This window comes from Agrobacterium sp. NPDC089420 (assembly GCF_044900305.1).
Taxonomy (GTDB): Bacteria; Pseudomonadota; Alphaproteobacteria; order Rhizobiales; family Rhizobiaceae; genus Agrobacterium.
On record NZ_JBJDMY010000002.1, the window covers coordinates 336,815 to 448,519 of the forward strand.

Sequence of the window (111,705 nt, forward strand, 5' to 3'; positions counted from 1 at the left end):
ATGCTTCCCGTGATGCTGCTTGCACGCATCGGCCGGCGTAAGGGCTGACTTTCCGCATCTTGCCCCATAAATGACGGGCGCAAAACGGTGCGAGAGGCCAATAAGCTTCAAATCCTCCCAGAAAACGACAAGCATCCCGCCTTAATCCTGATGTAAATACTCATCTTAATTGAGGTGCTGCGGCCCGTCGGAAATGAACGCCGGCCGCGATCTGTGTCGGGGCATATCTTGAAAAATTTGCATGGGATGTTTTTGAGCCGTCTGGCTCTGGGAACGGCTGCCGTTGTTTTGATGGCGCCGGTGATGGGCCACGCGCAGGAAACGACGGTTCTGCGGCAGATCACCGTTGAAGGCCAGGGCGCGGAAAATGCGACGGGTCCGGTCGGGGGCTATGTCGCGAAGAAAAGCGCGACGGGTTCGAAAACCGATACCGACACCAAGGACATTCCCCAGTCCGTATCGGTCGTCGGTCGTCAGGAAATGGACGATCGCGGCGCGGTGACCAAAATCGACGAGGTGCTGCGTTATACGCCCGGCGTGACGGCGGAGCCTTTCGGCACCGACCCGGATACGGACTGGATCTATATTCGCGGTTTTCAGGCCACCCAGACGGGCGTGTTCCTGGATGGGCTGAACCTGTTCAGCTATGGTTTCGGCGGTTTCCAGATGGATGCCTACGGTCTGGAGCGGGTGGAAATTCTCAAGGGTCCTGCCTCCGTGCTTTATGGCGGCGCAAATCCCGGCGGCATCGTGCAGATGGTCCGCAAGCGGACCCAGGACGCACCGGTGCGCGAAACGGAAATCGGCATCAACAATTTCGGCAATGCCTTCTTCGGTTTCGATCTCGGGGACAAGGTCGACAATGACGGCGTATGGAAATACCGTGTTACCGGCAAGGTCTCGGGCGGCGACAATTACACTGACTATTCCGAGGACCTGCGCGGCTTCATCATGCCGCAGGTCACCTTCGAGCCGGACGCCCAGACGAGCGCCACGCTCTACGGTTATTTTTCCGCGCTCGATCAGGTCCATGTCGGCAACGGCTTCCTGCCCTATGTCGGCACCGTGGTCGACGCACCCTTCGGCAAGCTTGACCGCAAGGCCTTTTATGGCGAACCGGATATCGACAATGGCCGCGTCTACCAGTCGATGGTCGGGTATGAGGTCAGCCATGAATTCGACAATGGCTGGAAGATCAGCCAGAACGCCCGTTATGGCCACCTCTACAAGCACGAGACCGGACCCTATCCGGGCGGCTGGGCCAATACGGACGCCAATGGCCAGCCGATCCTCGACGCCACCACCAACGACTACATGCTGACCCGTTTCGGTTATGACGGTGTGTCGAAGGTCGACAGTTTCGGCGTTGACAATCGCGTCGAAGGCCAGTTCGATACCGGTGCGGTCAATCATTCGCTGCTCTTCGGCCTGGATTATAAATATTACCGGCTGGATCAGGTGCAGGCCTGCTGCGGATCGAATGCAATTGGCGCGCTCAATCCGGTCTATGGTTCGACGCAGGGCACCAATTTTGTCTATGCCGACAATATCGTTACCCAGCAGCAGATCGGCATCTATGCCCAGGACCAGCTGCGTTTCGGCGACGGCTGGCTGGTGACGCTGAACGGCCGTTACGATTATGTCGATACGGAGCTGCATAACAGGCTGGCGACGGGCGTATCGCGCCGCTCCAATGACAATGCATTGAGCGGCCGCGCCGGCCTCGCCTATGAATTCGACAATGGCCTGACACCCTATGTCTCGGCCGCCACCTTCTTCAATCCGCTTATCGATACGCTCGCGGATGGCACGCCCGCCTCCCCAGAGGAGGGGCACCAGTTCGAAGCCGGCATCAAATACGAGCCGACTTTCTTTGATGGCAGCATCACCGCCTCCGTCTTCAAGCTGGTCAAGGACAATGCCATCGTGTCCTACACGACCGGCGGCGTGACCACGAGCGGCCAGTTCGGGCAGGTGGAATCCACCGGTTTCGAGCTGGAGGCCAAGGCTAATCTTTCCGACAACTGGAAGGCGCTCGCCTCCTATTCCTATACCGATCTCGAGATCACCCGCGATGCCAATCCCAACCTGATCGGCAAATCGCCGTGGATCGTGCCCGCCCACACCGCCTCGCTGTGGCTGGATTACGCCTTCACCGATGATACGTTTGAAGGTCTCAGCATCGGCGGCGGCGTGCGCTATCAGGGCAAATCCTGGGCGGATGAGGCCAACACGCTGCGCGTGCCGGATGCCGCCGTTTTCGATGCGGCGGTCCGCTACGAAAAGAACGACTGGACGGCGTCGATCAACGTCGCCAATGTCTTCGACAAGGAATATGTGAAGAGCTGCGCCGGCGTCTCGGTCTGCGGCTGGGGCGACAGCCGCACCATCACCTTCAAGCTTTCCAAGAAGTGGTAAGGCTTGGCCGAGGGCCGGCAGTTGCGGGCAATGCGGTTTGCCACTATAAACATGAATAGTTTTATCATGTTTATAGTGGCGCCCTGGCGCCCTGCGGGATCAAGAGGCCATGGCTTTCCGTGTGCGGATGGAAAATGAGATCGAGGGTTTTGCCGTCATTGGCGGCCCGCGCTCAAGGGTTTGGAACGGCATCGTCGCCGATCTCTGGGACGTGCGCTGCGCCCCGAAGGCTGGCGGTCGTTATGTCGGCAAGGATCCGCGCTTCGTTTTCCTGCTGGACATGGACGGGACGGATGACGGCAGGTTCATGATGAACCGCTGCCGCCGCGACAATTACGGTTCGTCCAAGGCGAACCGCATTTCCTTCGTGCCCGCCGATCTGGATGTGCATGCCGAACTCAACAATGTTTCCTTCGTGCGCCATCTCGACCTGCACTTCGATGCGGGTTTGCTAGGGACGCGTCTGGTGCAGGGGTTTGACCCGCATGGCCTGCTCGATCCGCATCTGATGTTCGAGGATGAGCGCCTGCTGGCGCTGGCACGGCTGATTGCGGCCGAGTGCGATAATCCCGATCCCTTGCACGACCTCTACGGCGAAAGCCTCGTGCTGGCACTGCTGACGGATTTCCTCAAGGTGAAGCGCGAGCCGGTCAAGAAACGCAGCAAGCTCGCCGCCTGGCAGTTAAGGGCGGCGACCGACTATATCCGCGAACATTGCCTGCGGTCGATCCGGCTGGAGGAACTGGCGGAACTCACCAAACTGTCGCAATCCCATTTCAGCCATGCCTTCAAGGCCTCTACCGGTGTGCCGCCGCACCAATGGCAGATGCAGGCGCGCATTGATCGCGTCAAGGAGCTGATGATGCGAACCGACATGGCGCTGACCGATATCGCCATCGCCGCCGGGTTTTCGGACCAGGCACATTTCTCCCGCGTCTTCCGCAAGATGGTTGGCGTTTCTCCCTCCGTCTGGCAGAAAATCCGCCAATAACTGTCTTTTTGTTCCATCGTTCTTCAAAAAAATACCGGCCGCGGCGTCTGAAACACGGCGGAACGATTTGTCGGCCGTCGGGTTTACTCGATGTGACATCAATGAAGAAAATCATGGAGGAAGACATCATGTTGCATCAGGAACCCCGCGCCGGACAGGACCCCTATGTCAAGGACACGCCGAGCCTCATCGCCAGCGACAAGGTGGAAGGCACGCGCGTTTACGGCGCCGACGGCAAACATATCGGCTCGATCCAGCGCATCATCCTGGAAAAACGCGGCGGGCGCGTTGCCTATGCCGTGCTGAGTTTCGGCGGTTTCCTCGGGATCGGCGATGACTACTATCCGCTGCCCTGGGAAAAGCTGCATTACGATGAAGAACTCGACGGTTATCGTATCGATCTCACCAAGGAAGAGATCGAAAATGCGCCCCACTTCGCCAATCTCGACGATAATGACCTGCTGAACGCCAAGGACCGCAAGGTTTACGACTATTACGGCGTCGCGCCCTACTGGATGTAAGGCGCAGCAGCGCTTCCAGGTTGGAATTGACGACACAAAACGCTCCGGGCAGTTTCCTGTCCGGAGCGCGACACAAAACGGCTCCTTTTCAGGAGCCGTTTGTTTTTGTCTCTTCAGTGCGGTTGTTTCTGCATCTCGGAAACGGCGTCGGTGAAGCATTTGCGTGCTTCTTCCGGGGATTTGCGTCCGTCAAGGGCGGCGCGGCAGGCGCTTCTGGCTCTTACAAAGCTCAATCCGCGAATTTTCGGCCAGCCTTCGGTCAACAGCAGCAATGCCTCGAAGGGGCCGGCGACGACACTCTTGCCGTTCGCCTCGAGATTGACCTCGACCGGTTCTGTCCATCTCTCGTTCTTCATCGTGCACCTCCCAGAGCAACGCGATCCCGAAATACACCCGACAGCGGAGCAACCCATGAACGCAGTCGTGTGTCACTGCCGTTCAGGATATGCGCAAGCGAGCGAATTGACAACGGGGATCAGCGGAAACCGAAAAATGACAGGATCGCCAGAACGATGACGACGAGGCCGACGATGTAGATGATCTGGTTCATGATTTTCTCCTTCGCTGTATCATCACCATAACGTGAAGGCGGGGACGCGGTTCCAGAGGTCATGAGAATTTAATCACGTACTAAAATGTCGCGGCCACTTCCTTGTGAACGGCAGCCGTCACTTCCGCAGAATGACCCAGATGGCGTGAATGATGCCGGGCACATAGCCGCACAGCGTCAAAAGAATATTGAGCCAGAAATGCAGGCCAAGCCCGACCTGGAGGAACACGCCCAGGGGCGGAAGAAGAATGGCGATGAGAATACGGATGACGTCCACGATGACAGGCTCTCAAGTTGTTTACGACGTGCCGGAGAACGTGCGGTGGGCGGTTTGGTTTCAAACGCCATTGCGACTAGAGCGGGGCCTGTGACGGCGAAGGTCACCCGAGCGTAAACGAAGCCGCCGATCGAGAAATATTTATGTCACAGGAAATGAATGGTGCCGCTTACGTGACTCGAACACGTGACCCCGTCATTACGAATGACGTGCTCTACCAACTGAGCTAAAGCGGCCCGAACATGATCCGTTTGTGACGGATCAGCTTCATGGCGGGCTGATACAGGCAATGCCGACGGATTTCAAGCCTTGAATGCGCCGGTTTTGAAAATTCCGAGAAAAAGCTTTGCCTGTCCGTTGTTTATGGATGGTTCAGGCCTTTGTGCAGAGGCGTTGTCTTGCCGCCTCATATTCGTGCGCCAGCCGATCGACGAGGGTCGCCACCGGTTCCACCGCCTTGACTGCGCCCACACCCTGGCCAGCGCCCCATATGTCCTTCCAAGCCTTTGCGCCGCCGGTTGCGGTTTCGAAATCCATCTTCGAAGGATCCGCTTCGGGCAGGTTGTCGGGGTCCATGCCGGCGGCGACGATGGAGCTTTTCAGATAGTTGCCGTGCACGCCGGTAAAATAGTTCGAATAGACGATATCCTTGGCCTGGGCGTCGACGATTGCCCGCTTGTAGCCTTCGGAGGCGCGCGCTTCCTCGGTGGCGATGAAGGGGGAGCCGATATAGGCCATGTCCGCGCCCATGGCCTGTGCCGCAAGAACGGAGCCGCCATTGGCAATGGCGCCGGCAAGCAGCAGCGGGCCGTCGAACCATTCGCGGATCTCCTGAACGAGGGCGAAGGGCGACAAGGTGCCCGCATGTCCGCCGGCACCTGTCGCCACCGCGATCAACCCATCCGCACCCTTGCGGATGGCGGAGCGGGCATGGCGATCGTTGATGACATCGTGCAGCACGATGCCGCCATAAGAGTGCACGGCGGCATTCACCTCCGGCACGGCGCCGAGCGAGGAGATCACCACAGGCACCTTGTATTTGACGCAGAGGCCGAGATCGTGTTCCAGCCGGCGATTGGACATATGCACGATCTGATTGACCGCAAAGGGGGCCGCCGGACGGTCCGGGTTGGCGCTGTTATGGGCGGCAAGCTCTTCGGTGATCATCGCCAGCCATTCGTCCAGCTGGCTCTCCGGCCGCGCGTTCAGCGCCGGGAAAGCGCCGATGACACCCGCCTTGCATTGCGCCAGCGTCAATTGCGGATGCGAAATGATGAATAGCGGCGATGCTATGACCGGAAGACGCAGATTGTCTTTCAGCACGGACGGCAGCATGTTTCCTCCCATGAATTACGTTTACGCGCACGTAAGCTAATACCGCGTTCGGCAGGTGATTGAAAGCGAAAACAATGCTGGATGGGCGTCGCAAACCTGCGTTCACAGCGCCACAATGGATCGATTTTCCTCAAGGCAATCCGGTCTTTATCACAAACGACGCTTGCGGAGGGGCGGCATAGCCGCTACCGAATCGAAAACGCATGGCGCAACGCCGCATATTTTTTGCAAAGCGCAATAGACAAGGATCGGTCGTGAGCGGACTGGAAACGGCAATCAGAAATGCTCTGGAAAAATCGGACAGATCGAACGCCGAAGTCCGTGCACGGATTTACCAATCCTCCCGCCAGGCGCTGGAAGCGGGCCTGCGCAAACAGGGCATTGACGATCCGCAGATTGTCGCCCAGCAGCGCCAGCGGCTCGAAGGCCTGATCCACCAGATCGAGAATGAAGAGCGCAACCGCCTTCTGGACAGGGTGGAACAGCAATTGCGGCCGCCGGCGGCGGAAAGCCCTGTGCCGGCTGACCACACCGTGGATGCCGTCTCTGCGCCGCCCCATCACGACGGCATGGCCGTCGAGCCGGAACTGCGCGGTGAAACCCGCGACGCACGTCCGGGCGTTGCGGTGACGCCGGAACCGCTGAGCGCGGGACGGCGCAACGGAAAACCGCCGAAGAGGGGTTCCGGCGCGGGCGACGCCTCGCTCGCCTTTCGTCCGGAAGGTGCGGTTGGACGCCGCAAACGCAGGGGGCTTTTTGCCCGGCTTTTCATATATGTGACGCTTCTGGCCTTTGTCGGTTTCGGTGCCTGGTGGGTCTATTCCTCCGGCCTGCTGTTGTCGCCGGAGCAGCGCGATACCAGCGTGCCCAATCCGCCGGCGCAAGTGCAGGCGGAAGATTTCAACGGTGCCGAGCCCGCACCGAGCCTTTCCGCCGGCCGCGGTTTTTCCGATGACTGGGTGGAGGTCTTTAATGCCGAGCGGGGCAGTTCCGGCGTTTCGGCCGGCCCGCGCGCCAATGTTGAAAACATCGCCACGCCCGCCGGCAAGGCGATACGGGTAACGTCGAGAAGCGTTTCGCCGGATGGCGCCGTCAGCGTCGAGGTTCCGGTCGAGATGATGCGCGACATGGCGGGCAAGTCCTCGACCATTTCGATTACCCTGCAATCGTCCAGCGATCGGCAGACGCAGGTCTCCGTCTCCTGCGATTTCGCCACGCTTGGCGATTGTTCCCGCCACCGTTTCACGGTGACGGCCGAGCGGGCGGACATGTTGCTGAACGCGACATTTGAGCGGTCTCTGGCTCCCAATGCCCCCGGCAGGATCTTCATCAACAGCGATATCGATGGTAGCGGCCGCCCGGTCAATCTTTATTCCGTGCGCATTCTGCCGGGTCAATAAGACAGGCGGGCGTCCTCCTGCGAGCGCCCGTCTCCCTCTGCCGCCTTATTTGAGGAAGCCCGGTCCCGATCCCAGTATCTTGCCGTCGATCTCGCCGATCACCTTCCCGTCCTTGCCCTCGTAGTCGAGCGAATGGAGAATGTGGCGGATGAGGTTTACCCGCGCGCGGCGCTTGTCATTGGCGCGCACCACCGTCCAGGGCGCGGCGTCGGTATGGGTCTTTTCCAGCATCTCGTCGCGCTTTTGCGTGTAATCGTCCCACTTCGTCAGCGCGGCTATGTCCATGTCCGAAAGCTTCCAGCATTTCAGCGGGCTGTGACGGCGATCGTGGAAACGGTCGATCTGCGTTTCGCGGCCGATGTCCAGCCAGAACTTGAAAAGATGGATGTCCTCATGGACCAGCATCTTTTCCAGCCGCGGCGTTTCCTTGAGGAAACGCTTGTGTTCGTCCGGAGTGCAGAATCCCATGACCGGCTCGACCCCGGCGCGGTTATACCAGGAGCGGTCAAAGAGAACGAATTCGCCGGCGGTCGGAAAATGCGAGATATAACGCTGGAAATACCATTGGCCGCGTTCGGTTTCGCTCGGTTTGGTCAGCGCCACGACGCGGGCATAGCGGGGATTGAGATAGGCACGGGTCGCAAAGATCGCCCCGCCCTTGCCGGCCGCATCGCGGCCTTCGAAGACCGCCATCACCCTTTTTCCGGTGGCCTGCAGCCAGAACTGCACCTTGACCAGCTCCACCTGCAGCGCCTCCAGCGCAGCGTCGTAGTCCTCCCGCTTCATCTTCTTGTCGTAGGGAAAATCGCCGGCGGAAAGTTTCTTTTCTTCCACCCAGTCGGGAAGAACCGGGTCGTCGATGTCGAAGCTGCGCAGCTTGCCGCCAATGGTGATATCGACCGTCCGCTTCTTCGTCTCTGCGCCCATGGTTTCCTCCGGCTGTTGTTGTGTAAAGGCAACTCGCCGCCAATGAGTTCACATCCATCGGCAGAATTCAAGCGAAAGAGCGCCGGTTGGCCAGGGTGCGGCGGCGGCGGCGATTGCGACGCGGATTTCACGCATATACGTTGTGGAAAATGCGCGATGATGAATCTCTGTCATGAAGCTGGCCTATGAGGTTTCGATGCGCTGTCAGACGAGAGTGGAAAGCAGGCTGAAATGGCAGTCACGGAAGGCGATGGTGGATTGAGGCTTTTGGGGAGGAAGCTCGGCCGGAACTGGTTGCCCGTTCTCATTGTCAGCATGCTCGCCGGTGTGGCCGTTGCCGAGCTCGGCACGACCTACATGCCCGCCCTATTGTGGCTTTGCGCCGTCATTGCAATTCTGGCCGTGCCGGATCGACCGACAGCGGGTGCCGACAAGGAGGCAAACGCGGTTTCGGACGCGGATGAGCCGGAGGTGCCAGGTGAAAACGTCATTGCCGGGGTGAGGGCTGGTCTTGCGGTGCTGGATACCCCGGTCTTCATTCTCGACGGCAATGCCAGCGTGCTGTTTCAGAACGGCGCGGCCGAACGCGCTTTCGGCCAGCTTCCGGCCGGTGCGCATATTTCCGCCCGGCTGCGCTCTCCCGGCCTGCTGGACGTCATTCGCGAAACCATCACCACCGGCCAGCCCAACCAGGTCGAGCACTCGGAGCGTTTTCCTTCCGAGCGGGTTTTCATCGTCCGCATAGCCCGTGCGGATGTGGGAGAGGGGGCAGGTCCGCCATTTTACATCCTGTCGTTCCGTGACATCTCGGAGCTTCGCCGCATCGACCGCATGCGCAGCGATTTCGTTGCCAATGCGAGCCACGAATTGCGCACGCCGCTTGCCTCCCTGCGCGGTTTCATCGAAACCATGCAGGGGCCGGCGCGCAACGACCCGAAGGCGCAGGAACGTTTTCTTGCCATCATGCTGGACCAGGCAACCCGCATGAGCAGGCTGGTGGACGATCTCATGTCCCTTTCCCGGCTTGAATTGCGGGCGAACATCGCGCCGGACCAGAAGGTCGATCTCGTTCCCGTCATCGGCCATGTGCGCGACACGCTGCTGCCGCTCGCCGACGAGCTCGATGTGACCATCACGCTGCATCTGCCGGACCGGCCGGCGGAAGTGCAGGGGGATCGCGACGAGCTGGTGCAGGTGTTCCAGAACCTCGTTGAAAATGCTTGTAAATATGGGCAGGAAGGCAAGGTCGTTGACGTCTGGCTGCGCGCGGAAGCCGGCAGGCCGGTCGAGGTCAGCGTCATCGACAAGGGGCCGGGTATTCCCGCCGAGCACGTGCCGCGCCTGACAGAGCGTTTTTATCGCGTCAGCGTTGCCGACAGCCGCTCGAAAAAGGGAACGGGGCTGGGGCTTGCCATCGTCAAGCACATCCTCACCCGTCACCGTGCTCGCCTCATTATCAAATCGGAACTGGGCAGCGGTACGGACTTTACCGTCAGATTTTGACATAAAGAGCGGCGAGGTTCTTAGAATAATAAAAATTTATAAATAAAATCAATAATTTAGATTGTCACAAATCTTTCACTGAAGTGACATAAAAGGATGTGGCTACGGTGGTTAAGAAAAGGTCGCCGAGCGCATGCTAAGAGCGAATGCCGCTATCGGCTGCGTCCACAACAAAGCCCACGACGGGAGAGACAAATGAACTTCCTTAAATTTTCCGCAGCAGCCCTGGTGGCTTCTGTCGCCTTCGCTGGCGCCGCCGCTGCTCGCGACCAGATCCAGGTTGCCGGTTCCTCCACGGTTCTGCCCTATGCCAAGATCGTTGCTGAAACCTTTGCCGAAACCTTCCCGAACTTCAAGGCTCCGGTTGTTGAGTCCGGCGGTACCGGCGGTGGTCTGAAGGCGTTCTGCTCCGGCGTTGGCGAAGGCACCATCGACATTGCCAATGCGTCGCGTCCGATCAAGGCCGACGAACTGGCCGCCTGTAAGGCTGCTGGCGTCGCCGACGTTCAGGAAGTGAAGATCGGTTACGACGGTATCGTCTTTGCGATGGACGCTTCCAACAAGGACATCAAGCTCGAGCCGAAGGATCTCTACCTCGCTCTCGCCGCTGAAATCGTCAAGGACGGCAAGCTCGTCGCCAACCCCTACAAGAAGTGGTCGGAAGTCAACAAGGAACTGCCGGACGTTGCGATCGCCGCTTACATCCCGGGTTCCAAGCACGGCACGCGCGAAGTCTTCGAAGAAAAGATCATGGCTGACGGCTGCAAGGAAGCCGGTGCCACCGACGCCATCAAGAAGATCGTCACCGATGCCAAGCAGGCTGCTGCAAAGTGCATCGCAGTCCGCAAGGACGGCGCTGCTGTCGACATCGACGGCGACTATACGGAAACGCTGGCCCGCATCGACGCCAACAAGACCGGCCTCGGCGTTTTCGGCCTCGCATTTTATGAAAACAACGCTGACCGTCTGAAGGTTGCGACCGTTTCGGGCGTCGTTCCGTCCACCGAAACCGTTGCCAGCGGCAAGTACCCGGTCTCTCGCCCGCTGTTCTTCTACGTGAAGAAGGCTCACCTGGGCGTCATTCCGGGCCTCAAGGAATATGTCGAGTTCTTCGTTTCCGACGAGATGATCGGCCCGGATTCCCCGCTCGCCAATTACGGCCTCGTTGCCGCTCCGGATGCAGAGCGCGAAGAAATCCGCGCGAAGTTCGCCGCCGGTTCCACGATGTAATCAGGATGAGGGGCGCGGCCTGCCGCGCCCCTCGTTCCGCCCCGGTGTCTTTCCGCTTCGGCGATTGTCCCCGGTTGACAGTTCCGATCCATCATCTTCCACATGATTGTCGATGGATTACAGATGGATAGGATGTATCAACCTTGACGCTTGCCCGACTTTGATACAGTCAGGCGGCAGGCATCCTAGGCTGGTCCAGCGGTCTCGTTTTGATGACTTTTTGATTTGCCCGCTATCGCACCGTGCTCTTGAGGCACGCCGAGGGAACTCTAATGAACACATCGATCCTTTTGCTGATACTGGCGCTCATCGGCATCGGCAGCTATCTGCTCGGCAGCCGCCGCGCCGTCGCCCTGTCTGGCGGTCGTCCCGCCAACATGCATTCCCGTGCCGGTTATCACGGTTCCTACGCGGTCGTCTGGGCGGTGTTGCCGGCGGCATTCATTCTCGGTATCTGGCTTATTGTCAGCCCGATGATCGTCACCTCGGCGGTACGCGGTAATTTTCCTGAAGACGTGCGCGCCCTGCCTGAAGCGCAGCAGAGCCTGACCTATGGCATGGTGACCTCCATCGCCCGCGGCCTTCAGCGGCTGACGGCGGAGGAAACCGCGCAGGCCGATGCGGATACGGCTGCGGTAAGGCCGCTCCTGGCATCCAAGGGCGTGGCGATTGCCGGCGATCCAGAACGGTTCATGGTCGATGCCGCTCATACGCTGAACGCCATGACCTCCACCAGCCGTGTCGCGATGATCGCCGTCGTGCTGGCGGTCGCGCTCGGCGGTGCCGCTTACGCCTTGCGTTCGATCGCGCCGCGCTTTCGCGCGCGCAACAAGGTTGAAAGGGTCATTCTGGCGTCGCTGCTCGTCGCCTCGTCCATCGCCATCCTGACGACCATCGGTATCGTCCTGTCGATGCTGACGGAGGCGATCCAGTTCTTCACCATGGTCCCGGCGCATCAGTTCTTCTTCGGCACGGTCTGGGATCCGCGGTTCGCGGCGGCCGGCGCCACGGACTCCTCCGGCCAGTTTGGCCTCATCCCGCTGCTTGCCGGCACGCTTTATATCGGCCTCGTCGCCATGCTGGTCGCGGTTCCGGTGGGCCTGTTCTCGGCGATCTACATGGCGGAATATGCCTCGCCGCGCTTCCGCTCGATGGCAAAGCCGCTGCTCGAAGTGCTCGCGGGCATTCCGACCATCGTTTACGGCTTCTTCGCGCTGACGACGGTCGGTCCTTTCCTCCGGGACATTTCCACGCAGATCAACGGTCTCGCGACCGGCAATTATGCCAATTTCATCCAGGCGCAGAGCGTCATCACCGCCGGTTTCGTCATGGGCATCATGCTGATCCCCTATGTCTCGTCGCTGTCGGATGACATCATCACCGCCGTGCCGCGCTCGCTGCGCGACGGTTCTCTCGGCCTCGGCGCAACGCGATCGGAGACCATCAAGCGGGTCATTCTTCCCGCTGCTCTTCCGGGCATCGTCGGCGCCGTTCTGATGACCGCCTCGCGCGCCATCGGCGAAACCATGATCGTGGTGCTTGCCGCCGGCGTTGCGGCGCGCCTGCAGCTCAACCCTTTCGAACCCATGACCACGGTGACGGTGAAGATCGTCAGCCAGCTGACCGGCGACCTTGAATTCACTTCGCCGCAGACGCTGGTGGCCTTCGCGCTCGGCATCACGCTTTTCGCCATCACGCTTTGCCTGAATATCTACGCGCTGTACATCGTGCGCAAATACCGGGAGCAATATGAATGACCGACATCGTTTCTCCCGCAGCCGGCGTCGCCATCAACAAGGCCACGCGCCGCGATATCGGCATCAAGCGCCGTTATGCCGCCGAACGTCGCTTCCGCGCTTACGGCATGGCAGCGATCTCCTTCGGCCTCATCTTCCTCTTCCTGCTGCTTTTCTCGGTTGTTTCCAAGGGTTACACCGCTTTCCAGCAGACGATGATCACGGTTCCGGTCGAATTTTCCGAACAGATCATCGATCCGAAGAATGAGCGCGCCACTAACCCGGCAAAGCTGATGACGGCCAATTATCCGGTCGTCGCCCGCGATGCGGTCGCCAAGGTTCTCGGCGTCGCGCCGACGGACCGTGCCGGTCTTCGTGCCGTCAACCTCCTGATCTCCGACAGCGTGCGCACGCAGCTGCGTGACATCGTCGTCGCCGATCCTGCCGTCATCGGCACCACGCGCACCGTTAGGCTTCTGGCATCGGGCGATGTCGACAGCGCCTTCAAGGGCCAGGTCGATCTGACCGCGGATGAAGCCAATCGCCGCATCTCGAACCAGCAGCTCGGCTGGATGAACCAGCTCGCCGAAAGCGGGCAGCTCGGCAAACATTTCAACACCGGCATCTTCATCAACGGCGCCTCCAGCCGTCCGGAAGCGGCGGGTGTCGGCGTGGCGCTGATCGGCTCCTTCTACATGATGCTGATCGTGCTGGTGCTGTCGCTGCCGATCGGGGTCGCCGCGTCGATCTATCTTGAGGAATTCGCCCCGAAGAACCGCCTGACGGATCTCATCGAGGTGAACATCAACAATCTGGCTGCGGTTCCCTCGATCGTTTACGGTCTGCTCGGCCTCTCCGTCTTTATCAACTTCATGGGCTTTCCGCGCTCGGCCTCGCTGGTCGGCGGTCTCGTCCTGACGCTGATGACCCTGCCGACGATCATCATCGCGACGCGTGCTGCCCTCAAGGCCGTGCCGCCGTCGATCCGCGCCGCCGCCCTCGGCCTCGGCGCCTCCAAGATGCAGACGATCTTCCACCACGTCCTGCCGCTTGCCATGCCCGGTATCCTGACCGGCACCATCATCGGCCTCGCCCACGCACTGGGAGAAACGGCGCCGCTGCTGCTGATCGGCATGGTGGCATTCGTTGCGAACTACCCGACAACGCCGATGGATCCGTCCACGGCCCTGCCGGTGCAGATTTACATGTGGGCGAACGAAGCCGAACGCGCCTTTGTCGAAAGGACTTCCGGCGCTATCATCATCCTGCTTCTGTTCCTCATCGTCATGAATGTTGGCGCAATCCTGTTGCGTCGCCGCTTCGAACGGCGCTGGTAGAGGGAGATTGAGCAATGAACATGTTGTCGGAAGCAGCAGTTGAAAAGGCGCTGGACAAGAAAATGAATGAAGTTTCATACAAGATGATCGGCAAGGACGTTTCGGTTTATTACGGCGAAAAGCGCGCGCTTTACGACGTGAACCTCAATGTCCGCGAAAATACGGTGACGGCGCTGATCGGCCCGTCCGGTTGCGGCAAGTCCACTTTCCTGCGTACCCTCAACCGTATGAACGATACGATCGACGGTTGCCGTGTCACCGGCAAGATCACGCTCGACACCGACGATATCTACGATCAGGCGATCGATGTCGTGGAGTTGCGCGCCCGTGTCGGTATGGTGTTCCAGAAGCCGAACCCCTTCCCGAAATCGATCTACGAAAACATTTCCTACGGTCCGCGTATTCACGGTCTCGCCCGTAACAAGGCGGACATGGACCAGATCGTCGAGCAGAGCCTGCAGAAGGCCGGTCTCTGGAACGAGGTGAAGGATCGTCTGCACGAATCCGGCACCGGCCTTTCCGGCGGCCAGCAGCAGCGCCTGTGCATTGCTCGTGCGGTTGCCGTCAGCCCCGAGGTTATCCTGATGGACGAACCCTGCTCGGCGCTCGATCCGATCGCGACCGCCAAGGTCGAGGAACTGATCCACGAGCTGCGCACCAATTATACGATCGTTATCGTCACCCACTCCATGCAGCAGGCGGCGCGCGTTTCCCAGCGCACGGCGATGTTCCATCTTGGCCACCTCGTCGAGGAAAACGAGACCGACAAGATGTTCACCAATCCGGATGACCAGCGCACGCAGGATTACATCATGGGCCGCTTCGGCTGATCCCCGGCCGGCGCTTTATCGAAACCGAACAAGACTGGTGCCTCTGCCTTACGCTGCTGTGTATGTGCATGAAGGCCAAGCCGGAGGACTAGACCGTGACACAGACAACGACCCATTCGCATATTCTGTCCGCCTATGACGACGAATTGAAGTTCCTGACGCGCCGTATCGCCGAAATGGGCGGTCTGGCCGAGCAGATGTGCGCCGACGCCGTGCGTGCGCTCGTCAATTCCGATGCGGCCCTGGCGCAGAAAGTCATTTCCGATGACACGATCCTCGATCATTCCGAGCGCGAGATCGGCGACAAGGCCATCGTCACCATCGCCAGACGTCAGCCGATGGCGGCCGATCTTCGCGAAATCATCGGTACGCTGCGTATCGCGGCAGACCTCGAGCGCGTCGGCGATCTCGGCAAGAACACCGCCAAGCGCGTGATTGCAGTGGCCGGAACCGGCGTGCCGCGCAAGCTCGCCCGCGGCATCGAGCATCTTTCGGAACTGGCGCTGGTCCAGCTCAAGGAAGTGCTTGACGTCTATTCCACCCGTTCCGCCGAGAAGGCCAATGCCATCCGCGAGCGTGACGAGGAAATCGACGCCATGTATACGTCGCTTTTCCGCGAACTCCTGACATACATGATGGAAGATCCGCGCAATATCACCACCTGCACGCATCTTCTGTTCTGCGCCAAGAACATCGAGCGTATCGGCGACCATGCCACCAACATCGCCGAGACGATCTATTACATGACCACCGGCAGCCAGCCGGAGGGCGAGCGTCCGAAGGACGACAGTTCCAACACGCTCGGTTCGGTGACCGAGTAACAGACAAGCAGAAGCTTGCGGAGTTCAGCATATGGTGCCCAAGATTGCAGTTGTGGAAGATGAGGAAGCGTTGAGCGTCCTGCTTCGTTACAATCTCGAGGCTGAGGGATATGACGTCGATACGATACCCCGGGGCGACGAGGCGGAGATCAGGTTGCAGGAGCGTATTCCTGATCTTCTGATCCTGGATTGGATGTTGCCCGGCGTCTCCGGTATCGAACTGTGCCGACGGCTGAGAATGCGGCCGGAAACCGAGCGTCTGCCGATCATCATGCTGACGGCGCGTGGCGAGGAAAGCGAGAGGGTTCGCGGTCTCGCCACCGGCGCCGATGACTACGTCGTCAAGCCGTTCTCGACTCCGGAGCTGATGGCCCGCGTCAAGGCCATGCTGCGCCGCGCCCGTCCCGAGGTTCTCTCGTCGGTGCTGAAATGCGGTGATATCGAACTCGATCGCGAGACCCATCGCGTCCACCGCAAAAGCCGTGAAGTGCGCCTTGGACCGACGGAATTCCGCCTGCTCGAATTTCTGATGACATCGCCGGGCCGGGTATTTTCCCGCTCGCAACTCCTGGATGGCGTCTGGGGCCACGATATCTATGTTGATGAGCGCACCGTCGATGTGCATGTCGGCCGCCTGCGCAAGGCGCTGAATTTTTCGCATATGCAGGATGTCATCCGCACCGTGCGCGGCGCAGGATATTCGATGGAGGCCTGAGCGAAGCTCGGTCTGTGTATCTTATTCCGATTGACATTGAACACGACAATCAAAAATGGCCCGAAGCCGCATATGGTTTCAGGCCCTTTTTATGTCCGGTTTCCCAAGCGTCCGGTCGGTCTTCCGGTGGGGCAGAAGATCGGCGACGTGCTGCGATCCGGGTCATCGCGCGGCCCGAAGACAGGAGGGAAGTTTCTGCGGCATGTGCCGGTGCGCTTCTGCGAAAAACCGAAACGGCAGTCGGCCAGGCACAAAAAACGGGCCACAAGGCCCGTTATATTTGATGGCGAATGTGCATCCTGACCATCAGGCCTTACGGCGTTCGCTCACAGGCTGATAGGCAAGTTTCGCATGGAACTTGCAATAGGGCGAGGATTCCAGTGCCTCGCAACCGCAGAAATGGAAATCGTCCTTCAAGGGATCGCCGACCGGCCATTTGCAGGTGCGCTCCGTCAATTCCGTCAGGGTCAGGCGACGGGAAATCGGGGTGACGACGTTTCTGGACGGAGCATAATCGAGAACCTCTGCGGTTTCGATGTCGATCTGTTCGTGAAGAGCCGTTGCCGCGTTGGAACGATTGAGGGCACGTGCCGGCGCTGCGCTGACGCGGGCCGCGAAATTGGTCGCGCGCGGTGCGGGCGCGGCAGTGCGTTTCGGCGCGGAGCGCGCCGAGGTGACCGGGCCGCCGGCCTTGACGCGTCCCGGCAGATTGAGACGGTGGACCTTGCCGATCACGGCATTGCGGCTGACGCCACCCAGCTGCGCTGCTATCTGGCTGGCGCTAAGCCCCTCGGACCACAATTTCTTGAGCTTTTCGACCCGTTCGTCTGTCCAGTTCATGCCGCTTCTCCGCTTGTCGCGTATATTTCGGCAGAATCCCTCTCCGTCTCGCGGGCGTGCCGTGAGCGTGGTTTCCGCCGGATTTTTGGTGACTAGTTCCGCCGCAATGCAGTCTAGTAATTAGCGATTAACCTAGTGCCAGCCCGACTCCGTGGCAAGAGTCGCGGGAATCATCTGGAATCGATTTTCCGGTTTTCCCCAACTTGCTGGCGAGTTGAGTCTGAAAGGCAACACCTTGGGGCTCGGTTGCCGCCGCCTACTAGTGCTTGAGAAGCCCGGGAAACGCGGACTTTTGTTGACATCGGCAAGCGAAGTGACAATAGTGCCCCTGCCGCCGCAAGGCGGCATTTTTGATTTTCAGGCGAGGGATAACCCTTCAAGCCTATTGACAACCGTCTGACAGCGCATCCGCGCAAGGAGTGATACAGCCATGGCCGAAGCCGCCGCGCCATTGTTCGATACATTTGCAAGAGCCCCCCTGCGCTTCGAGCGCGGTGAAGGCGTCTGGCTGTTCACGGAAAGCGGCGAACGATATCTGGATTTTGCAGCCGGTGTCGCGGTCAACTCGCTGGGCCACGCGCATCCGCACCTCGTCGAGGCGATCAAGACCCAGGCCGAGAAGGTCTGGCACGTGTCGAACCTCTATGAAGTGCCCGGGCAGGAAAAACTTGCAAAACGCCTGACGGAAGCGACTTTCGCGGACAAGGTCTTCTTCACCAATTCCGGTGCGGAAGCATTGGAGTGCGCCATCAAGACCGCGCGCCGTTATCATTATTCGAAGGGCCATCCGGAAAAATTCCGCATCATCACCTTCGAAGGCGCCTTCCATGGCCGCACGCTGGCGACGATCGCCGCCGGCGGCCAGCAGAAATATCTGGAAGGCTTCGGCCCCAAGGTCGAAGGTTTCGACCAGGTGCCCTTCGGTGATGTCGATGCGCTGAAGGCCGCCATCACGGCCGAGACGGCCGCACTCCTTATCGAGCCCATTCAGGGTGAGGGCGGCATTCGTGCCCCCGGCAAGGAATTCCTGCAAATTCTTCGGGCATTGTGCGAAGAGCACGGCCTGCTCCTGATTTTTGATGAGGTCCAGACCGGCGTTGGCCGCACGGGCAGGCTGTTTGCCTATGAACAGACCGGCGTCGCGCCCGATATCATGGCGGTCGCCAAGGGTATCGGCGGCGGCTTTCCGCTCGGCGCGTGCCTTGCAACCGCGGATGCCGCTTCGGGCATGACGGCGGGCGTGCATGGCACCACCTATGGCGGCAACCCGCTGGCCATGGCGGTCGGCAATGCCGTGCTCGATGTCGTTCTTTCCGATGGCTTTCTCGAGAAGGTCCGCGATGTCGCACTGGTTTTCCGCCAGGGGCTTGCCTCGCTGAAGGACCGGTATCCGGATGTCATCGAGGAAATCCGCGGCGAAGGCCTGCTGCTGGGCATCAAGGCCAGGGTTCCGGCAGGTGAATTGCTGCAGGCCATGCGCGCCGAACATCTGCTGGGCGTGCCGGCGGGCGACAACGTCATCCGCCTTCTGCCGCCGCTCGTTACCACCGCGGAAGAGGCCCGTGAAGGCCTGGCGCGCGTTGAAGCGGCAGCCGCATCCCTGACCGCAAAACAGGCGAAAATCGCCTGAGGAAACACTAGAGGGCGGGCCTCTCCCGGAGGCTCGCGAGCATGGGACAGTTTGAAATGGCTTCACCTAAACATTTTCTCGACCTGTCGGCCGTTGGCTCGCAGGACCTGCGGGCAATTCTTGACGATGCCCGCGCGCGCAAGGCCGCGACGAAGGCCGGCACCGCGGAGAAGCCGCTTGCCGGCAAGATGCTGGCAATGATCTTCGAAAAGCCGTCCACCCGCACCCGCGTCTCCTTCGATGTCGGAATGCGCCAGCTCGGCGGTGAGACGCTTTTCCTCTCCGGTACGGAGATGCAGCTGGGTCGTGCGGAAACGATCGGCGATACGGCCAAGGTGCTGTCGCGTTATGTGGACGCCATCATGATCCGCACGACGGATCATTCGCGCCTGCTGGAACTTGCCGAACACGCAACCGTGCCGGTCATCAACGCTCTGACGGATGATACCCATCCCTGCCAGATCATGGCGGACATCATGACGTTCGAAGAGCATCGCGGCCCCGTCAAGGGCAAGACCATCGCCTGGACGGGGGATGGCAACAATGTTCTGCATTCCTTCGTCGAAGGATCCGCCCGCTTCGGTTATCGTATGACGATGGCGGTGCCGATGGGGTCTGAGCCCCATGACAAGTTCCTGAACTGGGCGCGCAACAATGGCGGCGAGATCATGTTGTGCCACGATGCCGACAAGGCGGTAGCGGGGGCGGATTGTGTGGTCACCGACACCTGGGTATCGATGAACCAGGAACACAAGGCGCGCGGTCACAACATCTTCCAGCCCTATCAGGTCAATGACGCCCTGATGGCCAAGGCGGAAAAAGACGCGCTTTTCATGCATTGCCTGCCGGCGCATCGCGGTGAAGAAGTGACGGATGCGGTCATTGACGGCCCGCAATCCGTGGTCTTCGATGAGGCGGAAAATCGCCTGCACGCGCAGAAGTCCATCATCGCATGGTGCATGGGCGTCATCTGACGAAAAGCACCCGCGCGGATACTCATCCCACCGGGCGCTTGAACTTGTCTGCGTAGATTACCATCTGTGGGACTTCGAAGCGGCCCGTCGGTTCTGCCGGCGGGTCAGCGCCACGATTTGCACGTTTTTCTCCGGAAGCGGTTTCGCTTCCCGGGTCTCTGTGCGACAAGCAAAAAACCACACTGTAAAAGCCGGACTTTTGGACGGTAGCGGCGCCACGGCTGCGCCAGGGAGTATCACATGGCAGATGTAACGGTTGAACTGGATGATCTCGATTTTGCTGGCGACGACAAGGTTGTGCCCTTTCAGGTCGAAGGTCTGGACGTGCGCGGCCGCGCCGTACAGGTCGGACCGCTGTTGAATGCCATACTCGAGCGGCATGATTATCCTGCGGCGGTCGCCCGTCTGCTGGCAGAAGCGACGGTTCTGACGGCGCTCATCGGCACATCCCTGAAGTTTTCCGGCAAGCTGACCGTTCAGACCAAGGGTGACGGCCCGGTGGACCTGCTGGTGGCGGATTTCTCCGCGCCGGAAAGCATGCGCGCTTACGCCCGTTTCGATGAGGACAGGTTGGCGGCGGCAATCGCAGCCGGCGCGACCTCGCCGGAACAGTTGCTGGGCAGCGGTATTCTGGCTTTCACCATCGATCAGGGCGCCGGCATGCAGCCCTATCAGGGCATTGTGCCGCTCGATGGCTCCTCGCTGGAGGATATTGCCGGCGTCTATTTCCGCCAGTCCGAGCAGCTTCCCACTCGCGTGCGTCTTGGCGTTGCCGAGTTCTTCGACCGCGACGGCGAAGGCAAGCCCCGCCACGGCTGGCGCGCCGGCGGTGTCATCGCCCAGTTCCTGCCGCAGGCGCCCGAGCGGTTGCGCATGCGCGACCTGCATGGTGGCGACGGCGATGAGGGCGGTCATGAGGTACAGGAGGACGATGCCTGGACGGAAGCCGTCACGCTGTTGAACACGGTGGATACCGATGAGCTGACCGATCCGCAGGTGCCGGTGGAACGCCTGCTCTTCAGGCTTTTCCATGAAAGTGGTGTGCGCATCTATGATCCGCAGGCCATTTTCGACCGCTGCAGCTGCTCGCGGGACAAGATCAAGGGCGTACTCTCCGGCTTCACCGCCGAGGAGATCGAGGCGAGCGAAGAAGACGGCGCCATTGCCGTGACCTGCGAGTTCTGCTCCACCACCTATCGCTACGATGTCAGCGAGTTCGAAAACGTCTGAAGGCGAAACCGTGGCATCCGCACGCCGTCATCCCGTCCTTGAGCCGGGATGCGACACAATCGCGTCTCTGGTAGAAAAGACCTATGATGCCGGGCCAGGTCCCGGCTGGCGGGTTCTCAACCGATATCGTTACGCCTGCAATATCGGGGCTTCCATTTCAGTTCAGGACCCGCATCAGGCCGGGTGAATCCAGTGAAAAGGCCGGTATGGTGACGTTGAACACCTCGCCATTGTCCGTTTCCATTTCATAATGGCCGAACATCAGGCCTGACGGCGTGTCCAGCGGGCAGCCTGAGGAATATTCATAGCTGTCACCGGGTTTGAGATGCGGCTGCTCACCCACCACACCCGGCCCGTAGACTTCATCCACCTGGCCGTTCTGATCGGTGATGTGCCAATAGCGATTGACGAGGGTGACGGGAATATCGGAATTGTTCGCGATCACGACCTTGTAGCCCCAGACGTAACGGTCGTCATCCGGGTCGGATTGTTCCTCGAGATAATACGGATCAACCGTGACCTCGATATCCCTTGTCAGAGCACGATACATACGCGCCACACCTCGATATTATGCCTGCCTCCGTATCCTACACTATAGGCTCAGGCTATCGTCAAGAAAATGAATGGCTTGACGGGCAGGAGGCTCCTTCTGTCGCGCCGTTTTCCACCATTAGGGATAACGGTAAAGGTAAATATTGGTTGCGCGCTAAAGGATTTTGTCATCGTCCGGCCGATCGCGCCATGGCCGGCCCCAGGGAAGGCCACGGCGATCATCGAACGAATTTTCAGGCGGAAACCGCCGCCAGGGCCTTCGCCAGATCGTCCAGCAGGTCGTCCGTATCCTCGATGCCGCAGGAAAGGCGCAGGGTGCCGCCGGAAATGCCGAGTTCGGCACGGGCCTCGTCGGAGAGGTTCTTGTGCGTTGTCGTGCCGGGATGGGTGATGAGGCTCTTGGCATCGCCGAGATTGTTGGAAATCTTCACGATCTCCAGCGCATTCTGCAACGCGAAGGCTGCATCCTTGCCGCCCTTCAGCTCGAAAGCCACCAGCGTCGAGCCGCCGGACATCTGCCGCGCGATGATGTCCGCCTGCGGGTGATCGGCGCGGCCGGGATAGATGACCTTGGCGACCTTGCCGTTGCCGGCGAGGAAATCGGCAATTTTCGAGGCGTTGGCCGTCTGCTGCTTCACGCGCAGTGGCAGGGTCTCGATGCCCTTCAGAAGCGTCCAGGCGTTGAAGGGCGACATGGCGGGGCCGGTATGGCGGAAATAGTCCTGCAGCTCTTCTTCGATCCATTTCTTGTCGGAAAGGATGACGCCGCCGAGGCAGCGGCCCTGGCCGTCAATATGCTTGGTTGCCGAATAGACGACGATATGGGCGCCGAGTTCGAGCGGCTTCTGGAAAAGTGGTGTCGCAAACACGTTGTCGACCACCACCTTGGCGCCGATCTGGTTGGCAAGCTTCGCCACGCCGGCGATGTCCACTACCTCGAGTGTCGGATTGGTCGGGCTTTCGAGGAAGAACAGCTTGGTGTTCGGCTGGATCGCCTTTTCCCAGTTGCCGAGATCACGCCCGTCGATGAGCGTGCACTCAATGCCGTATTTCGGCGCAAGCGTCTCGACCACCCAGCGGCAGGAGCCGAAGAGGGCGCGGGCGGCAACGATATGATCGCCGGCGCGCAGCTGGCACATGATGGCGGCGGTGACGGCGGCCATGCCGGAGGCGAGCGCCCGGGCGTCCTCAGCACCTTCCAGCAGGCACATGCGCTTTTCAAACATGTCGTTGGTGGGGCTTGCATAACGGGCGTAGATAAAGCCATCCGTTTCGCCCTTGAAGCGGGCTTCGGCGGCTTCGGAGTTTTCGTAGACGAAACCCTGGGTCAGATAGATCGCTTCCGACGTTTCACCATAGGGTGAGCGCAGCGTGCCACCGTGAACGAGCTGGGTTGCCGGGCGCCATTTATTGCTCATGTGATCACCTTCAAAACAAAAAACCGGTCGCAAAAGCAGACCGGTTCCAAGCACCCGGTCTTTTTAGCCACTTGTTTAACGTGGCTGCAAGCCGACCGGCCAAATCACCACGGGATAAGCTTGCCATACTGCCGTTACCGGCTTGCGTCAATGCTTTCCTTTTGGTTTTGTCGCCGTAAAAAGGAATGATGACGATGACGAGAACCACGGGCATTTTGGCGGACGGCGCAATCAGGGCGCTGTTTGCGGGCGGCAGGCTGAAAAGCGAGGCCGATCTTGATGTTGATCAGGTCCAGCCCGCCAGCCTCGATCTCAGGTTGGGCTCCAGGGCCTATCGCGTGCGCGCCAGCTTCATGCCCGGCCCCGGAACCCGCGTCATCGACAAGCTCAATCGTCTCAGCCTGCATGAGGTTGATCTCAGCCAGGGCGCGGTGCTGGAGACCGGTTGTGTTTATATCGTTCCGCTTATGGAAAGCCTTGACTTGCCGGTGGATATGTCGGCGTCCGCCAACCCCAAAAGCTCGACCGGCCGCCTTGATATCTTCACCCGCGTCATGACCGACAATGCGCAGGAATTCGACAAGATCCCGGCGGGATATAAGGGGCCGCTCTATCTGGAAATCAGCCCGCGCACCTTCCCCATCGTGGTGCGCCGCGGGTCCCGCCTGTCGCAGATCCGTTTCCGCATCGGCCATGCTTTGCTCAATGAAGGCGAGCTTCTGAAGCTGCACGAAACGGAAACGCTGGTCGCCAGCGAAAGTCCGAACGTGACGGGCGGCGGCATCGCGCTTTCGATTGATCTCAAGGGCTTCGGCGAAAACGGGCTGATCGGTTATCGCGGCAAACATCACACGGCCGTGGTGGATGTCGACAGGAAGGCCCAGCACGAGGTTCTCGATTTCTGGGAACCGCTTTATGCGCGTGGTCGCGCGGAACTGATCCTCGATCCGGATGAATTCTATATTCTCGTTTCACGCGAAGCCGTGCATGTGCCCCCACTCTATGCCGCCGAAATGACGCCTTTCGACCCGCTCGTGGGCGAATTTCGGGTACATTACGCCGGCTTCTTCGATCCCGGCTTCGGTCACGCCCAGGCCGGCGGCACCGGCAGCCGCGCCGTACTCGAAGTCCGCAGCCACGAGGTGCCCTTCATCCTCGAACACGGCCAGATCGTCGGCCGCCTGGTCTATGAGCATATGCTGCAGAAACCGGAAGGCCTTTATGGCAGCGGCCTCGGCTCCAACTATCAGGCGCAGGGCCTGAAACTCTCCAAGCATTTCCGCGCGGAATAATGAACCCGCCGGGTGCTTGACACCCGATACGAACTGTCGGATGTCTTGTTCTGCGTGCGGGTGTAGCTCAATGGTAGAGCAGCAGCTTCCCAAGCTGAATACGAGGGTTCGATTCCCTTCACCCGCTCCAGCGACTTTTCCCGGCCATCAACAGTTGCCGTCATGCCCCTCACGCGCGAAAATCAGACGTTCAGATAGGACAAAATGGTTGCGGCGACGTCGGACGAGTCTTGAGATGCTGTTTGCGTCTCGACCGACGTGTTCGCCTGCGTGCTGGTCTCGCTTACGTTTGTGGCAATGGTTTGGGTGGAGCTGTCTGCCGGGTCGTCGCTGTTTAGTGCTGCGACCTGTGCAGTTGTCATGGCGGCGATCTGGCCTGGAGTGAAGGCCGTCACCTGCGATGCCGTCAAGGCGGCGAGTACACTGGTGCTCAGTCCCGAGATTGCCTTCGAACTCAAGCTGATGATTTGTTCGGTGGAAAACCCCGTGAGATCGTCGCGGCCAAATGCGGCTGCCTGCATCGCGGTGAGCGCGCTGACCTGCGATATCGACAAAGCGCCGATTTGTGCGGCATCCATTGCCGCCACCTGACCGTAACTCAGCGAAGCGATCTGGCCTGTCGTCAAGGCGGCGATCTCCGCAGGCGACAGGGATGCGACAAGGGTGGCGGAGAGGCCCCTGATCGCCGTTGAGCTGATCGCGGCGAGTTCCTCGGTCGAGAAGGTGTCCAGCCCCTCCATGGTCAACCCGGCGAGGGCGGCGGAACTCAATGCGGCGATCTGAGCGGTGGAAAATGCCTGGATCTGGTCCTTTCCAAGCGCGCTGATCTGGTCGCTGGTCAATCCGGCGACGCCGGCCGTGCCCAGGGCCGCAACCTCGGCGGACGAAAGTGAGGCGATAAAGTCCGTCGGAAGTCCCTTTATCGCGCTTGAGCCAATCGCAGCGAGCTCTTCCGTCGAGAAGGTTTCCAACATGGTCGCGGACAGGCCCTTGAGCGCATCCGAACTCAATGCCGCTATTTGACGAACGGAGAATGCTTCGATCTGCCCGATGCTCATGGCGCCAGCCTGGGCGCTGCCGAGGCCTGTTATGGCCTTGGCGTCCAGTGCGGCTATCTGGCTTGTTGAAAGCGAGGCGATGTCGGCCGGCCGCAATGCCGCAATCTGCCTGGAGGTGAGGGCGGCAATCTGGCTAGTGGAGAGGACGCCCATTTGACCGCTGTTGAGGGCGGCGACCTGCCCGGTGCTCAGGCCCGCTATCGCCGCGGTGCCAAGCGCGGCGATCTGCGCCGTCGTCAGCGCCGCGACAATCTCGCTCGACAGGCCCGCAATGGCGCTCATGCCGATTGCCGCCAGCTCGGCGGTGGTGAAGGTATTCAGCTTATCGGCGGTGAGAACCGCAATCTGTTTCGAACTGAGTGCGCCGATCTGGGCGCTGGTCAGCGCCGTGACCTGATCGGTGCCGAGGGCTGCGATCTGGTCGGTGGTCAGGCCCGCCACGCCCGCGGCGCTGAGAGCCGCGACCTGCGCCGTGGAAAGCGCGGCGATGTCGCCCGTGCCCAGTGCTGCAATCTGTCTGGAGGTGAGGGCGCCGACCTGCGCATTGCTCAGGACCTCCACTTGGCCGGTGCTGAGCGCATCAATTTGGTCGATGGTCAGGTTCGCTATCGCCGCCGTACCGAGGGCCGCGATCTGAGCCGTCGTCAGCGCAGCAATCACTGCCGCCGACAAGCCGGGGATCGCGTTCAAGCTGATTGCGGCCAGCTCGGCCGTTGTGAAGGTATCCAGGTCATCGGCCCCGAGGGCGGCAATCTGTTTCGAGCTGAGCGCGCCGATCTGGGCGCTGGTCAGCGCGGCGACCTGATCGGTGCCGAGGGCCGCGATCTGATCGGTGGTCAGGCCCACCACCCCAGCCGTGCCGAGCGCGGCGATCTGGATCTCCGAAAGCGAGGCGATGTCTGCCGGCCGCAGCGCCGCAATCTGCCTGGAGGTGAGGACGGCAATCTGGCTACTGGAGAGGACGCCCATTTGACCGCTGTTGAGGGCGGCGACCTGCCCGGTACTTAGGCCCGCTATTGCCGCGGTGCCAAGCGCGGCGATCTGCGCCGTCGTCAGCGCCGCCACAATCTCGCTCGACAGGCCCGCAATGGCGCTCATGCCGATTGCCGCCAGCTCGGCGGTGGTGAAGGTATTCAGCTTATCGGCGGTGAGAACCGCAATCTGTTTCGAACTGAGTGCGCCGATCTGGGTGCTGGTCAGCGCCGTGACCTGATCGGTGCCGAGGGCTGCGATCTGGTCGGTGGTCAGGCCCGCCACGCCCGCGGCGCTGAGAGCCGCGACCTGCGCCGTGGAAAGCGCGGCGATGTCCTCCGCGCGCAGTGCCATAACCTGCCTGGAGGTAAGGGCACGGATTTGGGCATTGGTCAGGCCGCTGACCTGACCGCTGGTGAGGGCGGCGACCTGCCCGGTGCTCAGGCCGCCAATGCCCGCCGTGCTGAGTGCTGCGATCTGCGCTGTTGTCAGCGATGTTATGGTCCCCGTCGATAAACCCGGGATCGCGCTGGAACTGATTGCCGCAATATCCTTGGCCGAGAAGGTGGCAATGTCATCCGCACCCAAGGCCGCTATCTGCTTTGAACTCAAGGCGCCGACCTGGGCGGTGGTCAAAGCCTCCACCTGGGCCGTCGTCAGGGCGGCAATCTGTGCGGTGCTCAGCGCACCGATGCCAAGCGTGTTCAGAGCCGAGATCTGGCCTGCCGTCATGGAGGCGACGGTCTCGGTCGATAGGCCCTGGATCGCATTTGAACTGATCGCGGCAATATCCTTGGTCGAGAATGTCGCGATGTCTTCCGTCCCGAGCACGGCTATCTGCCGTGAGCCGAGGGCGCCGACCTGGGCGGTGGTCAAGGCCGCCACCTGACCCGTCGTCAGGGCGTTGATCTGCGCGGTGCTCAGCGCGGTGATGCTTTGTGTATTCAGGGCGGCAATCTGGGCTGTCGTCAGTGAAGCGATGGTTTCCGCCGACAGTCCGGGAATCGCGCTCGAGCTGATTGCGGCAATGTCCCTGGTTGTGAATCTGGCCAGATCGTCCGTCCCCAGCGCAGCAATCTGGGTGGAGTCGAGATTGAGAATCTGTGCGCTCGTCAGCGCTTCGGCCTGGCTGGTGCTGAATGTTGCAAGCTGCTGACCGCTTAGTCCTGCAATTCCCGCTGCGCTCAGAGAGGCAATCTGGATTTTTGAAAGAGCCGCTATATCGTCGGTGCCGAGGACGGCAATTTGCGCCGAGCCCAAGGTTGCCATTTGCTTGATCGACAGACGCGAAATCTGATCCGTGCTCATCGCGGCGATCTGGGCGGTCGAAAGTCCCGTGATACCGGCGGTGCTTATTGCCGCAATCTGCGGTGCGGCAAGCGATATTATATTATCCGTGCTCATCGCCGAAACCTGCCCCGCACCGAGCGCCGCGATCTGGGCGGTGGTCATGGCCGAGAACTGGCCGACGCTGAGGGCTGCGATCTGATCGGTGGTCAGACCCTTGACGCCCGCCGCACTCAGCGTGGCGATCTGGCCGGTGGACAAGGCTGCAATATTGTTGCCCAAGGCAGCGACTTGCACCGCGCTCAAGGCCTTGAGCTGTGCGGCGGACAGAAGGCCGACCTGATTGCGGTTCAGCGCTTCGATCTGATCGGCCGTCAGCCCTGCGACGGCGCTTGTGCTCAGGGCTTCGATCTGGCCTTTGGTCAGTGCCGCCATAACATCCGTATTCAAGCCCGACACGGCTTTATTCGAGATCGCCGCAATGTCGGCGGTCGAGAATGTTGCCAGATCCTCGATGCTCATGGCCGCGAGCTGCGCCGCACTCAGGGACTTCACCTGTGCCGAGGACAGGGCCTCGACCTGCCCGGTGCTCAGGACTTCGATCTGATCGGCTGTCATTCCGGCGATGGCGCCGGTATTCAGGGAGGCAATCTGGGCGGTTGACAGGGCCTCGATCTGGCCGGCGCTCAGAGCCTGAAACTGCGCTGCGCTGAGGGCGCTCAGCTGTGCAGTCGTCACGGCGGCGATCTGATCGTTGCTCAGCGCGGTGATTGCCTCCGTGCTCAGGCGGAGCAGCGCCTTGCTGGTAATCGCCGCGACGTCGGCGGTGGAGAAGGTTGCTATGTCCTCGGCGCCAAGGATGGCGAGTTGCGCTGCGCTCAGCGCCATCACCTGGGCCGGTGAGAGGGCTTCGACCTGGCTCGTGCTGAACGCCGCCACCTGTGTTGTTTTGAGGGCGGCAATCTGAGCCGTCGTCAGGGCGGCGATCTGGTCTGTGCTCATGACTTCGATCTGACCGCTCGTCAGGCCTGCAATCGCGACGGTGTTGAGGGCGGCGGTCTGGCCTGGGGTAAATCCTGCGACCGCTTCCGTGCTCAGGCCGGGTATGGCTCTGCCGGTAATCGCGGCGATGTCGGCAAGGGAGAAGGTTGCTATATCATCGGTGCCGAGGGCGGCGAGTTGGATGGAGCTCAGGGATGTCACCTGCGCGGGTGACAGGGCTTCGACCTGGCTGGTGGTCAATGCCGCGACCTGCGCCGTATTGAGTGCGGCAATCTGGGCCGTCGTCAATGCGGCGACCTGGTCGGTGGTCAGGGATGCGACAATAGCCGCCGTCAAGCCCGGCATGGCTGTGGCGGTGATCGCTGCGATATCGGCGGTCGAAAACGTCGCTATGTCCTCTGTGCTCAGGGCTGCGAGCTGTATCGAATTTAATGCCTTGATCTGTGTGGGTGACAAGGCCTCGACTTGCGCCGTGGACAGTCCCGCGATCGCCCCGGCGCTCAGGCCCGAGATCGCTCTCGCTGCAATTGCCGCAATCTCCGCGGTCGAGAAGGTTGCTATATCCTGCGCGCTCAAGGCAGCCAGTTGCGTCGCTTTGAGCGCACTGATCTGAGACGACGTCAAAGCCTCGGCCTGATCCGTCGTCAGGGCCTGAAGCTGTGTGGTGGTGAGCGCCGAAACCTGGCTCGAACTCAGGCTTTCGATGGCGTATTTGTCAAGAATGCTCAGTTGATCCAGCGTCAGGCCAGTTATGGCGCCTTGTGAAATGGCGCTCAACTGTTGCGAGTTGAGGACTTTGACATCCTCCGTATCCAGTGCCGCGACCTGGGCCGAAGAGAGTGCTTTGATCTGGGCAGTGGAAAGCGACGCGACGTCGTCGGTTGTCCAGGCTGCGATTACCGCTGTCGAAAGATATCTGATCTGATTAATATTCAGGGAAGAAATGGTCGAAGTCATGTCTGAAAAATCCTAAAGGCTAGGTCCAACCTCTCAACAGCCAACAGATCGCTTGTTTGCTCACGCCCTGAAGAGCATCGGTCACGCAAGTCCACCATTTGCAAAGATTAGGTACGCAATCGGGCTTGTCTGAACCTGAAGTTGCCGGGATTCAGCCGGCATCTTCTTGCGATTACTCTTCGAACGCTTCGGGCGACGGCAGCCGGCAGAGGCCGGGCGGGCAGCGAATATTCGATTTAGCTTGACTACGATTAAATTGCACGTAATAGTTGATGCAGTCGTAACATTATGGGGTAGTGTTATGAGTCGCAAACTTCTCTCTGAGTTTCTGGGCACCTTCTGGCTTGTCTTCGGTGGTTGCGGCAGCGCGGTTTTTGCCGCGGCCTTTCCTGAACTTGGCATTGGCTTCCTCGGCGTTGCCCTTGCTTTCGGCCTGACGGTTCTGACCATGGCCTATGCGGTGGGCGGCATTTCCGGCGGCCATTTCAATCCCGCCGTTTCCGTCGGTCTTTCCGTTGCCGGCAAATTTCCTGTCTCGAACCTCCTGCCCTATATCCTGGCGCAGCTTGGTGGGGCGATCGTCGCGGCGGCCGCACTTTATGTCATCGTTACCGGTAAGGCCGGGGCTGACATCGGTGGTTTTGCCGCCAATGGTTATGGCGAACATTCGCCGGGCGGATATTCTCTCCTGTCGGCCCTGCTGATCGAGGTCATCCTGACGGCGTTTTTCCTGATCGTCATTCTGGGGTCGACGCATGGCAGGGTTCCGGCCGGTTTCGCACCGATCGCCATCGGTCTTGCTCTCACCCTTATTCATCTGATTTCCATTCCGGTCACCAACACATCCGTCAACCCGGCCCGCTCGACCGGGCAGGCCTTGTTCGTCGGCGGATGGGCGTTGCAGCAGCTCTGGCTGTTCTGGCTCGCTCCGATCCTCGGCGGTGCGATTGGCGCCGTGGTGTGGAAAATTTTCGGCGAGGAAGAGAAGACCGGCCACGCCGGTTCGGTCCAGCCTGCGCAGACATGAATGGGAGGCTTTGTTTGCCCGAATGGTCGGGGAAACGACTGAGGAGGATGACATGGATCTTGCTTCGATATTGGCCCAAATCATCGGCGGTGCGGTTGGCGGCACGGCCGGCGGAAAGATACTGAAGGATTCCGACCTTGGCTCGCTCGGCAATCTGATCGCGGGTGCCATCGGCGGCATCGGCGGCGGAACGGTGCTGGGATCGCTGCTCGGAGCGGCGGGAAATGCCGCGGCCGGCGGCGTGGATATCGGCGCTCTTGCCGGTCAGCTCGTGGGCGGCGGCGTCGGCGGTCTGATCGTGCAGATCATCGTCGGCCTGATCAAGAACAAGCTCGTCGCGAAATAGGGTCTTTCAGCGGCGATCGGGATGAAATGATAAATCTTGCCGGAGGAGTAACGTCGTTCGGCAAGCCATCTTGATTGACGTTCGAATGATTGTGCAAAATCGGGCTCGGTTTTGCGAATGGCTGTGGCTTTGGCCAGAACGGTAAGACCGCCTGTTGTGGATTGCCGGGTAAATGGCGTTGCATGCGGCCTACGGTACGGACACCTTGTCAGCCGGTGTGTCTGGCGACGGGCGCATGGGGCGTCTTGTTCCAGACAAAGGGCCTGGTTTTCAGTTCGACCACCGCGCGCCAGGCTGCGACGGACAGAAGCAGCCAATAGACCGGAATGGCGATCCAGCGCCGTCCGACCTGTTTCCTTTCAAAGGCTATCATCCGGTTTCGGCCCATCAGCGCGAAGATCGCATAGCTTCCGACAATATTCAGCATGTCCATGAAAAACAGGATGCCCTGCCAGGAAAACAGCAGGTCGGCGCCGCTTTCCCGCGCCGCCACGACCATGAATATCAGGGAAACGAAGAGCAGGGGATGGGTGAGGGATGAAAGAAGCATGCCGCCGATCAGGAGTTGAAAGACGATATAGGAAATCCAACCCATGTGGCGGGCCGTGGTCACGGGGGCGCGGGTCATCACCAGCCAGCTTTGCAGCCAGCCCTTGTACCAGCGTGCACGCTGGTTCAGCCAGACGGGTAGCGAAGTCGGCGCATCCTCGAGCGTGTGCCGACGGATGACCCCGCAGCGATAGCCGAGCCTGTGCAGCCTCAGGCCAATATCGGCGTCTTCCGTCACATTATAGGGGTCCCATGCGCCGATGCGGCGCAGCACGGCGGTACGGAAATGGTTGGACGTGCCGCCAAGCGGCAGCGGCAGCCTGTGCGCAGCAAGAACAGGCAACATGCCGCGGAAGAGGCCCGAATATTCCAGCGCGAAACAGGCGCTGAGCCAGGAGGAGCGCGCATTGCTGATGATAAGTGGCGCCTGCAGGCACGCCACATCATCCGGTTTTTCCCGAAATGCGGCATAGGCTTCGCGCAATTGCTGCGGATGCGGACGATCCTCCGCATCGTAGATGGCAAGAAACGCACCGCGTGCCCCGGCAAGCGCATAGGTCAGCGCCTTGGGCTTGGTGCGGGGCAGGGAGGGCGGCACGCTCACGATCTCGATATGCGGACCGGGGTTCATCCGCTGGATGGCTTCGATCGTCGCGTCATCCTCCGCTTCGCAGACGAGCTTGATGTCGAGCCGGGATTTTGGCCAGTCCAGTCGCTCCAGCGCGCCGATGAGCTGCCCGACGACCGCCTCTTCGCGATAGAGCGCCACCAGAACGGTATAGACGGGCAGATTTCCATCCGGTTCGAGAACCGGGACGGTTTCCGCGTCATTGTCCTCCGGCGTCCGCATCAGTACAAACAGCCTAAACAGCAGGGTGAAGAGGTAAAGCAGCGTCAGCGAGACATGAAGGACGGCCAGGGCCGCCTGCGTATAAGACAGCAGCGATAGAGTGAGCAGGGTGATGGCGACGCCGCTGTAGAAGCCCTGATGGCCGTGCAGCGTGATCCGGGCGGAATGGTGCGGCGCGGTGTTGAAAAGCTGCTGACGCGCCTGCTGGCAACGGCGCGTTTCGCCGGCCTTCCAGATCGCGCTGCGCATGGCCTGCGGTGTCGTCACGGCAAGCTCGTCTTGAAGGTCCGGATGCCGATCAAGCATGTCTTTCAGCAATTCCATCCGTGCCAGCTCCGGCACGATCAGAAGCGTCGGTTTGCCGTTGCGTGCTGTCAGCCGCAAGAACCGCGGCTCGGCCAACTGGCTATCCAGCTGGTGGATGTCCGTCACCCGTTCGGGATCGATGTCCGAAAGAAATGGCAGCCGCAGAAATCTGGCGAAGGCGCCGAAATATGCATCCGTCGCCACGAGGCCGCTTGCCAGCAATTCGTCTTCCGTGGTCGAGCCGTTTTCGAGTGCCCGCTGTTCGAATGTGTCGATATAGGGTTTGCCGAACCCCAGCGAGGAGAGAAAACGGGCTTGTCCGGTTTGATCGCCGTCGGGCGTGGCCCATGGAGAATTTTCACCGGCGGGTGAAAATGCAATTTTTCGGCCTGCCGGCGTCGTGCGAAACGATTCTCGTGTATAATGCCTAAAACAGTCCATGCATCGCCGCCGCCGTCATGGTAACGCCCCACTTCCTGTCACGGATAGTATAGATGAGAATGACGAATGTAACGCGAAATATAGGTCTTGGATTTACTTTAGCTTTCGCTTTACAATTTGTTGGTTTTTCGGGGAAGGCGCACGCGGAAGGCCTTTCGGACGGCAACCGCATGCCGGTGTTGTTCGATGCTCAGGAGCGTTTTCCCGGCGGCGATCTTTCTTCCGTCCCCCGCATCAGGTTTCTGATGTCCGTCGATTTTCCGCCCTTCAATTTTACCGATCAGGAGGGCCGGCTTGCGGGCTTCCATGTCGATCTGGTCCGTGAAATCTGCGCCCAGTTAAAGATCGAGAGCAAATGCCAGGTGCAGGCGCTGCCGTTTGACGAACTGGAGGCCGCGCTGGAAATGGGGGAAGGCGAGGCGGTGATTTCCGGTCTTGCCACCACTGGCGACCTGCGCAAGAGCTTTACCTTTTCTCGACCCTATCTGCTGCTGCCCGCCCGCCTCGCGGTGAACAAGGCGGCAAAATTCACCGCATCGGGCGCTGATGCGCTTTCGGGAAGGAAAGTCGGCGTGGTTGCCGGTTCGCGCCACGAACAGATGCTGAAGGCGTTTTTTCCAAAGGCCGTGGCCGAGGGCTTCGATGGATACGAACCCATGTATGAATCCTTGAAGACAGGCAAGGTGGATGCCGTCTTCGCCGACGGTCTGCGCCTGCCCTTCTGGGTTTCGGGAAGCGCCTCGGAAGGCTGCTGCGCGCTGTTCGGTGGTCCTTACATGTCCGACAGGTTTCTCGGTGAAGGCCTTTCCATCATGGCGGTGGATCCGGACAATGTGCTGGTGCCGGCTTTCGACCAGGCTCTGGCGGCCATTTCCCGCAATGGCCGGCTGGAGGAAATCTACCGCCGTTATTTCCCCTACGGGCTGTATTAGGAAGTAACCTCGACCGGAACGGCGCCGACCAAGGCGTCCTACTTGGCCGGTGCAAAAATCTCTTCATTGCGCCGCAACCGCAAAAGAGCGATCCACACGGCGGCGGCAATGGCGGTTTCCACCAGGAAATAGCTGCCGATCGTGCCTGAAATGCTGAAGGACCAAGTGAAAAAGGCGACGATGACGGAGCCGATGAGATTGCCGCTGTTCCATATCTTGGCGCGAATATCCTGCCGTCCCGAGGCGCCGAGCGCCTCAAGCGCCGTGGCCGCAACCGCCATCGGCAACACGGCCCAGCAGAGCACGCGGGTGATGACAGGCAGCGAGACATATTCGTTGCCGAACAAAAGCGGCAGGAAGGGTGCGATGATGAAGATCGCGAGCGCGCTGCCGGTCGCGATGAAAAGCGCCGCCTTCAGCACATTATAGGCGCGTTCGATGGTCTTGCCGATGCCTTGCAGGGCGGCGGAGGCCGAGCCGGGATAGATCAGCCGGTTAAGCGCCTCGACGGAGAGATAGGAACTGTCGAGAATTCGCCGGGCGATGGAATAGCTGCCCAACACTTCGGCGCTGGCAATGGCGCCGAGCACGAGAATATCGGCATTGCCGCGCACGGCCTTGAACAGGAACTGGGTGGAAAACAGGATGCCGATGCGGATTTCCTCGCGAACGATCCGGAACACCGGCCTGCCGAGCCTGCTGATCGCCTTCACCGAGATGACGGCTGCAATGCTGTGGGCGGCAAGGTTCCACAAGGCCCAGGCCTCCACCGTTTCCACCTTGAAGACGAGGCAGGCGACCACGGCGGCAATGGTGCGGGCCACGGCGAACATCACTTCAAGCTTGTTGGCGGCGGCGAAATTGGAATGGGCGATGAAGCTTTGCGTGGAAAGCGAAATGACTTTCAGAAGAACGAGGTTGGTCACCAGGATCAGGAAGGTGGTGATCAATGTGTGCAGCAGGGTTTCCGAGGTGGGAAAAAACACCGGGATCGTGACCATGCCGATGATGGTCAGCACCACGCCGGTCGCCGCGCTCAGGAGATAGCTGTGACCAAGCATGACGGGAAACATGCTGCGATCCTGCGCCACACGGCGGATCAGCGATTCCTGCGAGCCGATGCCGCAGATCTGCACACCGAGATTGGTAACGGCCGTGATGGAGGCGTAGAGCGCGAATTGTTCGACGCCGAGATGGCGGGCAAGCAGGGCGAAGGTCAAAAGCTGGGCGGCGCTGGACATCAGCAGCGCCCCGCCGGATGCCATGTAGGTCAATCCCAGCCTGACTAGATGGCCGAACCGCGGCGTATTGAACGACACCTCATTCTCCATGTTTTCCGGCATTGCCGGGCGAATTCAAAAATAACTGCCCTGTTTTTAAAAATCTGGCGAAGCGGGAAAGTTGCAATCGGCCAATAATTTGAAAGCCCGCAACCCGAATGAATGGCAGTTTATCCTGTCTTATCCCTCTTGAGGTAAGAGAGGGTTAAAGCAATTGCATAATAGTGACGATAATGACTGTTTATGGTTATTTGGACATGGCCCGGTTTGAGACGGGTTTATTGTTCGTCACAAGGCAGGCCAATGATCCGTTTAACCATTTCCGGTGCAGGCGACCATGCCGCGTTTGGCTGATACGCAGCCCATATCTGCGCATGGTGGCGCCATGTCTCTTGCCGGCGGCCGTCGCGACGCGATTTTTTTCGTCGCCACCATGCTTTATATCTGGATTTCCGTAGCACCCTTTGAAAACCTTGCGGCCCCTCCTGTGCCGCATGCGGCCGCAAACCAGCTGACCGGGCTGGTGATTGCGCTGATCCTCGGTGTCTTCGCGCTGCGCCACCGGCTGACGGGGCTTCTGCTGCGGCCGCGCCTGCCCATCCTGCTGCTGTTTTTCTGGCTGGCGCTGTGTTCGGTGCTCGGTGCCGCGCCCGGCACGTCGCTGCAACGCCTGATCTTCACGGCGCTTTTATGCTTCATCACCAGCGTCCTCGTCGTCATGCCGCGGGACCGGCGGCAGTTTGACCGGATGATGGCCATTTTCGCCATCATCCTGCTGGCGCTCTGCTATTTCGGCGTGATCTTCCTGCGTTCGCGCGCCATCCATCAACCCTACGACCTCGATGAAAAGGCGCTTGCGGGTGACTGGCGTGGCATCTTCAATCACAAGAATGCTGCCGCTCCGGCCATGATCATTCTCTTCATGGTGGGGCTTTACCTGCGCAATGCCTGGTCCACGGTGGGCGGCATCGCGATCACGCTGCTGGCCGGCTTCTTCCTCTGGAAGACCAATGGAAAAACCGCCGCGATGCTCTTGCCCGTCACCATCGCGCTGATCTGGGTCATGGAGAGGCATGCCGGGCGGACATTGCTGATGATCGGTGGCCTTCTGGCTTTCCTCAACATCCTTGCCGTCGGCTCCACCTATTTTCCCAGCATACGGAACCTGGTCGAGAGCCTGGGCATCGATTCCACCTTCACCGGTCGAACGGATATATGGCGCCTGTCCTTCGACACCTTCGCGCAGTCGCCGATCTTCGGGCAGGGGTTTCAGGCTTTCTGGGCGAGCGACCGGCTCCTGTCGCAGGCCGATATTGCCGACACCTGGGCCGTCACAGCCTTCCATGCCCATAACGGCTATATTGAAAGCCTGCTGAATGGCGGGTTGCCGGCCTTCGTTCTCACCGTCATCTGGCTGGTCATCATCCCTGCAAACGATTTCCGCACAGCGGTGGACAGGGGGACCGACCCGGCACTGACCCGGCTTTTTGCACGAATTTGGGTGTATGCCCTGCTTTCTTCGTGTCTTGAGAGTAATTTCTTTACCGGAACGGGGCCTATCTGGTCTTCTCTTCTGATCGCAATCTATTGTTTGAGGCATCAGGCTTACGACATACTTGAACAGGGGCAGTAATTTGCAGACAGGCCGGGGGGCTATGGATGACGCAAAAAATCGGGACTTTCGCCGACCGGATCAATAACCGGCTGGTGCGGTATTTTCCGGGACCGGCAGCAAGGATCGCAGCATCCGAACCGATCGTGTCCTTTACATTCGACGATGTGCCGGCAAGCGCCTGGACAAAAGGCGCCCGCATTCTGGAAAATGAGGGCGCGCGCGGGACGTTCTACATTGCAGGCGTCTTTATCGACGGGCATGACGAACAGCAGGAGATGATTTCCTCCAAAGGTTGTTTCGAGCTTGGGGCGGCAGGCCACGAACTGGCCTGCCATACCTATTCCCATCGCAAATTGTCGAGTTTTTCGCGGCGCGGGCTCGAAGACGACCTCGACCGCAATGACAGCGCGCTCGGATCCTTCGGTGAAAAACGGCACAGGCGGAATTTTTCCATACCTTTCGGCATGGCTTCGCCCGTCATGCAGCCGTTGTTGCGGCGCAGGTTCAGGACAGCCCGCGGCATCATGCCCGGCATCAACCGGGGCAGCATCGATCCGCATCATCTTGCCGCCGTCGAATTGCGCTCGGATCAAAATTATCTCGACGCCGCCGACCGCTGGCTGGAGGATGTTTTGCAAAATGGCGGCTGGCTCATCATTTTCACCCATGATGTTGCGGCTGCGCCGAGCTTTTACGGTTGCCCCGAGGACAGGTTCCAGAGGCTCGTCCGCAGGGCGACATCAGGCGGCGCGAAAGTCATGACGGTGGACGCCGCCGCCACGGCGCTCGGTCTTTAAGGAGCATCGGCAGCGGGGCACTCCGTGCCCCGGGCCGGCGCGGATGTACGGCCGTCGCTGGCCTTATTGGCTGGCCCAGATGATGCGGGCTATCCATTCCACATCGGCCATGTCGAAGCTGCGGTTCGGATGCTCGGGGTTGAGCGACAGAAGCTCGATATTCCTGGGGCTCTGCCGTGCCAGCACCTTGGCCATCACTTCGCCGTCGCGGCTTTTCAGCACCACGCGGTCGCCGCGCCGTACCTGCGCGCCGGGTTCCACGATGAGGATGTCGCCGTCGCGGTAAAGCGGCATCATGCTCTCGCCCTGCACTTCGAGCGCGTAGACGCCCTGCCGGCGTTCGGGAGAGGAGGGAAACTCCACCACATCCCAACCCTGGCCCGCCGGAAAACCGCCATCGTCGAAAAACCCGCCGGAACCGGCCTGGGCGAAACCGAGCAGCGGGATGGCGTTGTCGGCACCGGAGGGCTGCCTTGCCTGCGCCTTGCCGAAAGCATAGCCGAAAAACTGGTCGACGCTTGCCCCCGTCGCCTCCAGAACCTTGGAGACGGATTCCGTCGAGGGCCAGCGCTTACGGCCGTCCGGACCGAAGCGTTTCGATTTATTGAAGGAGGTCGGGTCGAGACCGGCGCGCTTCGCCAGGGCCGAAGGCGTGAGCTGGTGGCGTTCGGCAAGCGTATCGATGGCGCTCCAGATCGTCTCGTGTGAAAGCATGATAGAAAGCCCGCAAATGGAGCCGCTAGCGGAAAGCTCCTGTCGTTACTGACCGGAATCTAGACCATATCCGGCCAGGAGTAAAGAAAGGAAAGGAATAAAATCCTCGCCTAGGCGACCATGGCCGCCGTATTTATCTTGGCGAGCTGGATCACCGCCTGCGTGCGGCTGTCGACCTTGAGTTTCAGCAGGATCGCCGAGACATGCGCCTTGATGGTGGCTTCCGAAACATTGAGCTCATAGGCGATCTGCTTGTTCAGCAGGCCTTCGGCCAGCATGCCGAGAACCCGGCTTTGCTGCGGCGTCAGTGTTCTCAGCCGGCCGATGAGATCGGCCACATCCGGATCCTGTTCCTTTTCGCCGTGATGACCCGCCGGTATCCAGACGTCGCCTTCGAGAACCGCGCGGATGCCATCGCGAATGTCGTCGATGCCCGAGGATTTGGAAATAAAACCGGAAGCGCCCAGTTCGATGGCCCGGCGAATGGTGGTCGCATCGTCCGTCGCCGAAACGATGACGATCGGCAGGCTGGAAAATTCCGCCCTCAGCGCCATCAGGCCGGAAAATCCGCTGACCCCCGGCATTGCGAGATCGAGAAGCATCAGATCGGCATCGTTATGCGCCGTTGCAGCCCCCCGGGCTGCCTCGAAATCTCCCGCTTCCACGATGGTCTGCTGCCCGTCGAGACCGGAGACGGCCTGCTTGAGGGCGCCGCGAAAAAGCGGGTGATCGTCTGCAATGATAATGACAAGTTCCGACATTCTGGCCCCCTCCCAAGGGCGTTATGCGGTTCTTTCGCGGATCTGTAGTACTCCCTTTGCCGGAGATCGAAACACGTCCGGCTCCCCCGTCAAAGGTTGCGCCAATCGGTTCCGCATTACAAGGAAAAGCTTGTGGACAGGTGGCCTTTCAGGTCCGCCGCAATAAAAATGCGGTGGAAACTGTGGACAATCTTCAAGCTTTGCGGCAAATCCCGCTGAGTGGAAAGCCTTGGAGAGCCCTATGCAGGAAACGCCCGCGATCATCTATAAAATCGTGCCGGAGACGTTGTGGCATGCGGCCCGGGCGAAAGGCGTGTTCGAGGGGGCGGCCATCGACCTGACCGACGGCTTCATTCATTTTTCCACGGCAAAACAGGTGGCGGAGACCGCCGCACGGCATTTTTCCGGCCAGGTCGATCTGCTTCTGATTGCGGTTGACGGCGCCGCTCTTGGTGACAGGCTGATCTATGAAGCCTCAAGAGGCGGCGATCTTTTCCCGCATCTTTATGCCCCGCTTCCCCTGAGTGCGGTGCTTTGGGAAACGCCGCTTTCACTTGATCATGATGGCCAGCACCAGTTTCCGGAGATTTTATGATGAGCGGATTATTTTCCTCTGTCGGCCGCAAGGGCCTGTTTCTCATCGATCCGGAAAAGGCGCACGGGCTCTCCGTTGCGGCGCTGAAAAGCGGCTTCCTGCCCACTTGCATGGTGCCGCATGATCCGCGCCTGCAGCAGACGATTGCCGGTCTCGTCTTCCCCAATCCGCTCGGCATGGCGGCAGGTTATGACAAAAATGCCGAAGTGCCGGGACCGCTCCTGAGGCTCGGTTTCGGCTTTACCGAAATCGGCACCGTCACGCCGAAGGCGCAATCTGGCAATCCCAGGCCGCGCATCTTCCGTCTGGTCGAGGATGAAGGCGTCATCAATCGCCTCGGTTTTAACAATGAAGGCCATGCCGCCGCATTGGAGCGCCTGAGGCAGGCGGGCCTGCGCGGCATCGTCGGCGTCAATATCGGCGCCAACAAGGATAGCGACGACCGCATCGCCGATTATGTGCAGGGCATCGAGGCGTTTTATTCGGTCGCGTCCTATTTCACCGTCAATATTTCCTCGCCCAACACGCCCGGCCTGCGTGACCTGCAGGCGCGCGAAAGCCTTGCCGCGCTGCTGTCGGCCGTGCTGGAGCGCCGGAAGGTGGAGGCCGAGCGTTTCGGCAAACGCATCCCGGTCTTCCTCAAGATCGCGCCCGATCTGACCGAGGAGGGGCTGGACGACGTTGCCGAAGAGGCGCTTGCCCATGATCTCGATGGCCTGATTGTTTCGAACACCACGCTCTCTCGCGAAGGCCTGCGGCCCGGCCCGCACAAGGGAGAGGCTGGCGGTCTCTCGGGCAAGCCGCTGTTTGAGCTTTCCACCGCGGTTCTCGCCAAGATGCGCCGCCGCGTCGGCGCCAACCTGCCGATCATCGGCGTCGGCGGTGTGTCATCTGCGGAAACGGCTTTGGAAAAGGTGAGGGCAGGGGCCGATCTCGTGCAGCTCTATTCCTGCATGGTTTATGAAGGCCCCGGCCTGCCCTCGGCCATCGTCAAGGGCCTGTCGAAGCTGATCGCCCGTGAGGGCGTGGCGTCGATCCGTGATCTGCGTGACAGCGCGGTGGACCGCTGGGCCGATCGCAAGCTCGGCTGAATATGGCCTGACGGGCAGACGCCTTCGTAATTAAGGGGAACCTTCTCGTGGTTCCCGTCGAGTTAACCTCAGGCGCAGAGCACCATTGCCCAATAGGGCCGGTTGCGGCTGGCCGCGTCATAGGCGACCGCGACGCCGAGGCCGTTATAAGGCCCCAGCATGTTTTCGAGATGGTGTTGCGAACCGATCCACGCCTTCACCACCCGCTCGACGCTGTCTTGACCGGCGGCCACGTTTTCCGCCGCCGGCAGCGGTACATTGCCGTCCTTCATGCGGATGAGGAAGCTGTCGGTGAGGCCGATCAGATGCGCCATCTTCTGTGCCTTGACCATGCGGCCGGCCTGATAGGCGGCCGCTCCGCTGGCCGCATTATTGATGGAAAGCGGTGAAAGCCCCTTCGAACGGCGCAGGTCGTTGACCATCGGAAGCGCTGCCGCCGTCTCATCGCGGGTGCCGGCCGGCATGCCCTTGTTGGTGGGCATGGAAACGCAGGCGGAAAGAACGGAACCGGCGGAAATCAGCACGAAGCCGCGCCGGGTGAGCGTCTGAAGCGAAGTGTCGGTCATATCAGCGGCGGTAGCTCAGCAGGCGCAGGATGATGAAGACGGGAATGACGATCGTGGCTCCGAGGATCAGATAGTCGCCGATGGCGCCCAGCGCATGGAAACCGCTGCGCCACAGGTCGACCACGAAATCGCGCGCGCCGTAAATGATGTTCCACGGCGTCAATCCGAAGATCGCCATCAGAAAGCCGACGAGCAATGAAACGACGAGCAGCTTCACCACGGTGCGGGCCACCGTATCACCCAGCATTTTGTTGACCTCACCGGCCATCAGCAAGTCTCCTGTTTTGTCCTGACATATGGGGCGCATCGCTTCGATGCAAGTTTTCGCGCACTATATCGCGCCATATCAGCCAATTCCACGCGGGTGCCATGAAATAGGACTTGAGTTTTTTTATGGCTTGATAAATGACAGCCGACATCTTCTCAGGAAATCATGAATGGCCCCAAACCAGTTTTCTTCCGGTGACGTCATTGCCGACCGTCGGGCGGACTATGCCCGCATGTTGGCGGAGGGCGGTGACTATCCCGCCGCCGCCGAACTTATGGAACAGGCGCTTGAACTTGCGCCACGGTGGACGGCGGGCTGGTTTCGCTTCGGGGAATATCACGAAAAGGCGGGGGAGACCGCGAGAGCCGTGGCGGCCTACGGGAAAGTTGCCGAACTGGACGGAGAAGGGCTGTTTGCGGCCGAGCTGAAGCTTGCGGTTCTTGGCGCCGCGGAAACACCGGAACAGCCGCCGAGCCGCTACGTGGAAGGGCTGTTCGACGATTATGCCGACCGTTTCGAAACCTCTCTCGTCGAGAAGCTGGATTACAGCGTGCCGCAAAAACTGGCGGAACTGATCGGCGGGCGAGCGAAAGGCGGCGTCTTCGACACCATCGTCGATATCGGCTGCGGCACCGGTCTGCTTGGCGTCGAAATTCGCTCCCTTGCACAACGGCTCGAGGGTTTTGATATCTCCCAGAACATGCTGGCCAAGGCGGAGGAAAAAGGTCTTTACGACCATCTCGGCCACGCCGATCTTTCGCTGGAAGCAGAGGCGTCGGGGCTCTTTAGCCCGGTACTCACGCAGCACCGCGCCGATCTCGTCGCTGCTGCCGATGTGATGATGTATCTCGGCAGCCTCGAAACCGTCATGCCGCTCGTTTCCGCCGTGCTCAAGCCATCGGGCTTTTTTGCCTTCTCGGTGGAGGATGCAGGGGATGGGGAGGGGTTCGTCCTGCGGGAATCCCTGCGTTATGCGCATTCCAAAAACTATGTGAGCGCGCTTCTTGGCCGGTCGGGCTTTTCCCTTCTGGAAATCCGCAAAACCACCATTCGCAAGGATGCCGGAAAACCCCTTTCCGGCATTCTCTTTCTTGCCCGCGCCACGGCCTGAACATTCCGTTTCTTGCCTTTTTTACGATAGGTCAGCCTTGCTTACTTATCCATCTTGATCGCTCGTTTTTTGCAGTGCAAAATATGCGGGCGATCCGAGGGAAAAAGCGTGAGCAGAACGAGAAGCGTTTACGGCATGTGGAGTTCCGATCCGGCCAAACATGCGCCGGTGGAGGACGTGCAGGGCATCGTCACCGGTGCCATCGTCTCGGCGCTCGGCTTTTATCTCCTGAACAAGGTCGGCCTTTTGACCGGGGGCACCGCCGGCGTCGCCTTTCTCCTGCATTATGCCTTCGGCATCAGCTTCGGCCTGCTGTTCTTCCTCGTCAATCTGCCGTTTTATTACCTGTCCTTCCGTCGCCTCGGCCTTGCCTTCTCCTTCAAGACCTTCATCGCCATCGGCCTCGTGTCAGTGCTGACGGAGGTGGAGGCGCGCTGGATGGTCATCGACAGCATCAACCCGCTGTGGGCGGCGCTGCTCGGCGGTCTGCTTCTGGGTTACGGGTTGCTGGCGCTTTATCGCCACCGCGCCAGCCTTGGCGGAATCGGCATTCTGGCGATCTATATTCAGGACCGTTTCGGCATCCGCGCCGGCCTTATCCAGCTGGCCTTTGACGCGCTTGTCATGCTCTGCGCCTTTCTCGTCATCGATCCGGTCACCGTCGTTTATTCGATCGTCGGTGCTTTCGTTCTCAACATGTTTCTCGCCATCAATCACCGTTCGGACAGATACATCGTCGTGCGCTGAGCGGAGGGTGCTTGAAATCCAGGGTGCTTGGGCGCAATAGCTGGGCAAGGGCTAAACGTCAGGGGAAAAGGGTATGGACGATACGACCGCGCGCAGGCGCCTGAACCTCTGGGCCTCCGCGCCGGATCGTCATTCGCTGCTGGAGGACGCGCAGGGCGTTCTGGCGGGAAGCATGCTGGTGTCGCTCGGCGTCACCCTGTTTTCGGCCGCAGGCCTCCTGACCGGCGGCACGGTCGGCCTGGCGTTTCTCGCGCATTACGGCAGCGGCCTGAGTTTCGGTTCGGTCTTCTTCCTCGTCAATCTGCCGTTTTATTATCTCGCCTTCCGCCGCCTCGGCCTCGCCTTCACGGTCAAGACCTTCTGCGCCATCGCCATGACGGCGCTGCTGTCGGAATACATGCCCGGCTTTTTCGCCTTCGAGAGTATCAATCCTGTCGCCGCCGCCCTTTTCGGCGGCTTGACGGTTGCGGCCGGCATGCTGGCGCTGTTTCGCCACCGCACCAGCCTCGGTGGTTTCGGCATATTGGCGCTTTACCTGCAGGATCGTTTCGGCTGGCGCGCCGGCCTCGTGCAACTCGCCTTTGATGGCATGGTACTGGCCTGCTCGTTCTTCGTGGCCACGCCTTTCGTCATCCTTTGCTCGATCCTCGGCGCATTGGTCATGAACCTCACCCTTGCCATCAATCACCGGAACGACCGCTATATCGCCATATAGCGGCCGCCCGGTTTCGGCTGGGGACTTCAGGCCGCTTTCGCCGCCGCATCCACCGGATGCTGCGAACGGAAACCGACGGCGATGCGGTTCCAGGTGTTGATCGTGCCGATGGCGACCGTGATCTTGACGATGTCCTTATCGGAGAAATGCGCCTTCAGGGTCTCGAAAGCGTCATCCGGAGCACCGGTTTCGGCAATCTTCGTCACGGCGTCCACCCAGCCGAGCAGCGCCCGTTCCTGCTCGGTGTAGACGGGAGATTCCCGCCAGACGCTCATCAGGTTGATCCATTGTTCGGAAAGCCCGTCATGGCGGCTTTCCTTCACATGCATGTCCACGCAGAAGGCGCAGCCATTGATGATCGAGGCGCGCAGCTTGATGAGGTGAACGAAACGATGCTCAAGCCCACTGCTCTGGACATAGTTTTCCAGGGCCATCACGGCCTTGAAGGCCTCCGGCGAGGCCTTGGCGTAGTTGAGACGGGTTTTCATCGGATTCTCCTTTTGTCAGGTTCGTTTCAAGTCATGGGTAATCGGTCCGGAAAGCCGTGCTGCTCTCCGGTATTGCGAGTGGTTGTTTTGCGGTGGTTTGCTTTGCGGTCTCAGCGCGCCATCGTTCTGCGTTCGTTCATCTCCAGAAACGCACAGCCGCGCGCCGCAATCCCGCCATCGTCATTGGCGGCAAGATCGCTCAGAATGTCGGCGATGGTGGTTTTGGCCAGTTCCGCCCGATAGGCCTTCTCCGCCTTCAGCATTGCGGCATTGATGCCGCAGGGCCGGGTGAAATAACGCCCCGGCAAGGGGTTCGGCCCGCGCTGGCGGATTTCCGCGCAGCGGAAGGCAGGCTGCGGCCCTTCCACGGCCAGCACGATGTCCAGCAGCGTGATCCGGTCCGTCGTCCGGGCCAGACGATAACCGCCCTTCGGCCCCGGCACGGTGGCGACTATGCCGGCGCTGGAGAGCGATTGCAGATGTTTCAGAAGATAGCTCGTGGAAACGCCATGAAATTCCGCCAGCGCCGCCGCCGAAAGCACGCCGCCTTCGGAAAGGCCCGCCAGCATGCCCACGCTGTGAATGGCCTGTTCCACGCCGTCACCGAGTTTCATCGGTCTTTTCCTCGTTCCGTTGCATCCTTATCGTGGATATTATTTATCTACGATTCAGTTTTCCTGTCAAGGGCGGGGTGGCGCCCTTCTTTTTCGCAGGTTTTTCACTACCTTGAAGGGGTGAAACATACCGAGCCCCCTCCTTCCGGCACCCACGTCGGCACCTTGCCCCTTCCATTCCAGAAATGGTTTGCCGAAAAGGGATGGTCTCCGCGCGCGCACCAGCTGGAGCTGATGGCGCGCGCGCGTGGCGGTGAAAACATGCTGCTTATTGCGCCCACCGGCGCCGGCAAGACGCTGGGCGGCTTCATGGCCTCGCTCACCGATCTCGCGGAGCGCGGCAAGGTCCCGGCAGGTTCCGGCTTCGTTGGTGTGCACACGCTCTATATCTCGCCGCTCAAGGCGCTGGCGGTGGATATCGAACGCAATCTGACGAAGCCCGTCTCCGAAATGGGCCTGCCGATTTCCATCGAAACCCGCACCGGCGATACGCCGCAGGGCAAGCGCCAGCGCCAGAAGGTCAAACCGCCGGATATTCTGCTGACGACGCCGGAACAGGTGTCGCTGCTGCTGGCCAACAGGGAAGCCGAACGGTTCTTCCGTGACCTCAAATATGTGGTGCTGGACGAGTTGCATTCTCTCGTCACCTCCAAGCGCGGCCATCTGCTTTCACTGGCGCTCGCCCGGCTGCGCCGGCATGCGCCCGATGTGCGCTTCATCGGCCTTTCCGCCACGGTGGCGGAGCCGATGGATCTGTGCCGCTACCTCGCGCCGCAGGGCCAGGATGAGCCGCCAGCCGGCGTGATTACCGTCGAGGGCGGAGCGAAGCCGGACATTTCCATCCTGCATACGGAAGAGCGCATCCCATGGTCCGGCCATTCGGCGCGTTATGCGATGAAGGATCTCTATGCGGCGCTGAAGGATCATCAGACGACGCTGATCTTCGTCAACACCCGCTCGCAGGCGGAGCTGATCTTTCAGGAACTCTGGACAATCAATGACGACAATCTTCCGATCGCGCTGCATCACGGCTCGCTGGATGCCGGCCAGCGCCGCAGGGTGGAGGCGGCCATGGCGGAGAACAAGTTGCGCGCCGTTGTCGCCACCTCCACGCTCGATCTCGGCATAGACTGGGGCGATGTCGATCTCGTCGTGCATGTCGGCGCGCCGAAGGGCGCAAGCCGTCTGGCCCAGCGCATCGGCCGTGCCAATCACCGCATGGACGAGCCGTCAAAGGCGATCCTCGTTCCCGCCAACCGTTTCGAGGTGATGGAGTGCCGGGCAGCGCTTGATGCGAATTACGTCGGTGCACAGGACACGCCTCCGATTGCCGAAGGCGCGCTCGACGTTCTCGCCCAGCATGTGCTCGGCATGGCCTGCGCCGAGCCCTTTGATGCCGATGAACTTTACCGCGAAGTGACCAGTGCCTCGCCCTATGCCGGCCTGTCGCGCGCCACCTTCGACCGGGTGGTGGATTTCACTGCTACCGGGGGTTATGCGCTGCGCACCTATGAGCGTTACGCCCGCATCCGCCAGATGAAGGATGGCCGCTGGCGCGTCTCCAATCCGACGGTGGCGCAGCAATATCGCCTGAACCTCGGCACCATCGTTGAGGCCGCTGAACTCAATGTCCGCATGGTCAAGCGCAATGCCAAAGGCACGGTCGGGCGCGGCGGCATGTCGCTCGGCAAGGTCGAGGAATATTTCCTCGAGCAGCTGGTGCAGGGCGATACGTTCCTGTTTGCCGGCAAGGTGCTGCGCTTCGAGGGTATCAGGGAGAATGAATGTCTGGTGTCGCAGGCCTTTTCCATGGACCCGAAGATACCCTCCTATGCCGGCGGCAAGTTTCCGCTTTCCACCTACCTCGCGGATCAGGTGCGCTCCATGCTTGCCGATCCCGCCCGCTGGCACGCTTTGCCGGACCAGGTGCGTGACTGGCTGGCGATCCAGAAGGAAAAATCGATTATCCCCAGGCGCGACGAGCTGCTGGTGGAGACCTTCCCCTTCCGCAAGCGCTTCTTCATGGTCATGTATCCTTTCGAGGGACGGCTGGCGCACCAGACGCTCGGCATGCTTCTGACGCGGCGGCTGGAACGGGCCGGCGCAAAACCCATGGGTTTCGTCGCCACCGATTATTCGCTCGCCATCTGGGCCATGGAAGACATCGGCCTGCGGCTGAAATCCCGGCGCCTGTCGCTGGCGGACCTTCTCGACGAGGACATGCTGGGCGACGATCTGGAGGCATGGCTGGACGAATCCTTCATGCTGAAGCGCACTTTCCGCAACTGCGCCGTCATTTCCGGCCTCATCGAGCGCCGTCATCCGGGCAAGGAAAAGACCGGCCGGCAGGTCACCGTTTCCGCCGATCTTATTTATGACGTTCTTCGCAGCCATGAGCCGGATCATATCCTCATGGAAGCGACGCGGCGCGATGCGGCGGCGGGACTTTTGGATATTGGCCGTCTTGGCGATATGCTGAAGCGAATCAAGGGTCACACCACCCACCGTGCGCTGGAACACGTTTCGCCGCTCGCCGTTCCGGTCATGCTGGAAATCGGCCGCGAGACGGTGGCGGGCGAGGCGATGGATGAGGTGCTGGCTGAGGCCGCCGACGAGCTGATCGCGGAGGCCATGTCCTGACGCATCTGGGCGGAATGAAGGAACAAGGGCAAAAGTGCTGAGCCGGCTGACATTGAGCGACCGATTTTCAAACGGCTTCGAATGCCTTGGCAGCGAAACCGCCATCCATGGCGTCGCCGCCTGGTGCGATCCGCTCGGCGGTCTTTACCTGCCGGACCTGTCGCTGCTCGTCGTTTCCGACCTGCATCTGGAAAAGGGTGCGGCCTTTGCCCGGCGCGGACACATGCTGCCGCCCTACGACACCATCGCCACCCTCAAGATCCTCTCTTCGCTCGTCAGCCGCTACGATCCGAAGATCGTGGTCAGCCTGGGCGACAATTTCCACGACCGCGTCGGGTCAGAGCATCTGCCGCCGATGTTGCGCGAACTCATCTACGAGATGGCCCGTGGCCGCGAATGGATATGGATCAACGGCAACCACGATCCGGATGGCACGGTTGATCTGCCGGGCTCGTCGGTGGATGAGATGTTTTACGGCAATCTCGTCTTCCGCCATGAGCCGAAGCCGGGAGACGCCGCCGGGGAGGTTGCCGGGCACCTGCATCCCTCCGCCACGGTTCGCCGTCGCGAAAAGACGGTGCGGCGACCCTGTTTCGCCACGGATGGTTCGCGTCTGTTGATGCCGGCATTCGGGGTGATGAGCGGCGGGCTGGATTTGCGCCACAAGGCCATGCGCGGCCTGTTCGATCACGCGGCGCTCGTCGCGCATCTGCTGGGGCGGGACCGCATCTATTCGGTGCGGTTTTCCAATCTGCTCGGCTGAGCGTATCATCGCCTTGATCTCTTTGTCTTACGTATTGTCCGGACGTAAAACGCTAAGCGCTTTTACTGGAAATGCTCTATTGCCGGTAGACCAGCACCGGTATCTTCGAGTTCTTCAGCACCTTGGCCGTGACGCTGCCGAGCAGCATCTCGATGAAGCTCCTGCGCCGGTGCGAGGCCATGGCGATGAGGTCGCAGCCGGTCTTGTCGGCGATTTCGATGATCGCCTCGTCCGGCCGTCCCGCCCGCGCCAGCAGGGCTTCGCAATCCAGCCCCATGGCGGCGGCATGGGCCTGCGTATCGCGCAGCAGATGCTCCGCTTCCTCGCAACGGTGGAATTCTTCTTCGGCAATGGCGGCAATGTCCTCGACATCGCTGGCGATCACATGAAAGGGTTCCGATACCGTCACGACGGTCACCTTTGCGCCTGCCTCCCTGGCGAGAGCGAACCCTTGGTCGATTGCGATCTGCGCCAGCGGCGAGCCATCGGTGGGAATGAGAATGTGCTTGAACATGACATTTCTCCTTTTCATCCCGGTCACAACCGTCCTTACCGCCATCATCTGCGCGTGCGGCTGTAACGTCTTGAATTTTACCGCAAACCGTTAAAGGAAGCGAATGCTATCTTTGTCCCCGGCTGCGGCCAGCGATCTCTTTTGCGGGATGGAAAAGGGTCAGTCCTTGCGGAAGATGATGCTGGCGCCCCAGCCGGTCACGACGGCGAGCAGAACGCAGAGCGCGCCATAGGCAAGCGGCGTCTGATGCGCCGCATCGGTAATCGCCTGCTCCATGCCGGTCTTGACGACGCGCAGTTTCAGTTCGCGCTGGGCGATGAATTTGCCGCTCTTGAAAAGATAGGCGCGCGCCGTGTGCACGCCGTTCGGCACGTTGGCCGGCAGGCGAAGCGTCGCCCAGAACAGGCCGGTGCGTTCCAGCCTCACCCCCGTCGTATCGTTGCGGTAGATGCCGCTGGAAAGCTTGAGCCGACGGTAGGCTTCCTGAAAATCGAAGACATTGTCGGGCACGCCGGAAAATACCGCGCTTTTGAGCGACAGATGGTCGACGCCGAGCCCCATGGCGCGCAAGGTTCCGGCGGACGCGATATCGGTGATGTCGCGTGTGCTGGCCATGGAATAGGATTCCGGCAGCGGCGTGAAGGTGATGGCGCTGGTATTGATCCAGATGCCCGCCACGCGCTCCTTCTTGCGCACGGTCATATAGTCATTCGGCCCTTCCAGCGTGACGACAATGTCGTACTGGCCGATGGCCAGCAGCAACTGGTCGGTATTGTTCAACGCGCCGAACAGGGTGAAATCCGCTCCGCGAAAATCCGAGGCGATCGGAATTTCCGTCGTCGATGCGCCGATTTCGATATTTTCCTGCAACGGCCGCTGTTGCGGGCCGGGCGGCAGGGCAAGCGGCGGCGTCTGCGCCCAAGCGTTTCCGCCAAGGCCAAGACAGGGGAACAGGAAAAGCGCCACAAGCAGCAGGCGGAAGGTCAATAGCCAAGCCCTCCCACGGCGACCGAAAACAGGTCTTCGGGCCGCACCACCAGCGACACGGCAAGGCGAAGGGCGACGGCGAGGACGAGAAGCGCCAGGAGCGCGCGCAGCTGTTCGCCACGCAGTTTCTGGCCCACGCGCACGCCATATTGCGCGCCGATGACGCCCGCCACCATCAGGATGAAGGCCAGCACCACGTCGACGGAATAGTTGGTCGCCGCCTGCACGATGGTGGTATAGGCGGTCACGAAAATGATCTGGAACAGCGATGTGCCGACGACCACATTGGTCGGGATGCGCAGGAGATAGATCATCGCCGGCACCATGATGAAACCGCCGCCGACACCCATGATCGAGGTGAGAATGCCGATGCCGAAGCCGAGGGTGACGATGGGAATGATGCTGAGATAGATCTTCGATTTCTTGAACCGCATTTTCAGCGGCAGGCGATGTACCCAGTTGTGGTGGCCGGGCCGGCGCAGCGTCACCGTTTCGTTGCGGGCCGCACGGCGCAGCGCCGAAATGCTCTCCTTCAGCATCAGCCCGCCGACGGTGCCGAGCAGGATGACATAGAGCAGCGAGACGATGAGATCGAGCTGGCCGATGCTGCGCAGGAAGGAGAATATCCACACGCCGACCGTTGCGCCCACCAGGCCGCCGACCAGCAGCACGCTGCCGAGTTTGACATCCAGCGTGCCGCGCCGGAAATGCGTGATCGAGCCGGAGACGGAAGAGGCGACCACCTGGTTTGCGCCTGTCGCCACGGCGACCACGGGCGGTATATTGTAGAAGATCAGCAGCGGGGTGATCAGAAAGCCGCCGCCGACGCCGAACATGCCGGACAGAAAACCGACGGCCGCGCCCATGCCGAGAATGATGAAAATATTCACCGACAGTTCTGCGATCGGCAGATAGACAGTCACGGCTCGGACCTCGGGCAAATGGTTCCGGGCGGCAGGGCTTGTCCGGGTGAGGGGGCCGCGCCGCGATTTACAATTTCTGTCTGAAAAGACCGGGCATGCCCGGCCTTTCTTCGTCATGCCCGCGAGGGCCTGACCTGTCAACATTCAACGGTAAATACGTTGATAATTTGGAAAGATGGCGGTCGTGCGTGGGCATGCCGCCACATTCCTGCACCGGGTTGCGCGGAAGCGGCCGGATGGCCGCTTCTTATGGGAAGGAGGGGCTATTTGTTGCGGGCGAGAAGCGCGGTCACCAGCTCGTTGGTAATGCGCCCGTCCGGCGTCTGGCCCACGGATTTCTGGAAGTCCTTGATGGCGGTCACGGTGTTCTTGCCGAGCTTGCCATCCGGCTGGCCGGCATCAAAACCGTTCTTGTTCAGGATCGCCTGAATGTTGCGGATCGCCTTTTCCATGTCCACGGAGGCGGTCTTCACCCCCTCCTTGCCGGCCCATTCCTCCGGCGTATTGACGCTGTTGGCGTCCTCCGAAAGCGGCTTTGCCTTCCATGCGTCCACCCTGGCCCTGGCGCTCTGAAGCTGTTGCGGGTTCATCGCTCCGGCAACCTCGTCGCGCTTCTGGGCCGCGTCCGCGTCGCCATCCTTGGCGGCAATGGCGAACCATTTGTAGGATTCCTCAATGTCCTGCTTCACGCCGCTGCCGCGGGCATAAAGAATGGCGAGGTTGAACTGGCTGTCGCGCACACCGAGTTCGGATGCCTTGATGAACCATTGGGCCGCAGAGGCGAAATCGGGTTGGCCGGCCGCGTCGGAGGCAAGCAGCACTGCGAGATTGTGCATGGCGCCGGCATTGCCCTGTTCAGCCGCCAGCGTGTAATAGCGCTTGGCTTCGGGCAGGTTGCGCTCGACGCCGTTCGCCTTCTCGTAAAGATTGGCGAGACGATATTGCGCCGGCGCAAGGCCGCGATCCGCTGCGAGCTTGTACCATTTCGCGGCTTCCGCACGGTCAGCGGTCACACCGCGGCCATCGGTATAACGCGCTGCGATCTCGAACAGCGCCTGCGTGTCGCCTTTGGCGGCGGCTTCGGCAAGCGATGCGGGCTCGATGCCGGCGGGAACCGCGATTGTGTCCTGAGCAGGAACAGCCGTGGTGGTGACCTCGGCCGGTTTCGGCCCTTCGCTCTGCGCGACGGTGTCGGATTTTGCCGCATCCACGGCGGGAACATCGGCGACCGGCGGCTCTTCGGGCAACGGTGCGCCACCCACGGTGCGGGGATCGATGGTGTTCTGCGCCGGCGCGGCGTTCTCGATGCTGTCGGCCGAGGCCGCCTGCTCCGGATCGATGGCGAGATCGGAGGGTATGGTCACGGCCTTGTCGCCGGTTTCGGGAAGTGCGGAAACCGGGCCGTTGTCCATCTTCTGCTCGATGACCGGCGCCGGGGCTTCCGCGCCGCCGATCAGCGTCTTGACGAGCGGCATGGCCATCATGGCGAGAAGAATGGCGCCGATGCCAAGCAGCAACGGACGGCGATAGCGCGAAAGCGCCAAGCCCTCGGCCTTGCGGCTCTTCTTGCCGGTTTCAAGCTTCTCCGGCGAGGTCTCCATGGCGGCGGCCTGTGCCGCGCGGCGGGCGGCGGCGATGAAATCCGTCCGTCCTTCGGCATCCGCGGCCTTGCCGCTGGCGGCCACCTGGCTGGCGCGCACGCGTTCCAGGATTTTCTTGATATCGGGCGCACCCGAACCCGGTTCCAGAAGTTCGTTCTCCTGGCCGGCCGGCAGAACGTCGATCGGATCGAGCGACGGGGCAGGTTCCACCTGCGTGCGGGTGGAGGCGGCGGCTACGGGTTCGTCGACGGTTTGGGCCGTTTTCGCCGTACCGGTCTTGAACCGTTTCGTCAGCCCGGCGAGCAGGCTCTTTTTCTCTGTCTTCGCAGGCTTGGCGGCCGCGGGGGGCACGATCGTTGCCGCGTCGTTTTCGCGGGGATCGTCGAGAATGGCCTGCTCTTCGGCGATGTAGCCTTCTTCCGGGAAAATGGCGGCCGGCATGGCCACCTCTTCGCGGGCGGGGGTGACCATGGACTGCGCGACGGTGCGGGGTGCTGCCTCTTCGCGATAGGCGGGAGCGTTGTCGAGGCTGTCGAGACGGCCTGCGATCTGCACCAGGGTTTCATGCAGCGCTTCGAAAGTACGGTGCGTGCGTTCTTCGGTGTTCCGGCTCAGGGCTTCGAGGTTGCGCAGATCGGTCGCGAGATCGGTCAGCATCGACATGTCTGCGAGGTTTGCGCCGGCAGAGAGGTTGTTGCGGGTATAGGCGTCGAGAACGGCTTCCGCGGCCTGTCGGGCCGCTTCGATGATATATTCGTCGTTCGACGCCATGTAGTCCTCGATCGCCGCCATGCGGGCGTCGAGCTCCGGCGACAGGCTTGCCTGCGTGTGCACGGGCTGGCTGATCAGCGTGGAGAGATGGGCGATCTGGTTTTCGAGGCTCGCCAGTGCATGGCTGTCGGCCGGTGCGGCATGGGCAGTCTCGTCCAGACGGGCGGCAATAGTGCCGAGCCGCTCCTCCAGACGGGAAAAGGCGCTTTCGCTAAGGCCGGCTGCAGGCTGTGGCTGGCTGTAGCGATAATCGAGGTCCTCGATGCGGCGCGACAGCGTATCGAGCCGTTCCGCCAGGCCGTCATTGACGGCGCCGTGATCCAGTGCATCGATCTTGCGGGAAATGTCGCTGAGGAAAGACGTCAGTTCCGCCTGCTGCGAGGGCCGCTGCGAGCGCTCCAGAAGCAGGGAAAGCTGGTCCAGCCGCTCATGCAGCTGGGCGGCGTCGCGGGCGGTGCTGAGCTCGTCGATCTTGCCGGCCAGCGCTTCGAGGCGGGCGGTGAGGTCGAGCGTGGGCTCCGGCTTGGCGGCGGCTAGCCGGTTGATGTCGCCCAGCTGTTCGGCAAGGCCGTTCAGCCGGTTTTCCAGCCGCTGCGCCAGCGCATTGTCGGTGGCCTGCGCATTGGCGCGCGTGCCGGTCGCGGCAATGGCGCGGCTGATTTCGTCCAGCCGCTGGTCGAGGCCGGAAAATTGCTCGCTAAAGGCGGCCTCGTTCGGCTGCATATGCTTGCCGAGCTGCTCCACGGCGCTCGCAATGGTGATCAGCTTGTCTTCGAGCACGCGCACGGCGGGATTGTTGCTCATGCCGCCAAGCTGGCTCTTGATGTCATCGAGACGATAGGCGAGCGAAACGATTTCGTCCTGCAGTGCGCCGGCGTCGAAACCGCGCAGCGTGTCTTCCACATTGTTCCAGCGGCTTTCGATCCGGTGCACGCTGTCTTCGCGCGCAAGCTGGTCGATCGTCAGGCGCAGGTCCTCGAACTCGTTGCGCAGCCCATAGGCGTCGGGAGATGCCAGATTGCCGAGCTGGTCGATGCTGCCGGCAAGCCGTGCAATGTCGTCACGCAGGTCGCCGATGAATTGCTGGTCTTCCGCCACCGCGCGGATATTGCGGATTTCCGCGCGCAGCCCCTGCGCCTCGCGGGCGACGCCCTCGGTTATGTCGTGCTTCAGCTCATGGCGAAGATTGACCAGCGCCTGCGCGATCTCCTGCAGGGCTGCGTCATTGCGCTGCTGTTCCTGATAGGGTGGAATGGCACGGGCGCGCGGTGCGGCGGCCGCAGCCTGCTGAGGTTCCCGCTGGCGATAGTTCGGCGCAAGCGGCCGGCTAATCGTCCGTTCCGGGCGGGCGGCCGGCTCCTGCGGGCGCTGGAAGCTTGTTTCGAGCAGGCGCTGGCGCTGGCGGATTTCGTTGACGGGGTCGAGCTGCGGCGGCGTGACGGCGGCGCGGGGCTCGCGCGGCGCGGCATAGGCCTCGCTCTTCGGCTCGGGCTGGGTGCTTGCGGCGCGCGGGTCGCGCGGGAACTTCTGGCTCATCAGCCCTTCGATACGGGCTTCAAGGCCTTCAATGGTGCGATTGAGCGCATCAAGAGACGATCTGTCGCTTGGCTGTTGGGTTTTCGATCGCAATCCGTTCATCTTTTCGCTCGCTTCGCTTCCGCCCGCCGTGCCCGGTTGTCTGTCGCGACGTTGCCTGTGTGGACACGCCGTCGCCGCAACATGCAGCAATTCTAGAGCCGGTATTTGCCCCCATCGAGGAAAATGCGCCGATGAACGAAGCAGTTACCTCTGTCGGGAGAATTCACGAAACGTGGTAAAGAAGTGGTTAACTATGGTGGGAATTTTTTAACTTTTGTGGCGAGAACCGCGTCTCCGCCCGGCCGCGTATCGGTTCGGCCGAAAAGGCAGGGCGACATTGTGCGGAAATTTGTTTGACGTTTACGCGCACGTCAAATATTGTCATGCCATATCGCCGGACTGGCTCCGGCTGCCACGATGCGGAGGAACATCGGTAATGCCTGTTTACAAGGCCCCAGTCAAAGACACGCTTTTTATCCTGAACGACGTTCTCGGCCTGGAGCGGTATAACAACCTGCCCGGCTTCGAGGATGCAACCCCTGACATGATCGAGGCCATCACCGGTGAAGCGGCGAAGCTTGCCGAGGAGCGGCTTTTCCCGCTCAACCTTTCCGGCGACAGCCAGGGCTGCAAGCGCGCCGATGACGGATCGGTTTCCGTGCCTGACGGTTTCAAGGACGCCTACGACGCCTATTGCGAAGGCGGCTGGATCGGCCTTGCCGTTCCGCCGGAATTTGGCGGGCAGGGCCTGCCCTATACGCTGCATGCCGCCATCGGCGAATATATGTCCTCTGCCAACCTGTCGCTGATGATGTATCCCGGCCTGACGCAGGGTGCGATTGCCGCGATCCTCGTGCATGGCACGCAGGAACAGAAGGACACCTATCTGCCGAAGATGGTGGAAGGCACCTGGTCCGGCACCATGAACCTTACCGAACCCCATTGCGGCACCGATCTCGGCCTGCTGCGCACCAAGGCCGTGCCGCAGGCTGACGGCAGCTACAAAATTTCCGGCCAGAAGATTTTCATCTCCGCCGGCGAACATTCCATGACGGACAATATCGTCCATCTGGTGATCGCCCGTATCGAAGGCGCACCGGAAGGCACCAAGGGCATTTCGCTGTTCATCGTGCCGAAATTCCTGGTGAAGGAAGATGGCGCGCTCGGCGAACGCAACGGTGTTACCTGCGGCGCCATCGAGCACAAGATGGGCATTCACGGCAACGCCACCTGCGTCATGAACTACGACGATGCGACCGGTTATCTCCTGGGTGCGGAGAACAAGGGCCTGTCGGCCATGTTCGTGATGATGAACGAAGCCCGCCTCGGCGTCGGACTGCAGGGACTTTCGGTCGGCGAGATCGCTTACCAGAATGCGGTGGAATATGCCCGCGAGCGCATTCAGGGTCGCTCGCTTTCCGGCGCCAAGTTCCCGGACAAGAAGGCCGATCCGATCATCGTGCATCCCGATATCCGCCGCACGCTGATGACCATCAAGGCCTATAACGAGGCCGGCCGCGCCTTCCTGCTGTGGACCGCGCTGCAATCCGATATCGCCCACCGCGCCGCCGATGAAAAACAGCGCCAGGCGGCCGATGACCTTCTCGGCCTGGTTACGCCGATCCTCAAGGGCGTCTTGACCGACAAGGGCTTCGACCACGCCGTGATGGCGCAGCAGGTCTTCGGTGGCCATGGTTACATCGAGGAACATGGCATGAGCCAATATGTCCGCGATGCGCGCATCACCATGATCTATGAGGGCGCCAACGGCATCCAGGCGCTCGATCTGGTCGGCCGCAAGCTCGGCATGAATGGCGGCCGCGCCGTGATGGCGCTGTTTAAGGAAATCGGCGATTTCTGCGAGGAAAACCGCGCCGATGAAAAACTCAGCCTTTACACCAAGGGCCTGAAGAAGGGCTTGAACGACCTGCAGGCCGCAACCATGTGGTTCATGCAGAACGCCATGGCCAAGCCCGACAATGCCGGCGCCGGCTCGACCGACTACATGCATCTCTTCGGCATTGTCGTGCTGGGTTACATGCAGGCGCGCATGGCGAAAGCCGCCAGCGAAGCGCTTGCGGCAGGCGGCGCTTCGGACGAGGATTACCTCAAGACCAAGCTTGTCACGGCGAAGTTTTATATGGAGCGCATCATGCCGGAAACGGCGCTGCGCAAGGCTCGCATCGAAACCGGCGCGGACACCATGATGGAACTGGCTGCGGAAGCATTCTGAGAAGGTTGGCGGTAAACACGCCGCAGGGAGAGAGTTTATGACCGACGTTTACATCTACGACCATGTCCGCACCCCGCGCGGACGCGGCAAGAAGGATGGCAGCCTGCATGAGGTGCCTTCCGTTCGCCTTGCCGCCAAGACGCTGGAAGCCATCCGCGACCGCAACGGGCTCGACACCTCCACTGTCGACGACATCATCATGGGCTGCGTCGATCCTGTCATGGATGCCGGTGCCGTCATCCCCAAGGCTGCCGCCTTCGAGGCCGGTTACTCCAACAGGGCGCCGGGCATGCAGATTTCGCGCTTCTGCGCCTCGGGTCTCGATGCCATCAATTTCGCGGCCGGCAAGGTCAAGGCGGGATCTGACGATATCGTCATCGCCGGCGGCGTCGAAAGCATGTCCCGCGTCGGCATGGGCATGTCGGGTGGCGCCTGGTACATGGACCCGTCGGTCAACTTCCCGGCTTTCTTCATGCCGCAGGGCGTGTCGGCCGATCTCATCGCCACCAAATATGGTTTCTCCCGTGACGACGTCGACGCCTATGCTGTCGAAAGCCAGAAGCGCGCCGCGCATGCCTGGGAAAAGGGCTATTTCAACAAGTCGGTCATTCCGGTGAAGGACTCCAACGGCCTAACGATCCTCGACCGTGACGAGCACATGCGCCCCGGCACGGACATGCAGGCGCTGGCTTCGCTCAACCCGTCCTTCCAGATGCCGGGTGAAATGGGCGGCTTCGAAGCCGTTGGCATCATGGCCCATCCAGAGGTGGAGCGCATCAACTACGTGCACCACGCCGGCAACTCGTCCGGCATCGTCGATGGCGCGGCCGCCGTGCTGGTTGGCTCGAAGGCGGGCGGCGAGGCGATGGGCGTGAAACCGCGCGCCCGTATCAAGGCTTTCGCCAATATCGGCTCCGATCCGGCGTTGATGCTGACCGGCCCGGTTGATGTGACCGAAAAGCTTTTGAAAAAGACCGGCATGTCGCTCGCCGATATCGATCTTTTCGAACTCAATGAAGCCTTCGCCGCCGTCGTGCTGCGTTACATGCAGGCCTTCGACATCGACCATGACCGGATGAACGTCAATGGCGGCGCCATCGCCATGGGCCATCCGCTCGGCGCAACGGGCGCGATGATCCTCGGCACGGTGCTGGATGAGCTGGAGCGGCGCGATCTGAACACCGCGCTCGTCACGCTCTGCATTGGTGCTGGCATGGGCACGGCGACGGTCATCGAGCGGGTTTGAGGCAGCGGCAAAACCCCGCCTCCGTCATCCTCGGGCTTGACCCGAGGATCCATGCCAGAGGTGCTGGATGGTCGGGTCAAGCCCGACCATGACGGAAAGGAAGAGTTGGCCGCGTCGGGAAATTCAGGGAAGAGGAATCCCAAAATGAGCACTTACACCAATTTCACCATCGAGACGGACGCAGACGGCATTGCCCTCGTTACCTGGGACATGCCGGAAAAATCCATGAACGTCTTCACCTCTGAGGTGATGGACGAGCTGAACGCCATTCTTGACGCGACTGTCGTGGATGCGGCCGTCAAGGGCGTCGTCTTCACGTCAGGCAAGAGCACCTTTTCCGGCGGCGCCGATCTGTCGATGATCAAGTCGATGTTCTCCTTCTACAATGACGAGAAGGCGAGGAACCCGGATCAGGCGGCGGCGAAGCTGTTCGAGCTCGTCGGTCGCATGACCGGCCTCTTCCGCAAGATCGAGACCAACGGCAAGCCGTGGGTCTCGGCCATCAACGGCACCTGCATGGGCGGCGCGTTTGAGCTGTCGCTCGCCTGCCACGGCCGTGTGGCCTCCAGCGCCAAGAACCTCAAGATCGCCCTGCCGGAAGTCAAGGTCGGCATTTTCCCCGGTGCCGGCGGCACCCAGCGCGTGCCGCGCCTGACGGACGCACAATCCGCACTGCAGATGATGACGACGGGCCAGTCGCTGACCGGCGCGCGCGCCAAGGCCATGGGGCTGGTGCATCAGGTGGTGGAGCCGGATCAGCTGGTCGCAACCGCAAAGCAGATGATCAAGGACGGCCTGAAACCGGTCGCCCCCTGGGATGAGAAAGGCTTCAAGGCCCCCGGCGGCGGCATCTGGACGCCGGCCGCTGCCCAGCTGTGGCCCGCCGCTCCCGCCATCCTGCGCCGTGAAAGCGCCGGCAACTATCCGGCCGCCCTCGCCATCCTCAAATGCGTTTATGAAGGCCTGCAATTGCCCTTCGATACGGCGCTGAAGGTGGAGCAGCGTTATTTCACCGAGATCCTGCGCTCGAAGGAAGCCTTCGGCATGATCCGCTCGCTGTTCATTTCCATGCAGGAACTGGGCAAGGGCGCGCGCCGCCCGGCCGGCCAGCCGAAGACGGAGTTCAAGAAGGTCGGCGTCGTCGGCGCCGGCTTCATGGGCGCTGCCGTCGCTTATGTCACCGCCGCAGCCGGCATTCCCGTCACGCTGGTGGATCGCGATCAGGAAGCCGCCGACAAGGGCAAGGGCCATTGCGAAGAGAGCGTCAAGGCCGCCATCGGCAAGGGCAGGCTGACGCAGGATGAGGGCAAGGCCCTGCTCGACCTCGTCACCCCGACATCCGATTACGCCGCGCTCGCCGATGCCGATCTCGTTATCGAAGCCGTCTTCGAGGATCGCGACGTGAAGAAGGCCGTCATCGAGGCCGTGGAAGCCGTGTTGCCGGAAGGCGCGATCTTCGCCTCCAACACCTCCACCTTGCCGATCACCGGGCTTGCGAAGAACTCGAAGCGCCCGAGCGATTTCATCGGCATCCACTTCTTCTCCCCCGTCGAGAAGATGATGCTGACGGAAGTGATCCTCGGCAAGGAAACCGGCGACAAGGCGCTCGCCGTCGCGCTGGATTACGTGGCAAAGATCAGGAAGACGCCGATCGTCGTCAACGATACGCGCGGTTTCTTCGTCAATCGCTGCGTGCTGCGTTATATGGCGGAAAGCTACGACATGCTGATCGAAGGCGTGCCCGCCGCCATGATCGAAAATGCCGCGAAATTCGCCGGCATGCCGGTCGGCCCGCTGGCGCTGAACGATGAGGTGGCGATCGATCTTTCCTACAAGATACTGAAGGCCACCGTCGCCGATCTCGGTGAAAAGGCCGTCGATCCGCGCCATATGGAACTGGTGAAGACGCTGGTGGAAGGCGAAGGCCGCTTCGGCCGCAAGAACGCCAAGGGCTTTTACGATTACCCGCCAAAGCCCGCCAAGAAATCTCTCTGGCCCGGCCTGAAGGACCTCTATCCGCAGCAGAAGCCGGAAGACGTGGACATGGAGGTGCTGAAACAGCGCTTCCTCGTCACTGTGGCGCTGGAAGCCGCCCGCACGGTGGAAGAAGGCATCGTCACCGATCCGCGTGAGGCGGATGTCGGCTCCATCCTCGGTTTCGGCTTCGCGCCCTATACCGGCGGCGCGCTGTCCTACATTGACGGCATGGGCGTGAAGAACTTCGTGGCACTCGCCGAGAAACTCAGTGAGACCTACGGCCCACGCTTCAAGCCGACGCCGCTCCTGAAGGACATGGCCGCCAAGGGCGACACCTTCTATGGTCGTTTCGACCCCTATGCCGGCGCCGCCAAGGCGGCCTGAGGCTGCAAGGCAGAACAAAAAACAGGCCCTTCGGGGCCTGTTTTTTTGAGCCGAATATACCGCGCTGATCGCTTTATGTGCATCCTTTGCCCGGCTGGGGCGTTGAAACGGCGAGACCGGGCAAAGACGCCCGCCGCCGCAATTCAGCACGCCCCAGGAGACAGCGATGAAAGCACCACTGCGATCCCACGGTTTCGACAAGCCTACGGACCTCGACGACCATCTGGCCGAAGTGGAGGAGGAGGCTGAAGCAAGGGCTGCGGACGCTCAGGCGGAAAAACCCGCAGCAAGGAGAACGCGTGCTGCCCACGCCATCGACCCGAAGCTGCGCACCGAACTGGATGAGCTTCGCAAACAGGTCGACAAGATCCGCCGCGACGTCAAACGGCTTGAGGCCGCCCGGCATTCCCGCGAAAGGCCCGCCCAGCCGCAGCATGAACGCGACCGCGAGAATTCCCGCCTGATGACCGTGGTGCGCTCCGTTGCCGTGACATCGCTCGCCAGCCGCATCTTCGCGTCTTCGCCCGTCATGGCCGCGCTGGTGGCCGTCGTGCCGTTCGCACTAGGCCTCGCCGCCCGGCGAAGCGAAAGGGCATAGCCGTGGCCGGCAGCCCCCGTTCGTCCGGATCGGTCTTCCCCGAACCCGGCGGTGGGCGGATGCGTCAGCTCCGGCGGGTACCCGAAAGCGGATTTCCCTTGCAATCCGGCGTTCATCGGGCACAGATTTCAGCCATCCACAGGCGCCGTGAAAAAACTGTCAAAAAACTTCGCGATGGCGCTTGCCATGTCCGAACAAGATGTTATAACCCCGCTCACTTTCGGGGCGCCAGACAGCCCTGACCGCCAAAAGCGGAGGTTCTTCAAGGACCTGAAGTGCCCGGATAGCTCAGTTGGTAGAGCAGCGGATTGAAAATCCGCGTGTCGGTGGTTCAAATCCGCCTCCGGGCACCATTAATTCTTCCAGATAAAATTTATGCAGCATTCTGTTTCGGTTTAACGAAAGCGGTACAATAAGATTCCGCTGTATCTATTTTATAGTCGGACCCTGTTTTCTAAGGGGAAGAGGGATGTCTTCGCCAAGATTCATTTTCTGAAGAGCTAAAGGCCTATTCAGTAATTATTTCAGCTATTTCAATTATTTAGTAGCTTTCTGATTTTTCTCAATTGGATTTTTCGCCTAATTGAGTGTTTCGTCGTCCTCCTTATCGTCCCACGTGAGATACTTTTGAAATGAGGTTGATCGCGAGGCAAAAAAAGATGTCAACGAGTGCGTATGCTATCCGGCGAATAGCTAACGAAGTTGCGCAACAAAAATTTTGGCTTTCAGTCATTGTGCTGAAACGTGTCCTCGATTTTAGGACACCTTTTGATTTTTGTAAGGCTGCAAAATCTGGATCAACGTTGCTCGTAGGGGAGGGAAACTTTAGTTTTTCTGTGGCCCTCTCAGATCTACTTGGGAATGCTACATCGAATTTGACGACGACGACTTTTCAAACAGTGGATGAGTATTCTGACATCACAAAACAAAACGCGAAAACTCTGCGACGTAGGGGTGCGAAAACAATAGCAGGTGTGGATGCCACGAATTTATCCCAATGGTTTAGCCAAAGGCAGTTTGATTTAATTGTTTTTCAATTTCCCAACGTAGGCAGCCGTGAGCCACGGTATGGGAGAAACCCTAATCATATTTTGGTGCGGCGTTTTCTTAAGAGCGCTGCAGACCATCTTTCAGACTTTGGTAAAGTCGCAATTACCGTCGTAAATAGCCCCCACTATGATGGAGCTTTTGATATGGATGGAGTGGCTGAACGCAATAATTTTGCAATTCCAGTTGCTCATCCATTTCGCTTCTCCGACTTTCCTGGCTACTCACACGTAAAAACTAAGGATGATGGCATCTGCGCGTTAGATGAGAATGACGAGTTTGTAACATACGTTTTCAACTTAAAGAGAGAGCAGTCCGCAAATGGATCATGCTGTAAATCCATCTTTTCTACCCCCCGGCATTGTCTATTTTGACGGCTTTCTATCTCCAGAGGAGGAGGCCGCCGTCGCCCACAGACTGGATGCGGGTGTGTGGAGCACGGAGCTGAAGCGCCGCGTGCAGCATTTCGGTTATCGGTACGACTATAAGGCGCGCGCTGTTACCGCGGATGCGTATCTCGGGCCGTTGCCGACATGGCTTGGCGTGTTCGCGGCGCGGTTAGTTACCGCAGGATATTGCCGGGATTTGCCCGATCAGGTTATCGCTAATGAATATCTTCCGGGGCAGGGCATCAGTGCGCATGTCGATTGTGTGCCCTGTTTTGACGATGGGATCGTATCGATAAGCCTTTTATCCACATGCGAGATGGTTTTCCGCGAATTGCGTGGGTCAGCCATATGCGGCGTCTTGCTTCAACCTCGCTCCGGCGTCTTGCTGAGAGACGCGGGCCGCTACGGCTGGACTCATGAAATTCCGGCTCGAAAATCGGATATCGTGAATGGAGTCAAGACAGCCCGAGGCAGACGAATTTCCCTCACTTTTCGCAAGGTCATTGCTTCGAAACAGTCTTGATCAGAGAGGAGAGCGTTGTTCTTTTATCCGTTCGAGTAAAAGGCGGAGAAGCGCTATCGGGTCTTGATCCATCGCCGCCGACAGTTTTACAAACTCAACGACATCTATGCGTCTTTCAGCCCCTTCGGCCTTTGCGACATAGGACTGTGGCTTACCCAGCCGATCTGCGATTTGCTGCTGGGTTAACCCTGCTTTTCGCCGCGTGTCGGTCAGTATCTCAACAAGAAGCCGATACTCGGGTGTCTGCGTAGACTTTGTCATGTGCCGAAAAATCTCAAAAATCGCAGTGCCAAGGGTCGATCCTGAATTATCCTGCTATGGGATATTGTCGCGGCACTCAAGTTCTCTACGCACACGCCGCCATTTGCCCTGCTCGAAGCTTCGCGAATAGCGCCATGCCCGGTCTTCTTCCATTGCGGCGAATTCCTCCGCGCGCTCGCCATGTCGTTCAATCAGGTCATCGGCAAGGCGTTTAATCTCCGAGCTTGGTAAGAGCAGGGGTCGAATGCGGGTCTGCCATTCGAGCCAGAGGTAAGCCGCCATGACGAAACTGCAGCCCGCGATGAGATAGAGATAATCGGCGCTGAGGGGCATGGCCTACCTATAATGACGTGATCGTTAACGCCATAATGTACATAGACCCGTGGTTTCTGTCAGGAACAATCTGTTCCTATGGAATCATTTGCAGCAAATCTGAAAAGGCGCGCGAAGGAGCTTGGTCTCTCCAATGCGGAAGTTGCCCGCCGAGCGGGACTTACGGAGCGTCGTTACGGCAATTACATCATGGGCCGAAGGGAGCCCGATCTGGCGACACTCGTTCGGATAGCCACCGTTCTGGATAGCACTCCGAACGCATTGCTTGATTTTGAGAAGAAAACAGCCGCGCTGACTGGCCATGATCTGCTGAAAGCAAAGATCGCTTCGGCAGCAAATGCACTGCCGGAAAGCGATCTGGAAGTCATGGCCATCGCAATTGAGGCAGTGGCGAACAGCCGGGCAAAGTAGCCCGGCGCTCTAAAGATGCTCCCGATTATCCGTATTCTGCTCCGCCCGGTCCCGATAAAGCGCCGCGCGTCCCAGCAGCATCAGGGAAACCGGCGTCGTCACCGTCATGAAGATGCCGATGAAGATTTCGTGGAAGGCGAAGCGGTCGCCGGAGACGGAGAAATAGATGATCGAGGCCATGACGATGCCGCCGGTGCCCCAGCTGGTGCCCAGCGTCGGCGCATGCAGGCGCTCATAGAAGCTGTTAAGCTTGGCGAAGCCGATGGTGCCGATCAGCGTCAGCGAAGCGCCCAGAAGGACGAAGAAAGCCACGAGAATGGCGGCCCAGAGGGGAAATTCGTACGCCTCGTTCATTCGATCACCTCGCCGCGCATCAGGAATTTGGAAAGGGCGACGGTGGAGACGAAGCCGAGGATGGCGATCAGCAGCGATGCCTCGAAATAGATGTCGTTGCCGGTGCGCAGCCCGAAGGTCAGCAAAAGCAGCATGGCGTTGACGTAGAGCGTATCCATCCCCAGCACGCGGTCCTGCGCGCGCGGACCGATGGCGATGCGGTAGACCGAAATCGCCATGGCGATGGCGAGCATCAGCTGCGCCAGCGAAAAGGACCAGAAAAGGATAATCGAACTCATTCGAATATCTCCATCAGCAGTTTTTCATAACGGTTCTTGATGAGGCTGATCCAGGCTGCCTCATCCACATCGTCGAGGACGTGGAGCAGCAGCGTGCCCTGGCTGGAATTATATTCCAGCCACGCGCTTCCCGGCGTCGAGGTCAGGATTGTGGCCAGCACGGCAAGCCCCATCGGATCGCGAATGTCCAGCGGCACGGCGAGGAAACCGGATTTGCGGTTCCTTTCGCGCTTGAACAGAATGATCGTCATGACCGAGAAATTGGACCGGACGATATCGTAAAGCACGATGAGGATCAGTTTCACCAGCTTGTGCCAGTTGCGGATGCGTGGTTTCGCCGGCCTGAGCGAGGCCATCGCCCAGGACGCGATGAGCGCGACGGCCGTGCCTAGCAACAGATGCCCCGGCGAAAAGCTGTTGATCGTCATCCAGAAGAAGATCAGCGAAACGGTCAGCAGCGGATAGGGGAGGAGACGGTTCATCATGGCTCGGCCTCCGGGTTGCTTCCCGCTCGCGGTGCGGAAATGACGCCCTGGATATAGCTCGCCGGCAGATCGAGAATACGCGCGGTTTCCTGCATGTAACGCATCACCGGCCCGGCCTGCACGGTCATGGCAAGCGTCAGACCGAGCAGCAGCATGATGGGCGCGATTTCGATGACGAGGACGCGCGGCACCGTTCCTTCGATGGAGGCCCAGAAGGTGCGGATGCCGGCGCGGGTCATCGAGATCAGCGAGGCGAAACCGGCAAAGACAATCAGGAAGACCAGCCACCAGGAGAGCGTGGAAACGCTGTCATTGGCGCCGAGGCCGGAAGGGTTGAGAATGGCCGAGAGCATCGAGAATTTGGCGATGAAGCCGGAAAGCGGCGGCAGGCCGGCCAGAAGAATGCCGCAGGCGGCAAAACACGCGCCGAGCACCGCCATGGTGGCGGGCATGGTGACGCCGACTTCTTCTTCCTCATCTTCTTCCTCGCCTTCGCCATAGGCCTCCATGGTGACGGCCAGAACGTTCGCACCCGCATCCTGCCCGCGCTCCACCAGCTCGATCAGCATGAAGAACGCGCTGATGGTGAGTGTGGAGCTGACGAGATAATAAAGCGCGCCCGCCGCCACCGTCGGATTGCCGGTGCCCATGGCGGCAAGAAGCGTTCCCGACGATACCAGAACCGAAAAGCCGGCAAGCCGCCCGAGCGCCTGTGACGCCAGGACCCCGATCGCCCCGAAGATGATGGTGGCGATGCCGCCGACGAGCAGCGCATCATGGCCGAAACCGGCCGATTCGCCGGCCGTCTGCCCGAAGAGCAGGAAGGACAGGCGGGCGATGACATAGATGCCGACCTTGCTCATGATGGCGAACAGGCCGCCAACCGGCGCGGAGGCCGCACCATAGGCGGAAGGCAGCCAGAAGTTCAGCGGCCACATGCCGGCCTTGACCAGAAACGCGATGCCAAGGATGGCCGAGCCGGTTTCCAGCAGCATGCGCTGGTCCGGGTTCAGCCCGGCGATACGATGGGCGAGATCGCCCATGTTCAGCGTGCCGGTGACGCCATAGATGAGGCTGACGCCGATGAGGAAGAACAGCGCGGCAACTAGGTTGATGGCGATGTAATGCAGCCCCGCCTTGACGCGCTGCTGGCCGGAACCATGCAGCAGCAGGCCGTAGGACGCGGCCAGCATGACTTCGAAGAAAACGAAGAGATTGAAGAGGTCGCCGGTCAGGAACGCACCGTTGACGCCCATCAGCATCATCTGGAACAGCGAATGGAAATGTGCCCCGGCCCTGTGCCACTTCGCCATCGAATAGATCAGCGAGGGGATGGCGAGCAGCGCCGTCAAAAGCACCATCAGTCCGGAAAGACGGTCCGCCACGAGCACGATGCCGAAGGGCGCCGGCCAGTTGCCGAGCAGATAGACGCCGCTCGAAACCACGGCGGCGATCTCGGTATTGACCGTCGAATTCACCTCGCGGAAAAGCAGGATGGCAACGACCAGCAGGATGACGGTTGAGGTAAAGCTGATGGCTGCCTTCGCCACGCGCTGACGTTCGTCGAAGAAGAGCAGAAGCGCGGCGGTGATCAGCGGCAGAAGAATGGGGGCGATGACGATGTGGAAGGGGAACGACATCATTTCGTCTCCCTCCCGTCCACATGGTCGGTGCCGGTCAGGCCCCGGGCCGCAAGCAGCACGACCAGGAAAAGCGCGGTGGTGGCAAAGCCGATGACGATTGCGGTCAGCACCAGCGCCTGCGGCACCGGATCGGCAAGCGTCGAACTGTCGACGCCGTTCACCAGCACTGGCGGCGCATTGGTCTTGATGCCGCCGACGCCGAAGATGAACAGGTTGACGGCGTAGGACAGGAGCGAGAGCCCGACGATGACCTGATAGGTGCGCGGGCGCAGGACGAGCCAGACGCCGGAGCCGGTCATGATGCCGATGCCGATTGCAAGAATGAGTTCCATTACACGTCCTCCGCTTTTGCGGCGTCAGGCGTGCGAACGCGGTAGTTACGCAACGATTGGTGTGCCAGTGCTATCAGGATAAGAACGGTGGAGCCGACGACCAGCGAGAAGACGCCGAGATCGAACAGCAGGGCGGATGCCGTCGGCATTTTGCCGATATACGGGATTTCCGTATATTGGAAATAGGAGGTCAGGAACGGGTAGCCGAAATACCAGGAGCCGATGCCCGTCGCCGCCGCCATCAACAGGCCGAAGCCCATCCAGCGCAGCGGCAGGATGCGGATGCGGTCTTCCGCCCAGCGCGCGCCGCCGGCGAGATATTGCAGCAGGAAGGCGATCGCCATGGTGATGCCGGCCGCAAAGCCGCCGCCCGGCAGGTCGTGGCCGCGCATGAACAGGAAGATCGAGAAGGTGATGATGACCGGGAACATCCACTGCATCACGATGGACGGCACGTAGAGATAGTCGCGAACCGTATCGCCTTTGTCGCGGTCCGGACGCTCGGCATCGAAGGCGTTCTGCATCTTCTGCTGTTCGGGCACCCCGATGCTTTCATGCGCGGGGCGGAAACGGCGCAGCAGCGCAAAGACGGTGAGCGCCACGATCGCCAGTACCGCGATTTCACCGAAGGTGTCGAAGCCGCGGAAATCGACGAGGATGACGTTGACGACATTGGTGCCGCCGCCTTCCGAATAGGCGCGCTCGAGGAAATAGGTGGCGATGGCGTTCGGCACCGGCAGGGTCATGACGGCATAGGCGATGACGGACATGCCGATGCCGCTGGCGGCGGCCAGCAGGAAGTCGCGGGCGCGGCGAAGCTGCGCCGGCAGCTCGTCGCTGCTGTCGACCTTTTCGAAGCGTTTCGGCAGCCACCGGAGACCGAGCAGGATGAGAACCGTGGTGACGATCTCGACCAGCAGCTGGGTGATGGCGAGATCCGGCGCGGAAAGCCAGACGAAGGTGAGGCAGGTGACGAGCCCCGAGACGCCGAGCATGACGAGAGCGGCAAGACGGTGATATTTCGCCTGCCAGGCGGCGCCCATGGCCGCAATCATGCCGATCAGCCACAGGATGGCGAAGATCGGATCGAAGGTCGTCACACGTGGCAGCGACAGGGAAAATTCCGACAGGAACAGGGGAGAGAAACCGGCGAGAAGCGCCACGAGGATGAGCAGTCTCAGCTGCGGCTGCAGGCGCCGGGTGCCGAGCGTGCTTTCCAGCCACCGCGCCCATTTCCAGGACACGGTGACGAGAATGCGCTCGAAGATGCGCTGGCCCCGCAAATGCCGGAAAACCGGCGGACCGTCATCGCAGCGCGAGAAATAACCGCCGAGCAGTGCATAGATCGCCACACCGCCGATCAGTGCGGCAATACTCATGATGAGCGGGAGGTTGAAACCGTGCCAGATCGACAGGCTGTAGACGGGCGTCTGCGCACCGAGAACGGAAAGCACGGCCGAATGCAGGAAGGGGCCGATCGACAGGCTTGGAACGATGCCGACGATCAGGCAGGCGAAAACCAGGAACTCGATCGGGAAACGCATCCAGCGCGGCGGTTCGTGCGGATTGGGGTTCGGCAGATCGACAGGCTTCGGACCGAAGAAGACGGTGTGGATGAAGCGCAGCGAATAGGCGACGGCGAATGCGCCTGAAAGCGTCGCGACATAGGGCAGTGCCCGGTCGAGCAGTGAATCGGCATGGGTCTCGACGGCCTCCGCGAAGAACATTTCCTTGGAGAGGAAGCCGTTGAACAGCGGCACGCCCGCCATCGCGGCACTGGCCGCCATGGCAAGCGTCGCGGTCGCCGGCAGATAGGTGTAGAGCCCGCTCAAGCGCCGCATGTCGCGGGTGCCGGTTTCATGGTCGATGATGCCGGCCGCCATGAACAGCGAGGCCTTGAAGGTGGCGTGGTTGACCATGTGGAAGATGGCGGCAACAGCCGCAAGCGGGCTGCCGAGACTGAGCAGCGTGGTGATGAGCCCGAGATGGCTGATGGTGGAATAGGCGAGCAGGCCTTTCAAATCCTGCTGGAACATGGCGAAATAAGCGCCGAGCAGCAGGGTGATGATGCCGGCCACGCCCACCAGCCAGAACCATTCCGGCGTGCCCGCCAGCACTGGCCAGAAGCGCGCGAGCAGAAACACCCCGGCTTTCACCATCGTCGCCGAATGCAGATAGGCGGAAACCGGCGTGGGCGCCGCCATGGCGTTGGGCAGCCAGAAATGGAAGGGAAACTGCGCGCTCTTGGTCAGCGCCCCGCCGAGAATGAGGATAAGCGCCGGCAGATAGAGGGGATGGGCGCGGATGGCGGCGCCGGCCTCGATGATCCTGTCGAGATCGTAGCTTCCTGCCATATGGCCGAGGATCAGCAGTCCGGCGAGCAGGCTGAAGCCGCCGATGCCGGTCACGGTCAGCGCCATGCGCGCGCCGTCGCGTGCGCCGGCATTCTGGTGCCAGTAGCCGATCAGCAGGAACGAAAAGATGCTGGTCATTTCCCAGAAGATCGACAGCAGGATGACGTTGCCGGACAGGACGACGCCCAGCATCGAGCCCATGAAGGCGAGCAGGAAGGCGAAGAAACGCGGGATCGGGTCTTCGGCCGACATGTAATAGCGGGCATAAAGAACCACCAGCAGGCCGATGCCGGTGATGAGGATCGTGAAGATCCAGGCAAATCCGTCCAGTCGCAGGGTGAAATTGAGGCCGAGCTGGGGCAGCCATTCCACATCATATTTCAGCACGCCGCCACCGCTGACGGTCGTATAAAGAAAGACGCTGCTGACAAGACCGAAAAGGGCGACTGCGCCCGCAACGGAGGCCGGGCCGGCGGCGGCGCCCTCACGCGGCATGAAGGCCGTCAGGACGGCGCCGACAAAAGGCAATGCGACAATGAATGGAAGAATGGTTGCAAGTGTCATATGCAGCGGCGGTTTTCTTTCTGGAATGGGAGCCTACGGCGGGTTTCCGACGACTCCGATCCCTCAAGGCTCATGATGAACCGAATGATGAGGACCGCCGGAATGACTAATAGATAATATGCGGGGGCGCTCTTGGAACCACGCTCGCAAAGTCTCGGAAAGCTTGTGGCTCGATGGCAACAGATGTGACAACCAGACCCGTATCGGCGGCGACCCGCAAAGCGGGCGAGGGGAAATTGCCAGAACCAAGGGCCAAGCCCTTATCGGTCGCCTTGCATCCGTAGTCGCTGCCGCTATCGCAGTCCTTGTCGCGCAGGGACAGGGAGCGGCTGAGATCGACCGACTGCAATCTCTCCAGGCGGCTGGTCTTGGAAAGGGTCTTGATGCCGGAAGGCGCCTGGAAGCCGATCATGACAAGCAGGCTTGCGACCATGATGCCGATCAACACTTGTGGATGGCGCCTTGAACAGCGGCTTTTCTCCATCCATAACAAGTTGGCATCTCCTTGATCGAAAAGGTCTCTTTAAAGCATCACCGCTGCGCGAATATCCCGTTGATTTGTTTTAGGGGAAGGCGCACGCGCTTGTCCAGCGCACTGGCCGGAAAAACCGCCGGTGGCCGCCGATTCCTTTTCGTTTTTGCCCATTTGCGGCAAAGTGAGGGCGGCGATGGCTAAAAGCTTTTACAAATTTTAGCGTTTGACGCCGCGGCGGATGTTTCTTAACTTTCAAGCAAGGAATTAACCATAAAGATTGATGGTATTTCCACGGCGGAATGGGGCTTTCTCCCCTTCCAGGCATGACGCCGCACTGCCGTACCGGGGCCGATCCGGTATTTTCGTTTCTTGGTTCAAGAAGGTCAGGCAGGCGTCGATGCCGCATCGTCCGCGATGGGTATGTTCGTTCAAAAATCCCCTATAGGGTACTGGCATTCTGGACCTTGGCCAATTGGCCGGGTTTGACCGGCCGTCATGTTGTTGGGGACGTCGGTTGGGGCAGGACTTGCCATCAGATCAAGCGCGCAGATCGGCAGGTGCAAGCCTGGCGGGCAGGCTGCGCTTTGCCGGCCTCGACGAGACGCAATCCGATTTTCTGCGCAATTATCGCGGCATGCTGGAGCCCTACGTCAAGGCCGGCCTGCGCGATGTGATGACCCGTTTCCAGTCCATGCCGGACTGTTCTCCGTCTTTCGAGAGCGAAAACCAGCTCGACCGCCTGCACGACCTGCAATCCTCGCACTGGAGCGTGCTGACGGATGCACGTTTCGACGCGCTTTATGCCGAGCGGGTGAAGGTTCTGTCCGACAATGCCAGCCGCATGGGTCTCGATCCGCGCTGGCAGATCGCCAGCCACGCCATCGTTCTGGAACATCTGCTCGGCGGCCTGGTGGCGGAACATGCGCCGCGCTCCATCCTGCCCGGCAGCCGCAGGAAGAGCCGCGAGCTGGCCGAGGCCGTGAAGAACATCGTGCGTCTGGTGATGGTCGATACCGAGATCGCCGTCTCGCTGCGTTTCAACGAATTGCGCCTGCGCCACGGCCGCGAACTGGCGCAACAGCGTGATAACGACCGTTCGGAAGCGGCGGCGCTGCTGGGTGCGGCGCTGACGGCCTTCGCCGCCGGCGATCTTCAGGCCCGTATCGGCGGCGATCTGCCGGAAGCCTATCGCGACGTTGCCGCCTCTTTCAACGCCGCACTTGAAACGATCGGTTCATCGCTGACATCCGCGCAACGGGGCATCGGCGATGCCGAGGCCTTGAGCGCCCGTTTTGCCGATATCGGCCGCTCAATTGCCGACCGTTCCGGGCAGCAGGCAGAAGCCCTTGCCGAGAGCTGCCGCGCGCTCCAGGCGATGATCGGGGGCGTGGTCGAAAACGGCGCGCGCATATCGGCGACGGAAACGGCGGTGTCCCACGCCCGCGAGGCGGCTGTCGAAAGCGGCAAGGCGATCGGCGAGGCGATCGACGCCATGGCGGATATCGAGCAATCGGCCGAGCAGATCGGCAGGATCATCGGCACCATCGACGAGATTGCCTTCCAGACGAACCTTCTCGCCCTCAATGCCGGCATCGAGGCGGCGCGCGCGGGCGAAAGTGGCCGCGGCTTTGCCGTCGTCGCGCAGGAGGTACGGGCGCTCGCCCAGCGCTCCGCCGACGCGGCAAGGGAGATCAAGAGCCTTGTCGGCACCACCAAGACGCAGGTCGAGGGCGGTGTCCGCATGGTCAACCGCACCCAGGACGCAATCGGCGGGGTCGTCCGGCAGGTCTCCGGCATCAACGACATGATCGCCGAAGTCTCCCGGCATACAACGGCACAGGTCGGTGACCTGCAATCGCTCGCCGCCGATATCGGCGCACAACAGCGGCAGGCCGGCGGAATGGCCGCGGAGATCGGCGAAAGCGCGTCTGACGCCGACACGCTTCACACCGTCATCGTGGAACTTGGCCGCACCATTCGCGAATTCCGCATCGCCCGTCAGGGACAGGCGGCGGCCGTGGCGGAACGTAAGGACACTTCTTTTATGGCCCGTGGCGATAACCGCACGGATTATGGCCGGGATTACCAACAATTCAGACGTCAGGGAGTCATGTAATGGCAGCCAGAAAAGCAGCTGAGGCGACGCTGAAACTGTCACCGGTGCTGGATCTCAACGAGGCATCGGCTCTGCACGGCAAGCTGATGACGCTGAGAGGAGCACCGTTGTCGGTCGACGCGTCCGAAGTCGAACGCATTGGCGCGCTTTGCGCCCAGGTCCTCATGGCCGGCGCGAAATCCTGGGAAGAGGACGGCAAACGGTTCGGCTTTGCCAAGGTGTCCGATGCATTCGACAAGACCATGAAACTGATAGGCGTCGATATCGATCATTTGCTCCCCAAGGAGATAAAGCAGTGAAGAAAAAAGTTCTTACCGTGGATGATTCCAGAACGATCAGGAACATGCTCCTGGTCACCCTCAACAATGCTGGTTTCGAGACCATTCAGGCCGAAGACGGCATCGAGGGTCTCGAAGTGCTGGAACAGAGCAATCCCGATGTCATCGTCACGGACATCAACATGCCGCGTCTCGATGGCTTCGGCTTTATCGAGGGCGTGCGCCGCAACGAAAAGTACCGCGCAATCCCGATCCTGGTCCTGACGACCGAAAGCGATGCGGAAAAGAAGAACCGCGCCCGCCAGGCCGGTGCGACCGGCTGGATCGTCAAGCCGTTCGATCCTGCAAAACTCATCGATGCCATTGAACGCGTAACCGCCTGATACGGGACATTTCACGATGGATATGAACGAAATCAAGGAAATCTTTTTCCAGGAATGCGAGGAACAGCTCGCTGAACTGGAATCGGGGCTTCTTAAATTGAATGACGGCGACCGTGACCCGGAAACCGTCAACGCCGTTTTCCGTGCCGTTCATTCCATCAAGGGTGGGGCGGGCGCCTTCGGTCTCGATGATCTCGTGGCCTTCGCCCATGTTTTCGAAACGACCCTCGATTGCGTTCGTTCCAACAAGCTGGAGCCGACGCAGGAGGTTCTGAAGGTCATGCTGCGCTCCGCCGACGTGCTGGCGGATCTGACCAATGCGGCAAGAGACGGCGGCAGCGTCGATGAAAGCCGCACCCGTGGCCTCGTCAAGGAACTGGAAGCGCTGGCCAATGGCGAAGCGGTTCCGGCATCCGCGCCGGCTCCCGTCGCCGTTAAGGCGCCGGAACCCGTCAAGGCCAAGCCGACGGATGAAAGCGGCTTCGAGCCGATCCCGTTCTCTTTCTCCGATTTTGCCGACGAGACGACGCCGCTGATGGAGGCGCCGACCTTCCAGGTCACCTTCAAGCCGCACGCATCGCTTTATTCGAAAGGAAACGAGGCGGCACTTCTCCTGCGCGATCTTTCGCGCATCGGTGAGATGAGCATCAATTGCGACTTGTCCGAACTGCCGGCGCTCGACAGGCTCGACCCCGAAGCCTCCTATTTCTCCTGGACGGTTTCGATCACGACCGACAAGGGCGAGGAAGGGATCCGCAGCGTCTTCGAATTCGCCGAATGGGATTGCGATCTCGAAATCACGCCGGTTCTCTCCGATGTGGCGGGTGACGACGAAGAGCTTCCGATGATCCCGGTTCCGTTCGACCTTTCCGCTCTTGACGAAGACGTCGACCATGCGATCGAGGTCGCTTCGGCCGAAGACACCGATATTGCCGTCGCCGTCGAGACCGCCGTCGCGACGACGCAGATCGCCCAGAGCGTCAATGCCGCCATCGAAAAGCGCGAGGCTGCGGCCGCGCCGGCGGCTGCCCAGGCAAATGCCAACGCCGCCGCCAATGCAAGCGCCGGCCAGACCATCCGCGTCGATCTCGACCGCGTCGACCGCCTGATCAACCTCGTCGGCGAGCTCGTCATCAACCAGGCGATGCTGTCGCAGAGCGTCATTGAAAACGACGCCAGCGGCACGTCGGCCGTCAATATGGGGCTCGACGAGCTGCAGCAGCTGACGCGCGAAATCCAGGACAGCGTCATGGCGATCCGCGCGCAGCCGGTGAAGCCGGTCTTCCAGCGCATGTCGCGTATCGTCCGCGAAGTCGCCGACATGATCGGCAAGCAGATCCGCCTCGTCACCGAAGGTGAGAACACCGAAGTCGACAAGACTGTCATCGACAAGCTGGCCGAACCCTTGACCCACATGATCCGCAATGCCGTCGACCACGGCATTGAAACGCCGGAAAAACGCGAAGCGGCGGGCAAGAACCCGGAAGGCACCATCAAGCTTTCGGCCAAGCACCGCTCGGGCCGCATCCTGATCGAGCTTCAGGACGATGGCGCCGGCATCAACCGTGAGCGCGTCCGCCAGAAGGCGATCGACAACGATCTCATAGCCGCCGATGCGAACCTGACGGATGAGGAGATCGACAATCTGATCTTCGCGCCTGGCTTCTCCACGGCGGACAAGATTTCCGACATTTCCGGCCGCGGCGTCGGCATGGATGTGGTCAAGCGTTCCATCCAGGCGCTTGGCGGCCGCATCAGCATCTCCTCGCGCCCCGGCCATGGCTCGACCTTCACCATGAGCCTGCCGCTGACGCTCGCCGTTCTCGATGGCATGGTGGTGACGGTGGCCGGACAGACCCTCGTCGTGCCTTTGACGGCGATCGTCGAAACCCTGCAGCCGGAAGCGAAGAACATTCACTCCTTCGGTGCCAACCAGCGGCTGATCTCCATCCGCAATTCCTTCTGCCCGCTGGTCGATGTCGGACGTGTCCTGAATTTCCGCCCGACCCAGGCCGATCCGGTCGAAGGTGTCGCGCTTCTGGTGGAATCGGAAGGCGGCGGTCAGCGCGCGCTGATGGTCGACGCCATCCAGGGCCAGCGTCAGGTCGTCATCAAGTCGTTGGAAGCGAACTATACCCATGTTCCGGGCATTGCCGCCGCCACCATCCTCGGTGACGGACGCGTCGCTCTCATTCTGGATGTCGATGCCATCGTCAGCGCCTCGCGCGGACAGCCACTGAAGCAGGAAATGTCGCTTGCGGCGACAGGTTGAAAGCGGATCATTCATGGCAGCACTTAATCTCAGCGACCAGCGCCAGTCTTCCGACGACGTTCTTGCCAGCGGCGAATATCCGCTGACACGACGCGACCTGTCGGAAATCGCTGCAATGATCTACGCGGATGCGGGCATTTATCTCAACGACACCAAGGCGTCGCTGGTCTATTCCCGTCTGTCGAAACATATCCGCAATCTCGGCCTTTCCGGTTTCCGAGAATATTGCGCGCTGGTTTCCTCGCCCGAGGGTGCGCAGGCGCGGCGTGAAATGCTGTCGCATCTGACGACGAATTTCACCCGCTTCTTCCGCGAGAACCATCATTTCGAACATCTGCGCGACGAGGTCCTGCCGGGTCTCATCGCAAGGGCAAAAAGCGGTGGGCGCGTCCGCATCTGGTCGGCGGCCTGTTCCGACGGGCAGGAGCCCTATTCCATCGCCTTGACGGTGCTCGCGCTCTTCCCGAATGCGGCGGATTACGATTTCAAAATCCTGGCGACGGATATCGACCCCAAGATTCTGGCCCAGGCCAGGGCGGGGGTCTATGACGATAATGCGCTCGAAACCGTATCTCCCGCCATGCGCAAGCAATGGTTCACGGAAGTCGATGCCGGCGGCCGCCGCAAGTTCCGTATCGATGACAAGGTCAAGCGCCTCATCACCTTCAACGAATTGAACCTGATGACGCAATGGCCCTTCAAGGGCAATTTCGACGTCATTTTCTGCCGCAACGTCGTCATCTATTTCGACGAGCCGACACAGACGCGCATCTGGTCGCGTTTCGCCGGGCTGCTGCCGGAGGGCGGCCACCTTTATATCGGCCATTCCGAGAGAGTCTCCGGCGACGCCAAGAACCTTTTCGACAATACCGGCATCACCACCTACCGCTTCATCGGTCACGCATCGGGGAGAAAACCATGAGCGCTCTCGCACGGGTTCTCGTCGTCGATGATTCCCCCACCATGCGGGGCCTGATCTCGGCTGTCCTCAAGGCGGATCCGGAGGTCGAGGTGGTCGGGCAGGCCGGCAACGCCATGGAGGCCCGAGCCGCCATCAAGCAGCTCAATCCCGACGTCGTGACGCTCGACATCGAGATGCCGGAAATGAACGGTCTCGAATTCCTCGAAAAGATCATGCGCCTGCGGCCCATGCCGGTGATCATGGTCTCGTCGCTGACCCATCGCGGGGCGGACGCCTCGCTGGCAGCGCTTGAAATCGGCGCTTTCGATTGTGTCGGCAAGCCGGCGCCGGGCGATGCGCGCCCCTTTGGCGATCTTGCCGACAAGGTGAAGGCCGCGGCCCGCTCCCAGCACGCGGCCTATCGCGCGGCGCGTCCGGAAGGCGTCGCCGCAGCGCAACCCACCCCGGTCAGCGACTATCGCGCCGGCCGCAAGGTCGTGGCCATCGGCTCCTCCACGGGCGGCGTCGAGGCGCTGATCGCCGTACTCCAGAAATTTCCGGCCAATTGCCCGCCGACCGTCATCACCCAGCACATGCCGCCGACATTCACCCGGAGTTTCGCCGAACGGCTGAACCGTATCTGCGCGCCGGTGGTGGAAGAGGCGACGGACGGCGCGCGCCTGCAGACCGGCAAGATCTATCTCGCGCCGGGCGGTGAACGCCATCTGCAGATCGCCAACCGGGCAGCGCCGTGCTGCCGGCTCGTCGAGCGCGATCCGGTCAACGGCCATCGTCCCTCCGTGGACGTCCTGTTCGATTCGGTGGCCGAACTTGCCGGCCGCAACGCCGTCGGCGTCATTCTCACCGGCATGGGCCGAGACGGCGCGGCGGGGCTGTTGAAAATGCGTCATGCCGGGGCGCGCACCGTCGGCCAGAACGAAAAAACATGTGTCGTCTACGGCATGCCCCGCGTGGCCTATGAGCTTGGCGCCGTCGAACAGCAATTGCCGCTGGCCTCCATCGGCGAAGAAATACTGAAACTAACCACTGCCCGCAAAGAAGGTGCTGACTAATGTCTCTCGCAGAAAAGATCAAAGTTCTGATCGTCGACGATCAGGTGACCAGCCGGCTGCTCCTCAGCGATGCGCTGACACAGCTGGGCTTCAAGCAGATCACTGCCGCCGGCGATGGCGAGCAGGGATTGAAGATCATGGAGCAGCAGCCCCATCATCTCGTCATTTCCGACTTCAACATGCCGAAGATGGACGGTCTCGGTTTCCTTCATGCCGTGCGGGCAAACCCGACGACCAAGAAGGCCGCCTTCATCATCCTCACTGCGCAGGGTGACCGCGCGCTGGTCCAGAAGGCGGCGCAGCTCGGCGCAAACAACGTGCTGGCGAAACCCTTCACCATCGACAAGATGCGCGCAGCCATCGAGGCGGTTTTCGGATCGCTGAAATGATTGAACCTGCGGCCAAGCGCGTACATATCATTCAGGGCGAGTACAAGGTCGTCAGCGATCCCGACGTGGTCATGACGACGATACTCGGTTCGTGCGTGGCCGCCTGTCTGAGAGACCCTGTTGCCGGTATCGGGGGAATGAACCATTTCCTGCTGCCGGGAACGGGCAATGTGACGGGTGGAGATGCGACGCGTTACGGCGTGCATCTCATGGAGCTCCTGATCAACGGCCTATTGAAGCAGGGCGCCCGCCGCGACCGGCTGGAGGCCAAGGTTTTCGGGGGCGCCAAGACGATTGCCAGCTTCTCCAATGTCGGCGAGCAGAACGCCATCTTCGCCATGCAGTTCCTGAAGGACGAAGGCATTCCGGTGATAAGCTCGTCCACGGGCGGGGAACATGGCCGCAAGATCGAGTTCTGGCCGGTTTCGGGTCGCGCGCGTCAGCATCCGCTCAGCGGCGCGGAAACCCAGAAGACGGTTGCCATGGAAACGCGTCCGGTGCCGGCACCCAAGCCCGTCGCCAACGACATCGAATTTTTCTAGTCACGGAGTTTCCAATGCAGCTTGCAGAGCATACCGCCATCACTCCGTTCGAAGAAGCCCTGCCGGATGTTCTCATGCGCGTGGTGTCGGAACTGCACGATGTCGCCTATCTGATCGAGCGCATCGAGCCGCAATTGCTGGAGGTGACCAGCGGTCAATTGTCGAGCGACGGTGTCAAGCTCTTGCAGGGCATCGACCTTGCCGTTCAAAAGACCCGCGGCCTGGCCGAATTCATCGATACCATCACCGGCTCCATCCCCGCGGACTGGTTCGTGGATGTGTCCACGGCGCTCAGCCTCGTCAAGCTTGCCGAAATGCAGAAGGCGCTCGGCGCGGCGTTGCGGCACGGCCATTCGCAGCCGCTCGACAAGGCGTCCGGCGACTTCGACCTGTTCTAGAGCATTTCAGCCGACGTTCCTTTCCGTCGCGGAATGCGGAGAAAGGCAACGCTCGCGCAAGCTTCGCACCCTATTGTGACCACGGGGCCAAAAGGTCTCGGACTCTATGAATGACGGTGCGGAACAGAATGAATCTGTTAAATCAAATCCCTCAGGTCTTGAAGAATATCACGGCGCTGGGTCAGACACGGCTCTTGATGCTGGGTGGCGTGGGCGTTTTGTCCATGGCCATCATCCTCGCCGCAGCGCTTTATGTGAACCGTCCAGCTTACGAGACCCTTTATGTGGGGCTTGAAAAAGGCGATCTCAACAAGATCAGCATTGCGCTCGCGGAATCAGGTCTGGACTTTCAGGTCGGGACGGATGGTGCCAGCCTTCAGGTTCCCGTCGGGCTGACCAGCAAGGCGCGGCTGCTTCTGGCCGAACGGGGCCTGCCCGACAGCGCCAATGCCGGTTACGAGCTTTTCGACAATGTCGGCTCGCTTGGCCTGACCTCCTTCATGCAGGAAGTGACGCGCGTTCGTGCCCTTGAGGGCGAGATCAGCCGCTCCATCCAGCAGATTGACGGCATTGCGGCCGCACGCGTCCATATCGTCATGCCGGATGTCGGCAATTTCCGCCGGGGCGAACAGAAACCCACCGCATCGGTCATGATCCGTGCCAGCGCTTCCGCCGGCCGCAAGGCCTCCGCCTCCATCCGCCACCTCGTCGCCTCGGCCGTTCCGGGCCTCGAAGTCGATGATGTGACGCTGCTCGATTCGACCGGCCAGCTCCTCGCATCCGGCGACGATGTCACCAATGCCGCCATGAACCGCTCGCTGACGCTGGCGCAGAACGTACAGCAGGAAATCGAAACCAATATCGACAAGGCACTGGCGCCTTTCCTCGGCATGGATAATTTCCGCTCCAGCGTGACGGCGCAGCTGAATACCGACAGCCGCCAGATTCAGGAAACCGTCTACGATCCGGAATCGCGCGTCGAACGCTCCGTGCGCACGGTCAAGGAAGACCAGAAATCCCAGGAAACCCAGCCCGATACCGCCGCGACCGTGGAGCAGAACGTACCACAGGCAGCCCCGCAGGGCGGCGGCGGCGGCCCGCAGTCCTCCGACCAGTCGGCCAAGAAGGAAGAGCAGACCAACTACGAGATCAATTCGAAAACGGTCGCAACGGTCAAGAACGGCTATACGGTCGAGAAGATTTCGGTTGCCGTGGTCGTCAACAAGGGACGTGTCGCCAAGATGGTCGGCGAACCTGCCGACCAGGCCAAGATCGACGCCTATCTTGCCGAAATGCAGAAAATCGTGACGTCGGCGGCGGGTATCTCGTCCGATCGCGGCGATGTCGTGACGCTGACGGCGATGGATTTCCTCGAAACGCAGCTGCTGGACGAGGCCGCAAGCGGACCCGGCATCATGGAAGTGCTGAGCCGCAACTCCGCCGGCATCATCAACTCGCTCGCCTTCGTCGCCGTCGCCTTCCTCGTCATCTGGCTCGGTGTACGCCCTCTGGTCCGCACGGTCACCGGCAATGGCTCGGCTGCGGCGCAGCTCAGCCAGGAATCGGCCGGCCTCGAATTGCCGGATTTCTCCCCCGGCCTGGATGCGGGCGCTGGCGGCCTCATGGAGGGTTTCGGCGCGGATTTCGGTTTCGACAGCACCGACGATCTGCTGGCGGGCGGCGATGGCGAAGGCACCTTCAACCGCCGTGTTCGCGAAGGACCCGAACGCCGGCTCTCCCGTATGGTCGAAATCAGCGAGGAGAGAGCCGCCAAAATCCTGCGCAAATGGGCGGTGGAAAAAGCAGCGTGATAGTGAAAAGGCCGGTTTTACCCGGCCTTTTTTGCATTTTCTGGCTTTTTGCTATGCTTGACGGGCGAGCCGTGGCAATCTCGTTTCAGGACAGTGTTTACAAAAAATTCAGCAACGATACAGTTTGCTGGGAATTGGCTGAGAATGCCGTTTATGGATTGAACAGCTTTTCAGTATGTTTTTTTAGCAATAGACGAACAGGGAAATACGTGGAAAGGCTGTTGTCAGGTAATGGCAAATTCCGGTCGGTTCCATAAAATGAAGTGATTCGGTCTCCGGGGGCTGCCGTTCCATTTTGGTAAGCTTCTCGAATGGAATGATTCCATCCCGATGTATAATCTCCCGCTGGGAGCAAGAGGGCGTAGGCGATTGAAAGTCGATGTTGATATCCGCAGGCTGTCTGCCAAGCCTATGGAGGGCATGGGTAAGCCCTTGCCGCGCGACCAGCTTGCTAAAAACGTCGCAGCCACGGCTGCAGCCGGTAACGTTGCAGGCGCACTGGATCTGCTCGTCACTTATGCTGGCGCCTCGCATTATCTGCTGGCGCGGGATGACCTTCTCGAAGAAACCGGACTGAAATTCATCGTCACGTCCGACTGGCCCTTCGATCTGGTTCGCAGGCTTGGCATCGAATTGACGAACAGCCAGAACCGATCGAGCGAAATGGAGAAATGCCTTTCGCTTCTGCAACCGAGGTTGCTGTTCCTTCCCGATGACGTTTCGGTTCCCTATGGCATCGACCGGCAATATTCGGCGCTGTCCTTCTGCGTCGGCCGTATCCGACTTTCGCTTCTTTTACTTTTCCCGGAAGAGGCGGTTCCCTCACCGGAACGTCTGCGCGAAATCGCGCTGTTGACGGGCTATTGCGTCAGCTTCGGCATTGCCAGCGAAGCAAAGGCCGTGCGTGATATCGACCTCACCGAGCGTGAGCTGGAATGCCTGTTCTGGATCGCGGAAGGCAAGACAAGCGACGAGATTGCAATGATCCTTGGCATTTCGCGCAATACGATCAATAATTACATCACAAGCGTGATGCGGAAAACCGCGACGAAAACCCGCTCGGAGGCAATTGCCTATGCCGTGCGCAACAACCTCGTATAATGGTCGGACGGATGGTACAGACGAAAGACAATGAGGGTACAGGTCAAACGGGCATGTTTTACCGCAGTCCCGTTGCAACGAGCCGGTCGGATCTGTTTCCGAAGCTCGTCGCCATGCAGAAGCTGGTCGGCGCGCGCAACTTCGTGGTGACGAAGGCCGCTGCTTCCGGTTTCCCGAACAAGAAGAAGCTGACCTGCGAACTGGAAAACTGGGGCATGAATGCCGCAGAGCAGAGCGCGCAGTTCATCCGCGCCGTCGGCGATATTCTCCTCGATCATATCGAGACGTCACTGTTGCCGGTCATCTGGCGCAACAAGAATGCCGGCGGCTTCGCCGACCTTCCGGATGTGCCGGCGTTGTTGCGCCGGATCGAGAACGACACGTTGCCCTATGCAGGACTGGCCCTGCCGGTGCGGCTCGGCACCATCGGCAATGGCTATATCGTCTTCTGCGGCACCAACCTCGTTCTCGACAACGAGGTGGTCATCGAGCAGCACATCAAGTGCTGCGAGATCATGGTCGACATGCTGGCGCTGGACGAGCGTAAGGCCGCACCGTCGGAAGCCCTGAGCGAAAGGGAAATCGCCTGCCTGCAACTGGCGGGTGACGGCCGTATCAGCGAAGAGATCGCGGTCAAGCTCGGGCTCTCCGTGCACACCGTCAATGCCTATCTCGGTTCGGCGACGATCAAGCTCGATTCCGTCAATCGTATTCAGGCAATCGCGAAAGCCATCCGGCTCGGTTATATCCATTGATTGCGGACGGGGCTGTCCCGTCCCGCAAATCCGGCCGTTACGGGATCGCCAAGCGTGCTATTCCGGCCCTGGAGCATGACCAGCGCGCCTCATTTCGCGTTTTTTAACAGTTGCCAACTAGAACTGTCACAGGTTTGGCTTTGGGGAACTGTTTCATGTACAACCGGCTCTTTAAGACCGTGGCGAGTAAGGTTGTCGTGCTGACGATCGGCTTGATCATGCTCAGCGTGGCGGCAGTTGGTTTTACCACCTATATGCGCCTGAAGGACAATATCATTACAACGGCCTTGCGCGATACGCACAGTGCAATGCGCGGCATGGCGATCCTATATGAGTTGAAGGTCGGCGGCGTTTCCCTCGACATGGGAGATGGGGAGCTGAAGAGCGTGGGACGCGCCAGCATCGGCACGCTGCGCGACAATGATCTCGTCGACCGCACGGCCGCCGGCAATGGCGGTATCGCCACGGTTTTTGAAACCAAGGCCGGCGAATACGTCCGTCTGACCACCAATCTGAAAAATGAAAAGGGCGAGCGGGCGGTCGGTACGAAGCTCGCCACGAATCATCCCGCTTTCGAGAAAATCTCCAGAGGCGAAGCCTATTTCGGCCCTGCCACGCTTTTCGGCGTGGACTACATGACCGGTTACATGCCGGTGTTGAACAAGACCGGCGCCGCTGTCGGCATTCTGTTCGTGGGCGTTCCCATGGATGTCTATGATGCCCAGATTTACAGCCTGCGCGACATGATGCTGATCTGTGGCGGGCTCGCCTTGATAGGGGTGGGACTGCTCGCCTATTTCGTCATCAGGCGCACCCTGCAGCCGCTCAGCAAGCTGACCGACGCGGTGAAGTCGCTTTCGGATGGCAATCTCGACACGCCGATTCCCTATGCCACCAATACCAACGAGTTCGGCAACATCGCCCGCGCCCTGGTGATATTCCGCGAGAACGCGCTTGAAAAGCTGGCGATCGAAGGGAAAAGCGCCGAGGAGCGCTCTGCGGCGGAATCCGAACGCCACCGCAATGACGCCGAGAAGCAGGAACTGGACGGCCAGATCGAATTTGCGGTCGCCGAGATCGCAGCTGGCCTCGGCCGGCTTTCGCGCGGTGATCTGAGCCTTGTGATCGAAACGCCTTTTGCCGGCCGTCTGGACCGTTTGCGCACGGATTTCAACGAATCCCTTCTCAATCTGCGGGATGCGCTGGGGCAGATTCGCGAACGCACGCTGATCATCCAGCACAGCGGCTTTGAAATCGAGCAATCGTCGGTCGATCTGTCGAAGCGCACCGAAAACCAGGCGGCGTCGCTGGAAGAGACGGCAGCCGCCGTCGAGGAAATCACCGCAACCGTCAGATCGTCGGCCGAGCGCGCAAGGGAGGCCAATGCGGCCGTGCGCGTCACCAAGCAGAGCGCCGACAGCTCCGGTTCGGTCGTCAGCAATGCCGTCGACGCCATGGGGCGCATCGAAGACGCCTCGCGCAAGATCGAGCAGATCATCGAGGTCATCGACGATATCGCCTTCCAGACCAATCTCCTCGCGCTCAATGCCGGCATCGAGGCCGCCCGCGCGGGCGAGGCGGGCAAGGGTTTTGCCGTCGTGGCCCAGGAAGTGCGCGAGCTTGCCCAGCGCTCCGCCGACGCGGCCCGCGAGATCAAGCAGCTCATCAACCAGTCGACACATGAAGTCAGTTCCGGATCGAAGCTGGTGCAGGAGGCGGGTACGGTTCTGTCCGCCATCAGCCAGCAGATCGTCACCGTCAGCCAGCATGTCGAAACCATCGCGACGGCGACGCAGGACCAGTCTTCCGCGCTTCACAACGTCAACAGTTCCGTCAACCAGATGGACCAGATGACCCAGCAGAATGCCGCCCTTGCCGAACAGTCGAGCGCTGCCAGCAGGGTGCTGTCCGGCGAGGTGGAGGCGCTGCTCGATCTCGTTCAGCGTTTTCAGATGGAACAGGGTTCGGCGACCGGCCGGGATCGGTTGAACCGGGCCGCCTGAGCTCCCTGTTCAGAATGCCGGTGACTCCCGGATCGCAAGGTCCGGGAGTTCTTATTCGGCTGCTGCCCGTGCTGTGCCGGATATCTGGTTGATATAGGCCCGCAGCGCCGCCGGTTTGACCGGCTTGTGCTGGACGGAAATCCCGTATTTTTCGGCATCGCTGCGCACTTCCGGGCTGCGGTCCGCCGTCACGAGCAGGGCGGGTATGGCCTTGCCGTGGAATGCCCGGATCAGGCGGATGGCGCTGATGCCGTCGCCGTCATCGAGATGGTAATCGGCGATGATGATATCCGGCGCTGCCGCCAGGCTGAGGAAGGGCTCCTCCAGCGTCGCCACGGAACCCGCCGGCAGCACCTCGCAACCCCAGCCCGTCAGCAGCAGCGTCATGCCCTCGAGGATTTTCGGTTCGTTGTCGATGCAGAGAACCCTGACGCCCTGAAGGCGATCTTTTGCTGCCGGATTGGTAATAGCGCCGTCGGATTTGCCGGGGGCAAGGCGGTCTGATTCACGCGGCAGATGAATGCGGAAAGTCGTGCCCTTGCCCGGCGTGGAGGTCAGCTGCACGGGATGATGCAACATGCGTGACAGCCGATCGACGATGGAAAGGCCGAGGCCAAGGCCGGATGCCGTTTTGGCGCCCTCGTCCAGCCGGGCGAATTCCTTGAAGACAGTGCGAAACTTGGAGGCGGGAATGCCGATGCCGGAATCCGTCACCTGAATGACGATTTCGCCACCGCGGCGGCGCGCACCGACGACGACCTTGCCCCTCAGCGTATATTTGATGGCGTTCGAAACCAGATTCTGCACCAGTCGCCGCAAGAGGTTGGGGTCGGACCGGACGGTGAGCGAAGTGGGCATGACCACGAGGTCGAGGTTCTTTTCCTGCGCCATCGGCGCGAAATCGGTCTCGATGCGTTTCAGCAGATCGTTGAGCGGCACCGATGTCATGCGCGCCTTCATCGAACCCGTGTCGAGCCGGGAAATATCGAGAACGGCGCCCAGAATGGTCTCGACCGATTCCAGCGCCGAATCGATGTTTTGCACCAGTTCGCTTTCTCCCGACGCGCCCAGCCGCTCGACGAGCGAGGAGGAATAGAGACGGGCGGCATTGAGCGGTTGCAGAATGTCGTGACCGGCGGCGGCGAAGAACCGCGTCTTGCCGATATTCGCCTCGTCGGCCGCCGCCCGTGCTTCCGCCAGCTCGCGGTTGACGCGGGTCAGTTCGACGGTGCGCTCCGCCACACGCTGCTCCAGCGTTTCGTTTGCCTGTTTCAGCGCCTGGTCGCTCGCCACACGCTGCGTGATATCGGTGAAGGTGGCGACGATACCCTTGTCCGGCATGGTGTTGGACCGCACTTCGACGATGCGCTCGCCGCCCGCCAGCACCAGTGAGAACGGCAGGTCCATGGTCAGGAAGCTGGTGATCAACTCATCCGTATCACCGGCCGGCATGTCGCCGCGCTCCTGCAGCATGGCGACGATGTCGTTGAGCGGCACGCCCACCTGCCCGAATTGCTCCGGCAGGTCCAGCAGGGTACGGAAGCGCCGGTTCCAGATGGTCAGCTGCTGCGAACTGTCGAAAACGGCTATGCCCTGATCCATCTGCGCCAGCGCCGTCTGCAGCATGTCCTGATTATATTGCAGGGCCTCGCTGGCCTGATCGAGCAGCCAGGCCGTGTCCGCGCTGGTATCTTCCGCCTTCTGGAGAATGATGGAGAGCACGAGGCGGGCCGAGGAGGAGCCGATGGCGCTGCCCAGCAATTGTTCGGAAAAATGGATCAGCGCCATGTCCGCCGGCTGGTCGTCGTTGAGTTTCCTGCCGGCCGTCTTCTCATAGGTCGCCAGCGAGCGCAGCATGCGCTCTTCGCCGAGATAACGGGCGATGGCGCTTTTCAGGTCGCCGACGCTGACACGGGTTTTCCAGCCGCGCGTGGCAAATTGCGATTTCGAGTGACGCTTGACGAAAATGCCGGACTGGATGCGCTCCACCGGCCGCGGATTGCGCGAGAGCGAGCCGAGCACGAAGGCCGTGCCGTTGACGAGCAGGCTGAGGATGACCGCATTCACGAATGGATCGGCCTCGGGACCATTGAACACGGTGCTGCCGGAAAACAGGAAGCCGAGAATATTCGCCGCCACTTCCGAATTGTCAGGTCCGCCGAAGCTTGGCAGAAACAGCAGATAGGCCCAGACGAAAAAGCCGGAGCTGAGACCCGCGATTGCGCCGCGCGCGTTGGCCCGCCGCCAGAACAGCCCGCCGAAAAGGGCAGGGGCCATCTGGGCGATGGCGGCGAAGGCAAGAAGGCCGATGGAGGCGAGCCCTGTGGCGCTGTCGGCGGCGCGGTAATAACCATAACCGAGAAGCAGCACCGCAAAGATCGCCGTCCTGCGGATGTTGAGCAGCGTCTTGGCGAAGTCGTTCCGGTGCGGAGAGCGGTTCAGCAGCTTCTGCCGCAGGAAGATCGGCATGACGATGTCGTTGGAAATCATGATCGACAGCGCCACCGAAGCGACGATCACCATCGCGGTCGCCGCCGAAAAGCCGCCGATGAAGGTGATCAGCGACACGACCGGCATCTGATGCGCGAGCGGCAGCTGCAGCACGTAGAGATCGGCATCGCCATTGGCGCCCAGCGTCAGAATCCCGGCGAGCGCGATCGGCAGCACGAAGATGTTGATGGCGATGAGATAGAGCGGCAGCAGGAACCCGGCCATGCGCAGCTCTTCCGGCGTGCGGTTTTCAACCACGGTGACATGGAACTGGCGCGGCAGAAGGATGATGGCGAAGCCGGACAGCAGCGTCATCACGATCCAGCGGCTGACGGGCGTATGATAGGATATGGCCCGCATGGCCTGTTCATTGGCCGTTGCAAGCTGCCACAGATGCACCGGACCGTCGAAGAGGACGAACAGCACGTAAAAGCCGACGGTGCACATGGCGACGAGCTTGACCAGCGATTCCATCGAGATCGCCAGGATGAGCCCGTCCTGGTGTTCGGTGGCATCGGTGTGGCGGGTGCCGAACATGACGGCGAAGCCGGCCATGACGAGGGTGACGACCAGCGGCAGATCAAGGAAATAGAGATTGCCGCTGCCGATGCCGTAATCGCCGGGATCGACCATCGTGGCCACCGAACTGGAGACGGCCTTCAATTGCAGTGCGATATAGGGAATGGCGCCCACGAGTGCGATGATGGCGACGATCATCGCCACGGTGGAGTTCTTGCCGTAACGGGCGGCGATGAAATCCGCAACCGATGTCAGCTTCTCCGTTTTGGCCAGATCGACGATACGGCGAATGATCGGCATGCCGATGGTAAAGGCGAGGATCGGGCCGGTATAGATGCCGAGGAATTCAAGTCCCCTGTCGGCCGCCAGTCCAACGCCGCCGAAATAGGTCCAGGAGGTGCAATAGATCGCCAGGCTCAGCGCATAGACGAACGGACGCCCCTTTTTCGGAGCGTTTCTCTTGCGGCTGTTCCTGTCCCCGAAGCTTGCAACCGCAAACAGCAGCAGGACATAAGCGAAGGCCGAACCGAATATGATCCACCCAGGAAGCACGCATCCTCCCAATGCAAAAATTCCCAAATATGAGCATAGGCGAATTCAGCGCCGTTGAGAATGAGCGCGGCCTGATCATAAAGTTCAAGACGACAGCATCTCCAGTAACAGTGCGTAGCGGTCCTACGTCCGGAAAATGCCAAGAAAAAGAGTGCTGAAGCACATCCGCCGATGCCGTTTTCACCGGATGCGTTATCGCGTGCAAAAAAGCTAATAAATGCAATCTTGACGAATTCCAAATGGGTAAGGGAATCTGTATGGTTGAAAGTGTAGGGACAGTCACAGCGCTTCAGCTTTCGAAGCAGGAGAGAGGGACAATCTGAATGCTTAACGAATTTAAAACCTTCATCGCCCGCGGCAATGTCATGGATCTGGCCGTGGGTGTCATTATCGGGGCGGCTTTCAGCAAGATCGTCGATTCCGTCGTCAACGATCTCATCATGCCGATCGTGGGCGCGATCTTCGGCGGGTTCGACTTCTCGAACTACTTCCTGCCGTTGAGCTCCAGCGTCACCGCCACCTCGCTGGCCGCTGCCCGCGACCAGGGCGCCGTTTTCGCTTACGGCAGCTTTCTGACGGTTCTCATCAACTTCCTTATCCTGGCCTGGATCATTTTCCTGATGGTCAAGGGCGTCAACAAGCTTCGTGATTCGGTTGACCGCAAGAAGGTTGAGGAAAAGCCGGAAGCAGCGCCGCCGCCGGAAGACGTCAAGCTCCTCACCGAAATCCGCGATCTGCTCAAGACGCGTTGATGCAAGACCTGATCCCGGCCTGGTCCCGCCGGCCCCTTGGGCCGGTGGCGTCGCGCCGGGATCGTCCTATAAAGAAAATCCATCTTCGCCTCACGGAATATCATGCATATCGCCGGTTCGATGCGATAAGAAGGCACGAAACGGAGTGTCTTTAATGTCCATTTTGAACAGTCTGAGTGCACGCTCTCTGGCGGCTCCCGAGAGCGGCATCGTGGAAGTCGTGAATTACGCCCGCGGGCGGGACAATCTCCTGCCGCTCTGGGTCGGCGAAGGCGATCTGCCGAGCCCCGACTTCATCAATCAGGCTGCCATTGACGGGCTGAACAATGGCGAAACCTTCTACACCTGGCAGCGCGGCATTCCCGAACTGCGCCAGGCGCTGAGCCGCTATTACGAACGCCATTTCGCGGCATCGCTGCCGGCGGATCATTTTTACGTCACGGGTTCCGGCATGCAGGCGATTGTACTTGCCGTGCAGGCGCTGACCTCGCCGGGCGACGAGATGGTGTATCTTTCGCCGACCTGGCCCAATATCGTCGCCGCGATCGGCGTTGCCGGTGCAAAGGCGGTTCCGGTCGGCATCGATTTCCGCGATGGCCGCTGGGATCTCGATATCGGCAAGCTGGAAAGCGCGATCACCGGCAAGACCAGGGCGCTTTTCATCAACACGCCCTCCAATCCGACCGGATGGACGGCGACGCGTGACAATCTCCGCGACGTTCTGGCGCTCGCCCGCAAACACGGTCTGTGGATCGTCGCGGATGAGATCTATGCGCTTTATCATTATGCCGGCAGCCGCGCGCCGTCTTTCCTCGATATCATGGAGCCGGACGACAAGATCGTTTTCGCCAATTCCTTTTCGAAGAACTGGTCCATGACCGGCTGGCGTGTCGGATGGCTTGCCGCGCCGCCCGCCATCGGCCAGGTCATTGAGAACCTCATTCAATATTCCACGTCCGGTGTGGCGCAATTCATGCAGCGCGGCGCGGTCGCCGCGCTCGATCACGGTGACGGCTTCATCCGCGAAAACTACGAGCGTGCCCTGGCGTCCCGCGACATCCTCTGCGACGCGCTGATCGCGACGAACCGTGTGGAAACGCTGAAGCCGGACGGCGCCCTTTACGCCTTCCTCAAGATCGACGGGGTGACGGACAGCCGCGCCACGGCGCTCGATATCGTCGACAAGACCGGGGTCGGCCTCGCGCCCGGCACGGCCTTCGGCCCGGGAGGGGAACTGTTTCTTCGCGCCTGTTTCCTGCGCAACCCCAGGCAGATAGAAGATGCGGCCGAACGGCTGGCATCTTACATTCTCGGCAGGTAAGCCTCGATCTTCCCGCCCTCCTTGTCCTGCCGCGCCGGGTTTCTCGTCGCGACAGGCACATATGCCCAAAAATCACAGTCGGCCGTCAAAACTGCAACCCCACGGCGCAGCCATCGACGGGCGGGATTTTCTGTGCTATGCGCATCCTGTTCCATTAATGAGAACATTTTCATCTAATCAATAGAAAACACGTGATTGCGCTAACCAATCGTAAGCCACCTTTTGAAAGGGGCGGGAGATTGGCCGCGTATTCGCTGTGCAAGTAATCAATGATGAAGAATTATTGGCTTTGATGGGATCAAGAAAAGCAAACAGGGAAGTGGTGTCATGGCTGTTCTGGTCACGGGTGGGGCCGGTTATATAGGAAGCCACATGGTGTGGGCTCTGCTCGATGCCGGGGAAGAGGTCGTGGTCGTCGACCGGCTTTCCACGGGGTCGCGCTGGGCTGTCGCGCCGGCGGCGCGTTTTTATCTGGGTGATGCGGCGGATCGCGCCGTGCTCGACCAGATTTTCGACGAGAACCAGATCGAGACCATCTTCCATTTTGCCGGCTCCGTCAGCGTTCCTGAATCGATCAGCCAGCCGCTGGAATATTACGAAAACAACACCGGCACGACCCGCGCCCTTGTCGCGGCAGCGGTCGCCCACGGCATTCGTAACTTCATCTTCTCCTCGACAGCCGCCGTCTACGGCAACCAGCCCTCCGAGGGGCCGGTGCCGGAAACGGCGATACTCAGCCCGGAAAATCCCTACGGCCTGTCGAAACTCGCCTCTGAAATCATGCTGCGCGATGTCGTGCAGGCGCATGATTTCAACTATGTGGCGCTGCGTTACTTCAATGTTGCCGGAGCCGACCCCCAGGGCCGAGCCGGACCTTCGCCCACGGGCGTGGCAAACCTCATCAAGGTGGCGTGCGAAGCCGCGACCGGCCGGCGCGACCGGGTGGAGGTCTACGGCACGGATTATCCTACCGCCGACGGCACCGGCGTTCGCGATTATATCCATGTCAGCGATCTCATCGATGCGCATATGCTGGCCATGGCGCATCTGCGCGCCGGCGGCGGTACGCGAACGCTCAATTGCGGTTATGGCGTCGGTTATTCGGTACTGGACGTGCTGCATGCAGTGCAGCGGGAATCGGGGCATGACTTCCCGATCATCCATTGTCCGCGCCGCGCCGGCGATATTGCCGCCATGGTGGCGGATTCCGCTCGCATTCAGGCGGAACTGGGTTGGCGGCCGCGCTTCAACGATCTGTCGACGATCGTTCGCACGGCGCTTCAGTGGGAAGCCAAACGCCAGGCCCAGCGAAATGACAGGCTGCCGCCAATCCGGCGCAGGCTGGCGGCGATAGGCTGAGCCGTCTTTGCCTTACGGGACGCGGTTTTTCTTCACGGCAGGATAGAGGAGCGGCCGGCCGGCGACGCTGGCGGGGCGCAGCCACTGTTCCCTGTCGAAAAAGCGGCGTGTCAGCTTCACGCCGGGGGACTGCTCGGTCACCAGCAAAATCAGGTTGAGGCGATGCGGCGCGGTCTGTTCCGGCTTTACGGAAACTGAAATGCCGAAATGCTGCGCCTGATAGGACTGCATTCCGCGTGCCGGTTCAAGCATGGCGGCAAGGTCGGCCCAGCGCGTCTGTTCGATGATCAGGTTCAAAGCATCGTCAAGCTTCGCCCTGATGGCGGCGCCGTCCGGTGTCTGCGGTGCGACAGCCTTCATTCGGATGGACCGAACGTCACCGCCAGCCTCGCCGCGGATTTCCAGGAAAAGCGATGCCTGTTCGCCGGAATCTTCCGTATTCCCGACGGCAAGATCGGCCATGCATTCGGAATTGCGGATATTGACCGGGCTGACGTGCCAGCCCTGCGGGTTGGAAAAGCCCTCGGCGGTGAAACGGTCGCATAGATCCTTGCCGGAAAGAATGAAATCACGTGCAAACGATGCTCTTTCGCCACCCTGCTCGATTGCCAGCAGATGGGGCGGCAGAAGGATTTTTCTGGCGGCGAGTTTCTGGCGCTTGACGGGCTTCACCCGGGGCGGAGGCTCGACGGAATATGCCGCGGGCGCCAGTTTCAGGTAGGTCAGCAGGCTTTTGAGGTGTTTTCTGTCATTGGCAAGCAGCACCGTCGCCAGGATGGCGAAACAGACGGCCAGCACCGTAAGCAACAGTGCGCCATGGCTTACTCTTTTTTGCAGGCTTGCGTCCATCGCAGAACCCTAATGGCTGACGGATGAGGAAGACAGCCGGTTTTTGATATGAATTGCGGGCTGCTGACAGCCCCGTGAAAATCGGAACGAGCGGACGCTCAAAAAAATAATAGCGTGCCATGCATCGCCGGGATTTCCGACGCATGGAGAGTTATTCGGATGTATTTTTACCTGTGTCCTGTCCGCCGGCGCTGCTTTCGTCATCGGCGACCGGAATGGCGTAGGAGCCGTTCAGCCAGCGGGCGAGATCGAGCGAGCGGCAGCGGTCCGAACAGAACGGATAATCTTCGCGTGTCGACGGCCGTCCGCATTCCGGGCAAGGCTGGGATTTGCGAAGCGGGGTGACATTTCCGGCGCCTTCGGTGGAGGATTTTGCCATGACCTATCCTTCGAGCCAGCCCGAGGTCACCTCAAATCCTTCACCGGAAAGAAGCGACATGGTCTCGTAAAGCGGCAGTCCGACGACATTGGTGTAGGAACCCGTCAGTTTCTGCACGAATGCGCCGGCAATGCCCTGAATGCCATAGGCTCCCGCTTTGCCGCGCCATTGCCCGGAAGCGATATAGGCATCGATTTCGCGCGTCGAGAGCCGCTTGAAGCGCACCTTGGTCTCCGCCACCTTCTGGCGGACCTTGCCGCCGGGGGTTACGAGGCAGATGCCGGTATAGACCCAATGGCTGCGCCCCGAGAGAAGATGCAGCGCCGCCGAAGCGTCTTCGGTATATTCCGCCTTGCCGACGATGCGGCGACCCACGGCCACCACCGTGTCGGAGCCCAGAACATAGGCGTCTTTCCACGCCTGCTCGTTCTTCAGCGCCGCCTGCGCGGCTTCCGCCTTCTGCAGCGAAAGACGACGGCACAATGTGCGCGGATGTTCGAGCTTCGCCGGCGTCTCGTCGATATCCATCGGCATCAGGCGTGCCGGTTCGATGCCGATCTGATGCAGCAGTTCCAGACGCCGCGGCGAGCCGGATGCCAGAACGAGCTTTTGTTTTGAGTTGGTCATTGCGCGGCCCGGGCGTCCGATGCGGAGGATGGGTTATTTGAAGCGATAGGTGATGCGGCCCTTGGTCAGGTCGTAGGGCGTCATTTCCACCAGCACCTTGTCGCCCGCCAGAACGCGGATACGGTTCTTGCGCATGCGGCCCGCCGTGTGGGCGATGATTTCGTGGTCGTTCTCAAGCTTCACGCGGAATGTTGCGTTCGGCAGCAATTCGGTTACGATGCCCGGGAATTCAAGGACTTCTTCTTTTGTCATGTAAGGGTTTTCTTCCTGTTGATAGTGCCGGACGTGTCATGTCCGGGAAAATTGCGCGGAAACTACACAATCCCGGCACATTTGTGAACCTCTAAAGCATCGGCTTGAAAATCAGTACCGATTTTCATGAGGCGAGGGTCGTTTTCACTCTTTTGGAAGCGTATCCGCCACCGGCTGCTGCCGTCTTGGCAGGCGTTCCGAAATCAGCTTCGACAGATGGTCGCGCACCTCGCGATAGGCGTCGAGAATCTGCTCGCGCGTGCCGGTGATCACCGTCGGGTCCATGGTCGGCCAATAAACCACGTCGAGCGAATTCGAGCGCGTCAGTTCCAGGGCGGCGTGATGGGCTTCGGGCGTCAATGTAATGATCAGATCGAAAAAATCATCCTCGATCTCGTCCAAAGTACGCGGCTTGTGCTTGCCAAGCGAAAAACCCTGTTCTTCCAAGACCGCATCCACGAAGGGATCGCGCTCGCCGGCTCTGACCCCCGCCGACTGTATATAGATGCCGGGCGCCACCAGCCGTTTGGCGATGACCTCGGCCATGGGGGAACGGATGGAGTTCATGCCGCACATGAAGAGGACCGATTTGGGCGCCCGTCCCTCATTTGGTGCTGCGGCAGGATCGCTCATCTCTAACCCCGCCAATACAGCACGCAGACAAGGGTGAAGAGGCGACGCGCGGTATCGAAATCCACCTTGATCTTGCCGGAAAGCCGGTCCATCAGCGTCTGCGAGCCGTCATTGTGAATGCCCCGCCTGCCCATGTCGATCGCTTCGATCTGGCTCGGCGTGGAGGAGCGGATCGCCTCGTAATAGCTTTCGCAGATCAGGAAATAATCCTTGATGATGCGGCGGAACGGCGTCAACGACAGAATATGGGTCGCGACATCCTTTTCGTCTTCCGTTTTGATCGAAAAAACCAGCTTGGTGTCGACCAGCGATATATGCAGCCGGTAGGGGCCGCCGCCATGCCCAAAGGGTTCGAAACTGTTTTCTTCGATCAGGTCGAAAATGGCCACGGCGCGTTCATGCTCCACGTCGGGCGTGGACCGGCCGATGCTGTCGTCCAGGACCACGTCACAGAGCCGGAAATCGCCTGAAGCCATCGCTTAACTTTCCGGATTGAGGCGAATGGCGACCGAGCGCGCATGCGCGTCCAGCCCTTCCGAACGCGCAAGCGTTATCGCCGCCGGCGCAAGCTGACGCAGCTGCTCGGGGCCGAGCCTGAGGATGGAAGTGCGCTTGACGAAATCCAGCACCGAAAGCCCGGAGGAGAAACGCGCCGAACGCGCCGTCGGCAGAACGTGGTTGGAACCGCCGACATAATCGCCGATCACTTCCGGCGTGTGGCGTCCGACAAAGATCGCGCCGGCATTGCGGATATGCGCCATCAGCGCGTCAGGATCGTCGACGGCGAGTTCCAGATGCTCGGCGGCGATGCGGTTGGCGAGCGGAATGGTGTCGGTAAGCTTTTCGACCAGAATGATCGCGCCGAAATCCGCCCAGCTTGCCGCCGCCGTTTCGGAGCGTGACAGGCGTTTCAACTGCCGCTCGACCGCTGCCTCCACGGCCTTGCCGAGTTCGGCATTGTCGGTGATCAGGATGGACTGCGCGCCGCGATCATGCTCCGCCTGCGCCAGGAGATCGGCGGCCAGCCAGTCGGGATCATTGTCCCTGTCGGCAATCACCAGCACTTCGGAAGGCCCGGCGATCATGTCGATGCCGACAGTGCCGAAGACCTGCCGCTTGGCCGCCGCCACATAGGCATTGCCGGGGCCGACGATCTTGGCGACCGGTGCTATGGTCTGCGTGCCATAGGCAAGCGCCGCCACGGCCTGCGCCCCGCCAATGCGATAGATTTCCTCGACGCCGGCGATACGCGCGGCCGCCAGCACGGCCGGATTGACCGCACCGCCATTTGCCGGCACGACCATGACGATGCGCTCGACACCGGCGACCTTTGCCGGAACGGCGTTCATCAGCACGGAGCTTGGATAGCTGGCCGTACCGCCCGGCACATAAAGGCCCACGGCCTCGATGGCGGTCCAGCGCGAGCCTAAGCCGACGCCGATGTCGTCCTCGTAAATATCGTCCTTCGGCATCTGCCGCGCATGGTGTTTTTCGATGCGCCGGGCCGCGAGTTCAAGTGCCTCGATCACGCTCTTGTCGACAGCGGTCATCGCCGCATCGATTTCCTCCGCCGTCACCCGCATCGGCACCTTCGAGAAGTCGATGCCGTCGAATGTCTGGGAATAATGGGCGAGCGCCGCATCGCCGCGATGGCGGACATCGTTGATGATGTCGCGCACGGTCGCGTTGACGTCTTCGGAAACTTCTCTCTTGGTTGTCAGGAAGGCTGCGAATTTCCCTTCGAAATCAGCCGCTGCCTGCTCCAGCCAGATTGCCACGCCATTACCCTTTCATTGTCCCCGCAGGCAATCCCGCAGGGTGCACGAACCTGCCGCAGAAGAATTGCGGCTCTGGTATGTGGCATAAATCGAAACGGTGACGAAAGGCAACCGTTGCAATGGCGTGGCGCGTTTATTCGCTGTCTGGATGATGCGGTTTGGCGGCGGTTTCCCAGGCGCCGCTCACATCGGTCAGCTGCGCCTCGATGCATTCGACATCGAGCGCGATGGCGCCGCCGCCGGAAAGCGTCAGTTCCACGGCGCCGTCCGGCCCCTCGCCATTCGGCACGAAGCGGATGGCGAGAAGGGACAGCACCTGTTCCCTGTCGGCGCGGTTGATGCCGTACGAGCGGACGGCCGAAACGCGCTTCAGGAAAACCACGCTGCGGCAGCGTTCCGGCGGCAGGTTCTTTTTATCGGCGCTTTCCCACACGAAACGGTTGGCGGACAGCGTGAACTGGCCATGCTTCGGCTCGAAGGCAACGTCCTTCAGCTTGAAGACGCTGTCTTGCATATGCGTCGAGATGACGGAGAGATCTTCAGTATCCAGCGCCAGCAATTTCAGGCCGCTCATCGTTTTCTTCCTTTTCCGCGGGCCACGGTCCGCAATGTCTATTCCTTGTACTGGAAATAGGCAGTCGCGACCCGCTCTGCAACGGGTGGAAGACGGATGAGCGGCGGTTGAAGCGCGCAGGCGATGCGACGAACCGGGCGTTGCGCCGCCAGGGCTTGCTCTTTCGCCCCGATATTACCGGTTATAGACGGCGGTAATGCTCGCCTTGCCGATTGTGTTGGCGCGGACCATGAAGCCGGCGAGGGCGTTGCTCGCTCCTTCGGGCAATTCAAGCTTTTCGACACCGAGGGCATAGACGGTAAAGATATATCGATGCACTTCGCCGGGCGGTGGGCAGGCGCCGCCAAATCCCGTGGTGCCATAGTCGTTCTTCAGCTCCAGCGATCCTTTCGGCAAGCCGTTGTTTGCGCTCGCACCAGCGTCAAGCTGCCCGACGTCGGCCGGGATATTCACGATATTCCAGTGCCACCAGCCCGAACCGGTCGGCGCATCGGGGTCATAGGCGGTGATGGCAAAGCTCTTGGCTTCCTTCGGCGCGCCCGACCATGACAATTGTGGCGACAGATTACCGCCGTCACAACCAAAGCCTTTGAAGACCTGAGCGGCCGCAAGCTGGTGTCCCTCCGAAACGGAGGAGCTGGACAAGCGGAAGTCGTCCGCAAGGGCAGGTGCCGACATTGCAGCCGCAATGGTCAAACCGGCAGAAAATAGCTTTTGAAGCCTGGACATGGTGTTTCCTTCAGGGAGGTTGATAACACCCGAAGGATATTGCCGCCGGGCGGCGCGCGCTTCCGGCAGAGATGCAACGACTATCGAAAAACGATCAATCGACGGCCGATCTTATTGCCTTCGGTTTGATCCCGAATCGTTTTTTGAAAGAATCGGAAAAGTGCGATGGCGTTTTGAAACCACAGTCCAGTGCGATCTGCGAAATGGGAGCGCCGGTGGTCTGCAGCAGGGCAAGACCCTTCTCCAGGCGGGTATTCTGTAAAATCCGCGAGAAGCCCAGGCCCGATCTGGCAAGGGAGCGACGAAAGGTCGCCTCGCTCATGGCAAAGCGCCTGGCCACGTCCGGCACCCGCCAGTCATGGGCCGGATCGCTTTCGATCAGGCTCCGCAATTTGCTGGACGGCTGTTCATCCGTTCTGGCCGAAAGATGGATTCCTTGATGTTGCAGCCAGATCAGCGGCTCCCGCAGCCGGTGCCTGCGTATGGGCGGGGGAAGATCGCCATTATTGAGCGTATCCTGAATACGCGCCAGAATATCCGGTGCATTCGCAAGCGTCCGGATGATCTGTATGCCGGGCGGGTTGTCGGAATGCCGTTGATCCGTGAAGACCGAATTGATCAGGTCATGGCCGAAATAGACGCCGTCGGCCCGGTAGCTTGCGTCCAGCAAAGGCCGGTTTTCGAGCGTCACCAGAGATCCCGGGGGAAAAACCAGCAAATCCCCCTCTTTGGCCACCAGCTCGCCATTGATCGGGCAAATCACGCGTTTGGAGCCGGCCCGGATAAAGCAGAGAAAGGTCAAGCGGATGAAGAGGTCGGAAAATGTCGCGGCCGTCGCCTGCGTGATCGACAGGACGGAGACGTCGTCCATGCAAGGCGGCGTGCTTTCGATTGCCGACGCGGCCAATGGTTTCACGAAGAATTCTCCCGTCGCCGCCTCCCGTGCCTAATCATCAACTCCACCCGGTTGCACTGGCAGCCGGGCGGATTTTTCAGCCGCGATGCCGCCGGCTTGTCATCAGTCGCTGACGCGTTCGACCAGCGCGCCGCAGCGGGTGAGTTTTTCTTCGAGGCGCTCGAAACCGCGATCGAGGTGATAAACGCGCGAAACCATGGTCTCGCCTTCCGCCACCAGGCCGGCAATGACCAGGGATACGGATGCGCGCAGATCCGTCGCCATCACAGGCGCGCCCTTCAGGCGGGAAACGCCCTCGATGCGGGCCATCTGGCCGGAGAGCGAAATCTTCGCGCCGAGACGCGCCAGTTCCTGCACATGCATGAAGCGGTTTTCGAAGATGGTTTCGGTGATGTGCGAGACGCCCTGCGACCGGGTCATCAGCGCCATGAACTGCGCCTGCAGGTCTGTCGGAAAGCCGGGGAAGGGCTCGGTGACGATATCGACCGGCTGGATACCGTTGCCGTTGCGCACCACCCGAAGTCCGGTTTCGGTGTCGCTGATCGTCGCACCGGCAAGCCGCAGCGTATCAAGCGCATTGTCGAGCAGCGATGCGCGCGTGCCTTCCAGCACCACGTCACCGCCGGCCATGGCGACCGCCATGGCATAGGTGCCGGTTTCGATACGGTCCGGCAGAACGCGGTGACGCGCGCCGGACAGCGAGGACACACCTTCAATGGTGATGGTGGAGGTGCCCGCACCTTCGATCTTCGCACCCATGGCGCTCAGGCACTGGGCCAGATCGACCACTTCCGGCTCGCGGGCGGCGTTGTGGATGACGGTGGTGCCGCGCGCAAGGCTTGCCGCCATCAGCATCACATGCGTCGCGCCGACGGATACTTTCGGGAAGGTGTAGACCGCGCCGATGAGGCCACCCTTGGGGGCTGTGGCGTTGATGTAACCGCCATCGATCTCCATCGTCGCGCCGAGCGCCTGCAGGCCCTCGATGAAGAGGTCGACCGGGCGCGTGCCAATGGCGCAGCCGCCAGGCAGGGAAACGCGGGCGCGGCCTTCACGCGCCAGCAGCGGGCCGATGACCCAGAAGCTCGCGCGCATCTTGGACACCAGTTCGTAAGGCGCGGTGGTGTCGACAATGGTACGGCAGGTGAAGTGCACGGTGCGGGAATAAGCCTCGCCCTGGCTTTCGCGGCGGCCGTTGACGGAAATATCGACGCCGTGATTGCCGAGAATGCGGATCAGCTGCTCCACATCGGCCAGATGCGGCACGTTTTCAAGCGTCAGCGTGTCGCTGGTCAGAAGCGATGCGATCATCAACGGCAAGGCGGCGTTTTTTGCGCCGGAGATGGGAATGATGCCGTTGAGCTTGTTGCCACCCGTAATTCTGATGCGATCCATGCGTCCCTACGGGCCTGTGCCCGCCTTTCTGTCGTGCCTTGCGGAAAGGCGCGTCCTTAGACCAATTTCCGCGGCGTTTCAATTTTATGCTGATGAATTCTCTATGAGGATGATTCGTCCGTTTTTGCGGCAGGCAGGCCAATCGTGTCGTCGGCATCGCCGGCGCGGCGCGCACGAACCTGCTGTTTGCGCTTCAGGAGATTTTCACGAAGCTTCTTCGCCGCCCGCGCCTTGCGCTCGGCCTCGCGCTGCCGCGCCTTTTCGCCGGGGCCGGCCTGCTGGCTGGCTGCTGTCGCCAGGGCCGGTTGCTCCGCGGCGGCGTCGGCGCCAACCGCTGGCTTTGCCTGTTTGTCATGGTGTTCCTTCATAAATTCAGCAATATCCGAAAAATGCGTTTTTCAACAGGGGGCACGCTTTTTTGCCCCGCATGAGGAAGAATATCGTTTTGCGACTTGCGCTCGTCAAAAACCTATGGCAATAGGCCGCCACGCTTGATGCTGAAGCAAACGCTTCGGCGCCGGATGCTGCTATAGCTCAGGGGTAGAGCACTCCCTTGGTAAGGGAGAGGCCGAGAGTTCAAATCTCTCTAGCAGCACCATTTCCCCCTTGAGATCAAATATTTGTTTGAAAGCTTATCTGCGCTGCAAGCTCTCTTTCGGGCGCTTCGCATGGGCTGCGGCAAGCATGAAAACCGCGCCTCTTGCGAAGCGCGGTCTCCATATCCGAATATTCTGTTGCTGCCAGAGCGGGACGAAACCGCCCGTAGCCATCGGGCGCCGCTTACTGACGGAATAGCGACAGGATATTTTCGGAGTTCGTATTGGCGATGGAGAGTGATTGAATCGCCAGCTGCTGCTGCGTCTGCAATGCCTTGAGGCGGGTTGATTCTTCGTTCATGTCCGCGTCCACCAGGCGGCCGATGCCGCTGTCGATCGAATCGGTCAGCTTGGAAACGAAGTCCTCCTGCAGTCCGATGCGCATCTTGATGGAACCGAGCGCCGATGACGCACTGCTCAGCGACTGGAACGCGGTTTCGACATCGGTAAGAAGATTGCCGATCGTATAGGCTGGCGGTGTCGCGGAGTCGAAAAGCTTGAGATCGATGTCCCATACGGAAATGCCCGAGGCTGTCCCGGCCTGGCCGATGATGCCCTTTGTCGTATCCACCGTCGCCGGCGTGCCGGTCAGTCCGAAGATGACATTGGCGGTTTCGGTCGCTGTCGTGGTATCGACAAGGGTATAGTCGGTTTTGGTGACGCTGACGGAACCGCTGCCGTCACGGGTGAAGCCGGAAACGACGGTCTTGGCGCCGGTGCCGAGCAGCCAGTTCTCGCCGCTGAAGGATGCGCCCTGGGAAATCGATTCCAGCTGCTTTTTCAGCTGGTCGATTTCTTCCTGGATCTTGGTCTTGTCGACGCCTTCTTCGGTCGCGGCGACGATTTTCGACTTGATTTCCTTGACGACTTCGACCGCGCTTTCCATGGCGGAATAGGCGACATCGATCTTGGCCGCGCCAAGCCCCAATGCATCCTGAACCGCGGAAAGGGCGAGGTTGTCCGAGCGCATCGTCGTTGCGATCGACCAGTAGGCGGCGTTGTCGGATGCTGTTTTAACCCGCATGCCCGACGACACTCTGGATTGTGTCTCTTCGAGCTGGCCGCTGATTGCGCGCAATGTTTGAAGCGCCGACATGGCGGCGGTGTTGGTCAGAATGCTTGTCATAGGTGCCCCTCTGAGCTGGCTAATGGGAAGGGACATTCCGGGATCGCCGGAAACGACTGCGCGGCGTGATGCCTGTTAACCTCTTTTTCGTCTTGGTTAACGAGTCGTTTCGATGGCCTGATTTAGCGGTGATTTGGTTAATGAACTCTTAATTGAGAAATCTTTAAATTTGGCGGACCAGTGCACAAACAAAAACCGCGCCTTTCGGCGCGGTTGATTGTTCGTTTCAGGCCTTCGATTAACGGAAGAGCTGCAGGATGTTTTCGGAGTTGCTGTTGGCGATCGACAGGGCCTGAACGCCGAGCTGCTGCTGTGTCTGCAGGGCCTTGAGGCGGGTGGACTCTTCGTTCATGTCGGCGTCAACGAGACGGCCGATGCCGGACTCGATGGAGTCGGACAGCTTGGAAGCGAAATCTTCCTGCAGGCCGATGCGCATGGAGAGCGAGCCGAGCTTGGCTGCAGCGCTGGTCATGGCCGTCAGGGCGTTTTCAACGAGCGTCAGGGCTTCGGCCATGTTGGTGGCGCGGTCCGCTGCTGCATATTGCGTGATGTCCAGCGTGAAGACGGACTGTGCCGTGGCAACGTTTGTGAGGGCGCCGGTGGTGCCAAGAATGCCATCGGTGCTCGGCACGCCGGCAGCGCTTACGGAACCGAACAGAACGTTGCCGTCGGCAGCGGTATCCAGGGCGTATTTCGTGGTGGTAACGGTAACGGCACCACCGGTCGAGCGGACGAAGCCGGAAACGACGGATTTGTCGGGGTCGGCGCCAGGTGTGGCCGCGCCGAGCGTGGATGCGCCGACCAGCCAGTTTTCGCCGTAGAAGGATGCGCCCTGCGCGATCGATACGAGCTGCTCCTGCAGCTGGTCGATTTCTTCCTGAACCTTGTTGCGGTCGACGCCTTCTTCGGTCGCCGTAACCAGCTTTGCCTTGATTTCCTTGACGACGTCGATTGCCGATTCCATACCGGCGGAAGCGGTGTCTACCTTGGCGGCGCCGAGGCCGAGAGCGTCGGAGACGGAGGAAAGAGCCATGTTGTCGGAGCGCATCGTGGTTGCGATCGACCAGTAGGCAGCATTGTCAGCGGCTTCGCCAACGCGAAGGCCGGAGGAGACGCGTGCCTGGGTGGATTCCATGCTCTGGCCGATAGAGCGCAGGGTCTGGAGCGCAGACATTGCTGCGATATTCGTGATAATGCTCGTCATAGTAGTGTGCCCCTTGAATGGCTGATTAAAGAAGGGACATTCCGGGTTCACCGGGAACGGCGCACAGCATCATGCCTGCTAACTGGCTGATTTTTAACGTTAGCTCGCCGTTTCAATGAGCTTAGGTAACGCCAAGTTGGTTAATGAATTGATAAACGGACAGGCAAAATCGACACTTTAAAAAATCAATTTGCAACCTTCGCGCGCACGCGCGCGTATCCCGAAATATTTAAAAAAAAGATAAGGCCGCATCCCTATCCGGAATGCGGCCTGTCTTATGCATTCAGTCCAACTCAGCCTGTCGGACCTCTATGCTTTCTCTCCGGCCATGCATTCGGTCAGCCCCCGAATGCATAAGGAAGAAAAGTGTCCCCCAGCCCCCGATGGGCTATGAGAAGCTCAGCTCTTAACGGAAGAGCGAGAGGATGTTCTGCGAGTCGCTGTTGGCGATCGACAGAGCCTGGATTGCCAGCTGCTGCTGCGTCTGCAGAGCCTTCAGCTTGGTGGACTCTTCGTTCATGTCGGCGTCGACGAGACGGCCAATGCCCTTTTCGAGGGCGTCGCCCAGCTTGTCAGCGAAGCTCTGCTGCAGATCGATACGTGCGGAAACCGAGCCGAGGTTGGATGCGGAAGTCTGCATCGCCTTGAGGGCCGTTTCCACCGTGGTCAGGTCGGCGGCAAGGTCGGTCGAGGTCGAAACGTCGATCGCAATGGTGTTGGCCAGCAGGCCGCCGGTGCCGGCACCGGTCGTCGCGTCGACGCTGGCGAAAAGCGGGTTGGTCGTGTAGGTCGCGGTCGTCACCTTGACGCCGGTCGTGTCACGAACGAAGCCCGAAACAACCGTCTTGTCGCCGGCGGTGCCGACCAGCCAGTTTTCGCCGTTGAAGGACGCGCCGTTGGCAACGCTCGCCAGCTGCAGGTTCAGCTGCTTCAATTCTTCCTGAACCTTTGCCTTGTCGACGCCCTGTTCGGTGGCGGTGACGATCTTGTTCTTGATTTCTTTTACGACGTTGATTGCGGCTTCCATGCCGGCATAGGCCGTGTCGACCTTTGCGGCGCCAAGGCCGAGAGCGTCCTGTGCAGCGCCGATGGCTTCATTGTCCGAACGCATGGTCGTTGCGATCGACCAGTAAGCGGCGTTGTCCTTCGCGGAGCCTACGCGCATGCCCGTGGAAATGCGGTCCTGCGTGGTGGACATGTCGCTGGAGATGGAACGCAGCGTCTGAAGAGCCGACATCGCGGAGGAATTGGTGAGAATGCTTGCCATAATAAATGTGTCCCTTGTTTTTACGAGATACTGGAGTGGGGACATTCCGGACTGTGTATTACCGGTCGCAACGTTTCGGCTTCATGCCACTCGGTTCAGAAATATGTAGTTTCGGAAACCAAACACGTTGCGTGTTGATTGGAGTTTCCCAGTGAAAAATTGCGCAATTCTTAATTTCGGCGACAGATTTCGCGATGAATTACTTATGGTTACTTTGATATTGATGAAAATGGTTACCTTTTGACTGAAGAATATAGTTAGCGTCGTGCTAGCAAAACTGGTAAGCAAAGGGTTAAATACGAAAAACCCCGCAGCGCTGGGCAGGCGGGGTTAAAAAACAGGGTTAACGGGTATCAATCCGGCACGGCGGCCGTCAGTTGAAGGACCGGACGAGACTGCCGACCAACAGGTTCCAGCCATCGATCAGCACGAAAAACAGGATCTTGAACGGCAGTGAAATCGAAGTGGGTGGCAGCATCATCATGCCCATCGCCATGGTAATGGTCGCGACGATGAGATCGATGACCAGAAAGGGCAGGATGATCAGGAAACCGATCTCGAAACCGCGCCGGATTTCCGACAGCATGAAGGCTGGAACGAGCACACGGTAGTCGACGACATTGTTGGTCATCACGTCCTGCCCGCGCTCGCGGGCGATATCCACGAACAGCTTCAGATCCTTGTCGCGTGTATTGGCGGACATGAAGGTGCGGAACGGTTCGGCGATGCGCTCCACCGCCTGCTGCTCGTTGATCTGGTTCTGCAGGAGCGGCTGTACGCCGTCGGTCCAGGCTTTGTCGAAGGTCGGCGACATGACGTAGAAGGTCATGAACATCGCCATCGACAGCAGGATCATGTTGGACGGGGTCGAGGCCAGGCCCATGCCGGATCTAAGGATCGAGAAGGCGATCACGAAGCGCGGAAAGCTCGTGACCATGATCAGGATGCCCGGTGCGACGGACAGCACCGTCAGAAGACCGAAGGTCCGGATGATCCATGCCGCGACCGATCCGTCTATCTGCGTATTGAACAGATCGGACGGAAATTGCTGGGCGCTGGCGAGGCCCGGCAAGGCGAGGAGGACGGCGATGGTAACAAGAAATCGAATCATTCGATGACAAAGGTCCGGAACATGACCTTGGATACGCGCCCTTGAGAGCGAAGGTCAACTCGTTCCTGAATGTCATCCTTAAGATATTGAAAGCCGCGCGGCCCCTCCAGCTGCTGGAGGGAAACGGTGCGCACATAGGCCATGATATCCTGGTGGATATCTTCCGCCAGACCGACCTCGACCGGTCCCTTGAAGGCCAGGGCCACCTCCAGCCGTACCCAGTTCGTCGAGGGATAGGCGAGATTGGTGGTGATGGGATCGAGCTGGACGATACCGTTTGCCTCGGCGGAGATTTTCTCGATGCCTTCGCCCTTCTTCTCGCCATGGCCGCCGGCTGCGGCGGGGGCGTGCGCCTCCGCCCCGGCGATCTTCGGCGCGATCATGCCGCCCACCATCCAGCCGCCGCCTGCGCCGAGCACGGTGAGGATTGCAACGCCCGCGATGGTCATGACCAGAGGGGAGGATTTTTTCTTGCCCTCTGCCTGTTCGTTTTCCATGGGTCAGTCCGTTTCCCTGTACCGGCGTCAGAGCGGCGAGAACAGGTCGACGACCTGCTGCCCTACCGGGGGCTGCTGCACTTCCGTCAGACGGCCGCGACCGCCATAGGAGATGCGCGCCTCGGCGATGCGCTCGTAGGAGATCATGTTCTGCGCATCGACATCCTGCGGCCTGACGATACCGCCGACGTTCAGGATGCGGATTTCGTGGTTCACCCGCACTTCCTGCGAACCGCTGATGATGAGGTTGCCGTTTTCAAGAATGCCGGTCACCACCGCGGCGACCAGCAGCGTCAGCTTTTCGGAGCGCTTGGTCTTGCCCTTGGCCTGGGTGTCGGTGTCGGAACCGTAATTGATGCTGGAATCGGCCTTCGGATTCCAGCCCAGGATTTCCGCGTTCGCCTTCCAGTTCAGGCCGCTGGAATTGGTGCGGTTGCGCTCCGTCTCGTTGTCGAAATCGGCCTTGTCGTTGATCTGGATGTTGACGGTCAGGATGTCGCCGATGTTCAGCGCCCGCAGGTCCTTGAACAGGGCGCCCTGGCTGTCGCTCCACAACGAATAGCCGCTCGCCATATGTTTCGGCTGCTTGGGATACATGCCCATCTGCGGCGTCTGGCTGAATTGCAGGCCGCTGCCGATCGGGCTCATCGCGGGTGCGTTGCCGATTTCCTTCAGGGTCTGGTTGTTCTGGCAGCCGGCCAGCAGGGCGAGCGGCAGGAGGAGGGCCGGAAGACGACGCGCGGTCATGAAGGATCCTTCGAAGTGTTTTTGTCGGTTGCCTGCGACATGATGCCGGCGACGAGAGCGGCTTTCTGCGCATCCATCTCGCTGAGGATGAGACCCGATTGGCGTGGCGGCAGCTGCATGATGATGGCGGCGGCGATTTCCACATGCATCTTTTCAAGCTGGGGAGCTGCGGCATCCGCCTTCATCGTCTTGTAGATGTCGACGAGATTGCTCTTGGCCTGATTGAGGAAATGCTCGCGGCGCGCCAGCCAGTCCTCATATTCCGCCTTGCGGTCTTCCAGCACGGAAATGCGTTCATTGACGTCGGCCTGGAGTTTCTCAAGCTCCTGCTTCTGCATCAGGTAACGCTGGTCACGGGCCGCATCGGCGATGTTGGTGCAGAATTTCTGGATTTCATCCTGCGTGCTGAGTTCGGAGACCACGTTCTGCTGGCTTTCGGCGCCGGCGGCCGGCAGCAGGAACAGCAGCGAGGCAACCGCCGCGAAGCGGACGAGGCCATTTGAAAGCGGGTTGTTGATCTTAATTTCCATCATTGCAGCACGAGCTCCGCCTGAAGGGCGCCGGCGGATTTGATGCCTTGCAGGATGGCGATAATGCCGTCCGCCTTGAGCCCGATGCTGTTGAGGCCGGCAACCAGCGTGCGCAGGTCAGGCCCTTCGACAATGGCCACCTTGCTGCCTTCCTGCAGCGCCATGATATCCGTCTGCGGCTGCACGGCGGTCTGGCCACGCGAAAAGGGCGCCGGCTGGATGACCTGCGGCGATTCGGTCACCTGCACGGTCAGCGTTCCGTAACTGACGGCAACGCGGGAAATGCGCACATCCGCGCCGATGACGATCGTGCCGGTGCGCTCATTGATCACCACCTTGGCGGGCGTATCCGTTTCCACCGTCAGGTTCTCGATTTCCGCCATCAGCCGGGTGAGATCCGCGGCGCGGGGTTTCTGTACCGCGATTTCCTGCGAATCGCGCGGCTCGGCGATCGGGTCGCCATAGCGGGCGCGGGCAAAGGCATTGACGACGTCGGCGACACGCACCGCGGTCGAAAAATCCGGGTTGCGCAGCTGAAGGACCAGATTGACCGAATCTTTGAACTTGGACGGCAGCTCCCGCTCGATGATCGCGCCGTTCGGCACGCGGGCGGATGTGGTCACGCCCTGTGTCAGCGTGGCGGCATCGCCCTGGGCCGAAAAGCCGTTGACGATCAAGGCGCCCTGCGCGACCGCGTAGATCTGCCCGTCTGCGCCGGAAAGCGAGGTCATGATCAGCGTGCCGCCGCGCAGCGACGAGGCGTCGCCCAGCGAGCTGACCGTCACGTCCACCCGGCTGCCCGGGCTGGCGAAGGGCGGCAGATTGGCCGTGACCATGACGGCGGCGATGTTCTTGGCGTTCGACTGGCCGCCTTGCGTTGTAATGCCGAGATTCTGCAGCATGGCGCGCATGGATTGCTCGGTAAACGGCGAGGAGCGCAGGCTGTCGCCCGTGCCCTGCACGCCGACCACGAGGCCGTAGCCGATCAGCTGGTTGTCCCGTCCCGCCTGCAGCGATGCGATGTCCTTGATACGGGACGTATCGGCGCGGGCTGCGGGAACGGAAAGGAAAGGCTGGGCCGAAAACAGGATGGCCGCGGCTATGATACGAAGCACTTTCATTTCGCCATCACCTGAATGGTTCCGTCCTTCATGACCGTGCCGTTGACGATGACGCCGGAATCGATGTTGCGCACCCGCACGACCTCGCCAAGCGAACCGTCGGTCATCGGTGTTCCGGATGCCATCAGCGTCATGTTGCCGATGGTGAAGACCAGCTTGACATTGGTGCCGCGGACCACCAGCGAGGGTTCGCGCAGCGCCGCGACGGGAATCGTGCGTCCGGGAAGCAGCGTCTGCTTGGAGATCATGCCTTCCACTTCGCTGATATCGCTCGCATAACCGGCGGATATGTTGGGATTGGTCACTTCCACCGGCTTGACCTGTTCGGGTGTGATCGTCTCACCCGGGTAGATCGTGCGGGTGGGAACCAGCGCCATCGGCGCCTGAGCGAAAGCGGGCGCCAAGGCTCCCAGTGAAAAGGCAGACGCCAGGCACATACGGACGAGCGCCGTTCTGCAGCTGTTATTGTTCCGGCCAAACCTCATGTTCGCCTGCCTTTCCGTTCTTATTTCAGGTTCTTGCTGACAATCGATGCCATTTCGTCAGCGGTGGTGATGACCTTGGAATTCATCTCATAGGCGCGCTGCGCCGTGATCAGGTCGGTGATTTCCTTGACGGCGTCGACGTTCGAGCCTTCGAGGTAGGATTGCTTGATATAGCCGTAGCTCGGATCGTCGGGCACACCGACGACGGCGTCGCCGGAGGCCGGCGTCTGGGCGAAGAGATTGTCGCCGAGCGGCTTGAGGCCGGCTTCGTTGGCGAAGTTGGCGATGGTCAGCTGCCCCAGCTCGGTGAAGTCCGTCGCATTGCCGATGCGGGCCGTCACCTGGCCCGTGCGGGTGACGGTGATGTCCTGCGCGTCGGTCGGGATATTGATGTTCGGAATGACATTGTAGCCATCGACCGTCACAAGGTTGCCGTCGGCATTCTTGTTGAAGGCGCCGGCGCGGCTGTAGAGCGTCGAGCCGTCGGCCGCTTCGATCTGGAACCAGCCCTGTCCGATGATCGCCACGTCCAGCTTGTTGCCGGTCTCGATCAGGTTGCCCTGGGTGTGGATGTTGCGCACGGCGGACGTCTGCACGCCGAGGCCGATATTGGCGCCTTCCGGCACGATGGCCTGGTTGGCGCGGTTGGGCACGCCCTGCATGCGCTCGGTCTGGTAGAGCAGGTCGGTGAACTCCGCACGCGCGCGCTTGTAGCCGGTGGTGTTGATGTTGGCGATGTTGTTGGCGATGACTTCCAGATTGGTCTGCTGGGCGTCCATACCGGTGGCAGCGATGGCAAGAGCTCTCATGTCAATATTCCTGCTGGGCTAGATCTGCATCTTGGTAATGTCGAGATAGGCCGACACGATCTTGTCTCTGAGCGCGATGGCCGTCTGCAGCGATTGCTCGGCCGAAAGCACGGCATCGACCACTTCACGTGTGTTCGCCTTGCCCTGAATGCCTTCGAACGACGCCACTTCCGCCTTTTTCAGGCTGTTCATCGCATCGACCGACATGTTTCCGAGCACGCTTGCAAAGCTTGCGCCCGTCTGCTGGGCGGGCGTCGACTGCTCGCTGCCGAAAACGCTCTCCGTCAGAGAGGAGATGCCGCTTGCGCCGCGCGTGAGCGAAAGGGAACTGACTTGCTTGATGCCGTCGATCATTGCGATGCCTTCAGAAGGTCGATGGTGGAGGCGACGAGGTCGCGTGTCTGGCGGATGACCTGAAGATTGGCGTCATAGCTGCGGTTTGCTTCGCGCATGTCGGCCATTTCGATCAGGATGTTGACGTTCGGCATCTTCACCATGCCGTTGCTGTCGGCGGCCGGATTGCCGGGATCGTATTCGTTGATGAAATCGCCGCGGTCGACGCCGAGCTTCTTCACCGTCACGCGCTCGACACCGCTGACGCGGTCGAGCTCGGAGCCGAATGTGATGGTCTTGCGGCGATAGGGATCGGCGCCGGGCGTATCGCCGGTCGACCGGGCATTGGCAATGTTTTCAGACACGATGCGCAGTCGGGTGGACTGCACTTCCAGGCCGCTGCCGGCAATCTTGCTTGCCGCACTCAAGGGATCCATGGCTTACCTCTTAACCGTCATCAGCATCATGCGATGGAAGGATTTGACGAGATTGGCGTTCAGCTCGTATTGCCGCTTGATCTCGCCGGTCTTGGTCATTTCTTCCGCAAGCGCGACCGAATTGCCGGATTCCTGCATGCCGATCTCGTTGTTGACCGGGTTGTCGCGCACCGCGATATTGTCGCTGAGGGCGCTCGCACCGAAATGGGCGGGATGGGTCTTCGCCATGCCGACCTGCTGGTTGGTGGCCTGCATGACCGCTTCGAAGGGGCTGACATCCTTGGCGTGGAACTTGGGGGTGTTGGCGTTGGCGATGTTGGTCGCCACGACTTCCTGCCGCACGCTCAGCCATTCCGCTTGGCGGGATGCCAGATCGAACAGTTGAATCGGTTGCATAGACTTCTCCATCTCGTATGGTCCGAACCTACGGGGCTAATCTTGCGTCAGACTTGCGGGGAGGGGCGAAGACGTCGGCAGGGTCAGGAGGCGGCGGCCGGACTGTCTGCCGGAAGATGAAAAGGCCGCGCCCTCACCCGCACCGGGCTTGTGAACACGGCGTTATGAGGAGAGAGGGCACTAGCCGGTTCGCCTCGCCTTGAACGCCGCCCGATATTAGCGCTAAAGTCGTGGAAACGGAGGGAGACAATCATGGATCTGGTAATTCCCAGTGCGGCCAATCTCGGCCTGTTCGTCAGCGCCACGCTGGTGCTGCTTCTCGTACCGGGACCCGCAGTCCTTTATATCTTCGCGCGCTCGGTCGAGCAGGGCCGGTCTGCCGGTCTCGTTTCAATCCTCGGCATCCACGCCGCGACGCTTGTCCACGTCGTCGCCGCCGCTGTGGGGTTGTCGGCGCTGCTGGCGTCGTCGGCGCTTGCCTTCAGCGTTGTGAAATACGCCGGCGCGGCCTACCTGATCTGGCTTGGCCTGAAGAAGCTCCTCGGCCCGTCGGGCATTCCCGACGTCGAGGGCGGCTTGCCGACACGCAGCCGCATGCGCATCTTTCGCGAAGGCTTCA

General features: G+C 60.6%; 108 protein-coding genes, 4 tRNA genes, 1 pseudogene and 1 riboswitch (2 of these 114 only partly in view). Of the genes and pseudogenes, 56 read left to right on the forward strand and 57 right to left on the reverse strand.

Annotated elements, in window-relative coordinates; translation table 11 throughout:
* The 4 genes from ACI2KA_RS04220 to ACI2KA_RS04235 all read left to right on the forward strand — a co-directional run.
* Nucleotides 1-48, forward strand: partial view of an ABC transporter permease gene (locus tag ACI2KA_RS04220; RefSeq protein WP_404499506.1) — the 3' end only. Its footprint begins 1,629 nt before the window's first position; 48 of the gene's 1,677 nt are visible here — the last part of the coding sequence; its start codon lies off the left edge, out of view; its stop codon occupies nucleotides 46-48.
* Nucleotides 49-228: 180 nt separating this feature from the next.
* Nucleotides 229-2,418 carry a TonB-dependent siderophore receptor gene (locus tag ACI2KA_RS04225; protein WP_404499508.1) on the forward strand — a complete coding sequence of 730 codons (2,190 nt, stop codon included), beginning with the start codon at nucleotides 229-231 and terminating at the stop codon, nucleotides 2,416-2,418.
* A 109-nt stretch (nucleotides 2,419-2,527) separates the two neighbouring features.
* The gene (locus ACI2KA_RS04230; protein WP_404499510.1) at nucleotides 2,528-3,409 is read left to right on the forward strand and encodes a helix-turn-helix domain-containing protein; all 882 of its coding nucleotides are present in this window, start codon (nucleotides 2,528-2,530) and stop codon (nucleotides 3,407-3,409) included.
* Between the two features lie 128 nt (nucleotides 3,410-3,537).
* Entirely contained in the window at nucleotides 3,538-3,930 is a 393-nt protein-coding gene (locus ACI2KA_RS04235; protein WP_046799387.1) for a PRC-barrel domain-containing protein, read from the forward strand.
* A gap of 113 nt (nucleotides 3,931-4,043) precedes the next feature.
* Here the strand turns inward: ACI2KA_RS04235 and ACI2KA_RS04240 are convergent, their stop codons facing one another.
* From ACI2KA_RS04240 to ACI2KA_RS04260, 5 genes are all read right to left on the reverse strand, one after another.
* Nucleotides 4,044-4,286, reverse strand: coding sequence for a DUF982 domain-containing protein (locus tag ACI2KA_RS04240; RefSeq protein ID WP_404499512.1), 243 nt, complete (start codon nucleotides 4,284-4,286; stop codon nucleotides 4,044-4,046).
* Nucleotides 4,287-4,405: 119 nt separating this feature from the next.
* Entirely contained in the window at nucleotides 4,406-4,543 is a 138-nt protein-coding gene (locus tag ACI2KA_RS04245) for a hypothetical protein (protein WP_404499514.1), read from the reverse strand.
* A gap of 55 nt (nucleotides 4,544-4,598) precedes the next feature.
* Nucleotides 4,599-4,757: a YqaE/Pmp3 family membrane protein gene (locus ACI2KA_RS04250; RefSeq protein ID WP_404499516.1), complete on the reverse strand. Its 159-nt coding sequence runs from the start codon at nucleotides 4,755-4,757 to the stop codon at nucleotides 4,599-4,601.
* Between the two features lie 160 nt (nucleotides 4,758-4,917).
* Nucleotides 4,918-4,993, reverse strand: a tRNA-Thr gene (locus ACI2KA_RS04255).
* A gap of 136 nt (nucleotides 4,994-5,129) precedes the next feature.
* The gene (locus ACI2KA_RS04260; RefSeq protein ID WP_404499518.1) at nucleotides 5,130-6,092 is read right to left on the reverse strand and encodes an NAD(P)H-dependent flavin oxidoreductase; all 963 of its coding nucleotides are present in this window, start codon (nucleotides 6,090-6,092) and stop codon (nucleotides 5,130-5,132) included.
* A 254-nt stretch (nucleotides 6,093-6,346) separates the two neighbouring features.
* Between ACI2KA_RS04260 and ACI2KA_RS04265 the strand changes: the two genes are divergently transcribed.
* On the forward strand, nucleotides 6,347-7,492 hold the full coding sequence (locus ACI2KA_RS04265) for a hypothetical protein (protein WP_404499520.1): 1,146 nt from the start codon (nucleotides 6,347-6,349) through the stop codon (nucleotides 7,490-7,492).
* Between the two features lie 45 nt (nucleotides 7,493-7,537).
* On the opposite strand, the gene ppk2 is transcribed toward ACI2KA_RS04265, so the two are convergent.
* Nucleotides 7,538-8,419, reverse strand: a complete 882-nt coding sequence (gene ppk2, locus ACI2KA_RS04270; protein ID WP_404499521.1) for a polyphosphate kinase 2 — start codon at nucleotides 8,417-8,419, stop codon at nucleotides 7,538-7,540.
* Nucleotides 8,420-8,650: 231 nt separating this feature from the next.
* Here ppk2 and phoR point away from each other — a divergent pair, with 231 nt between their 5' ends.
* The 7 genes from phoR (at nucleotide 8,651) to phoB (ending at nucleotide 16,591) form a co-directional block, all read left to right on the forward strand.
* Nucleotides 8,651-9,922 carry a phosphate regulon sensor histidine kinase PhoR gene (phoR, locus tag ACI2KA_RS04275; RefSeq protein ID WP_404499522.1) on the forward strand — a complete coding sequence of 424 codons (1,272 nt, stop codon included), beginning with the start codon at nucleotides 8,651-8,653 and terminating at the stop codon, nucleotides 9,920-9,922.
* 195 nt (nucleotides 9,923-10,117) lie between these two features.
* Nucleotides 10,118-11,152 carry a substrate-binding domain-containing protein gene (locus tag ACI2KA_RS04280; RefSeq protein ID WP_404499524.1) on the forward strand — a complete coding sequence of 345 codons (1,035 nt, stop codon included), beginning with the start codon at nucleotides 10,118-10,120 and terminating at the stop codon, nucleotides 11,150-11,152.
* Between the two features lie 272 nt (nucleotides 11,153-11,424).
* A complete protein-coding gene (gene pstC / locus ACI2KA_RS04285) occupies nucleotides 11,425-12,909 on the forward strand; it encodes a phosphate ABC transporter permease subunit PstC (RefSeq protein WP_404499525.1) in 1,485 nt (494 codons plus the stop codon).
* On the forward strand, nucleotides 12,906-14,225 hold the full coding sequence (gene pstA / locus ACI2KA_RS04290) for a phosphate ABC transporter permease PstA (RefSeq protein WP_404499527.1): 1,320 nt from the start codon (nucleotides 12,906-12,908) through the stop codon (nucleotides 14,223-14,225). The genes pstC and pstA overlap by 4 nt, the downstream gene beginning before the upstream one ends.
* 14 nt (nucleotides 14,226-14,239) lie before the next feature.
* The gene (gene pstB, locus ACI2KA_RS04295) at nucleotides 14,240-15,055 is read left to right on the forward strand and encodes a phosphate ABC transporter ATP-binding protein PstB (RefSeq protein WP_003519986.1); all 816 of its coding nucleotides are present in this window, start codon (nucleotides 14,240-14,242) and stop codon (nucleotides 15,053-15,055) included.
* Between the two features lie 95 nt (nucleotides 15,056-15,150).
* Complete coding sequence (phoU, locus tag ACI2KA_RS04300; RefSeq protein WP_404499529.1) at nucleotides 15,151-15,876, forward strand: phosphate signaling complex protein PhoU; 726 nt, start codon at nucleotides 15,151-15,153, stop codon at nucleotides 15,874-15,876.
* Between the two features lie 31 nt (nucleotides 15,877-15,907).
* Complete coding sequence (gene phoB, locus ACI2KA_RS04305) at nucleotides 15,908-16,591, forward strand: phosphate regulon transcriptional regulator PhoB (RefSeq protein ID WP_003493692.1); 684 nt, start codon at nucleotides 15,908-15,910, stop codon at nucleotides 16,589-16,591.
* Between the two features lie 306 nt (nucleotides 16,592-16,897).
* Here phoB and ACI2KA_RS04310 read toward each other — a convergent pair whose 3' ends face one another.
* Nucleotides 16,898-17,431, reverse strand: coding sequence for a GcrA family cell cycle regulator (locus ACI2KA_RS04310; RefSeq protein ID WP_404499532.1), 534 nt, complete (start codon nucleotides 17,429-17,431; stop codon nucleotides 16,898-16,900).
* A 430-nt stretch (nucleotides 17,432-17,861) separates the two neighbouring features.
* Here ACI2KA_RS04310 and ACI2KA_RS04315 point away from each other — a divergent pair, with 430 nt between their 5' ends.
* The 3 genes from ACI2KA_RS04315 to ACI2KA_RS04325 all read left to right on the forward strand — a co-directional run bounded on the left by ACI2KA_RS04315 (nucleotide 17,862) and on the right by ACI2KA_RS04325 (nucleotide 21,265).
* Nucleotides 17,862-19,061: an aspartate aminotransferase family protein gene (locus ACI2KA_RS04315; protein ID WP_404499534.1), complete on the forward strand. Its 1,200-nt coding sequence runs from the start codon at nucleotides 17,862-17,864 to the stop codon at nucleotides 19,059-19,061.
* A 56-nt stretch (nucleotides 19,062-19,117) separates the two neighbouring features.
* The gene (gene argF / locus ACI2KA_RS04320) at nucleotides 19,118-20,035 is read left to right on the forward strand and encodes an ornithine carbamoyltransferase (RefSeq protein WP_404499536.1); all 918 of its coding nucleotides are present in this window, start codon (nucleotides 19,118-19,120) and stop codon (nucleotides 20,033-20,035) included.
* Nucleotides 20,036-20,275: 240 nt separating this feature from the next.
* Nucleotides 20,276-21,265 carry an Hsp33 family molecular chaperone gene (locus tag ACI2KA_RS04325; protein WP_404499538.1) on the forward strand — a complete coding sequence of 330 codons (990 nt, stop codon included), beginning with the start codon at nucleotides 20,276-20,278 and terminating at the stop codon, nucleotides 21,263-21,265.
* Nucleotides 21,266-21,422: 157 nt separating this feature from the next.
* Here the strand turns inward: ACI2KA_RS04325 and apaG are convergent, their stop codons facing one another.
* Together apaG and ACI2KA_RS04335 are read right to left on the reverse strand one after the other, a co-directional pair.
* A complete protein-coding gene (gene apaG, locus ACI2KA_RS04330; protein WP_404499540.1) occupies nucleotides 21,423-21,815 on the reverse strand; it encodes a Co2+/Mg2+ efflux protein ApaG in 393 nt (130 codons plus the stop codon).
* A 235-nt stretch (nucleotides 21,816-22,050) separates the two neighbouring features.
* Entirely contained in the window at nucleotides 22,051-23,235 is a 1,185-nt protein-coding gene (locus tag ACI2KA_RS04335) for an O-succinylhomoserine sulfhydrylase (RefSeq protein ID WP_404499542.1), read from the reverse strand.
* A 42-nt stretch (nucleotides 23,236-23,277) separates the two neighbouring features.
* Nucleotides 23,278-23,356: riboswitch (SAM riboswitch) on the reverse strand.
* A 73-nt stretch (nucleotides 23,357-23,429) separates the two neighbouring features.
* Between ACI2KA_RS04335 and ACI2KA_RS04340 the strand changes: the two genes are divergently transcribed.
* Nucleotides 23,430-24,527: a 2'-deoxycytidine 5'-triphosphate deaminase gene (locus tag ACI2KA_RS04340; protein ID WP_404499544.1), complete on the forward strand. Its 1,098-nt coding sequence runs from the start codon at nucleotides 23,430-23,432 to the stop codon at nucleotides 24,525-24,527.
* 56 nt (nucleotides 24,528-24,583) lie between these two features.
* Nucleotides 24,584-24,657: transfer RNA gene (locus ACI2KA_RS04345), tRNA-Gly, on the forward strand.
* 52 nt (nucleotides 24,658-24,709) lie between these two features.
* Here the strand turns inward: ACI2KA_RS04345 and ACI2KA_RS04350 are convergent.
* Nucleotides 24,710-29,803, reverse strand: a complete 5,094-nt coding sequence (locus tag ACI2KA_RS04350) for a beta strand repeat-containing protein (RefSeq protein ID WP_404499546.1) — start codon at nucleotides 29,801-29,803, stop codon at nucleotides 24,710-24,712.
* Nucleotides 29,804-30,104: 301 nt separating this feature from the next.
* On the opposite strand from ACI2KA_RS04350, the gene aqpZ reads away from it, so the two are divergent.
* A complete protein-coding gene (gene aqpZ, locus ACI2KA_RS04355) occupies nucleotides 30,105-30,830 on the forward strand; it encodes an aquaporin Z (protein ID WP_404499548.1) in 726 nt (241 codons plus the stop codon).
* Between the two features lie 52 nt (nucleotides 30,831-30,882).
* Nucleotides 30,883-31,176: a hypothetical protein gene (locus ACI2KA_RS04360; protein WP_065114785.1), complete on the forward strand. Its 294-nt coding sequence runs from the start codon at nucleotides 30,883-30,885 to the stop codon at nucleotides 31,174-31,176.
* A gap of 208 nt (nucleotides 31,177-31,384) precedes the next feature.
* On the opposite strand, the gene ACI2KA_RS04365 is transcribed toward ACI2KA_RS04360, so the two are convergent.
* Entirely contained in the window at nucleotides 31,385-33,322 is a 1,938-nt protein-coding gene (locus ACI2KA_RS04365) for a glycosyltransferase family 2 protein (protein WP_404499550.1), read from the reverse strand.
* Between the two features lie 170 nt (nucleotides 33,323-33,492).
* On the opposite strand from ACI2KA_RS04365, the gene ACI2KA_RS04370 reads away from it, so the two are divergent.
* Complete coding sequence (locus tag ACI2KA_RS04370) at nucleotides 33,493-34,254, forward strand: transporter substrate-binding domain-containing protein (RefSeq protein WP_404499552.1); 762 nt, start codon at nucleotides 33,493-33,495, stop codon at nucleotides 34,252-34,254.
* A 38-nt stretch (nucleotides 34,255-34,292) separates the two neighbouring features.
* Here the strand turns inward: ACI2KA_RS04370 and uppX are convergent, their stop codons facing one another.
* Nucleotides 34,293-35,585: a Wzx-type polysaccharide biosynthesis protein UppX gene (gene uppX / locus ACI2KA_RS04375; RefSeq protein WP_404499554.1), complete on the reverse strand. Its 1,293-nt coding sequence runs from the start codon at nucleotides 35,583-35,585 to the stop codon at nucleotides 34,293-34,295.
* Between the two features lie 286 nt (nucleotides 35,586-35,871).
* Between uppX and uppY the strand changes: the two genes are divergently transcribed.
* A complete protein-coding gene (gene uppY, locus ACI2KA_RS04380; RefSeq protein WP_404499556.1) occupies nucleotides 35,872-37,167 on the forward strand; it encodes a Wzy-type polysaccharide biosynthesis protein UppY in 1,296 nt (431 codons plus the stop codon).
* A 26-nt stretch (nucleotides 37,168-37,193) separates the two neighbouring features.
* Entirely contained in the window at nucleotides 37,194-37,946 is a 753-nt protein-coding gene (locus tag ACI2KA_RS04385; protein WP_404499558.1) for a polysaccharide deacetylase family protein, read from the forward strand.
* 63 nt (nucleotides 37,947-38,009) lie between these two features.
* Here ACI2KA_RS04385 and ACI2KA_RS04390 read toward each other — a convergent pair whose 3' ends face one another.
* Both ACI2KA_RS04390 and ACI2KA_RS04395 read right to left on the reverse strand, forming a co-directional pair.
* Nucleotides 38,010-38,660 (reverse strand): helix-turn-helix transcriptional regulator, encoded by a 651-nt coding sequence (locus ACI2KA_RS04390; RefSeq protein ID WP_404499560.1) that lies wholly within the window; start codon nucleotides 38,658-38,660, stop codon nucleotides 38,010-38,012.
* A 110-nt stretch (nucleotides 38,661-38,770) separates the two neighbouring features.
* Nucleotides 38,771-39,421, reverse strand: coding sequence for a response regulator (locus tag ACI2KA_RS04395; protein WP_404499562.1), 651 nt, complete (start codon nucleotides 39,419-39,421; stop codon nucleotides 38,771-38,773).
* A 241-nt stretch (nucleotides 39,422-39,662) separates the two neighbouring features.
* On the opposite strand from ACI2KA_RS04395, the gene ACI2KA_RS04400 reads away from it, so the two are divergent.
* Complete coding sequence (locus ACI2KA_RS04400) at nucleotides 39,663-40,016, forward strand: DUF952 domain-containing protein (protein ID WP_404499564.1); 354 nt, start codon at nucleotides 39,663-39,665, stop codon at nucleotides 40,014-40,016.
* Nucleotides 40,016-41,107, forward strand: a complete 1,092-nt coding sequence (locus tag ACI2KA_RS04405; RefSeq protein ID WP_404499566.1) for a quinone-dependent dihydroorotate dehydrogenase — start codon at nucleotides 40,016-40,018, stop codon at nucleotides 41,105-41,107. The genes ACI2KA_RS04400 and ACI2KA_RS04405 overlap by 1 nt, the downstream gene beginning before the upstream one ends.
* Before the next feature lie 68 nt (nucleotides 41,108-41,175).
* On the opposite strand, the gene ACI2KA_RS04410 is transcribed toward ACI2KA_RS04405, so the two are convergent.
* Together ACI2KA_RS04410 and ACI2KA_RS04415 are read right to left on the reverse strand one after the other, a co-directional pair.
* Nucleotides 41,176-41,673, reverse strand: a complete 498-nt coding sequence (locus tag ACI2KA_RS04410) for a CAP domain-containing protein (RefSeq protein WP_404499568.1) — start codon at nucleotides 41,671-41,673, stop codon at nucleotides 41,176-41,178.
* Nucleotide 41,674: 1 nt separating this feature from the next.
* Nucleotides 41,675-41,941, reverse strand: a complete 267-nt coding sequence (locus tag ACI2KA_RS04415; protein ID WP_003493739.1) for a DUF6460 domain-containing protein — start codon at nucleotides 41,939-41,941, stop codon at nucleotides 41,675-41,677.
* 169 nt (nucleotides 41,942-42,110) lie between these two features.
* On the opposite strand from ACI2KA_RS04415, the gene ACI2KA_RS04420 reads away from it, so the two are divergent.
* The 3 genes from ACI2KA_RS04420 to ACI2KA_RS04430 all read left to right on the forward strand — a co-directional run bounded on the left by ACI2KA_RS04420 (nucleotide 42,111) and on the right by ACI2KA_RS04430 (nucleotide 44,514).
* On the forward strand, nucleotides 42,111-43,052 hold the full coding sequence (locus ACI2KA_RS04420; protein WP_404499570.1) for a methyltransferase domain-containing protein: 942 nt from the start codon (nucleotides 42,111-42,113) through the stop codon (nucleotides 43,050-43,052).
* Nucleotides 43,053-43,160: 108 nt separating this feature from the next.
* Nucleotides 43,161-43,799 (forward strand): YitT family protein, encoded by a 639-nt coding sequence (locus ACI2KA_RS04425; RefSeq protein ID WP_404499572.1) that lies wholly within the window; start codon nucleotides 43,161-43,163, stop codon nucleotides 43,797-43,799.
* Nucleotides 43,800-43,872: 73 nt separating this feature from the next.
* A complete protein-coding gene (locus ACI2KA_RS04430; protein ID WP_404499574.1) occupies nucleotides 43,873-44,514 on the forward strand; it encodes a YitT family protein in 642 nt (213 codons plus the stop codon).
* Nucleotides 44,515-44,540: 26 nt separating this feature from the next.
* Here the strand turns inward: ACI2KA_RS04430 and ACI2KA_RS04435 are convergent, their stop codons facing one another.
* Both ACI2KA_RS04435 and ACI2KA_RS04440 read right to left on the reverse strand, forming a co-directional pair.
* Nucleotides 44,541-45,002, reverse strand: a complete 462-nt coding sequence (locus ACI2KA_RS04435; RefSeq protein WP_404499576.1) for a carboxymuconolactone decarboxylase family protein — start codon at nucleotides 45,000-45,002, stop codon at nucleotides 44,541-44,543.
* Nucleotides 45,003-45,112: 110 nt separating this feature from the next.
* Nucleotides 45,113-45,616: an RrF2 family transcriptional regulator gene (locus ACI2KA_RS04440; protein ID WP_404499578.1), complete on the reverse strand. Its 504-nt coding sequence runs from the start codon at nucleotides 45,614-45,616 to the stop codon at nucleotides 45,113-45,115.
* A gap of 120 nt (nucleotides 45,617-45,736) precedes the next feature.
* Here ACI2KA_RS04440 and ACI2KA_RS04445 point away from each other — a divergent pair, with 120 nt between their 5' ends.
* Together ACI2KA_RS04445 and pdeM are read left to right on the forward strand one after the other, a co-directional pair.
* Entirely contained in the window at nucleotides 45,737-48,256 is a 2,520-nt protein-coding gene (locus ACI2KA_RS04445) for a ligase-associated DNA damage response DEXH box helicase (RefSeq protein WP_404499579.1), read from the forward strand.
* Between the two features lie 34 nt (nucleotides 48,257-48,290).
* The gene (pdeM, locus tag ACI2KA_RS04450) at nucleotides 48,291-49,019 is read left to right on the forward strand and encodes a ligase-associated DNA damage response endonuclease PdeM (RefSeq protein ID WP_404499581.1); all 729 of its coding nucleotides are present in this window, start codon (nucleotides 48,291-48,293) and stop codon (nucleotides 49,017-49,019) included.
* Between the two features lie 76 nt (nucleotides 49,020-49,095).
* Here pdeM and ACI2KA_RS04455 read toward each other — a convergent pair whose 3' ends face one another.
* The 4 genes from ACI2KA_RS04455 to podJ form a co-directional block, all read right to left on the reverse strand.
* Nucleotides 49,096-49,533, reverse strand: a complete 438-nt coding sequence (locus tag ACI2KA_RS04455) for a universal stress protein (protein WP_065114800.1) — start codon at nucleotides 49,531-49,533, stop codon at nucleotides 49,096-49,098.
* A 159-nt stretch (nucleotides 49,534-49,692) separates the two neighbouring features.
* Entirely contained in the window at nucleotides 49,693-50,520 is an 828-nt protein-coding gene (locus tag ACI2KA_RS04460) for a TIGR02186 family protein (RefSeq protein ID WP_404499584.1), read from the reverse strand.
* Nucleotides 50,517-51,443 (reverse strand): sulfite exporter TauE/SafE family protein, encoded by a 927-nt coding sequence (locus ACI2KA_RS04465; RefSeq protein WP_404499586.1) that lies wholly within the window; start codon nucleotides 51,441-51,443, stop codon nucleotides 50,517-50,519. Before ACI2KA_RS04465 ends, ACI2KA_RS04460 begins: the two co-directional genes overlap by 4 nt.
* 263 nt (nucleotides 51,444-51,706) lie before the next feature.
* Nucleotides 51,707-55,453 (reverse strand): cell division protein PodJ, encoded by a 3,747-nt coding sequence (podJ, locus tag ACI2KA_RS04470; protein ID WP_404499588.1) that lies wholly within the window; start codon nucleotides 55,451-55,453, stop codon nucleotides 51,707-51,709.
* Between the two features lie 376 nt (nucleotides 55,454-55,829).
* Between podJ and ACI2KA_RS04475 the strand changes: the two genes are divergently transcribed.
* The 7 genes from ACI2KA_RS04475 (at nucleotide 55,830) to ACI2KA_RS04505 (ending at nucleotide 63,790) form a co-directional block, all read left to right on the forward strand.
* Nucleotides 55,830-57,626 carry an acyl-CoA dehydrogenase C-terminal domain-containing protein gene (locus ACI2KA_RS04475; RefSeq protein ID WP_404499590.1) on the forward strand — a complete coding sequence of 599 codons (1,797 nt, stop codon included), beginning with the start codon at nucleotides 55,830-55,832 and terminating at the stop codon, nucleotides 57,624-57,626.
* Nucleotides 57,627-57,663: 37 nt separating this feature from the next.
* Nucleotides 57,664-58,872, forward strand: a complete 1,209-nt coding sequence (locus tag ACI2KA_RS04480) for an acetyl-CoA C-acetyltransferase (protein ID WP_404499592.1) — start codon at nucleotides 57,664-57,666, stop codon at nucleotides 58,870-58,872.
* A 144-nt stretch (nucleotides 58,873-59,016) separates the two neighbouring features.
* Entirely contained in the window at nucleotides 59,017-61,233 is a 2,217-nt protein-coding gene (locus ACI2KA_RS04485) for a 3-hydroxyacyl-CoA dehydrogenase NAD-binding domain-containing protein (protein WP_404499594.1), read from the forward strand.
* A gap of 166 nt (nucleotides 61,234-61,399) precedes the next feature.
* Nucleotides 61,400-61,831, forward strand: coding sequence for a hypothetical protein (locus tag ACI2KA_RS04490; protein ID WP_404499596.1), 432 nt, complete (start codon nucleotides 61,400-61,402; stop codon nucleotides 61,829-61,831).
* 277 nt (nucleotides 61,832-62,108) lie between these two features.
* Nucleotides 62,109-62,184 (forward strand) — tRNA-Phe (locus ACI2KA_RS04495).
* Nucleotides 62,185-62,490: 306 nt separating this feature from the next.
* Nucleotides 62,491-63,252: a class I SAM-dependent methyltransferase gene (locus ACI2KA_RS04500; RefSeq protein WP_404499598.1), complete on the forward strand. Its 762-nt coding sequence runs from the start codon at nucleotides 62,491-62,493 to the stop codon at nucleotides 63,250-63,252.
* Nucleotides 63,200-63,790, forward strand: coding sequence for an alpha-ketoglutarate-dependent dioxygenase AlkB (locus tag ACI2KA_RS04505; protein ID WP_404499600.1), 591 nt, complete (start codon nucleotides 63,200-63,202; stop codon nucleotides 63,788-63,790). Before ACI2KA_RS04500 ends, ACI2KA_RS04505 begins: the two co-directional genes overlap by 53 nt.
* Here ACI2KA_RS04505 and ACI2KA_RS04510 read toward each other — a convergent pair whose 3' ends face one another.
* Together ACI2KA_RS04510 and ACI2KA_RS04515 are read right to left on the reverse strand one after the other, a co-directional pair.
* The gene (locus ACI2KA_RS04510) at nucleotides 63,791-64,051 is read right to left on the reverse strand and encodes a helix-turn-helix domain-containing protein (protein WP_404499602.1); all 261 of its coding nucleotides are present in this window, start codon (nucleotides 64,049-64,051) and stop codon (nucleotides 63,791-63,793) included. It lies immediately after the preceding gene.
* A gap of 54 nt (nucleotides 64,052-64,105) precedes the next feature.
* A complete protein-coding gene (locus tag ACI2KA_RS04515; protein WP_404499604.1) occupies nucleotides 64,106-64,384 on the reverse strand; it encodes a hypothetical protein in 279 nt (92 codons plus the stop codon).
* Nucleotides 64,385-64,462: 78 nt separating this feature from the next.
* On the opposite strand from ACI2KA_RS04515, the gene ACI2KA_RS04520 reads away from it, so the two are divergent.
* Nucleotides 64,463-64,795, forward strand: coding sequence for a helix-turn-helix domain-containing protein (locus tag ACI2KA_RS04520; protein WP_137409747.1), 333 nt, complete (start codon nucleotides 64,463-64,465; stop codon nucleotides 64,793-64,795).
* 9 nt (nucleotides 64,796-64,804) lie between these two features.
* On the opposite strand, the gene mnhG is transcribed toward ACI2KA_RS04520, so the two are convergent.
* The 7 genes from mnhG to ACI2KA_RS04555 form a co-directional block, all read right to left on the reverse strand.
* Entirely contained in the window at nucleotides 64,805-65,149 is a 345-nt protein-coding gene (gene mnhG, locus ACI2KA_RS04525) for a monovalent cation/H(+) antiporter subunit G (protein ID WP_404499605.1), read from the reverse strand.
* On the reverse strand, nucleotides 65,146-65,427 hold the full coding sequence (locus ACI2KA_RS04530; RefSeq protein ID WP_077985397.1) for a K+/H+ antiporter subunit F: 282 nt from the start codon (nucleotides 65,425-65,427) through the stop codon (nucleotides 65,146-65,148). The genes mnhG and ACI2KA_RS04530 overlap by 4 nt, the downstream gene beginning before the upstream one ends.
* Entirely contained in the window at nucleotides 65,424-65,912 is a 489-nt protein-coding gene (locus ACI2KA_RS04535) for a Na+/H+ antiporter subunit E (RefSeq protein WP_404499608.1), read from the reverse strand. Before ACI2KA_RS04535 ends, ACI2KA_RS04530 begins: the two co-directional genes overlap by 4 nt.
* Entirely contained in the window at nucleotides 65,909-67,555 is a 1,647-nt protein-coding gene (locus tag ACI2KA_RS04540; RefSeq protein ID WP_404499609.1) for a monovalent cation/H+ antiporter subunit D, read from the reverse strand. Before ACI2KA_RS04540 ends, ACI2KA_RS04535 begins: the two co-directional genes overlap by 4 nt.
* A complete protein-coding gene (locus tag ACI2KA_RS04545) occupies nucleotides 67,552-67,887 on the reverse strand; it encodes a Na+/H+ antiporter subunit C (protein ID WP_020810384.1) in 336 nt (111 codons plus the stop codon). Before ACI2KA_RS04545 ends, ACI2KA_RS04540 begins: the two co-directional genes overlap by 4 nt.
* Nucleotides 67,887-70,805 (reverse strand): monovalent cation/H+ antiporter subunit A, encoded by a 2,919-nt coding sequence (locus ACI2KA_RS04550; RefSeq protein WP_404499611.1) that lies wholly within the window; start codon nucleotides 70,803-70,805, stop codon nucleotides 67,887-67,889. Before ACI2KA_RS04550 ends, ACI2KA_RS04545 begins: the two co-directional genes overlap by 1 nt.
* Before the next feature lie 106 nt (nucleotides 70,806-70,911).
* Entirely contained in the window at nucleotides 70,912-71,289 is a 378-nt protein-coding gene (locus tag ACI2KA_RS04555) for a hypothetical protein (protein ID WP_404499613.1), read from the reverse strand.
* Nucleotides 71,290-71,806: 517 nt separating this feature from the next.
* Between ACI2KA_RS04555 and ACI2KA_RS04560 the strand changes: the two genes are divergently transcribed.
* The 13 genes from ACI2KA_RS04560 (at nucleotide 71,807) to ACI2KA_RS04620 (ending at nucleotide 85,302) form a co-directional block, all read left to right on the forward strand.
* A complete protein-coding gene (locus ACI2KA_RS04560) occupies nucleotides 71,807-73,396 on the forward strand; it encodes a globin-coupled sensor protein (protein ID WP_404499615.1) in 1,590 nt (529 codons plus the stop codon).
* Nucleotides 73,396-73,695: an STAS domain-containing protein gene (locus tag ACI2KA_RS04565; RefSeq protein WP_404499617.1), complete on the forward strand. Its 300-nt coding sequence runs from the start codon at nucleotides 73,396-73,398 to the stop codon at nucleotides 73,693-73,695. The genes ACI2KA_RS04560 and ACI2KA_RS04565 overlap by 1 nt, the downstream gene beginning before the upstream one ends.
* Nucleotides 73,692-74,057, forward strand: a complete 366-nt coding sequence (gene cheY1, locus ACI2KA_RS04570; RefSeq protein ID WP_003493773.1) for a chemotaxis response regulator CheY1 — start codon at nucleotides 73,692-73,694, stop codon at nucleotides 74,055-74,057. Before ACI2KA_RS04565 ends, cheY1 begins: the two co-directional genes overlap by 4 nt.
* Nucleotides 74,058-74,073: 16 nt before the next feature.
* Entirely contained in the window at nucleotides 74,074-76,329 is a 2,256-nt protein-coding gene (locus ACI2KA_RS04575) for a chemotaxis protein CheA (RefSeq protein WP_404499619.1), read from the forward strand.
* Between the two features lie 13 nt (nucleotides 76,330-76,342).
* On the forward strand, nucleotides 76,343-77,251 hold the full coding sequence (gene cheR / locus ACI2KA_RS04580; RefSeq protein WP_404499621.1) for a protein-glutamate O-methyltransferase CheR: 909 nt from the start codon (nucleotides 76,343-76,345) through the stop codon (nucleotides 77,249-77,251).
* Nucleotides 77,248-78,303: a protein-glutamate O-methylesterase CheB gene (gene cheB / locus ACI2KA_RS04585; protein ID WP_404499623.1), complete on the forward strand. Its 1,056-nt coding sequence runs from the start codon at nucleotides 77,248-77,250 to the stop codon at nucleotides 78,301-78,303. The genes cheR and cheB overlap by 4 nt, the downstream gene beginning before the upstream one ends.
* Nucleotides 78,303-78,692 carry a chemotaxis response regulator CheY2 gene (cheY2, locus tag ACI2KA_RS04590; protein WP_003493781.1) on the forward strand — a complete coding sequence of 130 codons (390 nt, stop codon included), beginning with the start codon at nucleotides 78,303-78,305 and terminating at the stop codon, nucleotides 78,690-78,692. Before cheB ends, cheY2 begins: the two co-directional genes overlap by 1 nt.
* Entirely contained in the window at nucleotides 78,689-79,234 is a 546-nt protein-coding gene (gene cheD / locus ACI2KA_RS04595; protein ID WP_404499625.1) for a chemoreceptor glutamine deamidase CheD, read from the forward strand. Before cheY2 ends, cheD begins: the two co-directional genes overlap by 4 nt.
* Before the next feature lie 14 nt (nucleotides 79,235-79,248).
* Nucleotides 79,249-79,632 carry a hypothetical protein gene (locus tag ACI2KA_RS04600; protein ID WP_404499627.1) on the forward strand — a complete coding sequence of 128 codons (384 nt, stop codon included), beginning with the start codon at nucleotides 79,249-79,251 and terminating at the stop codon, nucleotides 79,630-79,632.
* A gap of 128 nt (nucleotides 79,633-79,760) precedes the next feature.
* A complete protein-coding gene (gene fliF, locus ACI2KA_RS04605) occupies nucleotides 79,761-81,443 on the forward strand; it encodes a flagellar basal-body MS-ring/collar protein FliF (RefSeq protein ID WP_404499629.1) in 1,683 nt (560 codons plus the stop codon).
* 369 nt (nucleotides 81,444-81,812) lie between these two features.
* Complete coding sequence (visN, locus tag ACI2KA_RS04610; RefSeq protein ID WP_404499631.1) at nucleotides 81,813-82,544, forward strand: transcriptional regulator VisN; 732 nt, start codon at nucleotides 81,813-81,815, stop codon at nucleotides 82,542-82,544.
* 53 nt (nucleotides 82,545-82,597) lie between these two features.
* Entirely contained in the window at nucleotides 82,598-83,299 is a 702-nt protein-coding gene (gene visR / locus ACI2KA_RS04615; protein WP_404499633.1) for a transcriptional regulator VisR, read from the forward strand.
* A gap of 155 nt (nucleotides 83,300-83,454) precedes the next feature.
* A complete protein-coding gene (locus ACI2KA_RS04620) occupies nucleotides 83,455-85,302 on the forward strand; it encodes a methyl-accepting chemotaxis protein (RefSeq protein WP_404499635.1) in 1,848 nt (615 codons plus the stop codon).
* Nucleotides 85,303-85,353: 51 nt separating this feature from the next.
* On the opposite strand, the gene ACI2KA_RS04625 is transcribed toward ACI2KA_RS04620, so the two are convergent.
* Nucleotides 85,354-88,863, reverse strand: coding sequence for a PAS-domain containing protein (locus tag ACI2KA_RS04625; RefSeq protein WP_404499637.1), 3,510 nt, complete (start codon nucleotides 88,861-88,863; stop codon nucleotides 85,354-85,356).
* A gap of 323 nt (nucleotides 88,864-89,186) precedes the next feature.
* Between ACI2KA_RS04625 and mscL the strand changes: the two genes are divergently transcribed.
* From mscL to galE, 3 genes are all read left to right on the forward strand, one after another.
* The gene (gene mscL, locus ACI2KA_RS04630; RefSeq protein ID WP_065114821.1) at nucleotides 89,187-89,615 is read left to right on the forward strand and encodes a large conductance mechanosensitive channel protein MscL; all 429 of its coding nucleotides are present in this window, start codon (nucleotides 89,187-89,189) and stop codon (nucleotides 89,613-89,615) included.
* A 154-nt stretch (nucleotides 89,616-89,769) separates the two neighbouring features.
* Nucleotides 89,770-90,936: a pyridoxal phosphate-dependent aminotransferase gene (locus tag ACI2KA_RS04635; RefSeq protein WP_404499639.1), complete on the forward strand. Its 1,167-nt coding sequence runs from the start codon at nucleotides 89,770-89,772 to the stop codon at nucleotides 90,934-90,936.
* 327 nt (nucleotides 90,937-91,263) lie between these two features.
* Nucleotides 91,264-92,295 carry a UDP-glucose 4-epimerase GalE gene (gene galE / locus ACI2KA_RS04640; RefSeq protein ID WP_404499641.1) on the forward strand — a complete coding sequence of 344 codons (1,032 nt, stop codon included), beginning with the start codon at nucleotides 91,264-91,266 and terminating at the stop codon, nucleotides 92,293-92,295.
* 12 nt (nucleotides 92,296-92,307) lie between these two features.
* Here galE and ACI2KA_RS04645 read toward each other — a convergent pair whose 3' ends face one another.
* The 10 genes from ACI2KA_RS04645 to ACI2KA_RS04690 all read right to left on the reverse strand — a co-directional run bounded on the left by ACI2KA_RS04645 (nucleotide 92,308) and on the right by ACI2KA_RS04690 (nucleotide 98,918).
* On the reverse strand, nucleotides 92,308-93,144 hold the full coding sequence (locus ACI2KA_RS04645; protein ID WP_404499643.1) for a DUF6030 family protein: 837 nt from the start codon (nucleotides 93,142-93,144) through the stop codon (nucleotides 92,308-92,310).
* A gap of 151 nt (nucleotides 93,145-93,295) precedes the next feature.
* Nucleotides 93,296-93,523, reverse strand: coding sequence for a DNA gyrase inhibitor YacG (yacG, locus tag ACI2KA_RS04650; protein ID WP_404499645.1), 228 nt, complete (start codon nucleotides 93,521-93,523; stop codon nucleotides 93,296-93,298).
* Nucleotides 93,524-93,526: 3 nt separating this feature from the next.
* The gene (locus ACI2KA_RS04655) at nucleotides 93,527-94,150 is read right to left on the reverse strand and encodes a Maf-like protein (protein ID WP_404499647.1); all 624 of its coding nucleotides are present in this window, start codon (nucleotides 94,148-94,150) and stop codon (nucleotides 93,527-93,529) included.
* A gap of 33 nt (nucleotides 94,151-94,183) precedes the next feature.
* Nucleotides 94,184-94,402 (reverse strand): translation initiation factor IF-1, encoded by a 219-nt coding sequence (gene infA / locus ACI2KA_RS04660; protein WP_003503453.1) that lies wholly within the window; start codon nucleotides 94,400-94,402, stop codon nucleotides 94,184-94,186.
* A gap of 144 nt (nucleotides 94,403-94,546) precedes the next feature.
* Nucleotides 94,547-95,035 (reverse strand): low molecular weight phosphatase family protein, encoded by a 489-nt coding sequence (locus tag ACI2KA_RS04665; RefSeq protein WP_404499649.1) that lies wholly within the window; start codon nucleotides 95,033-95,035, stop codon nucleotides 94,547-94,549.
* A gap of 2 nt (nucleotides 95,036-95,037) precedes the next feature.
* Entirely contained in the window at nucleotides 95,038-95,511 is a 474-nt protein-coding gene (locus tag ACI2KA_RS04670) for a UPF0262 family protein (RefSeq protein ID WP_404499651.1), read from the reverse strand.
* Nucleotides 95,512-95,514: 3 nt separating this feature from the next.
* The gene (gene hisD / locus ACI2KA_RS04675; RefSeq protein WP_404499653.1) at nucleotides 95,515-96,813 is read right to left on the reverse strand and encodes a histidinol dehydrogenase; all 1,299 of its coding nucleotides are present in this window, start codon (nucleotides 96,811-96,813) and stop codon (nucleotides 95,515-95,517) included.
* 133 nt (nucleotides 96,814-96,946) lie between these two features.
* Nucleotides 96,947-97,387 carry a DUF2948 family protein gene (locus tag ACI2KA_RS04680; protein WP_404499655.1) on the reverse strand — a complete coding sequence of 147 codons (441 nt, stop codon included), beginning with the start codon at nucleotides 97,385-97,387 and terminating at the stop codon, nucleotides 96,947-96,949.
* Nucleotides 97,388-97,561: 174 nt separating this feature from the next.
* On the reverse strand, nucleotides 97,562-98,116 hold the full coding sequence (locus ACI2KA_RS04685) for a YbhB/YbcL family Raf kinase inhibitor-like protein (RefSeq protein ID WP_404499656.1): 555 nt from the start codon (nucleotides 98,114-98,116) through the stop codon (nucleotides 97,562-97,564).
* 94 nt (nucleotides 98,117-98,210) lie between these two features.
* The gene (locus ACI2KA_RS04690; RefSeq protein ID WP_404499658.1) at nucleotides 98,211-98,918 is read right to left on the reverse strand and encodes a helix-turn-helix transcriptional regulator; all 708 of its coding nucleotides are present in this window, start codon (nucleotides 98,916-98,918) and stop codon (nucleotides 98,211-98,213) included.
* Nucleotides 98,919-98,922: 4 nt separating this feature from the next.
* Here ACI2KA_RS04690 and ACI2KA_RS04695 point away from each other — a divergent pair, with 4 nt between their 5' ends.
* Nucleotides 98,923-99,066, forward strand: a complete 144-nt coding sequence (locus tag ACI2KA_RS04695) for a hypothetical protein (RefSeq protein WP_404499660.1) — start codon at nucleotides 98,923-98,925, stop codon at nucleotides 99,064-99,066.
* Nucleotides 99,067-99,134: 68 nt separating this feature from the next.
* Here ACI2KA_RS04695 and murA read toward each other — a convergent pair whose 3' ends face one another.
* Entirely contained in the window at nucleotides 99,135-100,427 is a 1,293-nt protein-coding gene (gene murA, locus ACI2KA_RS04700; RefSeq protein ID WP_404499662.1) for a UDP-N-acetylglucosamine 1-carboxyvinyltransferase, read from the reverse strand.
* Between the two features lie 101 nt (nucleotides 100,428-100,528).
* Complete coding sequence (locus ACI2KA_RS04705; protein ID WP_404499734.1) at nucleotides 100,529-100,726, reverse strand: hypothetical protein; 198 nt, start codon at nucleotides 100,724-100,726, stop codon at nucleotides 100,529-100,531.
* A 224-nt stretch (nucleotides 100,727-100,950) separates the two neighbouring features.
* Between ACI2KA_RS04705 and ACI2KA_RS04710 the strand changes: the two genes are divergently transcribed.
* Nucleotides 100,951-101,025, forward strand: a tRNA-Thr gene (locus ACI2KA_RS04710).
* Between the two features lie 182 nt (nucleotides 101,026-101,207).
* Here the strand turns inward: ACI2KA_RS04710 and ACI2KA_RS04715 are convergent.
* The 13 genes and pseudogenes from ACI2KA_RS04715 to flgB form a co-directional block, all read right to left on the reverse strand.
* On the reverse strand, nucleotides 101,208-102,149 hold the full coding sequence (locus ACI2KA_RS04715; protein WP_404499664.1) for a flagellin: 942 nt from the start codon (nucleotides 102,147-102,149) through the stop codon (nucleotides 101,208-101,210).
* A 238-nt stretch (nucleotides 102,150-102,387) separates the two neighbouring features.
* The gene (locus ACI2KA_RS04720) at nucleotides 102,388-103,353 is read right to left on the reverse strand and encodes a flagellin (RefSeq protein ID WP_404499666.1); all 966 of its coding nucleotides are present in this window, start codon (nucleotides 103,351-103,353) and stop codon (nucleotides 102,388-102,390) included.
* A 406-nt stretch (nucleotides 103,354-103,759) separates the two neighbouring features.
* Entirely contained in the window at nucleotides 103,760-104,620 is an 861-nt protein-coding gene (locus tag ACI2KA_RS04725) for a flagellin (protein WP_404499668.1), read from the reverse strand.
* A gap of 373 nt (nucleotides 104,621-104,993) precedes the next feature.
* Nucleotides 104,994-105,731: a flagellar type III secretion system pore protein FliP gene (fliP, locus tag ACI2KA_RS04730; protein ID WP_404499670.1), complete on the reverse strand. Its 738-nt coding sequence runs from the start codon at nucleotides 105,729-105,731 to the stop codon at nucleotides 104,994-104,996.
* On the reverse strand, nucleotides 105,728-106,228 hold the full coding sequence (locus tag ACI2KA_RS04735; protein WP_404499672.1) for a flagellar basal body-associated FliL family protein: 501 nt from the start codon (nucleotides 106,226-106,228) through the stop codon (nucleotides 105,728-105,730). Before ACI2KA_RS04735 ends, fliP begins: the two co-directional genes overlap by 4 nt.
* A gap of 27 nt (nucleotides 106,229-106,255) precedes the next feature.
* Nucleotides 106,256-106,975 carry a flagellar basal body L-ring protein FlgH gene (gene flgH, locus ACI2KA_RS04740; protein WP_404499674.1) on the reverse strand — a complete coding sequence of 240 codons (720 nt, stop codon included), beginning with the start codon at nucleotides 106,973-106,975 and terminating at the stop codon, nucleotides 106,256-106,258.
* Nucleotides 106,972-107,508, reverse strand: coding sequence for a MotE family protein (locus ACI2KA_RS04745; RefSeq protein WP_404499676.1), 537 nt, complete (start codon nucleotides 107,506-107,508; stop codon nucleotides 106,972-106,974). The genes flgH and ACI2KA_RS04745 overlap by 4 nt, the downstream gene beginning before the upstream one ends.
* Nucleotides 107,505-108,560: pseudogene (locus ACI2KA_RS04750) on the reverse strand (flagellar basal body P-ring protein FlgI); the annotation flags it as partial. The gene ACI2KA_RS04745 and the pseudogene ACI2KA_RS04750, both read right to left, overlap by 4 nt.
* A 62-nt stretch (nucleotides 108,561-108,622) precedes the next feature.
* Complete coding sequence (flgA, locus tag ACI2KA_RS04755; RefSeq protein ID WP_404499678.1) at nucleotides 108,623-109,111, reverse strand: flagellar basal body P-ring formation chaperone FlgA; 489 nt, start codon at nucleotides 109,109-109,111, stop codon at nucleotides 108,623-108,625.
* A 20-nt stretch (nucleotides 109,112-109,131) separates the two neighbouring features.
* Nucleotides 109,132-109,920, reverse strand: a complete 789-nt coding sequence (gene flgG, locus ACI2KA_RS04760; RefSeq protein ID WP_077983409.1) for a flagellar basal-body rod protein FlgG — start codon at nucleotides 109,918-109,920, stop codon at nucleotides 109,132-109,134.
* An 18-nt stretch (nucleotides 109,921-109,938) separates the two neighbouring features.
* Entirely contained in the window at nucleotides 109,939-110,274 is a 336-nt protein-coding gene (locus tag ACI2KA_RS04765; protein WP_404499680.1) for a flagellar hook-basal body complex protein FliE, read from the reverse strand.
* Nucleotides 110,271-110,690: a flagellar basal body rod protein FlgC gene (gene flgC, locus ACI2KA_RS04770; RefSeq protein ID WP_020811275.1), complete on the reverse strand. Its 420-nt coding sequence runs from the start codon at nucleotides 110,688-110,690 to the stop codon at nucleotides 110,271-110,273. The genes ACI2KA_RS04765 and flgC overlap by 4 nt, the downstream gene beginning before the upstream one ends.
* A 3-nt stretch (nucleotides 110,691-110,693) precedes the next feature.
* Nucleotides 110,694-111,086 (reverse strand): flagellar basal body rod protein FlgB, encoded by a 393-nt coding sequence (gene flgB / locus ACI2KA_RS04775; protein WP_404499682.1) that lies wholly within the window; start codon nucleotides 111,084-111,086, stop codon nucleotides 110,694-110,696.
* A gap of 252 nt (nucleotides 111,087-111,338) precedes the next feature.
* On the opposite strand from flgB, the gene ACI2KA_RS04780 reads away from it, so the two are divergent.
* Nucleotides 111,339-111,705, forward strand: the 5' portion of a protein-coding gene (locus tag ACI2KA_RS04780; protein ID WP_404499684.1) for a LysE family translocator. Its footprint extends 284 nt past the window's final position; 367 of the gene's 651 nt are visible here — the first part of the coding sequence; the start codon lies at nucleotides 111,339-111,341; its stop codon lies beyond the right edge, outside the window.

Excerpts from the sequence above, each read along its gene's own strand:
- ACI2KA_RS04735 (WP_404499672.1), bottom strand. The coding sequence starts at position 106,228 with ATGGAAAACGAACAGGCAGAGGGCAAGAAAAAATCCTCCCCTCTGGTC.
- flgG (WP_077983409.1), bottom strand. The coding sequence starts at position 109,920 with ATGAGAGCTCTTGCCATCGCTGCCACCGGTATGGACGCCCAGCAGACC.
- ACI2KA_RS04530 (WP_077985397.1), bottom strand. The coding sequence starts at position 65,427 with ATGAGTTCGATTATCCTTTTCTGGTCCTTTTCGCTGGCGCAGCTGATG.
- ACI2KA_RS04235 (WP_046799387.1), top strand. The coding sequence starts at position 3,538 with ATGTTGCATCAGGAACCCCGCGCCGGACAGGACCCCTATGTCAAGGAC.
- ACI2KA_RS04680 (WP_404499655.1), bottom strand. The coding sequence starts at position 97,387 with ATGAGCGGCCTGAAATTGCTGGCGCTGGATACTGAAGATCTCTCCGTC.
- flgH (WP_404499674.1), bottom strand. The coding sequence starts at position 106,975 with ATGACCGCGCGTCGTCTTCCGGCCCTCCTCCTGCCGCTCGCCCTGCTG.
- pstC (WP_404499525.1), top strand. The coding sequence starts at position 11,425 with ATGAACACATCGATCCTTTTGCTGATACTGGCGCTCATCGGCATCGGC.
- aqpZ (WP_404499548.1), top strand. The coding sequence starts at position 30,105 with ATGAGTCGCAAACTTCTCTCTGAGTTTCTGGGCACCTTCTGGCTTGTC.
- infA (WP_003503453.1), bottom strand. The coding sequence starts at position 94,402 with ATGACAAAAGAAGAAGTCCTTGAATTCCCGGGCATCGTAACCGAATTG.
- ACI2KA_RS04455 (WP_065114800.1), bottom strand. The coding sequence starts at position 49,533 with ATGTTCAAGCACATTCTCATTCCCACCGATGGCTCGCCGCTGGCGCAG.
- ACI2KA_RS04335 (WP_404499542.1), bottom strand. The coding sequence starts at position 23,235 with ATGAGCAATAAATGGCGCCCGGCAACCCAGCTCGTTCACGGTGGCACG.
- mscL (WP_065114821.1), top strand. The coding sequence starts at position 89,187 with ATGCTTAACGAATTTAAAACCTTCATCGCCCGCGGCAATGTCATGGAT.
- ACI2KA_RS04480 (WP_404499592.1), top strand. The coding sequence starts at position 57,664 with ATGACCGACGTTTACATCTACGACCATGTCCGCACCCCGCGCGGACGC.
- argF (WP_404499536.1), top strand. The coding sequence starts at position 19,118 with ATGGCTTCACCTAAACATTTTCTCGACCTGTCGGCCGTTGGCTCGCAG.
- ACI2KA_RS04310 (WP_404499532.1), bottom strand. The coding sequence starts at position 17,431 with ATGAACTGGACAGACGAACGGGTCGAAAAGCTCAAGAAATTGTGGTCC.
- ACI2KA_RS04665 (WP_404499649.1), bottom strand. The coding sequence starts at position 95,035 with ATGAGCGATCCTGCCGCAGCACCAAATGAGGGACGGGCGCCCAAATCG.
- ACI2KA_RS04550 (WP_404499611.1), bottom strand. The coding sequence starts at position 70,805 with ATGACACTTGCAACCATTCTTCCATTCATTGTCGCATTGCCTTTTGTC.
- ACI2KA_RS04685 (WP_404499656.1), bottom strand. The coding sequence starts at position 98,116 with ATGTCCAGGCTTCAAAAGCTATTTTCTGCCGGTTTGACCATTGCGGCT.
- ACI2KA_RS04440 (WP_404499578.1), bottom strand. The coding sequence starts at position 45,616 with ATGAAACTCGGTGACGGCGTGGAACAGGCCATTCACAGCGTGGGCATG.
- ACI2KA_RS04725 (WP_404499668.1), bottom strand. The coding sequence starts at position 104,620 with ATGGCAAGCATTCTCACCAATTCCTCCGCGATGTCGGCTCTTCAGACG.
- phoB (WP_003493692.1), top strand. The coding sequence starts at position 15,908 with ATGGTGCCCAAGATTGCAGTTGTGGAAGATGAGGAAGCGTTGAGCGTC.
- ACI2KA_RS04280 (WP_404499524.1), top strand. The coding sequence starts at position 10,118 with ATGAACTTCCTTAAATTTTCCGCAGCAGCCCTGGTGGCTTCTGTCGCC.
- mnhG (WP_404499605.1), bottom strand. The coding sequence starts at position 65,149 with ATGAACGAGGCGTACGAATTTCCCCTCTGGGCCGCCATTCTCGTGGCT.
- ACI2KA_RS04405 (WP_404499566.1), top strand. The coding sequence starts at position 40,016 with ATGAGCGGATTATTTTCCTCTGTCGGCCGCAAGGGCCTGTTTCTCATC.
- ACI2KA_RS04600 (WP_404499627.1), top strand. The coding sequence starts at position 79,249 with ATGCAGCTTGCAGAGCATACCGCCATCACTCCGTTCGAAGAAGCCCTG.
- ACI2KA_RS04360 (WP_065114785.1), top strand. The coding sequence starts at position 30,883 with ATGGATCTTGCTTCGATATTGGCCCAAATCATCGGCGGTGCGGTTGGC.
- ACI2KA_RS04395 (WP_404499562.1), bottom strand. The coding sequence starts at position 39,421 with ATGTCGGAACTTGTCATTATCATTGCAGACGATCACCCGCTTTTTCGC.
- murA (WP_404499662.1), bottom strand. The coding sequence starts at position 100,427 with ATGGATCGCATCAGAATTACGGGTGGCAACAAGCTCAACGGCATCATT.
- ACI2KA_RS04430 (WP_404499574.1), top strand. The coding sequence starts at position 43,873 with ATGGACGATACGACCGCGCGCAGGCGCCTGAACCTCTGGGCCTCCGCG.
- ACI2KA_RS04575 (WP_404499619.1), top strand. The coding sequence starts at position 74,074 with ATGGATATGAACGAAATCAAGGAAATCTTTTTCCAGGAATGCGAGGAA.
- ACI2KA_RS04510 (WP_404499602.1), bottom strand. The coding sequence starts at position 64,051 with ATGACAAAGTCTACGCAGACACCCGAGTATCGGCTTCTTGTTGAGATA.
- ACI2KA_RS04670 (WP_404499651.1), bottom strand. The coding sequence starts at position 95,511 with ATGGCTTCAGGCGATTTCCGGCTCTGTGACGTGGTCCTGGACGACAGC.
- ACI2KA_RS04515 (WP_404499604.1), bottom strand. The coding sequence starts at position 64,384 with ATGCCCCTCAGCGCCGATTATCTCTATCTCATCGCGGGCTGCAGTTTC.
- ACI2KA_RS04410 (WP_404499568.1), bottom strand. The coding sequence starts at position 41,673 with ATGACCGACACTTCGCTTCAGACGCTCACCCGGCGCGGCTTCGTGCTG.
- ACI2KA_RS04315 (WP_404499534.1), top strand. The coding sequence starts at position 17,862 with ATGGCCGAAGCCGCCGCGCCATTGTTCGATACATTTGCAAGAGCCCCC.
- flgB (WP_404499682.1), bottom strand. The coding sequence starts at position 111,086 with ATGCAACCGATTCAACTGTTCGATCTGGCATCCCGCCAAGCGGAATGG.
- ACI2KA_RS04505 (WP_404499600.1), top strand. The coding sequence starts at position 63,200 with ATGGATCATGCTGTAAATCCATCTTTTCTACCCCCCGGCATTGTCTAT.
- ACI2KA_RS04240 (WP_404499512.1), bottom strand. The coding sequence starts at position 4,286 with ATGAAGAACGAGAGATGGACAGAACCGGTCGAGGTCAATCTCGAGGCG.
- ACI2KA_RS04620 (WP_404499635.1), top strand. The coding sequence starts at position 83,455 with ATGTACAACCGGCTCTTTAAGACCGTGGCGAGTAAGGTTGTCGTGCTG.
- ACI2KA_RS04245 (WP_404499514.1), bottom strand. The coding sequence starts at position 4,543 with ATGACCTCTGGAACCGCGTCCCCGCCTTCACGTTATGGTGATGATACA.
- ACI2KA_RS04390 (WP_404499560.1), bottom strand. The coding sequence starts at position 38,660 with ATGCTTTCACACGAGACGATCTGGAGCGCCATCGATACGCTTGCCGAA.
- ACI2KA_RS04435 (WP_404499576.1), bottom strand. The coding sequence starts at position 45,002 with ATGAAAACCCGTCTCAACTACGCCAAGGCCTCGCCGGAGGCCTTCAAG.
- ACI2KA_RS04400 (WP_404499564.1), top strand. The coding sequence starts at position 39,663 with ATGCAGGAAACGCCCGCGATCATCTATAAAATCGTGCCGGAGACGTTG.
- ACI2KA_RS04655 (WP_404499647.1), bottom strand. The coding sequence starts at position 94,150 with ATGACCAACTCAAAACAAAAGCTCGTTCTGGCATCCGGCTCGCCGCGG.
- uppX (WP_404499554.1), bottom strand. The coding sequence starts at position 35,585 with ATGGAGAATGAGGTGTCGTTCAATACGCCGCGGTTCGGCCATCTAGTC.
- uppY (WP_404499556.1), top strand. The coding sequence starts at position 35,872 with ATGCCGCGTTTGGCTGATACGCAGCCCATATCTGCGCATGGTGGCGCC.
- yacG (WP_404499645.1), bottom strand. The coding sequence starts at position 93,523 with ATGGCAAAATCCTCCACCGAAGGCGCCGGAAATGTCACCCCGCTTCGC.
- ACI2KA_RS04540 (WP_404499609.1), bottom strand. The coding sequence starts at position 67,555 with ATGATGTCGTTCCCCTTCCACATCGTCATCGCCCCCATTCTTCTGCCG.
- ACI2KA_RS04350 (WP_404499546.1), bottom strand. The coding sequence starts at position 29,803 with ATGACTTCGACCATTTCTTCCCTGAATATTAATCAGATCAGATATCTT.
- visR (WP_404499633.1), top strand. The coding sequence starts at position 82,598 with ATGTTTTACCGCAGTCCCGTTGCAACGAGCCGGTCGGATCTGTTTCCG.
- ACI2KA_RS04370 (WP_404499552.1), top strand. The coding sequence starts at position 33,493 with ATGCCGGTGTTGTTCGATGCTCAGGAGCGTTTTCCCGGCGGCGATCTT.
- flgC (WP_020811275.1), bottom strand. The coding sequence starts at position 110,690 with ATGGATCCCTTGAGTGCGGCAAGCAAGATTGCCGGCAGCGGCCTGGAA.
- ppk2 (WP_404499521.1), bottom strand. The coding sequence starts at position 8,419 with ATGGGCGCAGAGACGAAGAAGCGGACGGTCGATATCACCATTGGCGGC.
- pstB (WP_003519986.1), top strand. The coding sequence starts at position 14,240 with ATGAACATGTTGTCGGAAGCAGCAGTTGAAAAGGCGCTGGACAAGAAA.
- ACI2KA_RS04475 (WP_404499590.1), top strand. The coding sequence starts at position 55,830 with ATGCCTGTTTACAAGGCCCCAGTCAAAGACACGCTTTTTATCCTGAAC.
- ACI2KA_RS04490 (WP_404499596.1), top strand. The coding sequence starts at position 61,400 with ATGAAAGCACCACTGCGATCCCACGGTTTCGACAAGCCTACGGACCTC.
- ACI2KA_RS04485 (WP_404499594.1), top strand. The coding sequence starts at position 59,017 with ATGAGCACTTACACCAATTTCACCATCGAGACGGACGCAGACGGCATT.
- phoR (WP_404499522.1), top strand. The coding sequence starts at position 8,651 with ATGGCAGTCACGGAAGGCGATGGTGGATTGAGGCTTTTGGGGAGGAAG.
- cheB (WP_404499623.1), top strand. The coding sequence starts at position 77,248 with ATGAGCGCTCTCGCACGGGTTCTCGTCGTCGATGATTCCCCCACCATG.
- ACI2KA_RS04325 (WP_404499538.1), top strand. The coding sequence starts at position 20,276 with ATGGCAGATGTAACGGTTGAACTGGATGATCTCGATTTTGCTGGCGAC.
- ACI2KA_RS04535 (WP_404499608.1), bottom strand. The coding sequence starts at position 65,912 with ATGATGAACCGTCTCCTCCCCTATCCGCTGCTGACCGTTTCGCTGATC.
- ACI2KA_RS04715 (WP_404499664.1), bottom strand. The coding sequence starts at position 102,149 with ATGACAAGCATTCTGACCAACACCGCCGCCATGTCGGCGCTTCAAACA.
- ACI2KA_RS04720 (WP_404499666.1), bottom strand. The coding sequence starts at position 103,353 with ATGACGAGCATTATCACGAATATCGCAGCAATGTCTGCGCTCCAGACC.
- ACI2KA_RS04365 (WP_404499550.1), bottom strand. The coding sequence starts at position 33,322 with ATGGACTGTTTTAGGCATTATACACGAGAATCGTTTCGCACGACGCCG.
- ACI2KA_RS04565 (WP_404499617.1), top strand. The coding sequence starts at position 73,396 with ATGGCAGCCAGAAAAGCAGCTGAGGCGACGCTGAAACTGTCACCGGTG.
- ACI2KA_RS04695 (WP_404499660.1), top strand. The coding sequence starts at position 98,923 with ATGAAGAGGTCGGAAAATGTCGCGGCCGTCGCCTGCGTGATCGACAGG.
- podJ (WP_404499588.1), bottom strand. The coding sequence starts at position 55,453 with ATGAACGGATTGCGATCGAAAACCCAACAGCCAAGCGACAGATCGTCT.
- apaG (WP_404499540.1), bottom strand. The coding sequence starts at position 21,815 with ATGTATCGTGCTCTGACAAGGGATATCGAGGTCACGGTTGATCCGTAT.
- fliF (WP_404499629.1), top strand. The coding sequence starts at position 79,761 with ATGAATCTGTTAAATCAAATCCCTCAGGTCTTGAAGAATATCACGGCG.
- pstA (WP_404499527.1), top strand. The coding sequence starts at position 12,906 with ATGACCGACATCGTTTCTCCCGCAGCCGGCGTCGCCATCAACAAGGCC.
- ACI2KA_RS04645 (WP_404499643.1), bottom strand. The coding sequence starts at position 93,144 with ATGGACGCAAGCCTGCAAAAAAGAGTAAGCCATGGCGCACTGTTGCTT.
- ACI2KA_RS04260 (WP_404499518.1), bottom strand. The coding sequence starts at position 6,092 with ATGCTGCCGTCCGTGCTGAAAGACAATCTGCGTCTTCCGGTCATAGCA.
- ACI2KA_RS04415 (WP_003493739.1), bottom strand. The coding sequence starts at position 41,941 with ATGGCCGGTGAGGTCAACAAAATGCTGGGTGATACGGTGGCCCGCACC.
- ACI2KA_RS04230 (WP_404499510.1), top strand. The coding sequence starts at position 2,528 with ATGGCTTTCCGTGTGCGGATGGAAAATGAGATCGAGGGTTTTGCCGTC.
- ACI2KA_RS04555 (WP_404499613.1), bottom strand. The coding sequence starts at position 71,289 with ATGGAGAAAAGCCGCTGTTCAAGGCGCCATCCACAAGTGTTGATCGGC.
- ACI2KA_RS04500 (WP_404499598.1), top strand. The coding sequence starts at position 62,491 with ATGTCAACGAGTGCGTATGCTATCCGGCGAATAGCTAACGAAGTTGCG.
- ACI2KA_RS04420 (WP_404499570.1), top strand. The coding sequence starts at position 42,111 with ATGGCCCCAAACCAGTTTTCTTCCGGTGACGTCATTGCCGACCGTCGG.
- ACI2KA_RS04765 (WP_404499680.1), bottom strand. The coding sequence starts at position 110,274 with ATGATCGACGGCATCAAGCAAGTCAGTTCCCTTTCGCTCACGCGCGGC.
- ACI2KA_RS04635 (WP_404499639.1), top strand. The coding sequence starts at position 89,770 with ATGTCCATTTTGAACAGTCTGAGTGCACGCTCTCTGGCGGCTCCCGAG.
- ACI2KA_RS04545 (WP_020810384.1), bottom strand. The coding sequence starts at position 67,887 with ATGGAACTCATTCTTGCAATCGGCATCGGCATCATGACCGGCTCCGGC.
- fliP (WP_404499670.1), bottom strand. The coding sequence starts at position 105,731 with ATGATTCGATTTCTTGTTACCATCGCCGTCCTCCTCGCCTTGCCGGGC.
- ACI2KA_RS04385 (WP_404499558.1), top strand. The coding sequence starts at position 37,194 with ATGACGCAAAAAATCGGGACTTTCGCCGACCGGATCAATAACCGGCTG.
- cheD (WP_404499625.1), top strand. The coding sequence starts at position 78,689 with ATGATTGAACCTGCGGCCAAGCGCGTACATATCATTCAGGGCGAGTAC.
- cheY2 (WP_003493781.1), top strand. The coding sequence starts at position 78,303 with ATGTCTCTCGCAGAAAAGATCAAAGTTCTGATCGTCGACGATCAGGTG.
- flgA (WP_404499678.1), bottom strand. The coding sequence starts at position 109,111 with ATGAGGTTTGGCCGGAACAATAACAGCTGCAGAACGGCGCTCGTCCGT.
- cheR (WP_404499621.1), top strand. The coding sequence starts at position 76,343 with ATGGCAGCACTTAATCTCAGCGACCAGCGCCAGTCTTCCGACGACGTT.
- ACI2KA_RS04745 (WP_404499676.1), bottom strand. The coding sequence starts at position 107,508 with ATGATGGAAATTAAGATCAACAACCCGCTTTCAAATGGCCTCGTCCGC.
- ACI2KA_RS04340 (WP_404499544.1), top strand. The coding sequence starts at position 23,430 with ATGACGAGAACCACGGGCATTTTGGCGGACGGCGCAATCAGGGCGCTG.
- ACI2KA_RS04520 (WP_137409747.1), top strand. The coding sequence starts at position 64,463 with ATGGAATCATTTGCAGCAAATCTGAAAAGGCGCGCGAAGGAGCTTGGT.
- galE (WP_404499641.1), top strand. The coding sequence starts at position 91,264 with ATGGCTGTTCTGGTCACGGGTGGGGCCGGTTATATAGGAAGCCACATG.